The sequence below is a fragment of the Bradyrhizobium cedriense genome (assembly GCF_054602315.1).
Window position 1 is genome coordinate 288,358 of sequence record NZ_JBTSWB010000009.1, and the last position, 90,732, is coordinate 379,089.

Sequence of the window (90,732 nt, forward strand, 5' to 3'; positions counted from 1 at the left end):
TTTCCGATTCCGGGCATCAGCACGGAGGGCGCGCTTTTCGCGCCCAAGTGTCCGCAAAAGATCATTCCGACGCGAGAAATGTTGGCCGGCATGAGGCGGCCCGGCAACATCATACTCGGTTGGGCGGACGACAATCTGAAGGCCAATTGCAAGGCGCTCGGCATCGCGCTGCACGAGTACGAATGGGACATCGACCTCATGCTGCTGCGGGGGCCGGCGATCGTCGAAGGCGTATTGAAGGTGATCATCGAAAACACGCAGATCACCATCCACAAGTCCAACGTCTGCCTGGTTGGCCAAGGCACCATCGGCTCGCTTCTGACGAAGACGTTGGTCGGGCTTGGAGCTCATGTTCATGTCGCCGCGCGCAACCCGGTTCAGCGCGCAGCTGCCTACGCGACAGGCGCCGAGACACTGACGCTAGAGCAATTGCCGGCCGTTCTGCATCGCATGGACATTGTGATCGGTAGCGTTCCAAAGCGGCTGCTCGAGCGCGATCAACTGGCTCTGCTGCCCAAACACGCGCTGCTGGTCGATGTCGCGGCGCCTCCCGGAACGATCGACCGGGACGCCGCCGTCGAACTTGGGCTGAAGGTTGTCTGGGCGCGCGGCATGGGCGCGCGTGCACCGATCACGGTCGGCCGCAGCCAGTGGACGGGCATCAGCCGGCGCATAGAGACAATACTGGAGCAAGGACAATGAAGGCGGATCTGGTCATCAAGAACGCGCGCGTGGTTCGCCACGACGGAGAATTCCACGGCGGCGTCGCGGTGAAGGACGGCAAGATCGTCCTGACCGGGGCTGACGAAGTCCTTCCCGACGCCAAGCGCACGATCGATGCCGAGGGGCGGGTGTTGATGCCGGGCTTGATCGATCCACACTGCCATCTGGGCGTGAAGTTTCCCTTCGCGGAGGATATGCGCACAGAAACGGCGGCTGCGGCCTCCGGCGGCGTGACGACCGCGCTTCTCTATATCCGCAATCTCAAGGAGTCCTATCTGCCTTTCTACGCGGAGCGCAAGGCGATCGGCGAGGAAAACTCGGTGATCGATTTCGGCTTTCATTTCGGTATCCAGCGCGAGGAACATATCGCCGAGATTCCAGAGGTCATCGCGAAGACCGGCGTCAAGTCCTTCAAATGCTATTTCGGTTACGAACCCGACAATCCGATCGGCATCGTGCCGGCCACGGACGGCTGGGTCTATGCCGCGATGCGCATCTTGTCGAAGGTTCCCGGTGGGGTAATCAACGTTCACTGCGAGAACACCCAGATCGCGTCTTGGATCAAAAAAGAGATCGCGGCCACCGGCCGCCAGGATCTCGGCGCATACACGGAATCCCGCCCGGCCTTCTGCGAGGTGGAGACCATCCGGCGCATGCTCTTCCTTGCCGAGAAGACCGGCTGTTCGCTTCATCTGGTCCACACCTCCGTCGGTATGGGTCCCGTGCTCGCCGCCGAGGCCCAGGCGCGTGGCGTGCGTGTGACGGTAGAGACCTGTCCTCACTACCTCACCCGCACGTGCTACGACGAGGATCTCGACATGCGTGCGAAGATATCACCGCCGTTGCGCGACCGGAACGAACTCGAAGGTCTTTGGCATGGCGTCATGAACGGCTCAGTCTACAGCCTTGGGACGGACCACGTGCCGTTCCTGCCCAAGAAACTGGAGGATCTTTGGACCGAATTCCCAGGTGTGGTGAGCTTCCCCTGGGAGCTGTCGCTGATGCTTCATTTCGGCGTCCATCAACGCGGTTTGCCGTTGACCCGGCTCGTCGAGCTCAACTCGTTCAACCCCGCTCGTCGTTTCGGGCTCTGGCCGCGCAAGGGGCACATCGACGTTGGCTTCGACGCCGACCTCGTGCTGGTCGACTTCGACGAGCAGCGCACGGTCAAACACACCGGGAAGGGCACGTGCATCTATGAAGGATGGACGCTCAAGGGTTGGCCGGTGATGACCGTTGCTCGCGGTGACGTCGTCTATGAAAACGGTTCCGTCGCCGACAACCACTATGGTCGCGGTCGATGCGTGACCCTGCCGTCATGAGTGGCACGGACTTCCACCGACTGGAGTTGGCAGGCCGAGAATCGCTCATGCCGGCCCAAATGTCGATGAGTGAAGCTGTCGCCGGTATCGTGGCGCGCAAGACCACGGTCCGTCAGGAGAGATTGTCCGGAATCCACAACCCATGGGGACATGCGATCGGCTTGACGGACCCCTGGATCTTTCTGGACCTCTGCGAGAGCCAACGTGTCGTCGATGCCGCGCGCGGCATCCTGGGGCAGGACATCATCTTGTGGGACAGCGAGCTGTTCACGGAAGTGCGCAGCTATGCCGACTTCCTGCACAGGGGGCGGGAAGGTCGCTATTGGCCGGTTGAGCCTTTCGCGGGGGCGATCGTGTTGTTGCCCATTGGCCGAGTTGATCCGGGACTGCTGGCGATCGGTCTGAACGACATCGAAAAGAACGTGCTTGAGATGTTCAATCCGTCTGAGCCAATCTATGTCATTCGGCTGATGCCGGCCACCAGTCATTTCGACCGAGACCCGATGCATTCTGCGCACCGCGCATGCATGGAGGAGCAGGTTTTGATCAACTATACCAACCGTCCGCTGTGGCTACTCAGCGGTGTCGATCGGGCGAGCAATGATCTGGTTACGGGCTTCGCGACCGCCGCGCCCATTTGGGCATCCGGCGCTCGGCGGGCCGAGAAGGAAGGAGAGAGCTAATGCCATTTGTCGTCGTCGAAATGTGGGAAGGTCGCACTGTCGATCAGAAGCGCAGGCTTGTGAAAGCCATCACCAAGGCAATGGTCGAAGAGGCTGCCTGCAAGCCCGACCATCTGCATGTGGTGATCCATGAGACAGCGAAGGATAGCTGGGGTCGTGCCGGCGTGCTGGGTATCGATATGGAGGAAAACAAGAAATGAGTTTAGAGTCCCTCGACTATCGCAAGTCGGCGCTCCTGGTCATCGACCTTCAGAATGCCTTCATTCATGAAAAGGGCACGCTCGGCATTTCCGGTGTCGACACCAAGCGCCTTTCCTCAATCGTTCCGCCGTTGGCAAAGTTGATCAAGCAGTGTCAGGAGGCGGGCATCCCCGTCATTTGGACGATGCAAGAGCATTTTGCCGTCGACAAGAATCGCGCCAAAAAGAAGCTGCTTGGTCACACCGCCCGGCGCAAGCAGGTGTCCGCGCTCGCCGGCACCTGGGATGAAGAGATCATTGAAGAGCTCAAGCCGTTGGCCGAGTTCAATCCTTCCTTCGTGATCCGTAAGCATCGCTTCGGCGCCTTCTACGAAACTCGACTGGAGATGATGCTGAAGATGCTGGGTACGCAGCATTTGTTCATCACCGGTGCAACCACAAATGCCTGCGTTGAGACGACGATCCGCGAAGCCTACCTCCGCGATTTTGATGTGATCGCTGTTGATGATTGCGTATCGGGCGTCAATGCCGATTGGGAAGCAACCGCCAAGCAGGTCTGGAAGCAGTACTTCTGCGAGATCGCGCCATCCTCGGAAATTCTCGACTGGATCGGCGAACAGGTGAAGCCGCGCGTGACAAACTACGGCCACCAGCTCATCATGGTCAACGATATCGACAAATCGGTCGCCTTCTATACCGAGCAGCTCGGTTTCACGATCAGGCCGGCCAAACCGCTTGCGGATGGCCGGCCGTTCGTTGCCTTCCACCAGGGCATTGCTCTGATCAATGGCAAGGCCGCCGACCATCGCCAGCTCGACCACATCGCCTTTGAGGTCAACGATGTTCGGGCGCTCGATGCAAAGTTGAAAAAGGCGGGCGTGCACTACTACAATGGGTTGCACGACGGACCATATGGGCTGACGATCTACATCGCCGACCCGGATGGAACCAAGGTCGAGCTGTATCAGGTCGGCATAACCGCCTAAGGGCGGCTGTGCATGCCCGCACAACCGCCCCAAGGCAACGCTCTTGTGCCAATCGGCAGGTCAAAGAAACCTGAGGATGCCGATTTGTGGCGCTACTGCTTCACGATGCGGTTGCCGCTTACTTCCAAATCCACTAATGATCACGATATGAGATCACAAGGATGCGGACCGTGACGTCGTTCTCGAAGGCTGGTCTCGGTGTCCTCGAGTATCTCGGACGTCGCGTAGCGACGTCCTAATAAAAGAGAGGCGGGAGATGCGGACGGAGAAAACGGAAGTTGCCGTAAATGGCAACGAAGAAGGCAAGCGGCAGCGGGGGCACATCTACGAACGTGTGCTGAGCTATATGCGCAGAGGACTTATGGTCGGAGCGTTTGTTCCCGGCCAGGTCATGAGCTTGCGCAAGTTGGCGGCAGGGCTCGGCACCAGCCCCATGCCGGTTCGTGAAGTGCTGAGCCAGCTCGTCGCGGCGAATGCCCTGGAAGAGACCAAGGGGGGCTCGGTACGCGTGCCGAGGCTCGGCGCTGAGAAGCTGAGCGATATCTTTTCAGTGCGCGAACTGCTTGAAGGTACGGCAGCCGAACTCGCCGCCAAGAAAGCTTCACCTGCGCTCCTTCACGAACTGACGTCCATCAACAAGCAATTGCTTCAGGCGATCGCCAAGCGTGACATCCTGAACTGCCTTTCCTTCAACCAGAAATTCCATTTCACGCTCTACCAGGCGAGCGAATCCGAAACGCTCATGCTCTTGATCGAGTCGCTTTGGTTGCAGTTCGGGCCGACCATGTACATGTCGCTGCTGATCCCCTCGAAGCCCTGGAGTGCGTCTCATCATGAGGACATTCTGGCGGGGCTGAATGAGGGCAACGCAACCGCGGTCAAACGCGGGACGATCCAGGACATCCGGACGACTTGCCGAGCCTTGCTCAGCATCGCCGGCTCGCAAGGGACCGAGCTGCCCTTCGCGCAAGGAATGGAACTGCAGTTCGATGACTGAGAACCGAGATCCGGAGTACCGCGCCGTGGAAGCAAAGATCGACCAAAAACTGGCCCAACTGGGAATCAGCTTGCCCGCAACGACGTCTCCAAGCGCCAACTACGTTCCCGCGCGCAGATTGGGTAGCCAGATCTACATCTCTGGGCAGGTCCCTAGCGAGGGCGGCAAGGACAAGTACATCGGTAAGCTCGGCTCGAACTTCTCCGTGGAGGAAGGCCAAAAAGCTGCGCGTCTTTGTGCAATCAATATTCTTGCTCAGCTCAAGCAGGCATTGGACGGCAATCTCGACAGGGTGGTCGGGGTCATTCGGCTGGGCGGCTTTGTCAATGCCGAGCCGGACTTCAAAGATCATCCCAAGGTCATCAATGGCGCGTCTGACCTGATGGTGGAGGTGTTTGGCGAGGCAGGACGCCACGCTCGCGCGGCGGTCGGCTGCAGCTCATTGCCCCGCAACGTTCCGGTCGAGGTCGACGCAATATTCGAGGTCATCTGAATCATGCAGCCCGCCGCTCCCTCCCTAGACACGCGGATCCCGGTTCATGTGCTGACGGGATTTCTCGGGAGCGGCAAGACAACGTTTCTTCGACACCTGCTCGAGGAGCCTGGTCTCGCCGAGACGGCGGTGATCATCAATGAATTCGGCGAAATAGGACTGGATCACCTGCTGGTGCGGGAGGTCGCGGAAGATGTGGTCCTGCTGTCGTCCGGATGTTTGTGCTGCGCCGTGCGCGACGATCTCGTGTCAACCTTGGCCGAGCTTCTGGCGATGGTCCGCAGCGGCGCGGTGACGCCTTTCCGCCGGGTCGTTGTCGAAACCACCGGCCTCGCCGATCCGGCGCCTATCATACACGCGGTGATGAGCGCCTCCGCATTGCTGCACGGCTATCGCGCTGGCAACATCATTACGACTGTGGACGGCGTCAGTGGCCTCAACAGCATTCGAAATTTCGCAGAAGCGGCGCAGCAGGTGGCGTTAGCGGATTGCGTTGTCATCACCAAGTCGGATCTTGTCGAGCGTTGGCAATTGGACAAGCTTGAGCTCGATGTCGCCAAGGTCAATCCATCAGTGCGCTCGCTGATCTCGAGCAAGCATGCGATGCCCTCGGCGGTCGACGTCCTGGCCCATGACGACGAGGGGGAGCCGCACTATCTGCGAGTAGCTGACAGCCCTGGGCGGGGAGTCCACACCCACGGCATCAAGACCTTCACGGTCGAAGTGGCGCGTGAAGTCGAATGGCCGGCCTTTGTCGGTTGGCTTGAATTGTTGCTGGCTGCACGCGGTGAATCCATTCTCCGTGTAAAGGGGTTGTTGCCGGTCAGAGGCGACGAGCGACCGGTTGTCATCCACGGTGTGCAGCACGTCGTCTATCCGCCAGAATATCTGCCACGCTGGCCGGAAGGTTCGCCACGCGGTTGGCTGGTGTTTATCGCGCGCAATCTGACGCGCACCGCGATCGAAAATTCCCTGCCAAGCATCTTTGCCGCCAGGCACTGACCGTTGAAAGCGCAACCGCGCCGATACGATATCGATCACAAGTCTTCCCCATCACCTGCCAAGCCAAGCCGCTCATCGAAGGCAGGCAATTCGCCGCCCTGCTTCTTTGCTCATGTTTGCGGCGCAGAAATCGCTTGAATGCACGAAAAATGGCCGGAGGCAGCCGACATTACACGCTTGACAATACAAATTTGTGATCACATCATGAGATCAAATATAAGTTGGTTTGGGAAGTGATGCCATCGCCCCCGCATGGACGCGCCGCATGAGTGGTGATGTCCGGGTGGCGAAACCAAGCCCAAGAGGACGGGGATGACGGGATGTCTCGGGTGAATCTCGCAGCAGCAGTGTCGGCCCTGAGGGCGCGCCGACGAGCCGGGTTCTTTCGACGAGGCCGTCGGGCTGTCGTCAGATACGCGCGACCTTTCCTTGATTGGTTCGTCGAGGAAGTCCGACTGTGCCTCGAGAGCGCGCTTGTCGGCGAAGTGTTCGTTGATGTGACAAGACCATCGATGGCGTCGGTGGACGGTTCTGCCAAAAACAACTGTAATCTTCTAACGCGGTGAGGCTACGGTGGCGAGTACGGATATTGTCAGTGCCGGCAAGGCACAGCGGAAGCAGGGCAAAAGCATGAGCGGCAAGAAACGCGCTCACGGCAGCTGGCTAGAACGTTATTCGGCGCTCCTCGTAGCTGCGGCGCTGATCGGTACTTGGCAAATTCTCGTGCCGCTGTCAGGTCTTTCAGAGTTTGTCCTGCCGACGCCGTCGGCCGTCGCCGCCCGAATGGTCAATGACGCGCCGCTGCTCGCTGCCCACCTCTATGTGACGCTGTTCGAGGTGATCGTCGGCTTTGGCGTGGGCGTGCTGGTCGGTGTCCCTCTGGCGTTATCGATCTTCTACTCCAAGCCCTTCGAGCGCGCCATCTATCCGATCCTCGTGGGTCTACAGACGGTACCCAAGGTGTCGCTGGCGCCGATCTTGGTGCTTTATCTCGGCTACGGTTGGGCACCGAAGATCGTGCTTGCCTTCTTGATCTCGTTTTTCCCGATCGTGATATCGACCGTCGTCGGCCTACAGTCCCTCGACAAGAATCTTGTCAACCTGGTCCGCTCAATGGGCGCAAACGAGTGGCAGACCTTCTTCAAGCTGCGTCTGCCAGCCGCGCTGCCCAACATCTTCGGCGGCTTCAAGGTGGCCATATCTCTCGCCGTCATCGGTGCGGTCATCGGCGAGTACGTAGCAGCCGAACGGGGGCTTGGCTATCTGCAGCTTCAGGCAAATTCACAGTTCGATACCACGCTTAACTTCGCGACCGTAGTGACGATCTCACTGCTCGGCGTGATCCTTTACTACATCATCGATGTGGTCGAGGCGCGCGTTTCCTACAAGCGCGACGACGCCAAATGAAATGCCTTTAGGTGACAATTGACAACAACGATGCGCAATTACAGTTACAGCGAGGCAGTACGATGAATGCCATCCAAACATCTGGTGCGGCAGTCGAAATTTCGCAGCTTTCGAAGGTCTACAAGACCCGCGAAGATGATGATGTCGTCGCCATCGAGCGGATAGACCTTCAGTTCGAGCCAGGCACCTTCGTCGCTGTGGTGGGGCCGAGCGGGTGCGGCAAGAGCACCTTGCTTTCAATGCTCGCGGGCCTTGTCTCCGTCTCGACCGGCAAGATCGCCATTGACGGGGACGCGATCAGCAAGCCGCATCCCAAGATCGGCGTCGTCTTTCAGTCCGATCTCCTGCTCTACTGGCGCACCGTGCTCGACAACATTTTGCTGCCGATCGAGATCAAGAAGCTCGATCTTTCAAAGTTCCGAATGCGTGCCGAGGAGCTACTTGAGCAAGTTGGCCTTAAGGGGTTCGGCAACAAGTTTCCATCCGAACTCTCGGGCGGCATGCGTCAACGAGTGGCGATATGCCGCGCGCTGATCCAGGAGCCCGGCCTGCTGTTGATGGACGAGCCCTTCGGTGCGCTTGACGCGCTAACTCGCGAGCAGATGATCATGGACATGCAGTCTATGTGGCTGAGGGTGCAGAACACGGTTCTGTTTATCACGCACGGTATTGACGAAGCTGTATTTCTCGCCGATCGCGTGCTGGTCATGTCTCCGCGCCCCGGTCGAATCGATCTTGACCTAAAAATCGACATGCTCCGTCCCAGACAGTGGAGCAAGGTCCACGAGGACAAGGTCTATCATGGCTACGTCCGCCAGATCCGCGATATCTTTGAGGCTAAAGGGGTACTCGTCGCCCACTGAGCAAGGGTAGGCCGGTCAGTTGTCAAGAGAACCAGGCATGAGTGCCGCAGGATGATTTTCTGCGGGAGATGACTTGCGTCCAAAATCATGCGGGCGTGAGCCTGTTCAGGGGCTTCATGCGGAATTGGGTGCGGTCCGCATTGATGTGGACGCCGCCATTTCCGAGGCCGCGTCGCATTTCGACTATCGCGTTGAGTATGCCCGACGGGCTGCTCGTTTTTGAAGAGGGGGACTAAACATGCTTTCTGCCAAACTTGTGAGTCGAACAATACTTGCGGTCAGTCTGATCGCTTGCGCATGTCCTGCAAGAGCTGCGGATGAACAGGCACCAGCTAAGGCTAAGCCAAAGCCCGTTGCAGACGCTCCGTTCTTCCTGGTGAATGACAACAGGCTTACCTACTCCTACCAGTTTACGGCTACGGATCCCGGTGCTTTCAGCACCCGGCCAGATGGGACCATCAACGGCCAGACCGCAAAGCAGGTCTATTCGTTCACCCATTTCGACATCTGGGCTTACGGCACAAACTTCTTCAACGTTGATATGTTGAAATCCGATCACAACGATCCTGCCTCCCCTTGCTCGCCCGCGGGTGTTCTGCCTTTTGGTCCCCAGGGAATTTGCGCCGGGGTGACGGAATTCTACGGCATCGAGCGGAGCACGTTCGGCTGGAATGAGATATTCAACACGAACGCCTTCAAGATAGGGCCGCTGCGGAATATTTCGTTCGAGGTCGGCGCCGATCTCGGTACTGCAAATAGCTACTTTGCACCCACAACGAACAACGTCGTTGGCGGTCTGCAATTCGCCTTCGATCTTCCGTACAAGGGCTATATCAACGTGGCGCCCCTGGTTGTCGCAGGGCTCGCCAGCCACAAATCGTTTCTTCAGTGTGGCCTGTTCAGTCCGGGCTCTCCGGACGTGACCTGCCTCTTGGATGGCAACAGGAGGTTCCCACCCACTTGGAAGGTCGAGACCAACTACTACATGGATCTCGGCTTCCTTCCTGAGAGCATCAGGTACTTCGCCATCAGTGGACGCGTTTCCGTGACCGGAGCGAAGGGCGACATCAACACCCTCCCTGCGTTGTCCGGTGTCGGACGTTTCAGCAACGCCAGCAAGATCGAATTGAACAGCGAACCGATCCGCTTGACGTTTGATGCCAGCAAGGCGTTTATGGGCCCCAAATACAGTCACTTCGTTGACGTCTGGGTTGCCTATCGCTACTGGCAGAACAAGTATGGCCTCGATGCGAATGCCACGCCCGGCACCTGCACCGTTGCCGCAACGGGCGTCAGCACGAACAGCTGCACTGAAAAATCCGCCAGCGCCGGCGTCTCGGTGAAGTTCTAGAGTCTGTTCTCTGCGCATAGAACGATGGCGCCGCGATCGACTACCGCGGCGCCATCCAAGGTTTGGGTTGAAACCTGGAAGTTTGGGTCCAAGCGCCAACCGCTAATTTCCGTGCTGTCAGCAGGGCCGTGAAAGTGCGCGAAGTTCTGGGCCAACGACCCCGAACATATGCTTGCGACGCAGCAAACCATCCGACTCTTAAGCGTGGGGGCCTGCCTCCGGAGTCGCTGACCACCCGACGCGAAGGCAGGCCCAACTCGGACATGGATGGCGGTTCAGCCTCGCTTGGCGGCGGGCATTTGGTCGCGTTAGGAAATGCGGGGCAATTCATGACGACAAGGCACTACAGGGCAGCGCTGAACAGCACCGTGGCCGCGGCAATCGCATTGGTCACAGCGATCGTCTGCTCATCAGTTGCATTGGCGGCCGACGAAGTGCGAGTGCGGTTCAGCTGGAAGCTCAAGGGGGAGTATGGACACCTCTACCTGGCGCAAGCGAGAGGTTTCTATTCGAACAAGAACCTTGCTGTGCGCATGGGGGAAGGAGCAGGTTCGCAAGCCGCGCTGGGGGCGCTCGTTCAGGGACAGGAAGATATTGTCATTATGCCCGCCATCTTCGCGGCCTCCGCGATCCAGAAGGGCATGCCGATCAAGATCATCGCACTGTACCATCCAAAGACGCCTGTCGTTCTGATTTCGCATCCCGACAAGCCCATTCTCAAGCCGCAGGATCTCGAGGGCAAGATCGTGGCGCATGCCGTCGGTGAAACGGGGACAACTTATCTCGGGACGTTCTGTGCCGTGAACAAGATCGACTGCACGAAAATCAAGACAGTTCAAATGGATGCCCAATTGCGCGTGCCTCAGTTCCTGCAGAACCAGGTCGATGCCGTAAGTATCTATCGCACCAACGACCTCCCCGTCTTGGAGCAGCGAACGGGAATCAAATTCCCGATCCTCGATCTTGCGCAGTATGGACTTGCCGTTCCAGGGTTGGCTGCTGTGACGAGCGATGCTGCGATTGCGAAGAAGTCCGATGTCCTCAGGCGCTATCTGGCAGCTGTTAGCGAGGGTATCGAGGCGGCGCGAAGAGACCCCAGAGCTGCGGCCGATGCGATTGCGAATGTTTGGCAAGTCGGCCCGTCCGTCGACGTCATCGAAGCGCAAGTTAGGGCGACGATTGACGCGATGGTGTCTGAGGAGGGGCGACCTATCGGCTGGGTCGATCCGAAGCTGATTGAGTACGCGATCGAGCTGCTCAAAACGGAGGGAACGATCGATCAACCCAAGCCGGCGGCTTCGTTCTTTAGCAACGACCTCCTTGCCAACTAATCGGAAAATTTTGATGTGGTCGATCCATCCAGCGCATATGGCTCGCCGGCCCATGCCTTCCAGGACGTTTGGAAGGCGAAGCGTCCTTGCAAGCCCCAAAAAGTGCGTGGGGACGCGAGAGTTCGAGTTCTATCAGAACCGCATTTACGGATACAACGTAACATCGTCTCTCCGCTTGCTGCCGAATAAACATTCGCGACGTCGTGCAACGGAGAAACTTACACTTGCGATGCTCCTCTCCAAGCTCCGGACTGCAGCAAGCGGTTTGTGTTCGACTATTGACCATCTCTCGCCGCCGCCGGAGGTCCCATGAAGATTGCCGTTGCCAAGGAAGTCGATCCGTCGGAGCCGCGCGTTGCCGCTTCGCCTGATACGGTGAAGAAGTTCAAGGCGCTGGGCGCCGAGATCGCCATCGAGCCGGGCGCCGGCCTCAAATCGGGCCTGCCCGATTCCGAATTCACTGCGGTGGGCGCTACCGTCAGCGCCGATGCGCTGAAGGACGCCGACATCATCATCAAGGTGAAGCGTCCCGAGGCCTCCGAGCTTTCGCAGTACAAGCGCGGTGCGCTCGTCATCGCCATCATGGACCCCTATGACAACGAGGCCGCGCTGAAGGCGATGGCCGATGCCGGCGTCTCGGCTTTCGCGATGGAATTGATGCCGCGCATCACGCGCGCGCAGGTGATGGACGTGCTGTCGTCCCAGGCCAACCTCGCCGGCTACCGCGCCGTGATCGAGGGCGCCGAGGCCTTCGGCCGCGCCTTCCCGATGATGATGACCGCGGCGGGCACCGTTCCGGCCGCAAAGGTGTTCGTGATGGGCGTCGGCGTCGCCGGCCTGCAGGCGATCGCGACCGCGCGCCGTCTCGGTGCCATCGTCACGGCCACCGACGTGCGACCCGCGACGAAGGAGCAGGTCGAATCGCTCGGAGCAAAGTTCCTCGCCGTCGAGGACGAGGAGTTCAAGAACGCGCAGACCGCCGGCGGTTACGCCAAGGAAATGTCCAAGGAGTACCAGGCCAAGCAGGCCGCGCTGACTGCCGAGCACATCAAGAAGCAGGACATCGTGATCACCACCGCGCTGATCCCGGGCCGGCCGGCGCCGAAGCTGGTCTCGGCCGAGATGGTCAAGTCGATGAAGCCGGGTTCGGTGCTGGTCGATCTCGCCGTCGAGCGCGGCGGCAATGTCGAGGGTGCCAAGGCCGGCGAAGTCGCCGAGGTCGATGGCATCAAGATCGTCGGCTACACCAATGTCGCGGGCCGTGTCGCCGCGTCGGCCTCCAGCCTTTACGCGCGCAACCTGTTCAACTTCATCGAGACCATGGTCGACAAGGCCAGCAAGGCGCTTGCCGTGAACTGGGACGACGAGCTCGTCAAGGCCACCGCGCTGACCAGGGACGGCGCCGTCATCCACCCGAACTTCCAGCCGAAGGTTTAAGGAGAGCCGCCATGGAGCATGCTGCACAGGTCGTCGACCCCTTCATCTTCCGGCTGTCGATCTTCGTCCTCGCCGTCTTCGTCGGCTATTTCGTGGTGTGGTCGGTGACGCCGGCGCTGCACACGCCGCTGATGAGCGTGACCAACGCGATCTCCTCAGTGATCGTGGTCGGCGCGCTGCTGGCCGGCGGCGTCGCCAACGTCTCGAGCGGTTCGGGATGGGCGCGCGCCTTCGGCTTCGTCGCGCTGATCTTTGCCTGCATCAACATCTTCGGCGGCTTCCTTGTCACCCAGCGCATGCTGGCGATGTACAAGAAGAAGTCGAAATAAGCGGCCACCTCGGGCTGATGGGATCAATGGGGACCTGAGATGAGCGCCAACCTCTCTGCATTTTTGTATCTCGTGGCGGGAGTGCTGTTCATCCTGTCGCTGCGCGGGCTGTCGAGCCCGGCGTCGTCGCGTCAGGGCAATATGTTCGGCATGATCGGCATGGCGATCGCGGTTGCGACCACGCTGGCTAACCATCCGCCGGCCGACGGTCTCGCCTGGGTGCTGGTGATTGTCGGCATCGCGATCGGTGGCGCAATCGGCGCGGTCATCGCGCGACGCGTGCCGATGACGTCGATGCCGGAACTCGTCGCCGCCTTCCATTCGCTGGTGGGCATGGCCGCGGTGCTGGTCGCCGCCGGAGCGTTCTACGCGCCCGAGGCCTTCGACATCGGCACACCCGGCAATATCCATTCGCAAAGCCTGGTCGAGATGTCGCTCGGCGTCGCCATCGGCGCGCTGACCTTCACCGGCTCGGTGATCGCGTTCCTGAAGCTGTCCGCGCGCATGAGCGGCGCGCCGATCATCCTGCCGTTCCGCCACATCATCAACATCGGTCTTGCGATCGCGCTCGTCGTCTTCATCGTCGGGCTGGTGACGTCCGGCAGTGCGTTCGACTTCTGGATGATCGTCATCCTGGCGCTGGCGCTCGGCGTGCTCATGATCGTCCCGATCGGCGGCGCCGACATGCCGGTCGTGATCTCGATGCTGAACTCCTACTCGGGCTGGGCGGCGGCCGGCATCGGCTTCACGCTCGGCAATTCGGCGCTGATCATCACCGGCGCGCTGGTCGGCTCGTCCGGTGCAATCCTGTCCTACATCATGTGCCACGCGATGAACCGATCCTTCATCTCGGTCATCCTCGGCGGCTTCGGTGGTGAGACGGCGGCTGCCGGCGGTGGAGCAGGCGGCGAGCAGAAGCCCGCCAAGCTCGGGTCGGCGGATGATGCGGCCTTCATCATGAAGAATGCGCAGAAGGTCATCATCGTGCCCGGCTACGGCATGGCGGTGGCGCAGGCCCAGCACGCGCTGCGTGAAATGGGCGACATCCTGAAGAAGGAGGGCGTCGAGGTGAAGTACGCCATTCACCCCGTCGCGGGCCGCATGCCCGGCCACATGAACGTGCTGCTGGCCGAAGCCAACGTGCCCTATGACGAGGTGTTTGAGCTCGAGGACATCAACTCCGAATTCGCGCAGGCCGACATCGCCTTCGTGATCGGCGCCAACGACGTCACCAACCCGGCGGCCGAAGAGGACAAGACCTCGCCGATCTACGGCATGCCGGTGCTGCAGGTCTGGAAGGCCGGCACGGTGATGTTCATCAAGCGGTCGCTGGCATCGGGTTACGCTGGTATCGACAATCCGCTGTTCTACCGCGACAACACCATGATGCTGCTCGGCGACGCCAAGAAGGTCACCGAGAACATCGTCAAGGCGATGTGATCGTAAAATCGCGACGCCGTTCCCGTCGCCCACGCGTCGTGCGGAAGTGCTCTCCCGACTCTAACCACCGACCGCTTGCGGGCGAGCCTTGAACTAGGAATGAACCCGACCGCCCCGTGGGAGGTACCGCTAGAGAGGATGGCGCTCGCTATCACAATGTCAGCACCTCCTGGCTTTTGCGCTGGCAGGGTCGCGACGTGTTCTGCCCAGCGTTCCAGCGCCTCGCGCATCTCGGCCGCGTACCGAGCGCGGTTATATACCCCGGCAACGCCAGCTCGGTGGCCGCTCACGTGGTTTAGGATCGCCTCCACGATGTGTGGCAACACGCCAAGCCGGTCGGCCATCGCCGTGGCTGCCGATCTCCGAAGATCGTGAACTGTCCAATGGGGCAAGGGTTCGCCCAGGGCTTCCGAAATCCTTGCATCAAGCGCCGTCTTCGACTTTGACCAGCCGGAGAACCCGCGATGCGGGTCACCGCTGCGTCGGGGTCCCTCACCAAAAAGGAAGTCTCGGCCTTTTCGGCGGGGCGGGAGCAGGGCCAAGGCGGCTGGAACCAATGGCAGCAGGTGCTGGCGATCGTTCTTGGTCCGGGCGCCTGGCAGCCTCCAGAGTCCCGAATTGGTATCAAGTTCGGCCCATTGCATACTGCCTACCTCATCACGGCGTTGGGCTGTGAGCAGCAACAAACGCACAATACGTCCGTAATCGTCATCGCCGCTGGCCCGCCAGATGGCTGACAGCTCAAGCTCTGTGAGGACCCGTTCGCGGCTTCCCGGCTGTGCGGGTCGATTAGTGCCGAGAACCGGGTTCGCGGGAATGTCGAGGCCCTCCCGTATTGCCCAGTTGAACATTGAGGACAGGGCTGTACGGGCTCGGGCAGCCAAGACCGCTCCATGAGCTGATGCGATGTCGACGATACGAGCCGAGATATGACGTCGGGTGATCTGGAAAACCGCGACCGGATGCACGGGTTTCCAACTGACCAGCAAGTAGCGTTCATTTCCGAATAGGTGCTCGGCTTCAGCCTTTGTTTGGCGTTCCGGAGATATTGATCCGCGATTGTCCGGAGTGTGTCGGCCGCCTGCAGGCGCGCCTTGGCCTTCTCGTCCGCCGGGTCTTTGCCATCGGCAACCAGGCCCAAAAGCCGCTTGGCCTCCCTGCGCGCAAGCTCGGGTGTCCAAGGGGCTCGAACTACTGGCCGGTCGCATAACCCAGGAGCAATTTCAGAACTACGCCTTCCGAGGCGACAATTTCTTCGAACAGCAACTTAAGGCTGGCTGCACCATTCAGACGGCCCGCTTGGAAAAAGGGGGCCTGGACGAGGACGACGACCAACTGGTTTTCGAGCTTGAGCCTGACTGGGGCGCGAGACCGCTCCGCAATCCAAAGCTTTGAGGCCTGGTCGGTCTAGCCTGCGCGGCGTTCTCACGATCGTGCAAAAGCAACGAGCGGTCTGAGATCATGATTGTCGGCAGCTCGGAGCGCTGTGATGTAGGCCGTGCGCGCAGTGCCGGTTTTTTGCAGTTCGGCTCCGCCCCAGGTGAAGCGTTGCCCGCCGAGTTGCGTGACCAACACGTCGGCCGCTAATCGCGACCAACGACCATTTCCGTTCGGAAATGGATGTACGGACACCAGACGGTGATGAAAGCGGACTGCAAGTTCATCGGGCTGGTAGGTCTTGTGTTCGACCCAATAGCGCACGTCGTTCAACAGTTCGTGCAGCGAGACTTCAATCATGTGAGGCTTGACGCCGAGATTGCGCTCCGTCGTCCGGTACTTGCCGGCCCAGCGCCAGACGCGTTCGAACATGCGCCGGTGCAGGCTCTTGAGAAAACTCTCGCGCGTCGGAACCTTGCGGCGTGCAAACGCCCAGCGGTTTGCTGTCGCGATGTTCTGCTGCTCGAGTTCGTTCAACTCGCTGCGTAAAGTAATGTGCGTTGGGATAAGATCTTCGCGCTCCTGGGGCGTCAGCGGTGTCGCGTGATCGTCGGCGGCGTGCAGATCAGTTTCAGTCATTCGTCATCCCAGAGACGCGCGGGGCGTTTCAATAGATCCTCGATCGCTTGCTCCCGAAGCGCGCGGGCAGCCTGATTGTTCTCCACAGCCTGGTCTTCAAGCCGCATCGTTTGCTCGATAGCTCGTGATTGCCGCTCAGCGACCTCGGCAGCTCGCTTGGTCACAACTTCTGCGAGGGGGCGCTCGGGTACAAGCACATAGACCAACCGGCAGCCGAGGGCCTCAGCCGCGCGTTGAAGCGTATTGAGGGTTACACTGCCGCCTTGCTCGGATTTTTCAAGTTCCACGATACGCGGCTGCGATACCCCCAATCTCTTTGCATATTGTGCGGTGGTCATACCGAGTGCGTCACGGATCGCGCGAAGCCAGCCCTTTGGAGGGCGCTGCGCGTGCGAGAGCGCTCGGAGCGTGGCAAAGCGGCTGTCGAGATGGCGGATGGCGTCTTTCATGCGATAAGATATAGCATATAGTTTATTGCCAAATCTATAAGATATATCTTATCAAAAACTCTTGTATCAATAAGCTATTTCTTATACACGGAGACCCAAGCTATCCGATCAATCGAGAACGATCTTGAGGCTGGACACGCCGCGGTCATCCAGATCGTGTCGACGTGCGAGGCGCTGATGGAGAAACAGGTGGACGCCGTGAGCATCTATCGCACCAGTGACCTGCCCGTCCTCGAGCAGCGGACCGGAATCAAGTTTCCGATCCTCGATCTTGCACAATATGGGCTCGTCGTTCCGGGGCTGGCCGCAGTCACGGGCGATGCCGCTATTGCCAAGATGCCGAATATTCTCAAGCGCTATCTCGCCGCTGTTAACGAGGGCATCTGGGCCACACGAAGTGATCCGAGGGCCGCTGCGAATGCCATCGCCAAGGTTTGGCAGGTCGGCCCGTCGGTGGATGTTATCGAAGCACAAGTCAGGGCCACGATTGACGCGATGGTGCCCGAGGAAGGAAAGCCCATCGGATGGGTCGACGCCAAGCTCATCGAGCAAGCCATCGAGTTGCTCAGGACCGAACACGCGATCGATCGTCCAAAGCCCGCGGCGTCGTTCTTTACCAATGAACTCTTCGCCAACTGACTGGCCAGTGACCGCATGCAAGTTCCGACTGTGGGCGTCGGGCCGGGTCAGACGATATGAATCCTGCGCATCATTGCGCTCACATCTATTCCAGTCCGACGCCCGCAGGTGGGACTGGGACGGCAATTCTCGATGAACTGGCTCGCGGTCCCTTTACTGCATTGTTGCTTCGGTCAAGCCTGTGGTGAGACGATGCAAGCTGCTGTATGCTCGTATCCGCCTCTAAAACTCATTGGTCATCTGCGGATCCCCAAGAAGCTTCCTCCGGTAGTCTTTCTGGCCCTGACCTTGTGAATCTCGGTCCGGCACTTGAAATGCTTGTGCAGATGGTCGCTGCTCCGCCCATAGGACGGTAGCTTCGCGAAATCGCCTCAAAATCTCTAAACGATGACCACAAGAATCACGTTCCGTGCTGACGGTGCCGTTCGCTGCGTTGACGCGTTGAACGATCCGGTGAAAGCGAATGGCGTCGGAGTGATGGAATCGTTCAATCGCGAACAAGTCCAGGAGAGATGATGAAGTTGCTGAAGACCTCTGTAGTCGCATGTGTCCTTTCGGCTTTGCTTGCGGGCCAGGTGCTCGCCCAAGACCTTTCGACCGACGCCAAGAGTCGCGGCGGTATGCAAGGTAAGAGTATACAGGGCGGCATGAGCGATGATGAGGATTCGACCGCTCAGCTCGGCGCTGCGGACCGAAAGGCAGGTATGAAGCCGGTCAAGAGCACAAAGGGTGCAACCGGCACAACCGGAATCGCTCCGAACAAGGGGACTGCTGACGATTCCTCAGTCGGCGGCACGCCGACTGCCGGCAAGCGCCACTAGCGGCCGACGCTTATCGGCAAACCTCCGGTCGCGCGAGGCGGCCGGAGGTTTTTTCGTCTTGAGTTCGATCCCAACGCGAATAGCCCAGCAGCAAGCAATCAAGTTGATTGCTGGTCAAAACTGTCGGCGTCCCCCTGCGGCTTGTCCATTAAAATGAGTTGCTGTTCGACATAGGGGCGGAAGCATTTGCCCTTAATCTTGCCGCGGGAGATAGCTCCGCGAGCTGGTCGAATTTGCGCACCAACAGGGCGTCACTTCAATTCGCGCTTTGGTCTGGTTTGATTGTCAAGTGATGTTTCTGGTGTCTCCCGGCGCGAGCGAGGATGGTATGTGTTGTCAGTCAAGCGTTGGGTGCGCCCCACGGTTGATGCTATCGCTTATCGAAGTCGCGCAGGGTGGTGCTGTTCGGGGCGACGCCTCAAGCTCTGCAGCGGAGTGCGTCCAGCCGCCGCCCGGATGGATGAGGTCTCACAGCACGTTCCGGCAGGATATCGCCAGTTCGGCTGCCCGGCTCGGGAGCTGGCAACTAAGATCAGGCCTTCTTCGCCGATTTGCCGTCGAGCCGGATGCAGTGAAGAACTCATCGCGGTTTTTGGCGCAAAGGGGCTTTGCCTTGCTCATGCCAATCCGCTTTGCGAGCTTCATGCCCAGGCTGTCAATCGGCATTCAAAGTTGACGCTCCCGCTGATTATTCGCAAGCTTGCACCGTACTTCCGGATTTCCTCCGCCACGGCCTCGCAGCTCGGGGAGCCTTGTCGGCGCATTTCCGACGTGACGGACAATTGCAGCCGAGGGAGTCTACCTGATGCAAGGCGATCCAACTTCGCACGGACTCTGGGAACTGACGGCTCCGCATGCACCTCAGACCGGTCGTCTGGCCGGCGAGATTGACGTCGATATCCTCGTCATCGGTGGCGGATATACCGGGCTTTCGTCCGCTCTCCACCTTGCAGGAGGAGGAGCGCGGGTCGCGGTCCTCGAGGCGTCTGAAATCGGCTTCGGCGGCTCCGGACGCAATGTCGGTCTCGTGAATGCCGGTATGTGGGTCATGCCGGACACTCTCGTAGCGACGCTGGGACAAACCCATGGGGAGCGCCTGATCGATCTGCTCGGCCATGGGCCGCGACGGGTGTTCGATCTTATCGCGCAACATGGCATTGAATGCGAACAAGAGCCCACGGGCACGTTGCACTGTGCAGTCGGACGCAGGGGATTGGAAGAAATCGAGGCTCGTGCTGAACAATGGCAGCGACGTGGTGCGCCGGTCGAGATTCTCGATGCCGAGGAGACGCGCCGGAGGATCGGCGGTGGCGACTACGCCGGTGCACTGCTGGATAAACGCGCTGGCACAATTCAGCCGCTGGCCTATGTTCGTGGTTTGGCTCGCGCCGCGCTTGCTGCGGGCGCGAAAATTTTCACTCAGAGTGCCGCTCTTTCCGCCAGCGACGGCGGCTCGCGCTGGAAAGTCAATACGGCAGCCGGATCTGTGCGTGCAGATTGGGTGATTGTCGCCACTGATGCCTACGCGCGAGGACCCTGGTCGCAGGTCCGGAAGGAGCAGATCCCACTGCCTTACTTCAACTTTGCGACCCAACCTCTCTCGGATAATTTGAGAGCATCGATCCTGCCCGAACGCCAGGGAGCCTGGGATACGAAACAGGTGCTCAGTTCATTTCGCTTCGACCGTGCAGGTCGGCTGGTTTATGGCAGCATCGGTGCTCTTGAGCGGAGCAGCGCAGCAGTCCACAGGGCGTGGGCAATCCGCTCGCTGGGCAATCTGTTTCCTCAGCTCGCCGATATCGAATTCGAGGCCGGTTGGTACGGGATGATCGGTATGACCTCGGACAACCTGCCACGCTTTCACAAGCTGGACCGCAATGTAATTGCGTTCAGTGGATACAACGGCCGCGGAATTGCGCCAGGCACTGTGTTCGGCGGCGTACTCGCGTCCTATGTGCTGGGGCACCTTACGGACCAAGACCTTCCGCTTCCGATCACACCGCTGGAGGAACCGCGCTTCCGCGACGCGCGGGAGACGCTCTATCGTATCGGGGCGCGACTCGTTCATTTGACCGAAGCCCGGCTCTGATCCGTCAGCTCTCGGTAGTCCGCGAGTTCCACGCAAGGCACATGCTGCCTTCTCGCCGACATATTGCAATTCCGGCGGTCTCGCAAGACGGCTATTGCCAGTCTCGCTCGATTGCTGACGTCAGATGCCGACAACATGGTCGAACACCCGACACCGTTCTCAACGTGCCCACCCATTTGAAAGAAGGAACCGCGCCGACGCCGGTCGCGATCTCCGCAAGTCAATCAAGCGGATCAGCGATGTTTTCTCCCTCGATAACACTGGACGTCGGCTTTGCAACCTGTGAATCCGTGCTCGCGTGCGATGGATTTGGCGCAGGCCGGCACGCTTTGGACAAGCGCAATGCGAGACGCGTTCAGGCGGCTCTTGCGACGCTGACAGCGCGTTGTGCGAGCTTTGTGAGTGTGTCAGCTTTGGTACCATTGTCTGTGAGTTGACACTCCGTTGATGCGCAGGGTCTATAGATCCAGCTCTTCTCGTCGCGGCACGTAGATTGCTTTGGTCGGCATACCATCACCAATCCAGGGCTTGGTGATGCAGGGGCGGACCGGACGCATCACCCGCGTTTGAGTCCGTCCCGTCGATCTGCTGCGAGGCGACATGAAACGGCCGCCGGAAGAACGACGCAACAATCACGGAGTCTCCCAATGGAAATCGTCTTGGGATGTTGCGCCGGGCTCGTTTTCACCGGCATCCTGGTTGCGTGCTACTGGGCAGTGCGGTGACAAGGAGCCGCAACGCGTGTCTCTGTTTTTGAAATTGATCGAACCTGACCCGCACCATAGCCTCCTGAAGCGAGCCTTGTCGCATGGCTCGCAAGCCTTTTGGCTCGTCAACAATAATCCTTGGTATCCTCTTCCGAATAGAGCGCTGCAAAGTGCGTTTCCTGACGTTTCTGTTCCGGAGACTGCATTGAGGAACCCGCGCGGCCAGCGCGAAAGATGCCCCGCCACCGCTATCAAGTCGATCATAGCGGACGTTTCCGCCCCGCTGAGTCCGACGAGCAATGAGACGCGACAATGTGATGATCCGCTCGGCTTTGGCTGTTCCGCCTAGCTTTGGTCAACACTGGATTGGAAATCATAGAGCCTACGCTGCCCACCGGCATCGCAGGCCAATGTCACCTGGACTGGACAGTCTTGCTGCTTGCGCCGACTCGCTGCCGCGGATCGCAAAAAGCGCGGCTACGGGAACGGGATGTCGCATCTCAGTCAGCCGAACGAGCTTTGTGCCGCGAAGGGTTTATGCAGACGTGCCCATTGCTTCAAAGGAGTAAACCATTGTGGGCCATATGAGTTGCCAGCTTACGGGAATGTCCGATGCCCCGACGATCGGTCGTGGCGTCAGTTCTCCTTGGCAACTATCGCCGCGCGATCGAGGGCATTCCGATGTCCGGAGCAGCCTGCCGAGTAGGCTTTGAACGGACAACGTGGAGAGGCGACTTGTATGGAACGGTACACGGTCTACATGGTCAGACACGACGGGCATCTCGTAGGCTTTGTCGAGTTTATCTGTTCGGACGAAGGGACCGCCACTGAGCGGGTGCGGAAGCTTGCAAGCGACCACGCGGTTGAGCTTTGGCAGAACGATCGTAGGATCGCAGCATATGAAGGACGCCGGTGGCGCTGCGAAAAGGAGATCGATTGAGATGAGTACGCGACGAAATTATTCGACGTAGGGAGCTGGCCGCCCGCCGCAGAATCGGCAGATGTTCGATGTCCATTAGCCAAACTGGTTGATCTCCGCAGAGTTGTCGAACATGCTCGGCACACGAACATAAACCCCGGCATCGCTGCCGGGGTTTTCGTATTCCGCGGTTCGCCTGAGTGGCCAGACTCAGAAGTCCATGCCGCCCATGCCCCCCATGCCGCCGCCCGGGGGCATCGCGGGGCCAGCGCCGCCCTTCTTGGGCAGCTCGGCGACCATGGCTTCGGTGGTGATCAGCAGCGCCGCGACGGAGGAGGCGTTCTGGATCGCGGTGCGAACGACCTTCGTCGGGTCGATGATACCCTTGGTGACGAGGTTGCCGTACTCGCCGGTCTGCGAGTCGAAGCCGTAGGCATACTGGTCCTTCTCCAGGATCTTGCCGACGATCACCGAGCCGTCTTCACCGGCGTTGATCGCGATCTGGCGAGCGGGAGCCGACAGCGCCTTGCGCACGATCTCGACGCCGGTCTTCTGGTCGTCGTTCTTGGTGCGCAGGCCCTTGAGCTGCTCGGAGGCACGGAGCAGGGCGACACCGCCGCCCGGGACGATGCCTTCCTCGACAGCCGCGCGGGTCGCATGCATCGCGTCATCAACGCGATCCTTGCGCTCCTTCACCTCGACCTCGGTCGCGCCACCGACGCGGATCACCGCGACGCCGCCCGCGAGCTTGGCGAGACGCTCCTGGAGCTTCTCACGGTCGTAGTCCGAGGTGGTTTCCTCGATCTGCGCCTTGATCTGGGCCACGCGCGCCTCGATGTCGGCCTTCTTGCCGGCCCCGCTGACGATCGTGGTGTTCTCCTTGTCGATCATCACCTTCTTGGCGCGACCGAGCATGTTGAGCGTGACGTTCTCGAGCTTGATGCCGAGATCTTCCGAGATCGCCTGGCCGCCGGTCAGGATCGCGATGTCCTGCAGCATGGCCTTGCGGCGATCGCCGAAGCCCGGAGCCTTGACGGCCGCGACCTTCAGGCCACCGCGCAGACGGTTCACGACGAGGGTGGCGAGCGCTTCGCCTTCGACGTCTTCCGCGATAATCACAAGCGGCTTGCCGCTCTGCACCACGGCTTCCAACAAGGGAAGCAATTCGTTCAACTGAGATAGTTTTTTCTCATTGATCAGTACGTAGGCATCTTCCATTTCAACGCGCATCTTGTCGGCGTTGGTGACGAAGTAGGGCGAGATGTAGCCGCGGTCGAACTGCATGCCCTCGACAACTTCGAGTTCGGTCTCCAGCGACTTGGCTTCCTCGACGGTGATGACACCTTCGTTGCCGACCTTTTTCATGGCATCGGACAGGAACTTGCCGATCTCCGCATCGCCGTTGGCCGAGATGGTACCGACCTGGGCGATCTCGTCGTTCGAGGTGACCTTCTTGGAGTTCGTCTGCAGGTCCGCCACGACCGCGTCTACGGCGAGATCGATACCGCGCTTCAGGTCCATCGGGTTCATGCCGGCGGCGACCGCCTTGGCGCCTTCGCGCACGATCGCGGCCGCGAGAACGGTCGCGGTGGTGGTGCCGTCGCCGGCGGCGTCAGCGGATTTGGAGGCGACTTCGCGCACCATCTGCGCGCCCATGTTCTCGAACTTGTCGTCGAGCTCGATGTCCTTGGCGACGGTGACGCCGTCCTTGGTGATGCGCGGTGCGCCGAACGACTTGTCGAGCACGACGTTGCGGCCCTTCGGACCGAGCGTGACCTTCACCGCGTTGTTGAGGATGTCGACGCCGCGCAGCATGCGGTCGCGAGCATCGACGCCGAATTTGACTTCTTTGGCTGACATATTGGTGTCCCTGAGTTGATTGGTCTCATCTCACTCTCGAGGCGCCCGGCAGGCGCTCCTCAAGGGGTGAGCGGTGCGAGCGGTTGGATTAGGCGGCCTTCTTCTTGGCCGACGCATCGGTGAGAACGCCCATGATGTCGCTCTCCTTCATGATCAACAGCTCCTGGCCGTCGATCTTGACCTCGGTGCCCGACCACTTGCCGAACAGCACGCGATCGCCGACCTCGACGTCGATCGGGATCAGCTTGCCGCTCTCGTCGCGGCCGCCCGGGCCGACGGCGATCACTTCGCCCTGGGACGGCTTTTCCTTGGCCGTGTCGGGAATAATGATGCCACCGGCGGTCTTCTCTTCGGCGTCGATGCGCTTGACCACGACGCGGTCGTGAAGCGGACGGAATTTCATGCAGTCCTCCTAAGCAATTGCTTGGGTTGGTGATTTAGGTGGTTAGCAGTCGATGTCTGCGAGTGCCAATGCAGGCGGAGCACAGGTAGGGCTGGTCTTTTCGGGAAGCAAGGGCTCCTCGTAGAAAAAAGCGCTTAGGTATTCGCCGGCTGTTCGGGGTCATACCGGCGAATGACCGAACCGGCGATCTGCCCTTGGTGCCGAGGATTTTCCTCACTATCCCGCGCGGACGCGAACTCGTGATGGCACGCTGGGGCGTGCCGAGCTCGTGGCAGGTTCTGTGGACGCCACCAAGAAGCTAGAAGCAAAGGGCAGGCCAGTCGACTTCCAGCAACTGCTGAGGATGAGCTCGATGGCGCCACGACCAACGTCCGGCAGTGAGAGCGCGCACTGGAAGCGCTGGCTCGATCCGCAGAGCCGCTGCCTGGTGCCGTTCACCTCGTTCTCCGGGGACGACACCATCGATGGCAAGAAGGTGTCGGTCCGGTCCGCTCCCGACGAGAGCCGGCCTGTTCTCGACGATCGAGTTGCAGCCGGCAAAGATGGAATGCATTTCCGCCAACGCCGCTGTGAGGCGTACCGAGGCGTGGTCCCGCAAGCCCGGCATCATGGGCGCGGTCGCCTTCTCGGGGACCGAAGGACCCATCGCGCGGCGACTGCGGCGATGCCAAGGTGATCCGGAAATGCGGCAACGTACCCGAAGATCTGAGCGCGCTGATCGTCCGACGTTGCCACACCGCGGCGGTGGCATCAGAGCGGAATTAGCCTGCGGACTCGCATTTGAGGCATCGCCACATCGTGGCTCGCCGCTATCACGATTTGCGGCCAAGTCATGGACTTCCTGCAACAAGGGCAGACGCGAATGATGCTGGAACGTGACTGGGCGACACGAGGAAGGCGAGAGATCAACTGAGAGGATCCGCCGGATGCTCGGCGAAACCAGATGAACCGGGCAAGCTCGAACCCGATCCCGCAGACTCCTCCGCAGCGAGCCTTTCGACTTGTTCGACGATTTCCGACCGGGTGCGTTGATCGCGTATCCGTAGAAAAGCGCGGATAAGCCTAAGTCCCTGCAGATCACTTCGCGTTGAAAACGCGTTATCGTTCATTTTCGAGCTCCCTGGCTTTCTTTAGGTGAGTCAAGTCGCAAGTGCAAGAATGGTCCGCGTCACGCATCGGTTGCAACTTAAATCCTACCAAAAAGAAGGGGTCCCGCTCGGGCCTGAACGCAGATTCACAGGGAGCCTATGCGGGGTATGCGGGGTAGGATGCGTGCCACAGTTTACCCTTTATAGCCTCCCATCCTGGTGCAGAGACGATGAAGAGAAGCGCAATTCAACGACGAGAGCGGCCGTAGCTGCTGCCCATACGTTCCAATACACCAATCTACTTGTGCTCTTTTCGACAAATTCGGATGGGACAACGCGGCGGATGCTAGCCACAGAATGTCGGAAGCCAGCCACAGAACAGCTCTTAGAACTTCCATACTTCGTCTCAGACGAGCCTTCCTCCACCGCATTCAATCGTCGTATCCTCGCCATTCATTCGAGAGCAGAATCCGTCGCGCAGCAAATACGGCTCTCGATGAAGAATGCCGCCATGAAGTCGTAGCGACCAGGTGAAACGAAGAGAGCCAGTGCCACGCAGATCGAAGGCTCGCTGAGATGATCGCGTTATCGGTTGGCGCAGGGTAGAATGAGACAGAGAGCATGAGGTCGTAGCCCGTGGCGATTAATCGTCGAAACTTCGCTGCGTTCGGGCTTTCTACGCTCGTGTGCGGATACGCACTGATGCAGCCGGGACGGGCCACGCCGTCCCGGAGGCCAGTGGTCGCAGGCTATGTCGCCCCGTGGAAAGCCCGACCGGGCGGTCCAAGCATCAAGACGATCCCGGCTCGCGAGCTGACCCACTTGATGTACGCGTTCGGCACCGTTTCGGCAGAAGGACTGGCTGGACTTTCGGATCGTTGCCTCGACGCAGGAGCCTGCGACGGAACCGCGCCGTCGATCCCGTTCGGCGGCAGTTTCGCCCAACTCACCGAATTGAAGCGGAGCAGTCCGGAACTCCGAATCCTGATTTCGTTGGGCGGCTGGAGCGGGTCGAAATATTTCTCGGCCGCCGCTGCCACGCCGACGTCGCGCGCGCGGTTCGCGCAATCCGTTATGGAGGCTTTCTTTCAGCCGTATCCGGGTCTGTTCGATGGTGTGGATGTCGATTGGGAGTTTCCTGTCTCAGGAGGACGTCCAGGGAATCTCGCGCGCCTCGAGGACCATACGAATTTCACGCTCCTGATTGCGGAGCTTCGCCGAAGACTCACCGAGTTTTCCGCATTGCAGCGCAGGGAGCTCGAGCTCACCATTGCCGTATCGGCCGTCCCCAATAAGATTGTCAATCTGGAGGCGGCCGCTCTCGCCCCGCTGGTCGACCGGATTCATCTAATGGCCTACGACTATCATGCGGGCTCGACCTTTGCGGGCTTCAATGCTCCGCTGTTCGCCTGTGCCGGCGATCCAAGTCCCGATCTCAATGTCGATGCAAGTGTGAATGCCTTGATCCGGGCCGGGGTGCCGCGGGCCAAGGTCACGCTCGGCGTAGCCTTCTATGGCCGAGCTGTTGCAGGCGTTCCGCAGGAGAACGGGGGGCTCTTGCAAAAGGGGACGACGGCGAGCGAGCAGTGGGGAGGGAGCGACGGCATCGATTATCGCGATCTCGTTCTTCGGCGACCGGAAGAGCAGGGCTTTCGCCGCTATTGGAGTGATGAGGCCCAGGTGCCGTGGCTCTATAACGCCGAACGGCGGATATGGATCAGCTACGACGATCCGCAATCCATCGCACGCAAGACGATGTACGCGCGCGCCTATGGACTCGCCGGGATCATGATCTGGGATTTGTTCGCCGATGACGGTTCGCTGCTGCTGGCAGCGCTCCGCATCCTTCCTGTGCGAAGATCCGAATAGAAGTGTCGTCACGACTTCGCCTTGAAGCGCGTCATCTGTGCGCGCCTCGAGCGACATCAGCTGCGAAACACGTTCGATGCTGTGAGATCCGAGCCACCTCGAACTGAAAACGGCGATGCCGGAACCTGACAACCGGCAGCGTCGTTCCGGAGGCATGCTGGCGGCAATGCGGGTTTTTCGTCGCGATGCGACGTGCGCACCGGATCCCATCCGGTTGATCGCGAGGCCGGACGACTCTTCGCGACGCCTCACGCGAAGGCTTGAGCACCCCTGACTTCAGCCAGTCTGTGTATCGGCGCGGGGTCCCGGCCACGATCGGCGCCATACGTCACCGCTACATGCAACATGGAAGAGGCGTGCTTCGGCCTTCAGATGCGCCTCACGACCAAGCCGTCGGCGATAGCAACGTAGATTGTGAGTCTTGAGACAAATGTCAGCAACCTGACGCTACAGACCATTACCAAGTGCCTGCAGAACCGCTGAATTCAATTGGCTCGCGGTTTGCTTTGCTGACGGCATCATTGCCAATCGCAAGCGGTGATTTTCCGGGCGGACCAGGGCGCGCGTCGCAAGCGTGTGGTCTGGCCCCGACGGTTTGCTGTGGCGACTAGTTAAGGCGCTCGGTTGTGGACGGCGCAAAATGCAGGGAAGTGTTTGGAATGCGATCTGGAGTTCTTCTTTCGGGAGTCGCAACAACTGCGCTCGTCGCAAGCGGTGCAGCCAATGCGGTAGACCTTTGGCCAGAAGTGAAATTGCCAGCGGCGGTGTGGAGCTGGTCCGGGGGCTATATTGGCGGGCACGTCGGCGGTGGGTACGGCCGAACCTCATTCAGCAATCCTTACGGTCCCTCAATCTATGGCGGCGTGGTTGACACCCCAGTGTTCCTCGCAGGTGGCCAGATAGGCTATAACTGGCAGAAGAACAGGTGGGTGTTTGGCGTCGAACTCGATGTCAGCGGTGCTGTCTCCGACGGCACAAATACCTGCCTCGCCTCCTCCGGCTTTGTTGTGAGCGCAAATTGCACGGCAGGTCCCAACGTCTTTGCGACCGGGACCGGCCGGGTCGGTTACACCTTTGGCCCGCATGGCCACACGCTGGCCTATCTCAAGGGAGGCCTGGCTTGGCAAAACAATCGCGGCGATGTCGTCAACAACAACGAGTTCAATGGCCGCGGGACTCAGGACAACACCAGTTTCGACTATGGTCGGGTCGGTGGCCTCATCGGGCTGGGCGTCGAGCAAGCACTTACGTCTGCATGGTCTCTCAAGGTCGAATATGACTATCTGCATTTCGGTGGGCCGAGTATCGCAACGCCTCCGACGGTGCAGTTTCCGCCGTTCGCAATCCTTCCGGCGAATACAACGAGCCTGTCTAGCAGCTATCACATCGGAACGATCGGTCTGAACTACCATTTTGACGCCGACCCTTGGGGTGCGCAACGATCCGATGCGCCGTTGGTCGCGAAAGCAACGGGCAGCGTGCCGCCGACGGCTGACACAGCCGGTTGGTCGTTCGAAGGCGGCTCGCGGCTCTGGCTCAGCCGCGGACGATTCCAATGGGACGTCAGCGCTGTGCCCGATGAGTTGCCTACTGGGGATCCTAACATTCTTATATCAAGGGTCACCCACCACGGTCTCAACGGACTTTCCGGGGAATTATTTGGCCGTCTTGACAGCCCGTGGGGAGTGTTTCTGAAAAGCAACGTTGGCATCGGTCGCTTCGACAAGGGAAGCACCAATGATGAAGATTGGGGCGCCCAAGGAAAACATGGCAGCTTCTCCTATATCAACACGATATCAGGCCAGGCAAACGGGAGGTTCACCTATTACACCGCGGACGTAGGTTACGATTTCCTGCGCGGCGCCAACTACAAGGTCGGGGGCTTTATCGGCTGGACCTACTACGAACAGAGCTCCGACTACATCGGATGTGTCGAGATCGCCAACCCGATGCGGTCATGCTTTCGGCCTGATTCGGATGGTGACGACCCGATCGTTGGAAGCCAGAATTCCCAGTGGAATGCACCTCGTGTCGGCCTCGGCGCCGAAACCATGCTCACCGAGCGTTGGCGTTTGAGTAGCGACGTCGCTTACCTGCCTTGGACCGATTTCAAAGGACGTGAGCATCATCTTGTGCGCCCGACGACCACCTTCATTGATCAACGTGGGAACGGAGGCGGGGGTGTCCAACTCGAAGGCGTGTTGTCCTACTTCGTTACCAAGAACTTCAGCGTCGGCGTCGGCGCGCGCTATTGGGCCATGTGGACCAAAAAAGACGGTGAAATGACATGCACAGGCTGTAATGGCCCGGGGACCATTGGGACTGAGCTTGCGAAGTTCAGCACGGAGCGCTGGGGTACGTTCTTTCAGGCCTCTTATAGGCTCGATTGAAAAGATCACACCTACTGCCAGCTCCAAGCGGAACGCGGCTTGGTCGAATTCGCCCCCTGCAACAACGCCCCTGGAAACCAGATGAGCTCCGAACGAGCCGTCTGGTCTTCGTCAGGCGCGACTTGTCCGAGGATGTCTTGGGGGCATCGTCGCGACCGGCCCCCGACGCTTGCCTTCGGAAGGCACATCGCTCGACGTTTTCACCTCGGGCACGCTCCGATACGAAAGCAGGCCTCTGGTGGATAGTCAGGGCGATCACGCGATCGCCCGATTCGAGCTGGAAAACACGCTCGGCGGACGGTTCAGTCCATAATGTTCACGCAGCGTCGTGCCAGTGTAGTCGTGACGGAACAGACCGCGCTTGCGCAGGATCGGCACGACTTGCTCGGCGAAGAGATCGAAGCCGCCGGGCAACCACGGCGGCATGACGTTGAAGCCGTCGGCCGCGCCGTTATCGAACCAGGTCTGGATACTATCGGCAATCTTCTCCGGCGGACCGGCAATCACCCAGTGGCCACGCGCGCCGGCAAGGCGCTGCACGAGCTGTCGGATCGTCGGCTTCTCGCGATCGACGATGTCGACCACGAGCTTGAAACGGCTGGCGACGCCCTGCGCGCCGCTGGTGTCGATCAGATGCCGTGGAAAGGGACTATCGAGATCGAATGCGGTGAGGTCAAGACCGGTCAACTGGCGAAGCTGGGTCAGCGAGAATTCCGGCTGGATCAGCGCGTTGAACTCCTCCTGCAGGCGGTCAGCCTCAACCTGACTGCTCGCGATGAACGGACTGATGCCGGGCAGTATCTTGATCTGATCGGGACTGCGGTCGAAGGCGCGCGCCTGACGCTTGATGTCGGCATAGAATTCCTGGGCGCTCGCCAATGTCTGGTGCGCGGTGAAAATGGCTTCCGCAAACCGCGCGGCAAAGGCTCGCCCATCCTCGGACGATCCGGCCTGGACATAAACCGGTCGCCCCTGCGGCGACCGTGAGACGTTGAGCGGGCCGCGTACGCGAAAATGCTTTCCAATGTGGTCGATCGCGTGGATCTTGCTGGTGTCGGCGAAAATGCCGGAGACAGGGTCGTTGACCAGCGCGTCGTCTTCCCAGCTGTCCCACAGCCGTGTGATGACGTCGAGATATTCCCGCGCCCGCTCATAGCGCTCGTGATGGGTCGGATGCGCGGGCAGGCCGAAGTTCTGGGCCGCCTGCGGCGAACTCGTGGTCACGATGTTCCAGCCGGCGCGACCGCTGCTGAGGTGATCCAACGAGGCGAACAGCCGCGCAAGATTGTAGGGCTCGGTGTAAGTCGTCGACGCGGTCGCGATCAGGCCGATATGCCTTGTGGCCGATGCGATCGCCGTGAGCAGGGTGATCGGCTCGAGCCGGAACCGCTGCGCGTAACGGACATTGTCGGCCAGCGCCGGACCGTCGGCGAAGAACACCGCGTCAAATTTGTGGGCTTCCGCGCGCTGAGCCAGCTCCTGATAGTAGGTGACATCAAGGATGCGGTCCGTCGTTGAGGCCTTGTGACGCCAGGCCGCCTCGTGGTGACCGTCAGGATAGATGAAGAAGTTGAGTGAAAGTTGCCGTTTGCTCATAGCCTTGCTCGCAAAATGTAGGTTGCTGTCGGATATCGGCGTCGCGCTTGGGTCTCACTCGACTCTATGTCGATGACCATAAAGCTGTCGATGAAATGAATTTGCGTTGTTGAGGGCGAAGCGAGCATGAAGCGCGTGAGCTCGTCGTCGATCGCAGACAGGTGCGTTCGTGGTCACGAACCACCGCAGCAATTCGAACTGTTCCGTACCTCGGCTGCGCTGATTTGGCTGGCTGTCACGCCGCTGAAACGGCGTCACCGACCATCACCATCGCAAATTTTTCCGTGTCCGCTTGGCGGGCGCAGCGATCATTGCTCGCCACGCAAAACAAAGCTGGTTTCGTTTCATTGACTGGATCGCGGTTGCATTTACGATCTGCACCATCCAAGCGAGGTCGTTCACCATGCGGCAATCCGATCCACCCGTCGTTCGCGAAGCAGCCCGGCTGATCTCGGCTCTGCGCGTGCGGTGCTGCGACGACGCGATGGCGGAGAGCTGTACCGCCGGGATCCGTGTGCCGAGAGCCATCCAGCTGCCGACGTGATCCCCTAGGGTCACCTCCAAGATATCACAATCATATTTCGCCGCTGCTCGTACGACCAGCGCAGGGCGGAGCTTTGTCCCGAACATCACCAGGAAAGACTGCGAACATGAGCACCACGACCACCACCATCGACAACGTCATCCCGCGCGCCGACATCGTCAAGCGCGCGGCACGGCTCGGCGCCGAGATCAGGAACGTCAAGCTGTCGGGCGACCTGCCCGACGACGTCGTTCGTGCCATCAACCAGGTGCTGCTCGAGCACAAGGTCATTTTCTTCAGGGACCAGGAGCATCTCGACGATGCCGAGCAGGAGCGCTTTGCCGTCAGACTCGGAAAACTCGTGCCCCATCCGACGGTCGGTGCGACCAAGGGGACGTCATCAATTCTGGAGCTTGACTCAGGGCAGGGCGGTGGGCGTGCCGACCAGTGGCACACGGACGTCACTTTCGTCGACGCCTATCCGAAGATTTCGGTTCTGCGGGGCGTGGTGATCCCACCGTACGGCGGCGACACCGTTTGGTCGAACACGGCGGCGGCCTATCTCGACCTGCCGGCGCCGCTGCGCCAGCTCGCGGATGAGCTCTGGGCGATCCACAGCAATGCCTACGACTACGCCGTGAAGACGCGCGCGAGCAAGGCGGATAGAAAGCATTTCGACGAGGTATTCACCGGAACGATCTATGAGACGGAGCATCCCGTGGTACGGGTCCACCCCGAAACCGGCGAGCGTACGCTCGTGCTGGGCAATTTCGTGCAGCGCTTCGTCGGCCTGCCGAAATATGATGGCCAGAAATTGTTCGAGCTGTTCCAATCCCACATCACTGCGCCGGAAAACACCGTGCGATGGATCTGGCAGGCCGGTGACGTCGCGATCTGGGACAATCGCGCAACCCAGCACTACGCCGTCAACGACTACGGGGACCAGCACCGCGTGGTCCGCCGCGCCACCATCGATGGCGAGGTGCCGCTCAGTGTCGACGGTCGCCGCAGTGTGACGCGCATCAAGGCGTCGAAACCGCAACCGGCGAAAGCCGCTTGATCCAGCCTTATTGACGGGAGCTGCCGGGATGAATTCTCTGTTTCGATTTGTTCACGCACGGCATCGCGCCGCGCGTTTGGCGCTCGCTGGCGCCTTCATGCTGGGCCTCGCGGCTCCGGCCGCCGCCGAGCCGCCGCTCGAAAAGAGCGAGATCCGCTATCAGGGCTGGGCCGGGCAGGTGACCTTCATCGAGCTTGCTGACGACCTCGGCTATCTCGCGCCGCTTAAGCTCAAATGGGTCGGCAATACCATCAGCGGCCCGCAGGACATCCAGACCGTCGTGACCGGCGATATCGATATCGGCGGCGCTTTCTACGGCGCGATCCTCAAGCTCATCGCCGCAAAGGTGCCGATCAAGGCGGTGGTCGGGTACTACGGCTCCGACGCCAACACCTATAACGGCTATTATGTGAAGGACGACAGCCCCATCAAGAACGCACGCGACTTGATCGGCAAGAAGGTTGCCATCAATACGATGGGCGCGCATCTGGAGTTCGTGCTTCGAGAATATCTGGCCAGGGGTGGTCTCGGCGCAAGTGAAGCCAAGCAGGTGACGCTGGTGGCGGTCCCGCCGGTGACCGGCGAGCAGGCGCTGCGCCAGGGGCAAGTCGAAGTGAGCGCGCTCGGCGGCGTGCTGCGCGACAAGGCGCTGGAAAGGGGTGGTATCCGCTCGCTCTTCAGCGACACTGATCTATTCGGCCAGTTCACCGGTGGCTCCTATGTGCTGCGGGATAAGTTCATCAAGGACAATCCCGATGCCGCTCGCAAACTGGTCGAGGGCATTTCGCGCGCGATTGACTGGGCGCAGACGACGCCCGCCGAAGAGGTGCGGGCCCGGTTCGACCGGATCATCGCCGAGCGCAAGCGCAACGAGGATGCCTCTTCGATCAAGTATTGGAAGAGCACCGGCGTCGCATCCAAGGGCGGCGTGATCTCGGACCGCGAAATCCAGCTGTGGATCGACTGGCTCGAGAAGGATGGCCTGTTCAAGCCCGGTCAGATCAAGGCCTCCGACACCTACACCAACGCGTTCAACTATTTCCGTCCGGGAAAGACCGCGGAGGTGCAATGACTCCGGTCAAGATCAACTTCGAGCAGGTCCGCAAGGAATTCATCACGCGAGGTGAAAGCGGCCGCCCTGCAGGCCGCTTCACGGCCCTTGACGACATCACGCTCGATGTTCGCTCTGGCGAGTTCCTGGTCCTGGTCGGCCCAAGCGGCTGCGGGAAATCGACCTTGCTCGATTTGCTGGGCGGGCTCACGACACCGACCAGCGGCCGCATCCTGCTCGACGGGCGCCCCGTCGCCGGACCCGGACGCGACCGCGGAATCGTATTTCAGCAGTACGCCCTGTTTCCTTGGCGGACCGCCGCGGAGAACGTCGAATTCGGACTCGAGATCGCCGGATTCAAGACCAGGCAGCGGCTTGAGATCGCGCGGCATTTCCTCGACCTGGTCGGCTTGTCGGGTTTTGCCAATCGGTATCCTCACGAGCTGTCCGGCGGCATGAAGCAGCGCGTCGCGATCGCCCGAAGCCTCGCCTACGATCCGGAGGTGCTGCTGATGGATGAACCGTTCGCGGCGCTGGACGCTCAGACTCGCGAGACGCTCCAGGGTGAATTACTACGGATCTGGCGCGCCACCGGCAAGACCATCGTCTTCATCACCCATGGCATCGACGAAGCCGTCGTGCTCGGCGAGCGCGTAGCCGTCATGACGTCGCGTCCGGGGCGGATCAAGCAAGTCATCGACCTCCCCGAGGTCCTGCGCGACGAGGTAGACGATGTGCGCTCACTGCCGGAGTTCGGGCATGTACGCCATGAGGTCTGGAGCCTGTTGCGCGACGAGGTTCAGAAGGCCAAGCCGGGCCAGTTGAACGGAGGTGTCGGTGCGCGACATGTGGACCACGAGGTGAAGGAGATCGCCCATGTCTAGTCTGGAGACGCTGATACTGCTGGAGCTCGCGCACGGACGCCGAGAGGCTCTCATTGGCGTGCAACCTCAACCGTCGCCGGCGGTGAGTGGGGCCCGTGTCGCGATCCGCCAGTTGACTGTCCTTGGACACCGCTCCCTGTTAGTGATTGCCCTGTTGTTGCTATGGGAAGCGGCTCCCAGGCTCGGCCTGATCGATGCGGTGTTCCTGCCGCCGTTCTCGGAGGTGATTGCTGCCGGCTGGCAGCTCGCGCAAAGCGGCGAGCTCTATGATGATGTCTCCGCGAGCTTGCTGCGCGCGCTGAGCGGGTTTCTGATATCGCTCGCACTGATTGTGCCGCTTGGCCTGGCGGTCGGCAGGTCAGCCCGGCTCGGTAATCTCCTGAACCAGTTCATCGAGATCTGCCGCAACACCGCGCCGCTTGCGCTGCTGCCGGTGTTCATCCTGCTGCTGGGGATTGGCGAGATGTCGAAGATCACGATGGTGATCTACAGCTGCTCCTGGCCACTCCTGCTGAACACCATCGCCGCGGTGAAGCAAGTCGATCCGCTCCTGATCAAGTCGGCGCGGACCATGGGCGCGACGCCGCAGCAACTGTTCCGCAAGGTGATTCTACCGGCTGCGCTTCCTACCATCTTCGTTGGTATTCGCCTCGCGAGCGCATCCGCCATGCTCGTGCTGGTTGCGTCCGAGATGGTCGGCGCCAAGGCTGGTCTTGGCTATCTCATCATCAACAGCCAGTACAGCTTCCTGATCCCGCAGATGTATTTCGGCATCTTCAGCATCACGGTCATCGGGCTCGCGTGCGATGCTGTCCTCGAGGCGCTGGAGCGGCGCTTCATGCGGTGGAAAGCGCCGGTGACGGCATGAGGGTGCAGATATCGTCGCGACGCGATCGCAATCATCTGAACTGCGGACGTCAGTAATGACGACTGAATTCCATCGTGAAGACCAGAGGTCCCGCGGCGTCCGGTTCTGCGAAGCACGATGCGGATTTGGCTGGGGCTTGCCGGCGGCGGACTGGCAGTGATCGGGGCAGCGGCGAGTTGAGGGGGGCAGCAGTTTGCCGTAACGTGGAAGCGGCAGGCTGCACTAATCTTACTCCGTCATACCGGTTTATCTCCTGATCCTCAGGAGCTTGCGCAGCAAGCGTCTCGAAGGACGAGGCCACGAGCGGGCCTTTTGGTTCGAGACGCGCTTCGCGCTCCTCACCGTGAGATACTTCTGACGCAATAAGACTGACCCTCCCTACGCAGCTGCGGCGCCAAACTCGACACCGCTCACCGCCTGCGCGCGGCGACTTTCCTCACTTTGGTGTCCGACCACGCCAGCGGCTTGCCGCTCTTCGACGGCAGCACGAGTTGCCCGACCGCCGGCCCGTCTGGTCCAGCAGCACGGAATGCCTCGCCGCGCGCATAGAGATGTGCCTCGCCCATTGCCTTAAGGACACCAGGAACAGGCCGTGGCCCCGCCTGGTCAGCACATGTTCCTGATAGGCGCTGCCGTCGGAGGCCGCGATCCGTTCGAGGAGCGCCGGTTTCGACCGGTCGCGCGTCGCGCCGTCAGCATGCCTCGTGCGAACCAGACGGGGCGCGTCGCTTTAAGTCATGTCACTCAGAGCAGTGCTGTGGCGGAAGCGGTTGGCGACCGGCGGCGCCTGAAGGTTAATTCTTCGCAATTGCGGCAGCGTCGTTAATGCCCGAGACACCAAGCAGCTTTACGTGTCCTTCGCCTCTCTGTCCTAGCTTTGGAACGGCTGGGGCAATCTAAATGGGCATATTCGCGCGATTCCGTACCGCCTTCTCCGTGGGCGATCTGACCGACCCGCTCGGTCGTTCTCTCCTCGTGGAGCAGTTCCGTGTGCTCCGACGGCAGGTGCCGGTTCTCTACGCCGTGCTGCTCGTCGACAGTATCAGCGTAGGGCTGGTCCTCCCGTCCACGGTGTCGCCATGGCTGAGATTCGCGTTGCCAGCCGCTCTCCTTGCGATCTGTCTCGTCCGGCTGGTTCAGTGGATACGCCTGAGGCGGAGCGATTTCACGCCGGAGGAGGCGTACCGCGAGCTCGTCAGAACCCGCTTGGTTGCGGTGGTGCTCAACGCGGGCTTCGTGTTCTGGATCCTTGCGCTGTTTGGAGTTGTCGAGCCGAGCCTGCGTGCGCCTGTCGCGTTGCTCGTGTTCATGGGATGTATCGGCACCGCTTACTGCCTCGGCAGCTTCCCGCCGGCGTCGCGGCTGACGATGATCATCGCCGGTGCGCCGATCGCGACCGTGCTGCTCTTCTCCGGAGACGGGATGATGATCTCGCTCGGGATCAATTTGCTGCTGTTGCTCGTCCTGCTCGGTCGGATGATCAGCACGAACTTCCGGTCCTTCGTTCAACTGGTGGAGACCCATAGCCGACTGACCGAAGAAGGCGATCGTGCAAGGGTTGCAGAGCAGACCGCCACAGCTCTCGCCGAGCGGTTCGACAGAGCGCTCAACAACATGTCTCAGGGCCTTTGCTTCTTTGACGACGATCAGTGCCTGATCGTCTGCAACCGGCAGTATCTGGAAGTCTACGACCTCGATCCGGAAACCGTCCGGCCAGGCATGAAGTTGAACGATATTGTCGATCTCCGATATTCGATCGGCCGCGCACCGAAGATGTCCAAGCAGGAATATCTGGTCTGGCGCAACAGCGCCCCGGTGATTGCCAAGAATTCGGATACGACCGTCGAGCTGACGAACGGACGAATCGTGCGCATCCGGCATAGGCCGATGCAGGGCAACGGCTGGGTCGCCACCCACGAAGACATCACGGAGCGACACCGGACCGAAATGGCTCTTGCGGAAGCCAAGGCCGCGGCCGAGCAGGCCGAAGCGACCGCGCGGGCCGCCCACGCTCACCTGAGGGAAGCGCTCGACGTCGTGCCTGAAGGCCTCGCCATTTTCGGCAAGGACGATCGGCTGGTTCTTTGGAATAGGCAGTACACGGAATTCTACGCTGCCAGCCGGGACGCCCTCGCGGCGGGAGCTCCGTTCGAAGGCATCCTCCGCGCCGGTTTGTCCGCCGGACAGTACCCCGAAGCTGCAGGACGCGAGGAAGAGTGGCTCGCAGAGCGCATGGCCCGACATGCATTGCCCCGGCACTCTCATGAGCAGCATCTCGCCGGCGATCGGTGGGTGCGCGTCGAGGAAAGACGGACGGCGGATGGCGGTAGCATAGGCGTTCGGATCGATATCACCGACCTCAAGCGGCGTGAGGCGTCGTTCCGGCTTCTTTTCGAAGAAAATCCGCTTCCGATGTGGGTGTCGGAGGCGAAGACGCGGCAAGTAATCGCGGTGAACGGGGCGATGTGCCGCCACTACGGCTTTTCCCGCGAAGCTCTCCTCAGCATGTTCGAGCCGCAGCTTGAGTGCGCAGATCCCGAGAGCGAAAGTCGTGATTTCGAGCAGCACCGGACGGCCAACGGCGAGGTGATCCAGGTCGTGATCGAGTCCCGGCCGCTCATCTACGAAGGGCGCGCAGCGCACGTTTCGGTCGCATTCGACGTGACGGATCGGAATCGGACGCAAGAGAAGATCAGCTATCTCGCTTGCCACGACGCGCTCACCGAATTGCCGAACAGGGCGGCGCTGGATCAGCACCTCGTCGACACGATCGAGCGGGCGCGTGCCGGTGACGATGGGTTTGCTGTGCTCTGTATCGACCTCGATCACTTCAAGGAGATCAACGATCTGTTCGGACATGCCGTCGGCGACGCGGTGCTGCGGGAGGCCTCAAGGCGCCTGCAGGAGGCGGCGCAAGGATCCTACGTTGCTCGTGTCGGCGGCGACGAGTTCATCGGCATCACTGATGAATTGCCGTTGCCAGCAAGCGCGGAACTACTCGCCACCAGGATGCGCGCGCAATTCGAACATCCAATCGAAGTCGACGGGCACGCTCTGCAGATCGATCTCTGCGTCGGAGTGGCCCTGTATCCGAGAGACGCTGACAATGCCGTCTCCCTGCTGGCGAACGCCGATGCCGCGCTCTATCGCGCGAAGCACGAAGGCAGGGGAGCAATCCGCCTGTTCACGAGCGCCATGGACCAGCAGTTGCGGGATCGCCGCGCGCTGGAGCACGATCTACGAGTGGCTGTGGAGCGCGGCGAGCTCTATCTGGAGTACCAGCGGCAGCAGGACCGCCACGGTATCCTCAAGGCCTATGAGGCCCTCGTACGCTGGCGCCATCCGGTGCGCGGAATCATTCCGCCGGGGGAGTTCATTCCGGTCGCGGAGAAGAGCGGCTCGATCGCGCAGATCGATGACTGGGTTCTCATGGAGGCCTGCATGGAAGCGGCGTCGTGGCACCAGCCCTTGAGGGTGGCGGTCAACGTCTCCGCCGCACAGTTCCGCCGAGAAAATCTCGATGCCCACGTTCGCAAAGCGCTGCGCGAGAGCGGCCTTCCGGCTTCGCGCCTTGAGCTAGAGATTACTGAAGGCGTACTGATTGAGGACATCGCGCGCGCCAAAAGGACGATGCAGGCGCTCAAGGCTCTCGGGGTCCATATCGCGCTCGACGATTTCGGAACTGGATACTCGTCGCTGTCCTATTTGGAGGCGTTTCCCCTCGACCGCATCAAGATCGACCGGTCCTTCGTCGCGGCGCTCGGCGAGAGCGAGCGGTCGCTGGCCATCGTTCGAGCCGTGATCGGCCTGGCCCACGGGCTTGGCGTGCCGGTGCTTGCCGAGGGTATCGAGACCGATGCTCAGATGTCGCTGCTACTGCAGGAGGGTTGCGACGAGATGCAGGGCTACTTGATCGGGCGGCCGCGGAGCCTCGAGCCTGCCTCGCAAAGTAACAGGGTTCCTATTCGAGCGGCTTCTTGACCATCGGCGCTCCGGTCCGCGCGCGCGGGGAAGTCCGGCAGAAGATCCCGCTCGTTGATCTCGACCCACGCATCTTGCTGCGTCGTGATACGGCTGATCGGGTCGAGACAAGACCGTTACGAGCCTGGATGCAAGGGCACATGAGAGGAGGAAATCTCTCAGGGGCGCCGCGCCTTGTTCTCGGCGGGAACACGATCGGCTTGCGTTAATCTTCCTGAACGCAAACCTAGGAAACAACGCTTGTTTGGTCTAGGATTGTTGCCGCGGGGGCTGGACTGCGTTGTTTCACGATGAGCATTTTGAACCCGGAGGGTCACCGGCAATAATTGTCGGTGGCTTTTCAAGGAGAACCAGATGCTAGTTGGGGTGCCCTATCTGGCGATTGGCGTCTGTGTCATGGTCGCAGCCTGGCTTGTGATGAACTGGCTCATCTAGCGGGCCGTGTTGCGTGGGGGGCGTCAATGCATGATTGGAAGAGCGAGCTCGATGCGCTTGTCGCTGAAACCACGGCGTTCGCCAGATCGCTGAAGGTGGACGAGCAGCCTCAGCCGAAAAAAGTCGCCGAGCAGGTTACCCCCAGCGTGCCGGACTATGGTGGTAGCGAACGTGATGAGATCAGGAAGCGGGTCGAGACTTTCCAAGCGCATCAAGAGCGCTTCATGCGCGAACGTGAGGAATATGCCGATTCCTTGCTGCGCCGGATCAAGCCGATCGCGAAGCGCTAGAAGAGCTCTTAAACGTTCAGGAACCCCCGCCGCCCTTGAGTCGTGCACCTCACGCAATACGGGCTCTCAGGCCTGAGGAATTTTTCGGCGCATTTCGGACCCTTGGTAAGCTCGCCGTATGGCTCGATTCCAGAGCGCGAAAGCTCTCAGGCTCGATTGATCGTTACGCTTGCGAGTTTTCATCTTATATCCACCCCACAACGCAGGAAAAATGCCTTTCTTTCTACAAACAGCAGGAGTTCTGCTTCAGGCTCGGGGCCCACGTCCCGCTCGATCTTTCGAGGCGATCGCCGGAGGGAACTGCGACGGCTATTTGCGATTGACTAAGATCAAAACATCAAATGAGGATCCGATATCCTTCAGCAAGACTAAACGGAGGCTAGAGATCTCATGCGCATCCTTCTGTTGATCGCTCTGCTCGCACTTACCATTCTCGTCAGCTTTGAATCGCCTTTGACCGCCGGTCCGCGAGGTCGCTCTTACATACTCCCTGCTCGGCAGGACGTTTATTGCCTGCAAGGACGTACCTGGGGATATCCGGGCAATTGCCAATTCTCCACTTATGACCAGTGCATGGCCACCGCATCCGGTACTTACGCCTATTGCGGTATGAACCCTATCTACGCGTTCCAGCGACAGGGAGGACAATTGCACTGATGTATGATCGTCAAGGGTGATCGAGGTATCCCTCCGAGCATTGCTCATATCGACGGATCCGGCCTCCAAGTTGAGAGCCGTTGGAAGTCCTGATCGGACGCCCCTCGTGCGAGTACGCTACGCGATGTAGTCTCCTCACTCGCATCGGAACGAAGCAACAACGATTGGCGCGCAGTGGCTGGTCGGCGTCACGCCGAGTTGCGTGTCGTTCTTGGTTCAATTCAACGAGCGTGCCTTTTCGGCAATGCGCCACCGAAACATGCCCGCTCTCGTCGTGAACGGCGGGGCATCCGACGCACCGGGATGTTGACGCTCGCAGTCCCTCCCGCATAGTGGTTTCTGAGCTGGCTTAACTCGGTCGAACCGCCGCGGTACGGACCCGCGTATGCCAAGTGGTGTGGGAGGGGTGCATCGCGCGGCGTCCCCCTATCCCGATCGATCAAAACACAAATTGCGGGCTGACCAGTCGGGGCGTTTGCGGCGGCGTCGCACCACGACTATGCGAGCTTCGTAGAACGGACGCACTGATTTTCTCAAGGAGCTTTAGTCGCAAGCCACCGAGGGCCCGTCGTGCTTGAGGTGTCGCTTCCGGATATTGTAACTCACGAGCCAGATCACGCCGACCGCGATCGGCACGAAGGCTGCGGTTAGGAACGAGGGCTCTACATGCAGGCCGACATCGTGCGCGCCCTTGGCCAGATAGCTAAACAGGCTGACCACGTAATATCCGATCGCCCCGACCGACAACCCTTCGACCGTGCACTGCAGCCGAAGTTGCTGCCTCGCGCGCTCGTTGATAGCGTGCAAGAGGTCACGATGCTGCCGTTCAATTTCGACGTCGACACGGGTTCGCAAAAGATCGGCGACACGCGCCAGCTTGACCGACAGACTTGCCTGACGATCCTCCACGGTCGCGCAGGTGCGCATCGCAGGCGCCATGCGGCGCGCCAGAAACGACGACCAGGTCGGATAGCCCGCCACATCGTTGCCTTCAATGATGGATAACCGCGATTGGACCAGCTCGTTATAGGCCCTGCTGGCGCCGAAGCGAAACAGGCTACCGGTCGCACCTCTTTCGAAGGAGGCGGCCAACGCCGTCAGCTCGGCAAGCAGATGGTTGTTGAATTTCAGTCCCTCTGCGCCTTGCATTTCTTCGAGCGTCTCAACTAGACGCCGATCGATACGATCGACAGACGGCGCAAGCTCAAGGGCCGCCGACAGACCAAGCAGAGCCAGCGGGCGGTAGGTTTCGATCTCCAGGAGCCGTTGTACCAGCGCTCCGAGATCGTGCGACGTCAACCCGAGGTCGCAGACGAGGATTTTCGTGAAGCCGTTTTCGTCCACGCGGAAGTCTGAGGCAGCAACGCCTGCACCGCTCTTTGTGGCAACCATGGCCAGGCTATTCTTGTCAAAAATCTGTTCGGCGCGCTTGATCGGCGAGGCGTCCTGCTCCACTTCTAACCTGATCGCGACCAGCAATTGTCCGGACTGCCGCAACGCGCGGATCAGCGATCGGACTGCATCATCAACTTTGTCGAATTGGTGAGCGACAGGACCGTTTGCGTTGGGCCAGAACCAGGTGAATGTCGTAAACTCCGAATGCTGCTCCCAGCGTAGCGTAGCAGGCCCGATGACAATCTGATGATGTTTCGCCGATTGTCCAGGCGGCGGAAGATTGCGGTCCAGGCAGAAATCGATAAAACGACAGCGATCGCTTACGGCCGCCTCGCCCTGCGCAAGAAAAGCGAAGTGGATCACGCTGAATGGCGAAACGAGGCGCGTGAAAGGGCGCGCGTGCACTTCGCCGAGCACGGCGTCGCGTTGCGGATGGGGGTTGAAGGTTCGCAGATCCAGTTCATCGATCATGTATTGACGACTCGCTTCAGAGTGAGCAGGCATCCGTCTGCCTTGACGCTGGAGGCATTGGCGGTGCTGGAAAATGGGGGCGCGGCAAGGCGCCGATCAAGTCGCGTCGACGATCGATACCGAGGTCGCCTTCAGCTTGAGAAAGAGATCTTGCGGGAGCAGGATCAGGCCGGGCAGATTGAGCCGGAACAGTCTCATCCCGCTTTCGACTGTCGCCGTCAAAGACGTCTGCGGGGTACGGTCCGGCGTCTATGGCGAAATGCCGGCATTGTGGATCAATGCTTCTAGCGGTGCGCCAGCAAGCCGTTCCCCGACCTCGGGGGTGGCGTGCGACTCCGTCCGATGAATGCCTAGATCGACGGGAGCATGGTTGTCTGTCTCCGAATCCCACCGACATCGCCCGCCACCGAAGGATTGCCGCGTGCAAGTGAAGATACGCCTGCCATCTTCTGAACACAGGTTTCCGGTGGCATGACCGATGCCGCGCAAGGCCGTGGCCAACAGGCCCGTCTTCCGTTCTCCCAGCACGGTGCAGACAGGCGACCTCCGGTGCGGCAACCGCATTATCGATAGACAGATCGATGCCCAAACGTGACTCCCATCTTGTTGCTGCCGCCTAACTTCCTCGCGTGGAGAGCCGGTGCAGGATTTAGGCCAGCACCGTTGAAGGGGCACGCTCGCGTCTTTTTTGGCGCAATGTGGTCTTCGAAGACAGTCGGAGGCGGGTTTCAGACATGAAGCGCGCTTATATTCTGACAAAATGGGCACGTGAGGCAGGGCATAGGGAATTGCCTTGTTCCGCAAGATGATGGCTCGCCGGCCGCTGCCATTGTCTCAGCGGCCACGGCGTGGTCGGATTTGTCGAGACAGAGCCGGGAGAGTGACCGCGCCCGGACCCGCGGGGCAAGGCTTAGCGGTTGGCTCATAACGTCACATCGAGTGAAGTGACCGGATCACGCACGCAGAGCCCTCGCCGTCCTCGTCTTTGAAGCCGACACTTAGAGCAGCACGAGCGTCGCGGCTCGACCGATTATCGCAGGGAGGCAGATACGTGGCGATCGTTGTGAGCGATCGACCAAATAGCGGCGGATCACAGACCAAATCGAGTCAGTTGCTCAAGACCGAGCAAATGATCAATCAGCCCGACCCGCCGTTCTTTACCAATGAACTCCTCGACAACTGGCCTACGCAATACGCGCTCTCAAATCTGTGGGCCGGTGAATTTTCCGCGCATTCGGTCCCCTGGTAAGCTCGCCGTATGCCTCGTGGTCAACCCGAACGGACTCATTCCGGAGCGCGAAAGTCCTCAAGCTCGATTGATCGCTGCGTTTGCGGGTGTCCGGCGTACATCTCGTCCACCACGCTGAAAAAATGCCATTCTCCCAAGAAAACAGCAGGAGTTCGGCCCGAACTCGGGTCGCGCTCACGAAGCGAGCGTCTTTCGAGGCGATCGCCGGGCGGACTGCCACCGGCTATTCGACATTGACTAAGATATAAACCTCAAATGAGGATCCTATCTTCTTCAGCAAAACTAGAGCCAGAGGTTCATGCGCAAGCTGCATATCGGTGTGCTTGCACTGGCGATCCTCTTCGACTTTGAATCGTCCTCGACCGCGACTCCGCGGGGGCGTTCGTCCTTAGCCCGACCCGGCAGGACATTTATTGCTTGCAGGGACGTATCTGGGGTTATCCGGACAATTGCCAGTTCTCGACTTATGGCCAGTGCATGGCCATTGCGTCCGGCACTTACGCTTATAGCGGTATGAATCCCATCTACGCATTCCAGCGACAGGAAGGACAAATGCAATGATGCGTGATCGTCAAGTGATCGAGGCATTCCTTCGGGCATTGCTGATATAGATTGAGTCGTCATGCGAGCTAAGAGTCGGTGGACGCCCGATCGGAAGCCCATCCTGCGAATGCGCTCGCGATGTAGTCTTCTCAGCCGCGTTGGAGCGCGAAGCCACAACGATTGGGACGCTCGTTAAGAAGCGGCATGTTTTGACTTCCTGATCGCCCCGTCTTGGCGCAAGATGGGCCTGTCGATGCTCTTGTCTGCGTTCCACGAGGCACTATCGTCCATCAAATCAGTTTCGATGAGGCGCCTTGGAGCTTCGCGGTGGCGCGCGCTATTCGTTCGACCCCTTCCGTCAGAGCTTCCAGTGAGGTCGCGATTGATAGCCTGAAGTAAGGTGACAGACCGTAAGCGGCGCCAGCCACCAGCGCCACGCCGGCGGTGTCGAGGAAGTAAAGCACCACGTCGTTGTCGGTCTCGATCCGCTTGCCGTCCTCTGTGATCTTGCCGATCAGGCCAGCGCAATTCACGAACAGGTAAAAAGCGCCGTCGGGCGCCTGGCAGCTCAGACCGGGAATTGCGTTCAGAAGCGGCAGGATGGCATCGCGCCGCTGCTTGTAGATGACGACGCTTTCCGCGATGAAGGACTGATCGCCGTTGAGCGCGGCGGTTGCCGCTGCTTGACTGACTGCGCAGCAGGTGCCGGCAGATTGCGACAACAGCGTGTCAAGCACGCCGATCAGAGCTCGCGGGCCGGCAACCCAGCCGATGCGCCAGCCAGTCATGGCATAGGTCTTGGACACGCCGTTGACTGCGAGGGTACGTTCGCGCAGTTCGGGCGCGACGTTCAAAATGTGCGGGGTTGGCTTGCCGTCGAAACGAATGTGCTCGTAGATGTCGTCGGTCATGACCATCACGTGCGGATGCTTGACGAGCACGTCTGCGAGCGCGCGGTATTCGGCAGCGCCATAGCTGGCTCCGGTCGGATTGCTCGGTGAGTTGATCAGCAGCCAACGCGTTTTCGGGGTAATGGCAGACTCCAGTTGCTCCGGCGACAACTTGAAGCCGTGGTTCTCGCCGCAGGCGATCGTCACCGGCGTGCCGTCGCAAGCCATCACCATGTCCGGATAGGACACCCAGTACGGCGCCGGTATGATGACCTCGCCACCGTCATCGACGGTCGCTGCGAGCGCGCTGTAGATCGCGCTCTTGGCGCCGTTGGTCACGATGATCTCGTCGACGCCGTAACTCAGTCCGTTTTCGCGCTTGAGCTTGGCTGAGATCGCCTCCCGCAATTCCTGCGTTCCCCGCATCGAGGTGTAGCGGGTCGCGCCATGGTCCATCGCATATGCGGCCGCCTTGCGGATGTGAGCCGGCGTGTCGAAATCCGGCTCGCCGACCACCAGGCTCACGATCTGCTTGCCCTGTCGCCGTAGCTCATTGGCCCGATCGGCGGCGACCGTGCTCGGTGACGGCTTGATGCGTCTGATGCGCCCTGCGAGGTTGTAGGAGTTCACGGAAGGCATCCCTTGATATCGAGGCTCAAGTCGAAAGGTCTAGTCCTCCGCGGCAGCCGTGGCCAAGACGACTTCGATCTCCCTCGATAAGAACCTCTTATGGCTAGCGCAGAAATCGACTAGACTTCGGTGTGCGATCGTGAGCGGAACGGGAGAAACGACGTGAACTTGAGGCGCCTGCAGTATTTCGTGAAGATTGTCGATATCGGCAGTCTGACGCAGGCCGCAGACATCCTTCACGTGGCGCAGCCGGCGCTCAGCCAGCAATTGGCGACGTTGGAAGGCGAGGTTCGTCAGCAGCTATTGTTGCGCACCAAGCGTGGCGTGGTGCCCACCGAGGCCGGTAAGGTTCTCTACAGGCATGCCCAGCTCATCTTGCGGCAGTGGGACCAGGCTAACGCCGATATGAAGGCAGCGGGGCAGGGTTTGTCCGGCGCCGTGTCAATCGGACTCGCGCCGGGAACAGCTGCCGCGGGCTTGGCGTTGCCGCTTCTGCGCACTGCGCGGGCGCGTCATCCCGGCATCCTGCTTTATCTCAACGAGACCTATGGCAGCACGCTGTCGGAGCTCGTGATGAATGGGCGGATGGACATTGCAGTGCTCTATGGCGGCCAGGCCACCGTGCATGGATTGACATTCCTTCCGCTGTTCAAGGAGCAACTGTATTTGGTCGGCCCCGACAGCATAGTCGCGTCCCCCAGCGATGTGCCGTTGCGTACGATCGCTGATCTGGATCTCTACCTCCCGAGGCCCTACAACGTCGTGCGAAAAATGGTAAACGAGGCATTCGCAGGACTCGGGATGACGCCTCGCGTGGTCGCGGAAATCGAATCGGCCGGAACGTTGTCGGCCGTCATCGCCAGCGGTCTTGGCGCAACGATCCTGCCGGAATCCATGGCGCGTGAGGTCGCCAGATCCTCCAACGCCTGGCTGTCTCGCATCGTCGAACCGACTATTGAGGCCCCCTTGGCGCTCTGCCAGTCGGATCATTTGCCTCTGTCCGAGCCGGCTTCGGCGATCAAGGAAATCCTCCTGGAACTCGTCGCGAGCCTGTCGTGACACGATCGGCGCATGTGGTGCGGATGCGAGCCCCGGGACATAAGCACCTCTTATCGGGTCAAAAACATTCCGTCTTGGTGTGCGTCCGCATCGCGCGCTAGCCTTTGCTCATGTTTGATACCCATTTCTCCGATCGGTAGGCGCCGATGGACCTGGCGCAGATCAGGGCGTTCATTGACGCGATGGCGTCGTCCGACCTTGCCGAGCTCGAGGCGAGCAAGGACGGCTGGACGCTTCGCTTGGTGCGCAATGGCCTGCCAAGCCATTCCGTATCCCCGGTTGCGGCTCCCGACCGATCGCCGTCTCGTCCGAACGCGTCGACAGAAGTGCCCGCGGCAGCGCCAGAGATCTGTGCGCCGCTTTCCGGCATCGTCTATTTGCGCCCCGCACCGGATCAGCCGCCCTATGTCGAGGTCGGTCAGGCGATCAAGGCCGGCATGGTGGTCTGTGTTATCGAGGCGATGAAGACGTTCATCGAAATCCGCGCCGAACGGGACGGGATCGTCGAAGCGATCCTCGTCGCTCCCGGAACCCTTGTCGACGCAGGTCAGCCGCTGATGCGCACCGTCTGAGGTACCATGTTCGAGTCCGTTCTGATCGCAAACCGCGGGGAGATTGCGCTTCGTATCCAGCGGGCGTGTCGGAGCCTCGGCCTGCGCACCATCGTCGTCTATTCCGAGGCCGATCGCGATGCGCCCTATGTCGAACGCGCGGATGTCGCGGTCTGCATCGGTCCGGCCGCGGCGTCGCATAGCTATCTCGATCAGGCCGCCATCTTGCTCGCAGCCAAGGCGGCGGGGGCTGAAGCCATTCACCCCGGATATGGATTTCTCGCCGAGAACGCCCTGTTCGCCGAGCGCGTCAGCGAGGCCGGCCTGACCTTCATCGGTCCTTCCGCCGCCTGCATTCGAACCATGGGCGACAAGGTCGCCGCCAAGAAAGCCATGCGCATGGCGGGCGTGCCCTGCGTTCCCGGCCCCGATGCGGCCTTGCCGGAAGATCCAGAGGCCGTTCGTCGCCTGGCCCGGGAGATCGGCTATCCCGTCATCGTCAAAGCCGCAGGCGGAGGTGGCGGGCGAGGGATGCGGATCGTCACCGAGGAGGCTGCGCTGCTCGAAGCGCTCGCGGTCACGCGTGAGGAAGCGCGACGCGCCTTCGACAACGGCGAAGTCTACATCGAAAAATTCCTGACCCATCCCCGGCACGTCGAAATCCAGGTGCTCGCCGATGGGCATGGTCAGGCGCTTTGGCTCGGCAGCCGGGACTGCTCGCTCCAGCGCCGGCACCAGAAGGTCATCGAAGAGGCGCCCGCGCCGGGAATCGCGGATGCGCTCATTGCCGCGATCGGCGAGCGCTGCGCGCGGGCCTGCCGGCAGATCCAGTACCAGGGGCTCGGCACCTTCGAATTCCTGTTCGAAGACGGCGCATTCTATTTCATCGAAATGAACACGCGGCTGCAGGTCGAGCATCCCGTCACCGAGATGACGGCCGGGATCGACATCGTCCAGCAGCAGATCCGCGTCGCGCGCGGGGAGCGGCTGGCGTTGACGCAAGCAGATATTCGCTGCCGCGGGCATGCCTTCGAGTGCCGGATCAATGCCGAGAACCCGGATAGCTTCGCGCCGTCACCGGGCCGCATCACCGGCTGGGAGCTGCCGGGCGGCTACGGTGTGCGTGTCGACACCCATGCCGGGGCCGGCTACACGGTCTCGCCGCACTACGATTCCATGATCGCAAAGCTGATCGTCCATGGCGATGATCGTGCTGACGCGTTGGCGCGCCTGCGGCTCGCGCTCGATGAAATGAGCGTGTCGGGAATCTCCACCAACTTGCCGCTGCATCGCCGCATCGCCTCGGACCCGGCATTCAGCTCCGGGGCTGTCGACATCCACTATCTCGAACGCCGCCTGCGCGAGGGAGCACTTCGCGCATGAGCACCGATGAGCCCCGGATTAGCCTGCTCGGAACGAGCGCCTTGCTGTTCGATGCGCCAGGTCCAACGGAGCTCGACACGCAGCGGCGGATCTGGGCGCTGGCCGAGGAAGCCGGGCAATGGCCTGAAATTCGCGAGGCCGTACCGGGCATGAACAACGTCATGCTCAGCTTTGTGCGTCCCCCCAGCTCGCTCACTTCGATCGAAGCGAGGTTACGGTCGGCCTGGGCCAGCGCCTCGGCGCTCAAGCTGGAAGGCCGGCTGATCGAGCTGCCGGTGGTCTATGGCGGCGAGGGCGGGCCGCATGTCGCCGACGTCGTCGCGCATACGGGTTTGAGCCTCGACGACATCGCCGAAATCCATAGTGCGCCGATCTATCACGTCTACGCGCTCGGCAGTCATCCCGGCTATTGCTATCTCGGTGGCATGGACCAGCGGATCGCGACGCCGCGGCGCAAGACCCCCACGCTGAGGATTCCGGGAGGCGCGGTCTCGATCGGCGGCGGTCAGACCGGCGTGTCCGCCTCGCCCGGGCCGAGCGGCTGGAACACGATCGGCAGCACCGAGATGCGTTTCTTTGACCCGGCCAGCGACCCGCCGGCGCTGCTGCGTCCCGGTGACAGCATCCGCTTTCGCATCGCGACGGTGATCCGATGATTGAGATCATCGCCACCGGCGGGCTTGCGACAATTCAGGATCTTGGCCGCAGGGGGGCGCTCAAATGGGGCGTCGGTACCTCAGGGGCCATGGATGACCTTGCAGTCGCGGCAGGCAACATTCTGCTCGGCAATCCCGATGATGCGGCGGCAATCGAGATCCAGATTTTTCCGTTTCGGATCCGCTTGCTGGAGGACATCGCGTTCGCCGTGACGGGAGCAGATTGCGACGCGAAACTCGATGATCTGGCGATCCTGCCATGGTGTGTGCACTATGCCGGGGCCGGACAGGTGCTTCATCTCGGACTTCCCCGGCGAGATGGCTGGGCCGCGAGCCGCGCCTATCTTTGCGTTGCCGGCGGGGTCGATGTGCCATCGGTGCTGGGGTCGCGCAGCACGCAGCTGCGTGGTGAATTTGGTGGTCTGGAGGGCCGCGCCCTTCGTACAGGCGATAAGATTGCGACCGGACTATTTCGGGCAGGGGGTGCACGCGTGGGCCTCAATCCGCCAGCGTTGGCGATGCAGCTGATGGTGGATGGCCTGCCAGCCGTACGGGTGCTTCGCGCCGCCGAATACGAGGCCTATGCGCCGCAGGCCCAGGCAAGTCTGTGGAACGAGCCGTGGCGGATTTCGCCGCAAAGCGATCGCTACGGGTTCCGGCTCGAGGGCACGCCATTGATGCCCAAGGTGCCGCTGGAATTGCGCTCGCACGGGATCGTGCCGGGGGTGATCCAGGTGCCGCATGGCGGTCAGCCTATCGTCCAGATGCGCGATGCCCAGCCATCCGGCGGCTATCCCAAGATTGGAACTGTCATCCACGCCGACTTGTGGCGTCTCGGGCAGGCGCCGATCGGCAGCCGCATCCGCTTTGTCGAGGCGACCTGGGCTGAGGCCGTCGCGGCTCAGGATGCCAACGAGCGCTGGCTTGCCGAAACGCGGCGCCTGGTCGGTCTTTTCCGTGCATGGCGGGGAGGGCACTGATGCCGTTCCAGCATGTCGACCAGCTCTCGTCCTGGCTCGCCGAAGCGGGCATCGACTACCTCGAACTGAGCGGGCCGGATCGCCATCTACGTCTCGGGCGAGCCATCCAGCAAGGACTTCTGGTGAAGTCAGCGGATGCCGCGCGAGCCGACGCCGCCACTACCGTGAAGGCGCCAATGGTGGGAACCGTGCTGCTCGGCCATCCGATGGGTCGCGTTCCGTTTGCGCCCTGTGGAAGCCTGGTTCGCGCCGGCCAGACGGTCGCGCTACTACAAGTTGGCGCGCTGCTGGTTCCGATCGACGCGCCCTGTGACGGGGTTGTCGTCGAGGTGGTGGCAGAAGAGGGCGCGCTCGTCGGGTTTGGCGCCGAGATCGCCCGACTTTCAGACATCGCGAGCGAGGCTTGACCATGAACATCGACCTCAATGCCGATCTTGCCGAGGGCTATGGGCCCTGGCGCATGGGCGACGACACCGCGCTCCTCGACGTGCTGTCCTCGGCCAACCTAGCTTGCGGATTTCATGCGGGCGATCCGCTGATCATGCAGCGCACCGTCGAGCTCGCCATGGCGCGCGGCGTCGACATCGGCGCCCATGTCGGCTTTCCCGATCGCCAGGGCTTTGGCCGCCGCGCCATGCAGATCGATATCACCGAGCTCGCCGCGATCGTGACCTACCAGCTTGGAGCGCTCGACGGCATCTGCCGCGCGCGCGGCGCGCGGATGACGCATATGAGCTTTCACGGTGCGCTCGGGAATATGGTAGCCGCAGATCATACCCTGGCGGCCGCCCTGGTGCGCGCCGTTGCGACCTTCGATCCGAAACTGATCCTGCTCACCTCGGCAAGCCGCGCCATGGAAGCGGCCGCCAGCGATTGCGGCTTGCAGGCCGCGATAACCTTTCTGGCCGATCGCGCCTATGATGACGACGGCCTCTTGGTCTTGCGCAAGCTTGCCGGATCGGTGATCCACGACCGCGCCCACGTGCTTGAGCGGGTCAAACGTATTCTGCGCCAGGGCGACGTTGTGACCCATAGCGGCAACACGCTGGCGATGCGCCCCGCCAGCATTCTGCTGCATGGCGATACCGACGGCGCCGTCGAACTGGCGAGAGCCATCCGCGAAGAGGTAGTGGCCAGCGGCGCCAGCATTGTGCCCATTTCGCGACAAGGGTGCCGCTGAGATGAGCATGCCCGGACATAAGGCAGCCTTATCGCGCCACAGATAATCCGTCTTAGCCGGGCTGGCGGCGAGGAGATAACGTAAACCATCGAGCTCAAGGACAGCCCATGCCGTTCTCCGATTATCGAAAGGCCCTCGTCACCGGTGCCTCTTCCGGTATCGGCGCTGCTGTTGTCGAACGACTGCGCAGCGAGGGCCTGGAAGTGCACGCTCTGGCGCGCAGCGCGAACGCGCTCGAGGAGCTGGCACGTCGCACCGGCTGCATCGCGCACGCGCTCGATGTGACGGATCTCGCTGGCGTAACGACGCTTGCCAAGGAGGTCGAGTTCGACATCCTCGTCAACAATGCCGGCGTCGATCGGCCCAAGCCGTTTCTGAAAGCCGACGCAGAGGACATCGACCTCATCGTCGACGTGAATCTGCGTGCGGCCTTGCATCTCTGCCGCCTGATCGTGCCCGGCATGGCTGCGCGCGACCGTGGCCACATCGTCAACATCAGCTCGATCGCCGGCGCCTACAATTTTGGTGGAAACTCCTCCTACCACGCGACCAAGGCCGGCATCAGCATGCTGTCGAGCCAGCTCCGCATCGACGTGTTCGGCCGCCGGGTTCGCGTCACCGAGATCTGCCCCGGCCGCGTGGCCACCGGCATCTTTGCCCATGTCCACGGCGCCTCGAAGGAGACCTACGAGCGCTTCATTGAAGGCTACGAGCTGCCCGAAGCGAAAGATATCGCAGACGCCATCGCATTTGCGATCGCCGCGCCCATTACCGTCAATGTCGGATACATGGAAATCACCCCGACGCTTCAGGTCCCCGGCGGACTGTCGACTGCGAAGGGCGCCGCGTCTGCTGCCGAGCCGAGCCGCTGAGTCCTCACAATGAGCAGCCTCGATCTCTCAGCGATCCTGCTCAATCCCGAATACGGACGGATGCTGCTCGACGGATTCGAGATGACGCTCGTGGTGGCAATCGGCTCCTGGCTGCTCGCGATGAGCCTCGGCCTTGTGCTGCTCGTCATTCGGCTGGCGCCGAGCCGGATCGCGGACCGCGCAGTCGCCACCTACATCTCCTATCACCAGAACGTGCCCACGCTCGTGCAGCTGATGCTGTGGTATTTCGGCATATCGAGCCTGCTTCCACTTGCGCTTCAGGACTGGATCAGCGTGCACAACGGTGAAGCAATCTTCGCCGTGATCGGGCTCGGCCTGTGTCAGGCGGCCTATTTCAGCGAGGATTTGCGCTCCGGCCTGCGGTCGGTTGCAGCCGGACAGATGGAGGCGGCAAAGGCGCTCGGGCACGGTTATATCAGTGCGATGCGCTATGTGATGATGCCGCAGGCGGTGCGCAACGCGCTGCCCCCGCTCATCAACCATACGGTTTCGCTGTTCAAGAACAGCAGCCTTGCAGTCGCGATCGGCGTCACCGAACTGATGCATGCGGTGAAGGAGGTCGAAAACCAGAGCTTCCGCACGTTCGAAACCTATCTGATCGCGACGATCGTCTATCTCGCGTGTTCGCTGCTGCTGATGGCGGCTGGCGCCTGGCTGAGCCGTCGGTCGCTTCGGGTGGGAGCCTCCTGACCCATGCTGATCAATATATACAAGATCGTCACGGACAACTGGCTGCTCTTGCTGATCGGACAGTTTCCGAATGGTCCTCTCGGTGGCATTGCTGCGACGCTGATACTGTCGATTCTCGGCATCGGCCTAGCCTTTCCGCTGAGCATTCTGATGGCGCTCGCCCGGATTTCTCCCTGGCCTATCTTGAGCTGGCCTGCCACGACGCTCGTCTATGTCATGCGCGGCGTGCCGCTCTTGATGATTATCTTCTGGGTCTACTTTCTGCTGCCGCTACTGATCGGACGTATCGTGCCGGGCTTTGTGGCGATGGTCTGCACACTGGTCGTCTACGAGGCGGCATTTCTGAGCGAGATCGTTCGTGCCGGCATTCAGGCTCTCCCCAGGGGACAGGCGGATGCGGCGCGCGCACTTGGCCATAGTCACATTTCGGCAATGCGCTACGTCATTCTGCCCCAGGCGCTCTACAACATGATCCCGAGCATTCTCAGCCAGTTCGTGGCCACCATCAAGGAAACGACGCTGGCCTACGTCATCAACGTTCCCGAGCTGACGTTCGCGGCCAGCCAGATCAACAACCAGCTTCTGAGCAAGCCGTTCGAGGTCTTCTTCGTTCTTGCTATCATCTATTTCACGGTCTGTTGGACGCTGACGCAGCTCGCGAACTGGCTGGAGCGGCGCATCGCCGCAAAGCGTGCGGGACATGGCGCCGCCGATCAGGCAACCGCCGTTGACACTACAGCGATTGGGCCCGAGAGCGTTCAGGAGATCATTCAATGATAAAATTCCGAAACGTCAACAAGTGGTACGGCAGCTATCAGGCGCTTGCCGATATCAACGCCGAGGTGAAGCGTGGCGAGGTCGTGGTCGTTTGCGGTCCGTCCGGCTCGGGCAAGTCGACCCTGATCCGGACGGTCAATCGGCTGGAGGAAATTCAATCCGGTGAGCTCATGTTCAACGATCAGAACGTCCACGCCCGGATGAGCGGGACGCAGCTCAACCGCTTGCGTAGTCACATCGGCTTTGTGTTCCAGAGCTTCAACCTTTTTCCCCATCTGTCCGTGCTCGACAATATCATGATGTCGCCGATGAAGATCAAAGGTGTCGATCGTAGCACGGCCCACGACAAGGCTATGTTGCTGCTGGATCGGGTCGGGCTGGCATCGAAGGCGTCAGCGCATCCGGCGCAACTGTCCGGCGGTCAGCAGCAGCGCGTCGCGATCGCCCGCGCGCTGGCGATGGAGCCCCCGGCGATGCTGTTCGACGAGCCAACCAGTGCGCTAGATCCGGAAATGGTCGGCGAGGTTCTCGCAGTCATGCGCAGCCTCGCGAACGAAGGAATGACCATGATGTGCGTGACCCACGAGATGGGTTTCGCGCGCGAAGTGGCCGACCGCGTCTGGTTCATGGATGCCGGCCGCATCGTCGAGATTGCGACGCCGGACAAGTTTTTCGGCAATCCGGAGCACCCGCGCGCCAAGCGCTTCCTGTCGGATTTGCGCACGCGCCACTAATTTCATCGTCGATTTGTTGGAGGAGGACCACATGAATTCGACCACCCCGTTACTAATAGCCGCTCTCGTAGCCGCAGGCCTTGCGGGGGCCGGTGCGGCGCGAGCTGATCAGCTTCAGGAGATCATGCAGCGCAAGGAACTGCGTTGTGGGACGTTCGCAGATGTTCCGCCGTTCGCGGCGCCCGATCCTAAGACGCGCGAGATGGTCGGGTTTGACGTCGATTTGTGCGGCGCCATCGCCAAGCGGCTCGGTGTGACTGCCAAGATCACGCCGCTGTCGGTAGAAGCACGTGTTCCCGAGGTCAAGCTTGGGCACGTTGACGTCGCGGTCGCAAATCTCGCCTACACGTTAGGTCGTTCCGAGCAGATCCAGTTCAGTGATCCCTACTACATCGCCAAGGAAATGCTGGCGGTGAGGGCGACCGATCCCGGCAAGACCAAGGACGATTTCAAGGGCAAGCGGCTGGCCTCCACCAAGGGTTCGACGTCGGAATTGTCGATCAAGCTCAACGGGTCCGATCCCCTCGTGTTTCAGGACACCGGATCCGTCTTCATGGCGGTCCAGCAGAACAAGGCCACCGGGATGGTCGCCAACACGATGACCATCGTGAAGCTGGTCGCCGAATCGAAGAAGGGCGGTGTCGAACTGAAGATGATCGACGACCCCATGCTGCTCGAGCCGATCGGTGTCGGAATGAAGAAGGACGAACCGGCACTGCTCGCCAAGATCAATGAGACGCTCGTCGCGATGGACGGCGCCGGCGAGATCAATCAGCTCTGGAACAAGTGGCTGGGACCAGACACCGAATACCGTCTGACGCGGACGGAGAAGGTCGTTCCGTTCAGCCAGCTGAAGTTCACGCCGATACCGTGATGTGCTGCTTACGCCGCGATTAGCCAACCTGGGTGGCGGTCTCCGCCATCCGGCGCTAACCAATCCACCAACAAAGCAACGGAAACGACACAATGGTTCACGTCATTCGATCGTTCGAGCGGCCCGATCCGGCTGCAGTGAAGGACATCTCGCAATATGCGCCGTCGACGCTGCATGAAGCGCAGGGGCGCACGGGCGCTTTGACTTCGCGCATCAAGCCGATCTATTCGGGGATGCGCGCCTGCGGGCCGGCACTGACCGTCAGCTGCCATCCGGGCGACAATCTCATGCTCATCACGGCGATCAGTCTTGCCCAGCCCAATGATGTGCTGGTGGTCAGTGCAGCGGATCATCCGGAGCAGGGAGGGTTCGGCGAGGTGTTGACGACGGCCTGCATGGCGAAGGGCATCGTCGGTCTCGTAACTGATGCGGGCGTGCGCGACGGCCTGGCGATCCGCAAGCGTGGCTTCAACGTCTTCTGCTACGGCTTGTCCATGAAGGGCACGGTCAAAGAGACGCTAGGCACGATCAACCAGCCGATCGTGATCGGCGGTGTTGCCGTCAATCCGGGTGATCTCGTCAGCGCAGACGACGATGGTGTGGTCGTCGTGCCCAAGAGCAACATTGCGGCGGTCTCGAAGGCCTCTGCCGAGCGAGAGGCCAAGGAAGCGCGGATGATGGCGGCGCTGGAAGCGAAGGGAAATATCCTCGAACTGTCGGGAATGGACAAAGTCCTTGCCGCCAAGAATTGCACCTACGGCTGACTCGAAGGCAGACATCGAAAAAGGGGCCGCTGGCGTTGCGACTTCTGGTGCTGCTTAGTGCGAGCTGTCGCGGTTGCCTTACATTCTGGCGAGAGCTGCTTCCTCATTTGGAAACCGCCGTCGATTGGCCATTTGATCTAGATTCAGCAATTCCAATAGCTTGGCGCGCAAAAGATGGAAGCTGTCGCGGTTCATGAATCGCTAGGAGAACGAGGGCTGCGTGCTTCGGTTTTCCTTCGACAACAAGCGGAGAACTATTATCTGCAGAAGGTGGAGGTCTATCGTGACTCTGACACCAAAAAGAAAGGCCGCGAAAACGAACCGCTTGAAACGCGGATTGAGACCATGCGCCTGGCGACGGCGCGATCGATGCGCTTTTCCGCAGCAACCAACCGAATAGGTTTGGTGGGAAATTTGGCTGCGCAAGGGACGCCGGGAGAATTTCGCGCGCATCGCCCAAGCGCTGGATCTCACCCTGTGTACCCATACGGTCAAGTTTCCGGAGCGGGAGGTCATGCTTGGGCTCGCTGGCGTAGCAACGCTGGATCGGCTTGTTGCTCACAGCGATGTCGTGGCCGAATTGCGGCGCGCGAAAGATACACCGTCCTTCTTCATTTGCCTTGGGACGCGAGCAGCGAGATTGGAGTCGTGAATTGCCCGGGCACGTGACGCCAGCGGACCAGGATGTCGCGGTTTGCGTTCTTGACATCGGTGTGCGTCGAACTCATTCCTTGATTGAACCCGCACTTGCGACCGAAGACTGCCACACAATCAGCCCGCCTGGGGCAGCGACGACACCCCGGCATGGCATGGTAAGGTCACGGAACGCGGATGGCCGGTGTCGGGCTCTATGGCGACCTTGTCCCTGTGCCCGACGGAACGCCAGACCCGGTTCATCGCCACCGAGACCCGTGCCTTGCTTTGCCTGGAGCGAGCCACGATCTCAAAGCGATTGAACGGCATCTGCGTTACTGTTAAGGAAGTTTCCAATTTGGCAAGAAAAATTGCATGGAAACGCTAGGTACCGTTCTTTTCCTGTCACGAGGAGGTCCGCAATGGTCCGCGGCCGCCCTAGTCTTGTCCGAGGACTATGGCTACAGGGTGCTGTCGGCCCGATCTGGGGAAGAAGCCGCAAGCGCATTGTCGGACGCGCACGTTGACATCGTTCTTGCCGAACACGGTCCAAATGGAGATGGATTGACGTTTCTCGCCAACTTGCGAGTCACTCATCCCGAGATCGTCCGTGTCCTCGCGTTGGACGCCAAAACGGAACTAACACAGCAGGCGATCTCGCCTGCCGCAATCTATCAATTTGTGCGCAAGCCTTTGGATGCAAAGCAAATCGGCCTAGTGGTCGAGCGCGGCCTGGAGTCGCGCGAACTGTCGCGCCGCCATCGCATGCTGTCGCGCGAATTCAAGGTTCCAGGCGATTCAATGCGGGTTCATCCCCGCAATGGCGTCTTGCTGCATGCCGAAAGCCAGCGATTTGAGAAGCTCGTCTATGTCAGCGAAAAGCTGAGCGAACTTTGCGATCTAGCCCGCAAGGCTGCGCGAACGGAGTTGCCGATTCTGATTCAGGGTGAGACGGGGACCGGAAAGGAGTTACTGGCGCGCGCAATCCACTACAACTCCGCTCGCAAGGCTAGTCCGCTGATGGTTCAGAACTGTGGCGGCATGTCCGATGAATTGCTTCATTCGGAGCTGTTCGGTCACAAGCGCGGTGCATTTACGGGTGCCATCTCCGATCGTCTTGGCCTGTTTCGTGCCGGCGACGGCGGAACGGTCTTCCTCGACGAGATTTCGGAGGTGTCGCCGTCCTTTCAAGTGAGCTTGCTTCGTTTTCTTCAGGAGGGCGAAGTCAAGCCGCTCGGCTCCGATAAGACTCAGACCTGTAACCTCCGTATCATTGCGGCCTCGAACCGGCCGCTACGCTCCCTCGTGGCGGCCGGAAAATATCGACAGGATCTCTATTTCCGCCTTAAGGGTTTCGAGCTCGAGGTGCCGCCGCTTCGTGACCGGCCGGCCGACATTCCTCCACTGGCGGAGTTCTTTGCGGCCAAACATGCCGACGCGATCGGCCGGAAGATTCTGGGTATTTCGGCCAGCGTTCTCGAAAAGCTAGCGGCGTTTGACTTTCCGGGCAATGTTCGCGAGCTCGAAAATGAAATTCGCAGGATGGTCTCGCTCGCTGACGAGGGCGAATACCTCACGACGAAGTATCTGTCGCCGTCCATTCTTGCCGCTCCGCCACGCGCGCGCGTGAGCACGGCGCTTGCTTTCATGCCGCAAGGAGCGACCCTGAAAGACAAGGTCGAGAGTCTTGAAAAGCAAATTCTCAACGAGGCGCTGACGCGTCATCGCTGGAATCAAAGCCGCGCCGCGAACGAACTTGGGCTTTCGCGCGTTGGTCTTGCCAACAAGATCAAACGATATGGTCTTGATGAAGCCAGCTGAGGGATTTCGCGATGTCTGATGACGAGAAAGTCAGCAAGAGCGATTCATCGGCCCAAATCGTCCGATTTCCGCAATCGCGGGTCACGCCGGCCGGAGGCAACGAGCCCTTCCGGGAGCTTGGTACCAGCCCGCTCTCGAAGACTCTGGGCCTGCCCGAGCGTCAGGCCACGGGGCATTGGTGTAGCCGGTGTCGCGGAATCTGGTACGGATATCTGTTGGAGGTCACCTGCCCGGCGTGCGGCAATCGTCATGGCTGACGCCGCTGGAGGTGCCCACCGTCGATTGCTTTTACTGGTGGCGGCCATCGCGGAGAAAGTTTGCTGCAAGTGCTTCTCGACCGCAGATTTTGCAAACTAACTTTTCACAGCTAAGTTGGTTTGCACGCATCAGCCTTTGCAACGCTGATCGCAGATCTCTTGTGGCGCTCGTTAAGTTGCTGTAGCGCATGGACCTTTTCCAGTCCACGCTGTACGGCACGGGTTTTGCTCTCCACATCTTTTAAGCGCTCCTTGGCGATAAAACATGGTGGAGGAAATTGATGGCTAATCTTCTTTGGCTCCAGGGCGGGGCTTGCTCCGGCAATACGATGTCGTTCCTCAATGCCGAGGAGCCGAGCGCCTGCGATCTGGTGACAGACTTTGGCATCAACGTCCTCTGGCATCCATCGCTGGGCATGGAGCTTGGAGAGAATCTCAGGAAGCTGCTGGATACGCTCGTGTCCGGCGCGATGACGCTCGACATCTTCGTGTTTGAAGGCACGGTGGTCAACGCGCCGAACGGCACGGGCGAGTGGAATCGGTTTGCGGGACGACCGATGAAGGACTGGGTCGCCGACCTCGCGAAGGTTGCCGGCTATACTGTCGCTGTCGGGGACTGCGCGACGTGGGGCGGCATTCCCGCAACGGCGCCCAATCCGTCCGACAGTGTCGGGCTGCAATTTCTGAAGCGCAAGCACGGCGGCTTCCTCGGTGGCGGCTACAAATCCAAGGCCGGTTTGCCTGTGATCAACGTCCCAGGATGCCCTGCGCATCCCGACTGGATTACGCAGATCGTCGTTGCAGTAGCCACGGGGCGGGGCGGCGATCTGTCGCTCGATGAATTCCAGCGGCCCAAGACCTTCTTCACGAGCTTTACCCAGACCGGCTGCACCCGCAACATGCACTTTGCCTACAAGGTCTCGGCGACCGAATACGGGCAGCGCAAGGGTTGCCTGTTCTACGATCTCGGGTGCCGCGGTCCGATGACCCATTCGCCGTGCAACCGCATCTTGTGGAATCGCCAATCCTCAAAGACGCGCGCCGGAATGCCATGCATGGGCTGCACGGAGCCGGAATTCCCCTTCTTCGATCTCATGCCGGGCACCGTCTTCAAGACGCAGACCCTGATGGGCGTCCCCAAGGACATGCCGCTTGGTGTCGATAAAGCCGGCTACATCAAGCTCACCGCGGCGGCGAAGGCGGCGTCTCCTGCCTGGGCAGAGGAAGACATCTTCGTCGTTTGAGCCGCGACAGCTCGACCGACCACGGCAAGAATTTTCCTTTTGCAAATTCAGGATATGGTCCCATGCCCTCAGCTGTTCAGACCCTTGATATCTCGCCCGTCGGCCGCGTCGAAGGCGACCTCGACGTCCGCGTCAATATTCAGGATGGCGTCGTCGTCGATGCCTGGACCCAGGCCGAGCTTTTTCGCGGCTTCGAGGTGATCCTGCGTGACAAGGATCCCCAGGCCGGCTTGGTGGTGACGCCACGCGCGTGCGGCATCTGCGGTGCGTCTCACCTGACTTGCGCGGCATGGGCGCTCGATACCGCGTGGCAAACGCAAGTGCCACGCAATGCGATTCTGGCACGCAATCTCGGCCAGCTTGTCGAGAGCCTCCAGAGCCTGCCGCGCCATCACTACGGTCTGTTCATGATCGACTACACCAACAAGAACTACGCCAAGTCGAAATACTATGAAGAGGCCGTCAAACGGTGGGCGCCGTTCACCGGAAAGAATTACGAGATCGGTGTCACGATCTCCGGAAAGCCTGTTGAGATTTATGCATTGTTGGGCGGCCAATGGCCGCACTCAAGTTACATGGTCCCCGGCGGCGTGATGTGCGCGCCGACGCTGACCGACGTGACCCGGGCATGGTCGATCCTGGAGTATTTCCGCCGGGACTGGATGGAAAAGATCTGGCTCGGTTGTTCGCTGGAGCGTTACGAAGAGATCCAGTCCTACGACGACTTCATGGCCTGGTTGGACGAGAAGCCGGAGCATGCGAATTCGGATCTGGGCATGTTCTGGCGAATGAGCATCGATTGCGGCATGGACAAGTTTGGGAAGGGGCACGAAAGGTTCGTGTCGTGGGGCTACCTGCCTCATGAAGACAAATATCAAAAGCCGACGATCGATGGACGTAACGCCGCCCTGATCATGAAGAGCGGTGTGTATGACGGCAAAGCTGGCAGCTTCAGGCTGATGGACCAGAAATTCACCCGCGAAGACACGGCGCATTCCTGGTACGACGAGCCAGGCGGCGTGCATCCGTTCGATCGCAAGACGGTGCCGACGCAGAAGAACACGGTCAACATGGACGGCCAGTATTCCTGGTCGACGGCCGTGCGCCACGACGAGGCGGGGCGGCTGGAGGCCGGGCCGCTGTCGCGCCAGCTCATCGCCGGCGGCAAGCACGGAGAGTCCTGGCAACATTATGATCCGCTCGTGCTCGATATGCACAGGAAGATAGGAGGTGCGAGCGTGATGTTACGGCACTTCGCCCGCATGCACGAAGGCGTCAAGCTGTATCGTCAGGCGGAACACGCCTTGAAGGAATTTCGCCTCAACGACCCCTGGTATATCAAGCCGACGGAGCGGGACGGCCGTGGCTGGGGGGCCACGGAGGCGATCCGCGGCGCGCTTTGCCATTGGATCGAGGTCAAGGACGGCAAGATCAAGAACTACCAGATTATCGCGCCCACGACCTGGAATGTCGGTCCAAGGTCCGCCGACGGCATTCGCGGTCCAATGGAGCAGGCCCTGATCGGATCGCCAATCAGGGATCCGCATGATCCTGTCGAGGTCGGCCACGTCTGCCGCTCCTACGATTCATGTCTTGTTTGCACGGTTCATGCTCATGATGCAAAGACGGGCGAAGAGTTGGCGCGGTTTCGAACGGCCTGACCAATCGCGGTTGGATCCGGATCTTAATGCGCTGGCTGGTGCCTTGATTGCCGGGGCGAGTCTCGTGGACTGAATTCTTGAGAGCGAAAGGCGGTCGCGTATGGCGTCCGACAACGGGGCTGTGCTCAAGTCGATTGCCGAACTGCTGGAGAAGGGGCTCAAGACGCAGGTCGAGCCCTTTCCCGAGACCGACCGGGAGTTTGCCGACATCCTGCTCCAGCTTCGCCAGCTCGATCCGAAGGATCTCGAAGGCAAGCTGGTCGTCGGGGGATTTGTGAACCACCCTTTCGGCCCGGATCGGCAGCGCTGTCTGGAGTGTATGTACTATCTGGTGCACCGGAAATGGTGCGATCTGCCCGAGCTCGCGGTGCCGGTCGAGCCGGAATGGTGGTGCCGGCTTTGGCGGATCTGATGCCGCAGCCGCCGACGACGATCGCAGGAGGAAAGCGTGAGCGACGAAAAGGTGCGAAACGATATCCGCCTTCTTCTCGCCGGCGGCCTCAAGACCGAGGTGTTTCCGCGGGCCGATTCGGACGAACAGATTCAGGCCATCGTGTCCCGGCTGAAGGCGGCGGGCAACGACCTGACGGCCAAGCTCGCCATCGGAGGATTTACGCTCACGACGATCGTGCACGGGGATATCGAGCAGCCCTGTGAAACATGCATGTACTACAAGGTCCACCGTCGATATTGCGAGCTGCCTGAACTCGATGTACCGGTCGAGCCCGAATGGTCGTGCAGGCTCTGGCGCATCTAGATCCACGTTGCGATCTTGCCGGAGCGCCGTCAGTACGTCATCCTATGGTTCAATTCGGCCGGGCTTCATGGACCGCGGACACCAGGCAATCGACGCGGCGTCGCGCGGAGGGATGATTAGCCCAGGAGCTTCCCGTGATCGTGGTCATCGGATGTGGAAATTCGAATCGCCTTGACGATGGTGCGGGCATTGAGGTGCTGCGTCTGCTGGAAGCCCGTGGAGCGGGAGCAGATTCGGCCAATATTCGTCTGTTGGCTGCCGGCACCGACGGCATGGCGACGATGTTCGCTGCGCGCGGTTGCCGGACGCTGATCGTCGTCGATGCCTGCCGTTCGGGCTCCGAACCGGGCGCCATTTTTGAGGTGCCGGGCAGCGAACTGGAACAGCGCTACGAAGCCTCGTTCAATCTGCACGATTTCCGCTGGGACCACGCGCTGTTTGCCGGCCGTAAGATCTTCCGTGAGGATTTTCCATCCGACGTCATGGTGTTGCTGATCGAGGCGCAGACCGTTGATCTAGGGATCGGCCTGTCACCGGCGGTGTCCGCCGCAGTTGCGAAGGTCACGGATCGCATTAGCGGGTTGATCGAATCCCGCCTCGCCGCACGACGGGCGGCATTGTAGTGGCGGTCGCGGTCGTCAGGCTCGAGCGTGGCGCGCTCTATCTCGGCCCCGAGACCTACGATCGTTATTTTGCTAGGCTGGACACTGTTATCCTGCTGCGTCGCGACAACGAGCTCTGCATCCTGCCGGTCCGTCATGCCGCCGCAGGCGGCTACCTTCTCAAGCTCCGTAACAGGCACGGAGACCGGGTCGTTCAGGCCCCGGATTTCTTTCGCGCGCACGGCATCGCTGAAAACATCGTCCGGCAACTGCCGGCATCCTGGTCGACGGCCCAGGGTGCGCTTATCGCGGCCGACGCCTTTAATGTAAACTAAGTTTGCATAACGCATAACATGTAGACAGCCACGAGTTGGCTCTGTTAGGCTGTGCTTGCACCAAACGTGCTGCCAAAAAAGCGCGGTGGGGGGAAAGCCAGTGAATCCAAGTCTTGTCGGCGAGGAAGTGCGTGCAGCGCTCGCGGCTGCTGAAGACGCTGAGGCAAGTCCCTCCGAGCGTGCCGAGATGCTCATGGAGATTGCGATAGGTCTGCAGCAGCAGCCCAAATCGCCCGACCAGCTGCACGCCGCAGTTGCGCTCTACGACAAGGCATTGGCAATCTGTCCCGAAGATATGCGGCTTCTGTCGGCACGAATCCTGGCGCGCAAAGGCACCGCGTTGCAGGCCATTCCGGAAGAGAGCACGGCGTCACTCGATCAAGCGCGCTTGATCTACGAACAGGCCATCCCGACCCTAAACGATTTCGGCGGTCGCGAAGAACTCGCCGAAGCCGAGATGAATTTCGGTTTGGTGCTGCAGAACTTGGCCGGCGCTGGCCGGGCGAGAATCACGGATGCGATCTCGGCCTATCAACGCGCGCTCCGAACGTTTACCCGGACCGCCTTTCCCCAGGAGTTCGCAATCCTGCAGAACAACCTCGCCACCGCTTTCCTGTCGATGCCAATGACGGACGAGCGCGGAAAGATGCGAGAGGCGCTGGCGGTGCAAGCCTTCGAAGAGGCCCTCAAGGTCGTCACCCTGATCGATAACCCGACCGAATACGCGATGCTGCAAAACAATCTCGGCAACGCGCTGCAATATGTCTCGTCAAGTCACGCGCTGGAGAACAACCTGCGCGCGCTCCAAGCCTACGACGAGGCGCTCAAGGTCCGCACGCCGGCGACCACCCCGATGGAATACGCAAATACTGTCTCCAACAAGGCAAATTGCCTGTGGAATTTGCCCGACGATCCCGCCGACGCTGATAGCGGCAATCGAAGCAACCTTGCACAAGCGAAAGCCTATTACGCTGAAGCGCGACAGATCTTCATGGCGCATGGCGAGCTGGAGAAGGCGCGCATTGTCGCAGAGGCATTCAACCAGCTCGAGCGCGAGATCTTGGCGTTATCGCCCACCAACGGGCACCACGCCGGCATCATCGATCCAATCGTGAACCCAACGAACCAGGAGCCGCCGATTCCATGACCCTTCCTTCTTCACCCGAAATGCTGGTCGTTTCGCTCGTCTTGGGCGTTGCCGCGTCGATCGCCGGCGGCTCCATCGGTGGGCTGCTGATAGGCCGCAAGGTATTGGGGAACGAACTTGCAGCGCTCGTTGGGGGATTCTACGGGCCGCTTGCCGGTATCCCCGGCGTTATCGTTGGACTCGTCGCTCTCGCAATCATCGGCTGAGGAAAGACTCTATGTGGGCCATGGCTCAAAACTCAATCGTCCTGTTTTTTCGTGGCAAGTTGTTCGCCGATCCGATGAAGGCCTACCAGATGATTCTGATCGGCGTTGCCGTGACGGCCTTGCTGCTGGTCGGACTCGCCAGAGCGGGAGCGCCGTTGTGGATTGCGGCACCTATTGCGGCGCTGCTTGGCGGGGGCTTGCAGCCGTATCTGTTTCGAAATCTGCGTTATCGATGATGCAACCGAGCGCACACCAGTGAGTACAACATGAACGCTCACGATATGGCTTCGACGACGCGTGACGATCTCGCCGGCTTTGTCGGCGATATCGAGCGTCTCGAAACCATATTTGCGACATGGGACGATGCTCAACAGGCGGCGGTAGGCGCCTACAAGCGGGCGATCGAGGCACTTGAGGGTGAGGCATTTCGGCGGCTTATCCGGGCGCTCAAGACCGATCCCGCTGCGCTCGCGGCCATGAAGAACTCCCTCGCCGACGAGGTCGTCTATGCCGTCTTGCGCCGGCATCAGATCGTCAAGGCGAGTCTGAACGAACGTGTCGAAGCAGCTCTGGTGGGCATCCGGCCGATGCTGGCTTCGCATGGTGGCGATGTCGAACTCGTCAAGGTGAATCCGCCCAAGGTGGAAGTGCGCTTCATCGGCGCGTGTGACGGCTGTCCTGCCTCCGCGCTGACCTTCCATGCCGGCGTCAAGAAGGCGGTTCAGGACGCCTGTCCTGAGATCACCGAGATCGTTCAGGTCAAAGGGATTGGCGGTTCGGACGAGAGCGGCGTGCGCTTCGTTAGTCCGTTCGCGCTGGGCGCGAACGGCAGCTGGACGTCGGCGGGCTTGCTGGCCGACATTCCGGAAGGGTCGGTTCTGTCGATCACCCTCGGCGGAGAAAAGGTGCTGTTGTCGCGCAACGGCGCGACCGTCACCTGCTTCCAGAATGCCTGCGCACATCTCGGCTTTCCAATCCACGACGGCGACGTCGAGAATGGCATCATCACCTGTCCACATCACGGTTTTCAGTATGACCTCTCGAGCGGCGAATGTCTGACCGCTCCTGAGGTTGCGCTGCAGTCGCATGCTGTGCGCGTTATAGGTCCCCGCGTCGAAGTGAGGCTCTCGGTTTAGCCATGCAGGTCTCGTTCGCCCCCAGCCGCCTGTACAAGGCCCTTGCCCGGGTCGGCGACAACCACGTGGCGCGACCGCTGCTGTCGCCCCGCGGTGCGCGCATCGTTCTTGGCGGCGAAGCCCTTCCGAACGGGCTGGCGCGATCGATCGTGCCTGGCCCCACCACGCTGTTCGGCCCGCGCGGGGCTTGCTTGGCGAGCGAACGAGGTCCGCTGTTTGTGTGTGACACCGGCCATCACCGTCTCATGATCTGGCGAACGCCGCCAACCAACGATCAGGCCGAGGCCGATTTTATAATCGGCCAACCGGATTTCGCGCGTGAAGGCCGCAACGCCAAGGGCGAGGTCGGTGCGGCGACGCTCAACATGCCGACCGGGGTCGCCGTATCCGATGGAATGCTTGCCGTTGCCGACGCCTGGAATCACCGCGTCCTGATCTGGCACGGCTATCCGCAAGCTTCGAACCGGCCGGCCGACGTCGTGCTCGGCCAGGCTGATTTTTCCGGCGGACATGCAAATCGCGGTTCCAACGCACCGCGCGCCGATAGCTTGAACTGGTGTTACGGCGTCGCGATCGTGGACGGCAGATTGATCGTCTGCGACACGGGCAACCGCCGCGCGCTGATCTGGACCGGAATACCGACCGAAAACGGTGCGCCCGCTGATCTGGTGCTGGGACAGCGCGATTTCGTCAGCCGCGACGACAATGCGGGCGAGGGTGGGGGGGCGCTCGGCATGCGTTGGCCGCACGGCATTGCGACCTCCGGTGACATGCTGTTTGTGTCCGATGCCGGCAACAACCGTGTCATGGCGTGGCGGACGTTTCCGCAGGCCGTCGGGCAGGCTTGCGATTTCGTGCTGGGCCAGGCCGATTTCACAGGGCTCGACCACAATCGTGCATCCTACCATCCAACCTCCAGCGCGATGAACATGCCGTACGGCCTCACCGTGCAGAACGGCATGCTCGTCGTGACCGATACCGCGAATTCACGGCTGCTCGGATTTGAACTGGACGGACTTGCGATGGATTCGTCGGCGCTCGCGCTCGCCGGGCAGCCGATGTTTTCGGACAAGGGCGACAATCGCTGGCACGCGGCCTCGCGCGACAGCCTGTGTTGGCCCTACAGTGCTTCGGCATGCGGTAATCTGCTGGTCGTGGCCGACGCTGGCAACAATCGCGTTCTCTTTTGGGAGGCCGCATCGTGATCCGGCACGGCAACATCGCGCAGGTGAACGATCGCGTCGCGACGCAGATTCGCGTGCGTGGCCGTGTCCAGGGCGTCGGCTTCCGCCCGACGGTCTGGCGCTATGCGCGCGAGCTCGGCCTCTCGGGCGACGTCCGCAACGACGCCGACGGCGTTCTGATCCGCGCCCTTGGCAGTGAAGCCGCCATCGGCACTCTGATCGCGCGGCTCCGGCGTGAACCGCCGCCGCTTGCTCGCATCGATGTAATTGAGACGGAGCCCTGTTACGGCACGATGCCGGACGAATTCACTGTGGCGGAGAGCTTGGGCGGCCGCGCGCATACCCAGGTCGCGCCGGATGCCGCAATTTGTGCGGCCTGTGTGGAGGAAATCACCAGCCCATTCGAACGGAGGTACCGTTATCCCTTTACCAACTGCACCCATTGCGGACCGCGGCTGAGCATCGTCAACGCCATTCCCTATGACCGCACGCGCACCGCGATGATGCCGTTCGCGATGTGTCACGAATGCCGCGCAGAGTACGACGATCCTGCCGATCGTCGCTTCCATGCACAAGCCATCGCTTGCCATGTCTGCGGACCGAAGGCGAGGCTGGTGCGGTTCGACGGCAGAGCGTTCAGCTTCGACCAGTTCTCGATGATGGATGATGTCGACGCCGCCTGCGGTCTGATCAAGAGCGGCGAGATTGTCGCGATCAAGGGCATCGGCGGCTATCAGCTCGCCTGTGACGCCACCAAGGCCGATGTCGTGGCAAGGTTACGCCAGCTGAAGCGGCGCGATGCCAAGCCGTTCGCGCTGATGGCGCGCGACCTCGATGTGATCAGGCGATACTGTACCGTCAGTCCGCAGGAGCAGGCGGCGCTGACCGGGCCGTCGGCGCCGATCGTTCTGCTGCGCGCCGACGGGGTTGAAAAACTGCCGAACGTGGTCGCGCCTCACCTTGCAACCCTCGGCTTCATGCTGCCGACCACGCCGATGCATCACTTGATGCTGCGGCGCATGACAAGGCCTGTGGTGATGACCAGCGGCAACCTGTCCGACGAGCCGCAGGTAATTTCAGACGACGAGGCGTGTAAGCGACTTAGTGGCATCGCCGCTTATGCGCTGACACATGATCGTGAAATAGCCAACCGCATCGACGATTCCGTAGTGCGCGTTGTCGGCGGTCGGGCACGCATGCTGCGCCGGGCGCGCGGATACGCCCCGGACACCATTCGGCTGCCCGCGGGGTTCGACGCCGCGCCAGAAGTGCTGGCGATGGGCGGCGAGCTGAAGGCGACCTTCTGCCTCCTCAAGGACGGCGCGGCAATCCTGTCGCAACATCAGGGTGATCTTGAAGACGCGCGAACCTTCGACGACTACCGAAAAAATCTTGCACTCTATGCCCGGCTGTTCGATCACGCACCGGCCGCCCTGGTTGCCGACCTGCATCCGGAATATCTGTCGTCGAAACTTGTCCGCCAGCGTGCTGTCGACGACGCCTTGCCGGTCATCGAGGTTCAGCATCATCACGCGCATGTTGCCTCTTGTCTCGCCGAGAACAATTATCCGCTGGATGCCCCCGCGGTGCTCGGCATTGTGCTCGACGGGCTAGGTTGGGGTGGCGACGGCACGCTGTGGGGCGGGGAATTCCTGCTTGCCGATTACCGGCGCTATCAGCGGCTCGGCACGTTCAAGCCGGTCGCAATGATCGGCGGAGCACAGGCCGCACGCGAGCCCTGGCGAAATTTGTATGCCCACCTGATGGCCGAGATGACATGGCCTGAATTTGCGATGAATTTCGAACAGCTTGATTTGCATGACGACCTCGCGGCCAGGCCGCGCGCCATGCTCGATGCGATGATCAAAAACGCAATCAACGCGCCGCTGGCATCATCCTGCGGCCGGCTGTTCGACGCTGTGGCGGCGGCGCTCGATATCTGCCGGGAACGTCAGGCCTATGAAGGCGAGGCCGCCGCACGGCTGGAAGCCATGGTCGATCTCGACACGATGCGGCATGAGGACGACGAACTTGGCTATCCCGTGACGATCCCCAATCTGCGTGGTTCAGGCCTGCCCTATATTGAGCCGCGGGCAATGTGGGCTGCCGTGCTCGGCGATCTCATCCTGAATACGCCTCTGCCGGTCATGGCTGCGCGATTCCACAAGGGGTTGGCGAAATCGATCGTGGCGATGGCCGCTAAACTGGCCGGCCGTGAGGACGGTGCAATGCCGCGTTTCTCGACCGTCGTGTTGTCGGGAGGCTGCTTCCAGAACCGTATTCTGTTCGAGGACGTCACCCGCCGCTTGGAGCAAGCAAATTTCGCCGTGCTGTCGCATGCGCAGGTCCCCGCCAACGACGGCGGCCTTGCGTTCGGCCAGGCAGCGATCGGTGCTGCACATCTGATCGATACAAAAAAGAATTCAACGGAAGGATAACGCGCCATGTGTCTCGGCATCCCCGGACGCATCGTCAAGATCGACGATGTGGCTAAGAAGCTTGCGACCGTTGATGTCGGCGGCGTCAAGCGGCAAATCAACATCGCCTGTATCGTCAACGACGACCACTCGGTGGAATCCTGCGTCGGCGATTGGGTGCTGGTGCACGTTGGCTTTGCCATGAGCCGGATTAACGAGGAAGAAGCGGCGCAAACCCTGAAAATCCTGATTGAGCTCGGCGAGGCACAAGCCGAGATCGAGGCCATGAAGTTGTCGGCGGCCCAATAAGGAGGGTCACACCATGTCGAGCGAAGGCGATCTCAAGGCACTCTATCCATTTCTGCATGGGCAACCCCAGGCTCCAGCCCGGCTTGACGCGGTGATGCTGCATTCTGTCGAGGAGAAAGCCCGCGACTCCCGCGAAACCAATGCGCGCTTTTTCGGCGAACAGGGTCCGGTCCTGGTCGCGGCCGCCAAGGCGCTCGCCGAAGTCTACCGGCGCGGCGGCCGCTTGTTCTCGATGGGCAATGGCGGCTCGAGCTGCGATGCCTCCCATGTCGCCGTGGAGTTTGTCCACCCGATCACCGCGGGGCGGCCGGCACTCGCCGCCACCAATCTCGTCGCCGATCTGGCGATGATCTCGGCCGTCGGCAATGATCTCGGATTCGAGCACGTCTTTGTCCGTCAACTGCTGGCGCAGGGAGACAAGGGCGACGCATTGGTCGGCATCTCCACCAGCGGCAATTCCTCCAACCTGATGGCGGCTTTTGCCAAGGCGAAAGAGATGGGCATCGTCACGATCGGGCTCGCCGGTGGCGACGGCGGCAAGATGAAATCGTCCGGCCTGGTTGATTTCTGCCTGGTGGTGCCGACGACCTCGATCCATCGGGTCCAGGAGTGTCACGTCGCGGCCTATCACATTTTGTGGGACCTCGTGCACACGCTGCTGGCGGATGATCGCGGGTCGGCCACGACCAAGGGAGCCACCGCATGAAATATGTCGATGAATTCCGCGATGGCGAAAAGGCTGGCGTGCTGATCCGGGAGATCGAAGCGCTGGTCTCGACCCTGACGCTGCCGCCGGACCGGCCGATCTACATTATGGAGGTCTGTGGCGGCCATACGCACTCGATCTTCCGTTACGGGCTCGAAGGCATGCTGCCAAAGCAGATCGAACTGATTCACGGACCGGGGTGCCCGGTCTGCGTGCTGCCGATGGGACGCGTCGACGACTGCGTCTCGATTGCCGAGAATCCACAAGTCATTTTTGCGACCTTTGGCGACGCCATGCGGGTGCCGGGCTCGAAGAAGAGCCTGTTGCAGGCCAAGGCCGAGGGCGCCGATGTCCGGATGGTCTATTCGCCGATGGACGCGCTGGCGCTGGCCCGCAACAACAGGGACCGCGAAGTGGTGTTCTTCGGGCTCGGCTTCGAGACCACGATGCCGTCGACCGCGCTGACCATCCTGCAGGCGGAAGCCGAAGGCACTGGCAATTTCTCGGTGTTCTGCAATCACATCACGATTGTTCCGACGATCAAGGCGATCCTCGACAGTCCGGGCCTTCAGCTCGACGGGTTCCTCGGGCCCGGCCACGTCTCGATGGTCATCGGCACAGCGCCTTACGAGTTCATCGCCAATTTCTACAGGAAACCGATGGTGGTGGCGGGCTTCGAGCCGCTCGACATCCTGCAATCGATCTGGATGGTCTTAAAGCAGATCAAGGAAGGGCGCAGCGAGATCGAGAACCAGTATGTCCGCATCGTTCCCAATGGCGGCAACGCCGCCGCGCTGCAGGCCGTTTCACGCGTCTATGAGCTGCGCGAATTCTTCGAATGGCGCGGCCTTGGGTCGATCGACCACTCGGGCGTCAAGTTGCGCGATCATTATGCCCATTATGACGCAGAGCAGAAGTTTGCGATTCCAAATCTCAAGATCGCCGATCCGAAATCATGCCAGTGCGGTGAGGTCCTCAAGGGCGTAATCAAGCCGTGGCAATGCAAGGTGTTCGGCTCGGCCTGTACGCCTGAGACACCGCTCGGCGCGCTGATGGTGTCGTCGGAGGGTGCCTGTGCCGCCTATTACCAATATGGTGGCCAAAAGCGCTACAAGGAGGCGGTATGAACGTCGCGCCGTTCATTCGCGCTCGTAAGCTCGGCAAGGTCAATGTCGAAAAGGTGACGCTCGCCCATGGCGGCGGCGGCAAGGCCATGAAGGACCTGATCGACGACGTGTTCGTCGCAGCCTTCGACAACCGTGCGCTGGCACCGCTGGAAGACCAGGCGCGGTTCGATCTAGCCGAACTCGCCGGCCATGGCGATCGGCTGGCCTTCACCACGGATTCCTTTGTGGTCGATCCGCTGTTCTTCCCCGGCGGCGACATTGGCGAGCTCGCAGTTTGCGGCACCGTCAACGACCTCGCCGTCGGCGGGGCAACGCCTCTGTATCTGTCCTGTGCCGTCATCATCGAGGAGGGCATGAGCGTCGGTCTTCTGCGTCGGATCGCGCATTCGATGGCGACGACAGCCCGCGCGGCCGGCGTCCTCATCGCCACCGGAGACACCAAGGTGGTGCAGCGCGGTGCTTGCGACAAGCTGTTCATCACGACCACGGGAATTGGCGTGATCCGCAAAGGGCTTGCGCTCGGCGTCGACACGGCCAGGCCGGGAGATGTGGTGCTGGTCAACGGGCTGCTTGGTGATCACGGCGCAGCGATTTTGTGTGCGCGCGGCGACATGGCGCTCGACAGCCCGATCGAGAGCGATTGCGCGTGTCTCCACGGCTTGATTGATGCAGTCTTGGCCGCAGCGCCCGGCGTTCGCTTCGTGCGCGACGCCACCCGCGGAGGACTTGCCACGGTGCTCAACGAGATCGCCGATGCTTCCCAGGTCGGCATCGAAATCGATGAAAGCGCCACGCCGATCCGTGAGGAAGTCAAGGCGTTCTGCGAAATCCTCGGGCTTGATCCGCTCTATCTCGCCAACGAAGGCAAGATCGTGGTGATCACGCCCCCCGAACAGGCCGGTGCTGCACTCGCGGCGATGCGCGGCCATCCCCTCGGCGCGGGCGCCGGGATCATCGGCAGGGTCGATCAGGGAGAGATGGGGCGCGTCACCATGCACACGGTGTTCGGCGGACGGCGGATCGTGGACATGCTGGTGGGCGAGCAATTGCCTCGGATCTGTTGAGGTCGGCCTGCCATGCATGAGCTCGGCATCGTCAGAAACATTGTCGCCATCGTTGGCGACGCAGCCAAAGGACGTCGGGTCCGCCGGATTAACATCGAGGTCGGAGAATTGTCCGGCGTGATGACGGACGCGATCGCATTCTGCTTCGACGCGGTCGCGCGAGGAACTTTACTCGAAGGCGCGGCGCTTCAGATCAGAAAGATTGAAGGACGCGCCCGGTGCGACGCCTGTGGATCGGAGTTTGCCACCCAAACGCTGTTCACGCCGTGCTCCTGCGGCTTGCGCCGGCTGACGCGACTCCAGGGTGAGGAACTGAACATCAAAAGCATGGAACTCGAAGAGGAGGTCGCCTGATGTGTGGTCATTGTGGGTGCGGCAGCAAGCAGGGCGCAACGGCCCTCAATCTCCAGACCGGAAAGGAGATGACAATGGGCAACCATTCGCACGATCACGACCACGCTCATGACGAAGCGGACCATCATGAACACGATCATGGGCATGCCGATGGCACCCGGCACAGCCATGGTCACGTCCATGGCGACGGCACGAGCCACTCGCATGATGACCACGATCACCATGATGACCGCCCGCATCAGCACCAGCACGCGGATGGCAGCTGGCATAGTCACAGCCACGGGCATGCCCACCCGCACGATGGTGAAGATAGCATTGTAGAGCTGGAGACGCGCATCCTTGCCAAAAACGACGCACTCGCAGCACGAAATCGCGCCTGGCTGGCGGGCCGCGAAATCCTGACGTTGAACCTCGTCAGTTCACCCGGTGCCGGTAAGACGACACTGCTGGAGCACACCATCCGCGATCTGAAGGCCGAGCTAAAGCTCTATGTCATTGAAGGCGATCAGGCGACCGACAATGACGGACAGCGAATCCGCGCCGCCGGCGCGGCGGCAATCCAGGTCAATACCGGCACCGGGTGCCATCTGGAAGCAGACATGATTGCGCGCGGTTTGAGCGAACTGAAGCCCGCGGCCGGCTCCGTGGTGATGATCGAGAATGTCGGCAATCTGGTGTGTCCTGCCATGTTCGACCTGGGTGAGCGTGCCAAGGTAGTGATCCTCTCGGTGACCGAGGGAGAAGACAAGCCATTGAAATATCCGCACATGTTTCGCGCCGCGGAGGTCATGGTCTTGAACAAGGTGGACCTTTTGCCCCATGTCGATTTCGACGTGCCAACCGCGATCGCAAATGCGCGTGCGCTCAATCCGGAAATTACCGTGTTTCAGGTTTCGGCGCGAAGCGGCGAGGGGCTGTCGGACTGGTATGGCTGGCTGCGAATGGAAGTGAACAAGCTTCATGCGACGGCATTCGCCTAGCAAGTTCTTCAAAGGAAACCGGGGCACCGATGTTCGGGATTCTTGGGCTGGGATTTCTGCTCGGGATGCAGCATGCGCTGGAGGCGGATCATATCGCCGCGGTCTCCAGCATCGCCGCGCGGCGAACCAATATCAGCGATATCGTCAGGCATGGGCTGACCTGGGGCTTTGGCCATACCTTGACGCTGTTCGGTTTTGCGGGCGTGGCCATTCTGTTAGGTCACGCGATTCCCGAGCGCCTCGCGGGCCCCCTTGAGACCTCGGTCGGAATTATGCTGATTGGCCTCGGCGTCAACGTGCTTTGGCATCTCGGACGCGACCGCGTCCATGTTCATCCGCACGGGCACGGCGAGGCAACGCGACACATTCATGCCCATAGCCATGGCAAGGACTCTGTGCCGCATGAGCAGAGTGTGCACCAACACCGCCACGGCTTCCGCTGGCGTTCGTTGATGGTCGGATTGGTACATGGCATGGCCGGTTCGGCGGCACTTGTAATTCTGACAGTGTCTCAGGTCGCCAATCCCATCTATGGAATGCTTTATGTCGCTCTGTTCGGTGTTGGATCGATGCTGGGAATGGGTGCCCTTTCGACGGTCATCGCTGTCCCGCTTGCCGCATCTGCGCGTTGGCTTGCTTGCGCCAACCACGCAATTCAGGGGGCGGTCGGCATCATCACGATCGGAGTGGGTGCCCTGACGGTCTACAACACCCTGGTCGCCTAGCACGACCCATGGAGCCGCACTGCATGCCGGATTGTGGCCGTACCTGAAGGGTGAGGGCGGTGGGTGACGAAGCGGTCGAGGGCGTTCCGATGCGAGGCTGCAGCGCATTCAATGGTCTACGCGGCCTGCTCGTCGTCGTCGTGGTGCTGGCACTTCAGCAATCGACTTTCGCCCAGATCCCAGCCATGCCGGCGAGCAACGGTGCCGTACCTGCCAAGCCTTCGGGTCCCTTGGCTGTAACGGTTCTGCCACCGGTCACGGTGCAGTCTCCGCAACGGTTGCTGAAACCGCGTCGACAGCTGAAGCGCGCAGTACGGATTCCAGGGCAACTGTCGCAAAAGCAGGCGTCTTCCAATCCTCCGAGCGAGCCTGCTGCACCTGCGTCGGGCGCACCCAACGTGGGCTCGGGACGTGTCGGCCAGCCGAGTATGGCTAGCCAGACCGTCGTGACCGGCGAGGAGTTGAACGCCCGACCGGTGACGAGGCCGGGCGAGGTTCTTGAGGCCGTTCCCGGCTTGATCGTTACACAGCACAGCGGCGAGGGCAAAGCCAATCAGTATTTCCTGCGCGGCTACAATCTTGATCACGGCACCGACATGGCGATCTGGGTCGACGATGTGCCGATCAATATGCGCACCCATGCGCACGGGCAGGGCTATTCGGATCTGAATTGGCTGATGCCGGAGACGGTCAACACGCTCGACGTGCGCAAGGGTCCGTACTTTGCCGATGAAGGCGATTTCAGCTCGGCCGGCAACCTCCACATCGGCCTGATCGACCGTGTGGACAAGGTCATTGCGCAGATCACCGCTGGAAGCTTCGGCTACAAGCGAATCTTCGGCATGGGATCGGTCAAACTCGGCGACGGAACGCTGCTGGCCGCCGGCGAGGTCGGCACCTACAACGGACCTTGGGCCAATCCGGACGACGTGCAGAAGCTCAACAGCATGCTGCGCTACACGCAAGGAACGGCGCAGGACGGCTTTTCCGTCACCGCCATGGCCTATTCGAACCGATGGAATGCGACCGATCAGGTGCCCGCGCGCGCTGTCACCTCGCAACAGATCGGATTGTACGGCGCGGAAGATCCGAGCGATGGCGGCAACACCAACCGCTTTTCGCTGTCCGCGCGGATCGCCGGGACCGACGACGGCGGATCGTGGAAGGCCAATGCCTTCATTGTCAAAAGTGGGCTCGACCTCTACAACAACTTCACCTATTTTCTGACCAATCCGACGCTTGGCGATCAGTTTCACCAGCACGACGACCGGGTCATGGCCGGCGCCAACGCGTCGCAGACTTTTAGCGGGTCATTCGCTGGCCGACCTATGGACACCACCTTCGGTATCCAAACCCGATATGACGCCATCAATTTGGCGCTGATAGACACCTATCAGCGAACGTTTCTCACCAACGTGCGCAGCGACACCGTGGGGGAATCAAGCTTCAGTATCTACGCCCAAAACACCGTGCGCTGGACGGACTGGCTGAGGACGACGCTGGGCTTGCGTGGTGACTACTATGCCGCAACCGTGGACTCGATTTTCGACGCTAACAATTCCGGCAACACGCGTGCGGCGATCGGCAGTCCGAAATTCACCATGGTCGTTGGTCCCTTCAGCAAGACCGAACTCTTTTTCGGCGCGGGCACGGGTATGCACAGCAACGACGCGCGCGGCACCACAATAACCGAGGAGCCGACCGATCCGAGTGTCAAGCTATCCGCCTCGCCGCTATTGGTGCGGACCAAAGGTGCCGAGGTCGGCATCCGCAGCAAAGTCGTCCCCGGTCTCGACTCGTCGGTAAGCGTATTCATCCTCGATCAGGACTCCGAGATCGTGTTCAACGGCGACGCCGGCGACACCTCAGCGAGCAGGCCGAGCCGGCGCTATGGGGTGGAGTGGACCAACACTTATCGTCCAAAATCCTGGTTTGCGCTTGATGCGGATGTCGCCGCGACCCACGCTCGCTTTCTTGGCTATGACGGCGGTCAGGCAGCGATCTATGCCTCGCTTGCCGGCTACCAGCAGGCACAGATCGGAAACGCGCCAGGCAACTACATTCCCAACGCGCCGGCGATCATCGCGTCCGCCGGCATCACCCTGGGGGAACAGACCGGCTGGTTCGGCGCATTCCGCTGGCGTTATCTGGCCTCAAGCCCGCTCACCGAAGACAATGCCTTCCGCTCGTCGGCGACAAGCATCTTCAACGGACGCGTGGGCTACCGTCTCGACAATGGCTGGCGCATTCAGCTGGATGGTCTCAACCTGTTCAACACCAGGGCCAACCAGATCACCTATGCGTACGGATCGCTGATCAAGAAAGACAGCCTCTACAATCTCTGCTATCCGCTACAGGTCGCCCCGGCAGCGGTTTGTCAGAACGGTGTGATGGATTATGTCTTCCACCCGGTCGAACCCCTTGTGCTGCGGTTAACACTTTCTGGGCTGTTCTAGCTGGCCAGACTAGTCTAGACGGCTGGCGATCGGCCCTTCCGCTATCCGTTCATTCATTTCATGACGAATCACCTCAGCGCGAACCGCCAGGCCCGTGCGATGGGTGTATTTGCTGCGGCGTGTCCGGGTGCGAAATTTCATAATAAAGGTCGATAGTTATCCGCCATCGGGCCGCGCCATAAGGAATATCAACAAGACGGTTGGCACATTTACACGCCGCGCCACGCGCCGCCGGCCGGCCTCGAAGGCCATCTGACGTTCGCCCTCAAATATGAAGGACTTGACCTGCTGGTCCTGAAAGCCCTGTTTCAGGCGGCTGGACCAGAACCGATCGAGGCCATGGTCAGGGAAACGCCGACCGGCGCCTATGCTCGACGCAGCTGGTTCTTGTGCGAGTGGCTGCTCGGCAAGACGCTCGATCTGCGGGCGGCGGAGAAAGGCGTTTACGCGGAGATCGTCGATCCTGATCTGCAATGGGCGGCAGCCGGGATCACCTCCACGCGTCATCGCGTCAAAAACAATCTGCCCGGGACACCGTCCTTCTGCCCGATGATCTTCGGACAGACGCTTTGCGCGGATTCACGCAGCGCAACTTGCCAGAGCGCGCGCGCGAGGTTATCGCCGACGTGCCCGCGGACGTGCTCGCGCGCACGGTCGCCTTCCTGCTGCTGAAGGACTTGCGCTCGAGCTTTGAGATCGAAGGCGAGCATCCGCCGCAGGAGCGCATTCAACGTTGGGGCAGAGCGATTGGCCAAGCCGGGGGCAAGCCGATCGACCTCGATGAACTGCTGCGCTTGCAACGCATCGTCATCGGCGACGATCGCTTTGTGCTGCTGGGCCTGCGCAACGAGGGGGGCTTTGTGGGCGACCGGGACCGTGACTCGGGCACGCCCTTGCCGGACCATATCAGCGCAAGACACGAGGACCTGCCGTCCCTGATCGAAGGGCTGGTCGCGTTCGACCGCAAAGCAGCGCCGGATCTGGACGCTGTCCTTGCCGCCGCCATCCTCGCGTTCGGATTCGTCTATATTCACCCGTTCGCGGACGGCAACGGCCGCCTGCATCGTTATCTGATCCATCACGTCCTGGCGGAGCGCGGCTTCAATCCGCCCGGCATGGTCTTTCCAGTCTCCGCCGCGATCCTGGATCGCATTAACGATTACCGGCGCACTCTTGAAAGCTATTCGGCTCGCCTGCTGCCCTTCATCAAATGGGAGCCGACATACAAAGGGAATGTTCTCGTCCTCAACGATACGGCAGATTTCTATCGCTTCTTCGAGCCACGCCTCACGCCGAATTCCTCTATGAATGCGTCGCAAGGACGATCGCTACCGATCTGCCGGCGGAAGCCAGATATCTGGAAGCTTACGACACGTTCAGGCGTAGCGTGACAGAGATCGTCGATATGCCGGACGGCACCGTCGACCTGTTGTTTGGCTTCCTGCGACAAAACGAGGGTGTTCTGTCGAAACGCGGCCGTGAAAAGGAATTTGCCAAACTGACCGACGATGAGGTCGCCACTAGCGCGCACTTCAAGCCACTCAGAGGCTCCAGCGGGCAGGCCGACTTTCCCCAATCTATCTTGGGAGCTCGAAATCGGCGGGATGGTCTGTCGGCCGGAACATCAAAGAAATGCAGAAGAGCGACATTTCGCCGGTTCACGAGTGCGCCGGCAGCCCTCTCGCTCCGGACAGGCCGACGTCAGTGTTTGCAACAGATGTGGGGCGGAGTCCGGCTGGATACCGGGCTTGGTGCCGAAGATCGTCGAACGGTTGGTTGAGGCAGTTCTCGATATCCGTAAGCGGGTGTGTCGGTTCTGTTGATCGAACAGCGCCTGACGATTGCGCTAGATATCAGCGACCGCGTTCTCGTCATGGGGCATGGACACTTCGTCTATGACGGTACGCTGGACAGTCTTCGCGACGACGTTGACGATCAACGCAATTGGCTCGCAGTCAGCGGCGCTGTGAATTAGACCGCGTTTATTTCTCGTCCGAACTCAGTATGGGATGATGACCTGATAAGCCGCCGTTGCTCGACGGCGCACACTGCGGATGCACGAAGAGCGTGTCAACCTGCCAACGGTGTCACCCAGAACTAGCGAGTCATTTTACCGACGATTTGTCTTATCCGATTGACGCAATTGTCCGCATGATCTTGAGGACTCGGCTAGGCCGGGGTCACGCGGATCGGCATGCTCGTCAGGCCGCGCAGCGAATTGTTCAGCAAGCGTTTCGGCTCGCCGGCAAGTTCAATGCTCTTCACTCGTCTCGCGAGCTCGCCCAGGATCAGCTCGCCCTCGAGTCGGGCAATCATCTGTCCGATGCAGGCATGAATACCGGCGCCGAAACCGACATGCCCGGTTACGCCGCGTGCAACGTCGAAGCGATCGGGGTGCTCCCACCGCGACGGGTCACGGTTGGCCGACGCCATGAACAGCAGCACCTTCCGGTGCGCTGGGATCGTCTGGCCGCCGATCTCGACGCTACGGGAGGTCGTGCGAAAGAACGTCTGCACTGGTGAATCATAGCGTAGTCCTTCCTCGAATGCGTTGCGCGCAAGCTCCGGCCTTTCGCGGAGCTTCCGATACTCGTCCGGATGGGTGGCGAGCGCTAGCACCGCGTTGCCTATACCGTTGACGGTGGTGTCGATCCCGGCGGTGAGGAACGGTCGCACCAGATGGGTTGCTTCCTGCTCGGTGATTTCGCCCTCGTCGGCGGCCTCATAGATCATCATGCCCAATCCATCCGGCCGCAGCACACTGCGCGCGCAGCATTCCATGATCCAGCTCTGCGCCGCGAGACCCGCTGGCCTCGTCGCTGCGACCTGCTCGTTGTCGGGGCCGAAACTGTTGAACACGAAGGTGCTCCAGGCCAGCAACTTCTCGCGTCCGTCGGGCCGGATGCCGATGGCGTCCGGAAACACCTTCATCGGATAGGCTTCCGCGAGATCGCGCATTCCGTCGAACGTACCCTTGTCCAGGAGCTCCGAGACCTTCGCCTCGGCTTCCCTCTGGAAGGTCGCGCGCAGTTTCTTCGCGATGCCCGGCGACAGCGTCCGGCCAAGCACGCGGCGCCCTTTGTCGTGGTCGGGAGGATCAATCTGCAGCGTCAACGGCTTGGGGAGCGCCGGATTCATCCCGTGCAGGCCGACCCCTTCGCCGCTGATATAGGTGCGCCAGTCTTTCAGCGCGGCGTCGACCTCGGTATAGCGCGCCATCGCCCAGATGTCGTATCGCTCGATCCGGAATATGGGCCCGAGCGCGCGCAGCGTTTCGTAGGCGGGATAAGGATTCAGCAAAAAGTCGGACGCAAAGGGGTCGTCGGTGTAGGACGGAGTGCCGCTCATCGCCATCTTGCTCGCTCTGCTATTGCTTCACCAGCGGACATTGGCCGTCGCTCTCGGGCCGAAACGCGTCCTCGCCCTTGATTGTTCCGACCACCTTCAGGAGATCCCAGGGCGACTTCGACTCGTCTGGCGCCTTGACCTGGAGTAGGTAGAGCGGATGGATCTTGCGGCCGTCCTTGCGGATGTAGCCTTTGCCGAACAGCGGGTCGTCGGTGGGAGTGTCCTTCATCGCGGCCACGACGGCCTTGCCGTCCTTGGCGCCCCCGACCTTGTCGACCGCCTTGAGATAGTGAATGACGGAGGCATAGACGCCGGCCTGCATGTCGTTCGGATAGGCTTTTGACGGAATGCGTTCGGCGAAGCGTTTCGCGAAGGCGCGCGTGTTCTCGTTCAAGTCCCAGTAGAACGGGTTCATGATCTGGGCTCCTTGCGCAAACCGCAGCGTCAGGGCCGGGAGCCCGTTCATGCCTAGGATCAATCCGACGAGCTTTCGATCCTTGGTCAGTCCGAACTCGGCTGCCTGTTTCATCGACGTGATGGTGTCGTCACCCGCATTGGCGATGCCGATGATGTCGGCGCCAGACGCCTGGGCTTGGAGCAGGAATGATGCGTAGTCCGGGGTTCCCAAGGGATGACGCACTGCCCCGAGCACTTCGCCGCCGGATGCCTTCACGGCTTCGGAGGCCTGCTTCTCGAGATCATGGCCGAAAGCGTAGTCGGCGGTGATGAAGAACCACTTCTTGCCGCCCTGCGCCACGATGGCTTTGCCAAGGCCGTGCCCGTAGGCATAGGTGTCGTAGGTCCAGTGCACGGTGTTCGGCGTGCACTTTTCCCCGGTAAGGAGCGCGGTGCCGGCACCGGATCCCACGAAAACCTTGTTCTTCTCGGCGCTCATGCCGGCGACCGCGAGCGCGATCGAGGAGTTGGGAACGTCGAAGATCGCGGCAACGCCTTCGTTCTCGTACCACCGCCTTGCAATCCCGATGCCGACGTCGGTCTTGTTCTGATGATCGGCGGCGACAACTTCGACGGGCTTTCCGCCCGCCTTTCCGCCATAGTCCTCGACCGCCATTTTGGCTGCAACGACCGAGCCAATGCCTTGATAACTCGCGAACGGACCGGACTGGTCGTTCAGGATGCCGATCTTCACCACGTCTTGCGCGAGAACCGGTACCGGCACCAGCAACAAGGCCCAGATGGACACCTGCCGCAGCAACTTAATGCTCATTGTGTCTCCTCCCTCTCGCGGACTTCAACGCCGCTTATATATAATAGTTATATTTTATAGCTATTTTGGGCGTTGTCAATTCGCCTGAAGCCCGGTCAAATTGCGAGTCATGAATAGATACGGAGCTAAGGTGAAGCTTGTTCGCCAGCCGGGCCAGGCCACATTGCTGAATCTTCTGGCGCTTCGGAGGACGCCCGGCTTCATGCTACGCATGGCGCAGTTGAAGTTCTTCGAAGGTTTCTATGAGCACTTCGCCGAATTCGGCTTAACCCCGGCGACCTACGCGATACTCACCATCATCCGTGACAACCCGGGCATTCCTCCGAGCGGCCTGGCGAGCCTGTTGCACCTGAAGTTGCCGAATTTGATAAAGACGCTCAACGAACTCGAGTCGACCGCCGTCATCAAGCGCACACGATCAAAGTCCGATCGTCGCGCTGTCGAATTGGTCCTCACTCCGAAAGGCACGAAGCTGATCAAGGAAGCCGCCAACGCGACAGACCCCTACAATCGCAAAATGCTGGCTCCACTCAGCGAGGCTGAGCAAGACAAGCTGCTGGAGTTTCTTAATCGTATCGTGCCGCTGTGGTGACGCCCCGGCCTGAAGAGCCAATCTTTCTCCGCGGGAGCGCGCACTTCCTGTTTCCAACTAGAGTCGAAACTCAATTGATCCACCAAGTCAGCGAGTTCGCCAAGAGGGTTGTGGACGGGAGGATGTCAGCGCGTTTGCCATGGGGAGTTGCAATGCGACGAAATTCTTTCAATCAACAAGACATGCGCTCGATGACGTTTCGGCTTTTGGAGGCGTTCTTATCGGGGTGATGCGAATAGGGTTCGGCAGGATCACAGCTTTGATCCGGCTCAGGGCAGGTTCATCGCGCAGGCAATTAGCATCATAGGCTCTGTCTGCAGAAGCGCCGCGACTGTCTGCGAGATCATCTTCGAGGGGAGCGTCAGCCCCGCAACGCTCAAAGCCGAGCACAGGCGGCGCAACCATGAGCTTTTCAAGATCGGCCGGGCGGACTTCGACGACATGCCGACCCCTGCACAAATAGCCGAAGCTCAGAAGCTTGCACGGGAATGGAAGCCGACGCGTTGAGCTGCAAGTTTATCGTTGCTGGCCTCATGATCTTGGCTTTAGGCAACGCAGCTCTTTTTGCGGCGATCAACGGACAGGCCAGCATCATCGACGGCCACACGCTCGAAATTCACGGCACGCGCATTAGGCTGCGGGGCATTGATGCGTCTGAAAGCTCGCAGCTCTGCCGGGGTGACGACAGCTTGCCTTATCGTTGTGGAGCGAAGGCCGCGAATGAGTTGAACGCGTTCATAATAAGAAGGGGGGTGAGCTGTGAGCCGTGATGTCTACGGGAGCACAGTCCGAACGTGCGCAATAGGCGCCACTGGCCTGGGTGACTGGCTTGTCCGCGGCGGGCTCGCGTTCGATTGGCCCCGCTACTCGAAAGGCAAATACGATGGCGCCCAACGCGAAGCCTAGCACGCGGGGCGGGGAGTTTGGACTGGCTTCTAGGTGGCGCCGTGGCTCTATCGAGCGTGCGTCAAGCTGGGCGGCAAGGAAAGCCACTGTTCGGACGACGCAAGCGCGGCAGCGAAGCCTTAGCTCTTACAGGCAAGCTCTAAGTCGTCCAAGTCACGAACATCGTCCTTTGGCGCGTCCTTCGAATTTACGAATTTCATGTCACGGGAGGCGGAACCGCAAAGTCTGTGTCCAGAAAGGCGGTCTCCAATTTCATGCTGCTTGAATGCGCTTAGCGGTTACTGCGCTGGAGATCAGAGCGGACACCAACACCTCGCTGTTCGGAGCCTTGCTGTCGAGCTTACCTTTTGCGCATTGGTGTTGGCGTTTGACTTCAAGCACAAACGCGCCCTGGGCGGGAGGCCCCAGGTAACTTTGAACGTGGTGACCTCGTAACCCATCTGTTCGAGGAGTGGCAAAGCGTCGCCCACGTGCTGGGTGAAAGAGTCGAACTCGGACATCAGTCTGCCGGTCGGATCGGATAGATCGGGAAGGGATGGGTCCGGCATTGAAGGTAGCGATACGGACGGCATCGAAGGCATCATATCACGGGCGGACTTAGTTAGGTTGTCTAGTCGGCTTGGTGGGCTATCTTCTGCTTGCGCAGGCAAAGCGAAGAGATGTTGATCGCTGGGTGCTTCGATAGCCACGTCCGAACGGTTGCAGTTTCTCTGTCGGGCAGCAGGGTACCGATCCGCCGGCGCTCCAAATCGCACACGATCGTCCCGTACGGATGGTTTCTCCGGAATGCCCAGTCATCGATGCCCACAACAAGCAATGGATATGTCGGCATCGCCGTCCGCCGGCGGACCACCCGTAGCAAGGTATCGTTGCTGACAGGCAGCATCAGCCGCTTGGCGAACCTTGCCGCCGGCCGGTCGCTGAGCGCCAGCCCCAGGTGATGGACGATGTATTCCAGCCGTGCCGTCCGGCGCCGACGAAGCGGGACGATGTCTTCTCCGAACCGCTCCGGGAAGATCCGCCGGCATCGGATCACTGGATCACTTTAAGTTCCGTCCGGCCCGCACAGAGGTCGCTATTCGACCGGCGGATAGGAGCCAACACGTCAGCTCGAATTGTCCATATCAAGCGGCGCCGACGGATCAGCCAATTCGGCTGGCATCGAAATGTGGGCATCGCAGATCGACTTTTTAATTTGTGCCCCTATTGTGCCCCCGCTTTTATGGGGTACATCTCAGGGGAATAAGGTCAGCAAGTCATTGAATTTGATGATATAATGGTGGGCGCACAAGGGATCGAACCTTGGACCTCTCCCGTGTGAAGGGAACGCTCTCCCGCTGAGCTATGCGCCCGGGACCATCATGCAGGCGGCCGCAACTTGCGGCCGGCCGGCACATCGGAGCCCGCGATTTAGAAGTGCGGGCCGAAGGTGTCAAGTTTTCAGGCGCCGCGGGGGCGGAAAACCCTGGTCCGGTCACGCAATCCGCAGGGTAAGCCGGGTTTGGGGCCGGTTACGCGCCCTGCTGTCTGGCGCGGGAGGCGTGGGCCTGGAGCGCGCGGATGCGCTCGGCGAGCGTTCCGCCGCCTTCGGGCAGGCGGGCCGCGGGAGCGCCGTTGGTCGCGGCGTCGTTGGCCGCGCGCGGCGCCGGCTTCGGAGGCTGGCCGGCCTCGGCCGCGAGCAGCGCCTCGATCGGCGAGTTCGGGCCTTCGAGCTGCATCGCGAGTTTTGCGACTTCCGCCGCGATGTCGTTGATGCGCTCGCGCAGCAGCGCGTTCTCCATGCGCTCGGTGGCCCAGGAACTCTCCGCCTGCTGCTGGATGGCGTTGATGTCGCGCTGGAGCTTGGCGCGCTCGTCGCGCGCGGTGCGGAGCTGCTCCTCCAGCGCGGCCTTTTCCGCGCGCAGCGATTCCATTGCAGCCGACGACCTGCCGCCGCTCAAGGCGGCGATCTCGACGCGCAGCTCCTTGATGGTGCGCTCATTGCTCTCGTTGGCCTGGCGGAGCTGGTTGTTCTCGTAGTCGCGCTCGGCGAGCAGCTTGCCCTGCGTGGCGAGGCGGCCTTCGAGATCGGCGACGCGGCCCGACAACATCTCGGCCTCTTTCACCTGCGCGATGAGCTGGCGATCGAGCTCGGTGACGCGCTGGCTCAGATTCTCGACGCGGCCGCGCGCCTCGGCGAGCTCGCGCGAGACGGTCTCGGATTCGGTGCGCTCCTGCGCGAGGCGCGCCTGCGTGGCGGCAAATTCCTTCTCGGCATCGCCGACGCGGTTCTTCAATTCCTCGATCTGCGCGCGCACGGCGATCAGCTCGACCTGGCGGCTCTCCGCCATCATGGAGCGGTCGGACAGCTCGGCATTGATCTTCGCGAGCTCGGCCTGCTTGTCGGCCAGCGCGATCTCGGCCTCGCGCAAGGATTGGGTCTTGGCGCTGAACTCTTCTTCGGTGGCGCGGAGCTGTTCCTTTACGGCCTTCTCGCGCGCTTCCAGCGCGAAGATCGTGGCGTTCTTTTCGCCGAGTTCGATCTTCATGCGGTTGATGGCGTCACTCTTCTTGCCAAGCTCGGCGAGCTGGCTCGTCGTCTTGTTCTTGAGCTGCTCGACGCTCATCTCGAGCCGCCGCGCCGACATGGCGAATTCAGCGCGGAGCTGGTCCTTGTCGGCCTGGATCTCGGCCATCGACAGCGGCGTCGCGGCCTCGAGGCGGCGCGTGGTCAGTCGCACGGCGCGGTTATGCACCAGCGGCACGATCGCGAGCCCGCACAGCATCGAGAGCAGGAAACCGATCGCCAGGTACATGATCGGTTCGACCATGAGAACTCCCAGAGCTAAGGAAAAATTTACCAACGACAATGCATGCCGGGCCGGCAAAAAGCCAGCCCCGGCCGTTCGTTAACCTTGATCTGTACGCGGATGGGAGGGAGCAGACCTAGAACGGGTTCCAGGTCGCCCGCGGCGTGTATTTGAGATAGCCGATATTGGCGCCCAGCCGCAGGCCGAGGCCGGAGCGGATCGGCACCAGCACGATATTGTTGGCGGTGAGCGCTGTCATGCCGAAGCCGCCGATGATGTAGGCCGAGCCGTCGATGCCGCCGAAGCGCTGGTAGATCGCGTTGGTGGCGGGCAAATTGTAGACCAATGTCATGGTCCGCGCGCCATCTCCGCCCCAGTCGAAGCCGAGCGAGGGACCTTGCCAGTAGACCCTGAGGTCGCCGGCATTCTTGGTGTAGAGCGTGCCTTCGCCATAGCGCAGGCCGGCGACGAAGGCACCGGAGCCTTCCTCACCCAGGATGTAGCCGTTCGGCAGGCCCCATTGGCTGACCGCCTTCTCGATGATCGAGGCGAGCCCGCGCGAGACGTTGCCGAAGAAGCGGTGGCCGGCCGTGACGAGTTCGTCCGGCCCATAGGTGCTTGGTGTCGGGGTCCGCTGCGGCGGCGGCAGGTCGGGCGGCGGCGCCGTCTGGGCCGAGGCCGGCACGATCCAGCCGACCATCGCGGCAAGCGCGAGCGCAGCAAGGCGTGATGCGAAAGTCATAAAGAACCCCTGGTACCGAATCCGGTCGCTTCCTTAACCTGACGCCAACAGGCACGGCTCTAGGTTGCGCCGGATGTCCCCTCGACTCGGATGTTATCCGCAGCAACTATGACGGCACAACGGCAGGAAGATAGCCCTTTGCGCCCCGGAATTGCCTTGATCGGCCTTCGCGTCTGCCTGTTGGCCGGCATCTGGATCATGTGCCCGGGGATGCCGGCGGTGGCCGCCACCACCGAGCGGATCGTCGTCAACCGCTTCACCGGCGTCGCCATCGAGGGCTTCGACCCCGTCGCTTACTTCGTCACGGGGACGGCCGTGCAGGGGACGGCGGAGTTCGAGGCAAATCTCTGGGGTGCCGTCTGGCGCTTCCGCAACGAGGGCAACCGCGCCTCTTTCCTGGCTCATCCAGAGATCTACGGACCGCAATTCGGCGGCTATGATCCGGCCGATATCGCCCGCGGCGTCACCATCGCCGGCAATCCCCATTTCTTCGCGATCATTGCGCAGCGGCTCTATTTGTTCAGCCGGGAAGCCAATCGTGACGCTTTCGTCGCCAATCCCGAGCGCTTCCTCTATGAGGTGGGCAAGCGCTGGCCGGCCCTTCAGGACAAGCTCGGCCAGTGACGAGCCCGGTCAGTAGCAGCCTACCGCCACCGCCTGTGGGTCGCCCCAGGCGATGAATTCCGGGATGATGAAGCCGGTGTGGCTGCGCTGGCCGAATCGAAGCTCGCCGCCCCTGCCGTCGGTCACCTTGCCGCCGGCCGCGGTCACCACCGCACAGCCGGCTCCGACATCCCATTCCGATGTCGGCCCGAAGCGGGGATAGATGTCTGCGCTGCCTTCCGCGATCCGGCCGAATTTCACTGCCGAGCCGACCGTCCGTCTGACCGCATTGGGCCTGCTGTCGATGAACGCCTCGCTCCTGGGATCGCCATGCGAACGGCTCACCGCCGCGATCCAGGGCTCGCCGCGCGCCGGCAGCTTGCGGGTGTGAATCGGCTCGGCCGCCCCGATGGCTGCGCCGCTCAGCGCCACGCGCTCGGCGCCCAGCCCGACGATGCCGCGCCAGAGCAGACCGAGCGCGGGCGCGCTGACGATTCCGAGCAGCGGCACGCCTTCAGTCACCAGGGCGAGGTTGACGGTGAACTCGTCGCGGCCGGCGACGAACTCCTTGGTGCCGTCCAGCGGATCGATCAGGAAGAAGCTGCCCTGAAATGGCGGGGAGGCGAACTGGGCCTGTTCTTCCGACAGCGTCGGAACGCTGCCCGCGAGCTGCGCCAGGCCATCGGCGATGATGCGGTCCGCTGCAAGGTCGGCTTCAGTCACCGGCGAGCCGTCCTGCTTGCCCTCGATCCGCATGGCAGCGCGGTTGACGGCAAGGATGGCTTCGCCCGCCTTCACCACCAGCGCGGTGAGCGGCTCCATCAATCCGGATGCGGCCTTGGCGTCGATGATCCTCACCTGCATGCCTCATTCATCGGCAAGTCTCTATTGTCAGCAAGTCTCGCCCGCTCGGCTGATTCGCCTTGATTGATTCGACCTTGCCTTTATGGCCGCTTCGAACCTATCGCAAGCTAGCTGCCACAGGCTGGCGAATGTTAGAACCCGGAGCATCCGTCAAGCATGCGTGATTCGCGGCGTCCAGTGCCGTGCAATTCCAGGAACCCTCCAGGACCCCATTATATGTCTGACGCCTCGTCGCCCGCGACCGCTACTGCTCCCGATATGCTCGAACTCGCCGCGCTCCTGTGCTCGCGCGTTTGCCACGATCTCATCAGCCCTGTCGGCGCCATCGTCAACGGGCTCGAAGTGCTCGACGACGATCCCAAGCCGGAAGACCGCGAATTCGCGCTCGACCTGATCCGCAAGAGCGCCAAGACCGCATCGGCCCGTCTCCAGTTCTGCCGCCTGGCCTTCGGCGCGGCCGGCTCCTCCGGCGCGCAGATCGATCTCGGCGATGCCCAGACCATGGCACGCGGCCACATCGAGGACGGCAAGTGCTCGATCACCTGGAACCTGCCGCGGCTGCTGCTGCCGAAGAATCGCGTCAAGCTGCTGCTCAACATGCTGATCGTCGCCCAGCACACGATCCCGCGCGGGGGCATGTTGACGATCGATCCGCTTGGCGAAGGCGAGACGATGAGCTTTCGCATCACCGCGACCGGACACAATGCGCGCTTGCCGCAGAACATCTCCGAACTCCTCAGCGGCGAGCGCGGGCCTGCCGCGGATGCGCATGCGATCCAGCCTTATTATACGCGGCTGCTCGCGCAGGCCTGCGGCCTCACGGTGACGCTGAAGCCGGAAGGCGAAGCGATCATCATTACCGCTTCGTAAACGCGCACGGCGCGCTCAGAGGTTAAGCCGATCTTTACGAGGCGCTTCGGCTTGTCCGGAGCGCCTTATCTCTTTGTTGGCTCCGTTCTTTTCCACATACTCAACCAATATTAAACGCTTTGCGGTGAAGCTGGCCTCATTCCGAATTGGCGCATCACGCTCCGTGCGCGCCCGCCCTGTATGAAGGCCTGTTTTCATGGATGATCTGTTGCGGGAGTTTTTGACGGAGACCAGCGAGAGCCTGGACACCGTGGACAATCAGCTGGTGAAGTTCGAGCAGGAGCCGAACAACGCCAAGATCCTGGATAACATCTTCCGCCTGGTCCACACCATCAAGGGCACCTGCGGGTTCCTGGGCCTGCCGCGGCTCGAAGCGCTGGCGCATGCCGGCGAGACCTTGATGGGCAAATTCCGTGACGGCATGCCGGTGACAGGGCAGGCGGTGACGGTGATCCTGTCCTCGATCGACCGCATCAAGGAGATCCTCGCAGGCCTCGAGGCGACCGAAGCCGAGCCCGAGGGCAACGACCGCGATCTTATCGACAAGCTGGAAGCGATGGTCGAGCAGGGCATGGCGGCGATGTCAGCGTCGGCGCCGCCGATGCCGGCAGGTGCCGCTGCTCCCGTCACTGACGCTCCGCCATTGGTGCCGGAAGCCCCGGCTGCCGCTGCGCCTGCGCCGGCACAGGATATGACCACGGGCACGCTGATCGATCAGACGCTGGAGCGCCCGTTGCGTCCGGGCGAAGTCTCGCTCGACGAGCTCGAGCGCGCCTTCCGCGAGACCGCGA

86 protein-coding genes, 1 tRNA gene and 1 pseudogene (1 of these 88 only partly in view) are annotated in these 90,732 nt (G+C 61.0%); 71 read left to right on the top strand and 17 right to left on the bottom strand.

The annotated features are described in order from the left end of the window. The 15 genes from ACYCVF_RS31760 to ACYCVF_RS31830 all read left to right on the top strand — a co-directional run. Positions 1–702 carry the 3' portion of a dipicolinate synthase subunit DpsA gene (locus tag ACYCVF_RS31760; protein ID WP_459606764.1) on the top strand. It extends 189 nt beyond the left edge of the window, so only the last 702 of its 891 coding nucleotides appear in the window; its start codon lies beyond the left edge, outside the window; its stop codon occupies positions 700–702. Continuing rightward, positions 699–2,045, top strand: coding sequence for a dihydroorotase (locus ACYCVF_RS31765; protein WP_459606763.1), 1,347 nt, complete (start codon positions 699–701; stop codon positions 2,043–2,045). Before ACYCVF_RS31760 ends, ACYCVF_RS31765 begins: the two co-directional genes overlap by 4 nt. Then, the gene (locus tag ACYCVF_RS31770; RefSeq protein WP_459606762.1) at positions 2,024–2,728 is read left to right on the top strand and encodes a resolvase; all 705 of its coding nucleotides are present in this window, start codon (positions 2,024–2,026) and stop codon (positions 2,726–2,728) included. Before ACYCVF_RS31765 ends, ACYCVF_RS31770 begins: the two co-directional genes overlap by 22 nt. Continuing rightward, complete coding sequence (locus tag ACYCVF_RS31775) at positions 2,728–2,928, top strand: 2-hydroxymuconate tautomerase (protein ID WP_458183834.1); 201 nt, start codon at positions 2,728–2,730, stop codon at positions 2,926–2,928. The genes ACYCVF_RS31770 and ACYCVF_RS31775 overlap by 1 nt, the downstream gene beginning before the upstream one ends. Further along, positions 2,925–3,914, top strand: coding sequence for an isochorismatase family protein (locus ACYCVF_RS31780; protein WP_459606761.1), 990 nt, complete (start codon positions 2,925–2,927; stop codon positions 3,912–3,914). Before ACYCVF_RS31775 ends, ACYCVF_RS31780 begins: the two co-directional genes overlap by 4 nt. Before the next feature lie 256 nt (positions 3,915–4,170). Next, on the top strand, positions 4,171–4,911 hold the full coding sequence (locus ACYCVF_RS31785) for a GntR family transcriptional regulator (RefSeq protein ID WP_459606760.1): 741 nt from the start codon (positions 4,171–4,173) through the stop codon (positions 4,909–4,911). Beyond that, positions 4,904–5,404 (top strand): RidA family protein, encoded by a 501-nt coding sequence (locus ACYCVF_RS31790; RefSeq protein WP_459606759.1) that lies wholly within the window; start codon positions 4,904–4,906, stop codon positions 5,402–5,404. The genes ACYCVF_RS31785 and ACYCVF_RS31790 overlap by 8 nt, the downstream gene beginning before the upstream one ends. Before the next feature lie 3 nt (positions 5,405–5,407). Further along, entirely contained in the window at positions 5,408–6,406 is a 999-nt protein-coding gene (locus ACYCVF_RS31795; RefSeq protein ID WP_459606758.1) for a CobW family GTP-binding protein, read from the top strand. A gap of 573 nt (positions 6,407–6,979) precedes the next feature. After that, entirely contained in the window at positions 6,980–7,813 is an 834-nt protein-coding gene (locus ACYCVF_RS31800) for an ABC transporter permease (RefSeq protein WP_459606757.1), read from the top strand. A gap of 62 nt (positions 7,814–7,875) precedes the next feature. After that, positions 7,876–8,676 carry an ABC transporter ATP-binding protein gene (locus ACYCVF_RS31805; protein ID WP_027544493.1) on the top strand — a complete coding sequence of 267 codons (801 nt, stop codon included), beginning with the start codon at positions 7,876–7,878 and terminating at the stop codon, positions 8,674–8,676. Positions 8,677–8,914: 238 nt separating this feature from the next. Continuing rightward, complete coding sequence (locus ACYCVF_RS31810; RefSeq protein WP_459606756.1) at positions 8,915–10,027, top strand: hypothetical protein; 1,113 nt, start codon at positions 8,915–8,917, stop codon at positions 10,025–10,027. 329 nt (positions 10,028–10,356) lie between these two features. After that, on the top strand, positions 10,357–11,358 hold the full coding sequence (locus ACYCVF_RS31815; protein ID WP_459606755.1) for an ABC transporter substrate-binding protein: 1,002 nt from the start codon (positions 10,357–10,359) through the stop codon (positions 11,356–11,358). A gap of 309 nt (positions 11,359–11,667) precedes the next feature. Beyond that, positions 11,668–12,795, top strand: coding sequence for a Re/Si-specific NAD(P)(+) transhydrogenase subunit alpha (locus ACYCVF_RS31820; protein WP_459606754.1), 1,128 nt, complete (start codon positions 11,668–11,670; stop codon positions 12,793–12,795). 11 nt (positions 12,796–12,806) lie between these two features. Then, positions 12,807–13,124 carry a proton-translocating transhydrogenase family protein gene (locus tag ACYCVF_RS31825; protein ID WP_014492434.1) on the top strand — a complete coding sequence of 106 codons (318 nt, stop codon included), beginning with the start codon at positions 12,807–12,809 and terminating at the stop codon, positions 13,122–13,124. Between the two features lie 39 nt (positions 13,125–13,163). Continuing rightward, positions 13,164–14,564 (top strand): NAD(P)(+) transhydrogenase (Re/Si-specific) subunit beta, encoded by a 1,401-nt coding sequence (locus tag ACYCVF_RS31830; RefSeq protein ID WP_459606753.1) that lies wholly within the window; start codon positions 13,164–13,166, stop codon positions 14,562–14,564. Here the strand turns inward: ACYCVF_RS31830 and ACYCVF_RS31835 are convergent. After that, complete coding sequence (locus ACYCVF_RS31835; protein ID WP_459612948.1) at positions 14,492–15,772, bottom strand: tyrosine-type recombinase/integrase; 1,281 nt, start codon at positions 15,770–15,772, stop codon at positions 14,492–14,494. The two genes, ACYCVF_RS31830 and ACYCVF_RS31835, sit on opposite strands and share 73 nt — an antisense overlap. Here ACYCVF_RS31835 and ACYCVF_RS31840 point away from each other — a divergent pair. Beyond that, on the top strand, positions 15,738–15,959 hold the full coding sequence (locus tag ACYCVF_RS31840) for a hypothetical protein (RefSeq protein WP_459606752.1): 222 nt from the start codon (positions 15,738–15,740) through the stop codon (positions 15,957–15,959). The genes ACYCVF_RS31835 and ACYCVF_RS31840 overlap by 35 nt on opposite strands. A gap of 30 nt (positions 15,960–15,989) precedes the next feature. On the opposite strand, the gene ACYCVF_RS31845 is transcribed toward ACYCVF_RS31840, so the two are convergent. Together ACYCVF_RS31845 and ACYCVF_RS31850 are read right to left on the bottom strand one after the other, a co-directional pair. Then, positions 15,990–16,580, bottom strand: coding sequence for a mobile mystery protein B (locus tag ACYCVF_RS31845; RefSeq protein WP_459606751.1), 591 nt, complete (start codon positions 16,578–16,580; stop codon positions 15,990–15,992). Next, complete coding sequence (locus ACYCVF_RS31850) at positions 16,577–17,029, bottom strand: mobile mystery protein A (protein WP_459606750.1); 453 nt, start codon at positions 17,027–17,029, stop codon at positions 16,577–16,579. The genes ACYCVF_RS31845 and ACYCVF_RS31850 overlap by 4 nt, the downstream gene beginning before the upstream one ends. 177 nt (positions 17,030–17,206) lie before the next feature. On the opposite strand from ACYCVF_RS31850, the gene ACYCVF_RS31855 reads away from it, so the two are divergent. From ACYCVF_RS31855 to ACYCVF_RS31865, 3 genes are all read left to right on the top strand, one after another. Next, positions 17,207–17,668 (top strand): ABC transporter substrate-binding protein, encoded by a 462-nt coding sequence (locus ACYCVF_RS31855; RefSeq protein ID WP_459606749.1) that lies wholly within the window; start codon positions 17,207–17,209, stop codon positions 17,666–17,668. A gap of 515 nt (positions 17,669–18,183) precedes the next feature. Further along, on the top strand, positions 18,184–18,489 hold the full coding sequence (locus tag ACYCVF_RS31860; RefSeq protein WP_459606748.1) for a hypothetical protein: 306 nt from the start codon (positions 18,184–18,186) through the stop codon (positions 18,487–18,489). 805 nt (positions 18,490–19,294) lie between these two features. Further along, positions 19,295–20,578: an NAD(P)/FAD-dependent oxidoreductase gene (locus tag ACYCVF_RS31865; protein ID WP_459606747.1), complete on the top strand. Its 1,284-nt coding sequence runs from the start codon at positions 19,295–19,297 to the stop codon at positions 20,576–20,578. Between the two features lie 1,836 nt (positions 20,579–22,414). Here ACYCVF_RS31865 and groL read toward each other — a convergent pair. After that, entirely contained in the window at positions 22,415–24,064 is a 1,650-nt protein-coding gene (groL, locus tag ACYCVF_RS31870; RefSeq protein ID WP_459606746.1) for a chaperonin GroEL, read from the bottom strand. Between the two features lie 88 nt (positions 24,065–24,152). Next, positions 24,153–24,467: a co-chaperone GroES gene (gene groES, locus ACYCVF_RS31875; RefSeq protein WP_027548167.1), complete on the bottom strand. Its 315-nt coding sequence runs from the start codon at positions 24,465–24,467 to the stop codon at positions 24,153–24,155. Between the two features lie 1,724 nt (positions 24,468–26,191). Between groES and ACYCVF_RS31880 the strand changes: the two genes are divergently transcribed. Both ACYCVF_RS31880 and ACYCVF_RS31885 read left to right on the top strand, forming a co-directional pair. Further along, positions 26,192–27,424, top strand: a complete 1,233-nt coding sequence (locus ACYCVF_RS31880) for a glycoside hydrolase family 18 protein (protein WP_459606745.1) — start codon at positions 26,192–26,194, stop codon at positions 27,422–27,424. Between the two features lie 659 nt (positions 27,425–28,083). Then, the gene (locus ACYCVF_RS31885; protein ID WP_459606744.1) at positions 28,084–29,814 is read left to right on the top strand and encodes an outer membrane protein; all 1,731 of its coding nucleotides are present in this window, start codon (positions 28,084–28,086) and stop codon (positions 29,812–29,814) included. Positions 29,815–30,069: 255 nt separating this feature from the next. On the opposite strand, the gene ACYCVF_RS31890 is transcribed toward ACYCVF_RS31885, so the two are convergent. Continuing rightward, positions 30,070–31,410: an LLM class flavin-dependent oxidoreductase gene (locus ACYCVF_RS31890; protein WP_459606743.1), complete on the bottom strand. Its 1,341-nt coding sequence runs from the start codon at positions 31,408–31,410 to the stop codon at positions 30,070–30,072. Positions 31,411–32,060: 650 nt separating this feature from the next. Here ACYCVF_RS31890 and ACYCVF_RS31895 point away from each other — a divergent pair. Genes ACYCVF_RS31895 through ACYCVF_RS31910 form a run of 4 tightly spaced genes read left to right on the top strand, consistent with a single transcriptional unit; the run spans position 32,061 to position 35,796 of the window. Then, positions 32,061–32,993 carry a TauD/TfdA dioxygenase family protein gene (locus ACYCVF_RS31895; RefSeq protein ID WP_459606742.1) on the top strand — a complete coding sequence of 311 codons (933 nt, stop codon included), beginning with the start codon at positions 32,061–32,063 and terminating at the stop codon, positions 32,991–32,993. Between the two features lie 28 nt (positions 32,994–33,021). After that, the gene (locus ACYCVF_RS31900; RefSeq protein WP_459606741.1) at positions 33,022–34,065 is read left to right on the top strand and encodes an ABC transporter substrate-binding protein; all 1,044 of its coding nucleotides are present in this window, start codon (positions 33,022–33,024) and stop codon (positions 34,063–34,065) included. Beyond that, positions 34,062–34,928: an ABC transporter ATP-binding protein gene (locus ACYCVF_RS31905; RefSeq protein ID WP_459606740.1), complete on the top strand. Its 867-nt coding sequence runs from the start codon at positions 34,062–34,064 to the stop codon at positions 34,926–34,928. The genes ACYCVF_RS31900 and ACYCVF_RS31905 overlap by 4 nt, the downstream gene beginning before the upstream one ends. Further along, a complete protein-coding gene (locus ACYCVF_RS31910; RefSeq protein ID WP_459606739.1) occupies positions 34,921–35,796 on the top strand; it encodes an ABC transporter permease in 876 nt (291 codons plus the stop codon). The genes ACYCVF_RS31905 and ACYCVF_RS31910 overlap by 8 nt, the downstream gene beginning before the upstream one ends. Positions 35,797–36,206: 410 nt before the next feature. Here ACYCVF_RS31910 and ACYCVF_RS31915 read toward each other — a convergent pair whose 3' ends face one another. Next, positions 36,207–36,362 carry a hypothetical protein gene (locus ACYCVF_RS31915; protein ID WP_459612949.1) on the bottom strand — a complete coding sequence of 52 codons (156 nt, stop codon included), beginning with the start codon at positions 36,360–36,362 and terminating at the stop codon, positions 36,207–36,209. 334 nt (positions 36,363–36,696) lie between these two features. Between ACYCVF_RS31915 and ACYCVF_RS31920 the strand changes: the two genes are divergently transcribed. From ACYCVF_RS31920 to ACYCVF_RS31930, 3 genes are all read left to right on the top strand, one after another. Further along, positions 36,697–39,777, top strand: a complete 3,081-nt coding sequence (locus ACYCVF_RS31920; protein WP_459606738.1) for an EAL domain-containing protein — start codon at positions 36,697–36,699, stop codon at positions 39,775–39,777. A 461-nt stretch (positions 39,778–40,238) separates the two neighbouring features. Further along, the gene (locus ACYCVF_RS31925) at positions 40,239–40,502 is read left to right on the top strand and encodes a hypothetical protein (protein ID WP_459606737.1); all 264 of its coding nucleotides are present in this window, start codon (positions 40,239–40,241) and stop codon (positions 40,500–40,502) included. Positions 40,503–40,892: 390 nt separating this feature from the next. Further along, positions 40,893–41,159 (top strand): DUF3551 domain-containing protein, encoded by a 267-nt coding sequence (locus tag ACYCVF_RS31930; protein ID WP_459606736.1) that lies wholly within the window; start codon positions 40,893–40,895, stop codon positions 41,157–41,159. Between the two features lie 543 nt (positions 41,160–41,702). On the opposite strand, the gene ACYCVF_RS31935 is transcribed toward ACYCVF_RS31930, so the two are convergent. Beyond that, the gene (locus ACYCVF_RS31935) at positions 41,703–43,025 is read right to left on the bottom strand and encodes a DUF3422 family protein (RefSeq protein WP_459606735.1); all 1,323 of its coding nucleotides are present in this window, start codon (positions 43,023–43,025) and stop codon (positions 41,703–41,705) included. A 1,051-nt stretch (positions 43,026–44,076) separates the two neighbouring features. Here ACYCVF_RS31935 and ACYCVF_RS31940 point away from each other — a divergent pair. Both ACYCVF_RS31940 and ACYCVF_RS31945 read left to right on the top strand, forming a co-directional pair. Beyond that, positions 44,077–44,274, top strand: coding sequence for a hypothetical protein (locus ACYCVF_RS31940; protein ID WP_459606734.1), 198 nt, complete (start codon positions 44,077–44,079; stop codon positions 44,272–44,274). 417 nt (positions 44,275–44,691) lie between these two features. After that, entirely contained in the window at positions 44,692–44,835 is a 144-nt protein-coding gene (locus ACYCVF_RS31945; protein WP_459606733.1) for a DUF3551 domain-containing protein, read from the top strand. A gap of 272 nt (positions 44,836–45,107) precedes the next feature. Here ACYCVF_RS31945 and ACYCVF_RS31950 read toward each other — a convergent pair whose 3' ends face one another. Continuing rightward, positions 45,108–46,337, bottom strand: a complete 1,230-nt coding sequence (locus tag ACYCVF_RS31950) for an aspartate transaminase (RefSeq protein WP_459606732.1) — start codon at positions 46,335–46,337, stop codon at positions 45,108–45,110. 162 nt (positions 46,338–46,499) lie between these two features. Here ACYCVF_RS31950 and nac point away from each other — a divergent pair, with 162 nt between their 5' ends. The 34 genes from nac (at position 46,500) to ACYCVF_RS32120 (ending at position 77,999) form a co-directional block, all read left to right on the top strand. After that, positions 46,500–47,396: a nitrogen assimilation transcriptional regulator NAC gene (gene nac / locus ACYCVF_RS31955; RefSeq protein ID WP_459606731.1), complete on the top strand. Its 897-nt coding sequence runs from the start codon at positions 46,500–46,502 to the stop codon at positions 47,394–47,396. A gap of 146 nt (positions 47,397–47,542) precedes the next feature. Then, positions 47,543–47,968 (top strand): acetyl-CoA carboxylase biotin carboxyl carrier protein, encoded by a 426-nt coding sequence (locus ACYCVF_RS31960; RefSeq protein WP_459606730.1) that lies wholly within the window; start codon positions 47,543–47,545, stop codon positions 47,966–47,968. Between the two features lie 6 nt (positions 47,969–47,974). After that, positions 47,975–49,330, top strand: coding sequence for an acetyl-CoA carboxylase biotin carboxylase subunit (accC, locus tag ACYCVF_RS31965; RefSeq protein WP_459606729.1), 1,356 nt, complete (start codon positions 47,975–47,977; stop codon positions 49,328–49,330). Beyond that, positions 49,327–49,986 carry a 5-oxoprolinase subunit PxpB gene (gene pxpB / locus ACYCVF_RS31970; RefSeq protein ID WP_459606728.1) on the top strand — a complete coding sequence of 220 codons (660 nt, stop codon included), beginning with the start codon at positions 49,327–49,329 and terminating at the stop codon, positions 49,984–49,986. Before accC ends, pxpB begins: the two co-directional genes overlap by 4 nt. After that, positions 49,983–50,966 (top strand): 5-oxoprolinase subunit C family protein, encoded by a 984-nt coding sequence (locus tag ACYCVF_RS31975; protein WP_459606727.1) that lies wholly within the window; start codon positions 49,983–49,985, stop codon positions 50,964–50,966. Before pxpB ends, ACYCVF_RS31975 begins: the two co-directional genes overlap by 4 nt. Further along, complete coding sequence (locus ACYCVF_RS31980; RefSeq protein WP_459606726.1) at positions 50,966–51,373, top strand: biotin/lipoyl-containing protein; 408 nt, start codon at positions 50,966–50,968, stop codon at positions 51,371–51,373. Before ACYCVF_RS31975 ends, ACYCVF_RS31980 begins: the two co-directional genes overlap by 1 nt. 2 nt (positions 51,374–51,375) lie before the next feature. After that, the gene (locus ACYCVF_RS31985) at positions 51,376–52,146 is read left to right on the top strand and encodes a LamB/YcsF family protein (RefSeq protein ID WP_459606725.1); all 771 of its coding nucleotides are present in this window, start codon (positions 51,376–51,378) and stop codon (positions 52,144–52,146) included. 107 nt (positions 52,147–52,253) lie between these two features. Next, complete coding sequence (locus tag ACYCVF_RS31990) at positions 52,254–53,018, top strand: SDR family oxidoreductase (protein ID WP_459606724.1); 765 nt, start codon at positions 52,254–52,256, stop codon at positions 53,016–53,018. 9 nt (positions 53,019–53,027) lie between these two features. After that, positions 53,028–53,729 carry an amino acid ABC transporter permease gene (locus tag ACYCVF_RS31995; protein WP_459606723.1) on the top strand — a complete coding sequence of 234 codons (702 nt, stop codon included), beginning with the start codon at positions 53,028–53,030 and terminating at the stop codon, positions 53,727–53,729. A 3-nt stretch (positions 53,730–53,732) separates the two neighbouring features. After that, positions 53,733–54,506: an amino acid ABC transporter permease gene (locus ACYCVF_RS32000; RefSeq protein ID WP_459606722.1), complete on the top strand. Its 774-nt coding sequence runs from the start codon at positions 53,733–53,735 to the stop codon at positions 54,504–54,506. Then, complete coding sequence (locus ACYCVF_RS32005) at positions 54,503–55,240, top strand: amino acid ABC transporter ATP-binding protein (protein WP_459606721.1); 738 nt, start codon at positions 54,503–54,505, stop codon at positions 55,238–55,240. The genes ACYCVF_RS32000 and ACYCVF_RS32005 overlap by 4 nt, the downstream gene beginning before the upstream one ends. Before the next feature lie 31 nt (positions 55,241–55,271). Continuing rightward, positions 55,272–56,114 carry an ABC transporter substrate-binding protein gene (locus ACYCVF_RS32010; protein WP_459606720.1) on the top strand — a complete coding sequence of 281 codons (843 nt, stop codon included), beginning with the start codon at positions 55,272–55,274 and terminating at the stop codon, positions 56,112–56,114. Positions 56,115–56,206: 92 nt separating this feature from the next. After that, on the top strand, positions 56,207–56,878 hold the full coding sequence (locus ACYCVF_RS32015; RefSeq protein ID WP_459606719.1) for a 4-carboxy-4-hydroxy-2-oxoadipate aldolase/oxaloacetate decarboxylase: 672 nt from the start codon (positions 56,207–56,209) through the stop codon (positions 56,876–56,878). 1,197 nt (positions 56,879–58,075) lie between these two features. Then, on the top strand, positions 58,076–59,332 hold the full coding sequence (locus tag ACYCVF_RS32020; RefSeq protein ID WP_459606718.1) for a sigma-54 dependent transcriptional regulator: 1,257 nt from the start codon (positions 58,076–58,078) through the stop codon (positions 59,330–59,332). A 538-nt stretch (positions 59,333–59,870) separates the two neighbouring features. Continuing rightward, positions 59,871–60,833, top strand: coding sequence for an NADH-quinone oxidoreductase subunit B family protein (locus ACYCVF_RS32025; protein WP_459606717.1), 963 nt, complete (start codon positions 59,871–59,873; stop codon positions 60,831–60,833). Between the two features lie 62 nt (positions 60,834–60,895). Beyond that, positions 60,896–62,494, top strand: a complete 1,599-nt coding sequence (locus ACYCVF_RS32030; RefSeq protein WP_459606716.1) for a nickel-dependent hydrogenase large subunit — start codon at positions 60,896–60,898, stop codon at positions 62,492–62,494. A 100-nt stretch (positions 62,495–62,594) separates the two neighbouring features. Then, on the top strand, positions 62,595–62,906 hold the full coding sequence (locus ACYCVF_RS32035; protein ID WP_459606715.1) for a hypothetical protein: 312 nt from the start codon (positions 62,595–62,597) through the stop codon (positions 62,904–62,906). Positions 62,907–62,942: 36 nt separating this feature from the next. Further along, positions 62,943–63,251, top strand: coding sequence for a hypothetical protein (locus ACYCVF_RS32040; protein WP_459606714.1), 309 nt, complete (start codon positions 62,943–62,945; stop codon positions 63,249–63,251). Positions 63,252–63,385: 134 nt separating this feature from the next. Further along, on the top strand, positions 63,386–63,874 hold the full coding sequence (locus tag ACYCVF_RS32045; protein WP_459606713.1) for a hydrogenase maturation protease: 489 nt from the start codon (positions 63,386–63,388) through the stop codon (positions 63,872–63,874). After that, entirely contained in the window at positions 63,874–64,188 is a 315-nt protein-coding gene (locus ACYCVF_RS32050; RefSeq protein ID WP_459606712.1) for a hypothetical protein, read from the top strand. The genes ACYCVF_RS32045 and ACYCVF_RS32050 overlap by 1 nt, the downstream gene beginning before the upstream one ends. 340 nt (positions 64,189–64,528) lie before the next feature. Beyond that, a complete protein-coding gene (locus tag ACYCVF_RS32055) occupies positions 64,529–65,335 on the top strand; it encodes a hypothetical protein (RefSeq protein WP_459606711.1) in 807 nt (268 codons plus the stop codon). Continuing rightward, positions 65,332–65,541 (top strand): hypothetical protein, encoded by a 210-nt coding sequence (locus tag ACYCVF_RS32060; protein ID WP_459606710.1) that lies wholly within the window; start codon positions 65,332–65,334, stop codon positions 65,539–65,541. The genes ACYCVF_RS32055 and ACYCVF_RS32060 overlap by 4 nt, the downstream gene beginning before the upstream one ends. An 11-nt stretch (positions 65,542–65,552) precedes the next feature. Further along, on the top strand, positions 65,553–65,777 hold the full coding sequence (locus tag ACYCVF_RS32065) for a hypothetical protein (RefSeq protein ID WP_459606709.1): 225 nt from the start codon (positions 65,553–65,555) through the stop codon (positions 65,775–65,777). A gap of 30 nt (positions 65,778–65,807) precedes the next feature. Beyond that, positions 65,808–66,677: a NifU family protein gene (locus ACYCVF_RS32070; RefSeq protein WP_459606708.1), complete on the top strand. Its 870-nt coding sequence runs from the start codon at positions 65,808–65,810 to the stop codon at positions 66,675–66,677. Between the two features lie 2 nt (positions 66,678–66,679). Further along, positions 66,680–67,882, top strand: a complete 1,203-nt coding sequence (locus ACYCVF_RS32075; protein WP_459606707.1) for an NHL repeat-containing protein — start codon at positions 66,680–66,682, stop codon at positions 67,880–67,882. Beyond that, positions 67,879–70,299: a carbamoyltransferase HypF gene (hypF, locus tag ACYCVF_RS32080; protein ID WP_459606706.1), complete on the top strand. Its 2,421-nt coding sequence runs from the start codon at positions 67,879–67,881 to the stop codon at positions 70,297–70,299. The genes ACYCVF_RS32075 and hypF overlap by 4 nt, the downstream gene beginning before the upstream one ends. Before the next feature lie 6 nt (positions 70,300–70,305). Beyond that, positions 70,306–70,587 carry a HypC/HybG/HupF family hydrogenase formation chaperone gene (locus ACYCVF_RS32085; protein WP_459606705.1) on the top strand — a complete coding sequence of 94 codons (282 nt, stop codon included), beginning with the start codon at positions 70,306–70,308 and terminating at the stop codon, positions 70,585–70,587. 13 nt (positions 70,588–70,600) lie between these two features. Further along, complete coding sequence (locus tag ACYCVF_RS32090) at positions 70,601–71,293, top strand: D-sedoheptulose-7-phosphate isomerase (protein WP_459606704.1); 693 nt, start codon at positions 70,601–70,603, stop codon at positions 71,291–71,293. Further along, entirely contained in the window at positions 71,290–72,420 is a 1,131-nt protein-coding gene (hypD, locus tag ACYCVF_RS32095) for a hydrogenase formation protein HypD (protein ID WP_459606703.1), read from the top strand. Before ACYCVF_RS32090 ends, hypD begins: the two co-directional genes overlap by 4 nt. Beyond that, positions 72,417–73,484, top strand: coding sequence for a hydrogenase expression/formation protein HypE (gene hypE, locus ACYCVF_RS32100; RefSeq protein WP_459606702.1), 1,068 nt, complete (start codon positions 72,417–72,419; stop codon positions 73,482–73,484). Before hypD ends, hypE begins: the two co-directional genes overlap by 4 nt. Before the next feature lie 12 nt (positions 73,485–73,496). Beyond that, positions 73,497–73,838, top strand: a complete 342-nt coding sequence (locus ACYCVF_RS32105; protein ID WP_459606701.1) for a hydrogenase maturation nickel metallochaperone HypA/HybF — start codon at positions 73,497–73,499, stop codon at positions 73,836–73,838. Further along, positions 73,838–74,818, top strand: coding sequence for a hydrogenase nickel incorporation protein HypB (hypB, locus tag ACYCVF_RS32110; protein WP_459606700.1), 981 nt, complete (start codon positions 73,838–73,840; stop codon positions 74,816–74,818). The genes ACYCVF_RS32105 and hypB overlap by 1 nt, the downstream gene beginning before the upstream one ends. Before the next feature lie 29 nt (positions 74,819–74,847). Beyond that, positions 74,848–75,543, top strand: coding sequence for an urease accessory protein (locus ACYCVF_RS32115; protein WP_459606699.1), 696 nt, complete (start codon positions 74,848–74,850; stop codon positions 75,541–75,543). Between the two features lie 185 nt (positions 75,544–75,728). Continuing rightward, a complete protein-coding gene (locus tag ACYCVF_RS32120; protein ID WP_459606989.1) occupies positions 75,729–77,999 on the top strand; it encodes a TonB-dependent receptor in 2,271 nt (756 codons plus the stop codon). A 156-nt stretch (positions 78,000–78,155) separates the two neighbouring features. On the opposite strand, the gene ACYCVF_RS32125 is transcribed toward ACYCVF_RS32120, so the two are convergent. Further along, complete coding sequence (locus tag ACYCVF_RS32125) at positions 78,156–78,473, bottom strand: hypothetical protein (protein WP_459606698.1); 318 nt, start codon at positions 78,471–78,473, stop codon at positions 78,156–78,158. Between the two features lie 95 nt (positions 78,474–78,568). On the opposite strand from ACYCVF_RS32125, the gene ACYCVF_RS32130 reads away from it, so the two are divergent. Further along, complete coding sequence (locus ACYCVF_RS32130; protein WP_459606697.1) at positions 78,569–79,390, top strand: Fic family protein; 822 nt, start codon at positions 78,569–78,571, stop codon at positions 79,388–79,390. After that, on the top strand, positions 79,387–79,779 hold the full coding sequence (locus ACYCVF_RS32135; RefSeq protein ID WP_459606696.1) for a hypothetical protein: 393 nt from the start codon (positions 79,387–79,389) through the stop codon (positions 79,777–79,779). Before ACYCVF_RS32130 ends, ACYCVF_RS32135 begins: the two co-directional genes overlap by 4 nt. A 389-nt stretch (positions 79,780–80,168) precedes the next feature. Here ACYCVF_RS32135 and ACYCVF_RS32140 read toward each other — a convergent pair whose 3' ends face one another. Together ACYCVF_RS32140 and ACYCVF_RS32145 are read right to left on the bottom strand one after the other, a co-directional pair. Continuing rightward, the gene (locus ACYCVF_RS32140) at positions 80,169–81,347 is read right to left on the bottom strand and encodes a cytochrome P450 (RefSeq protein ID WP_459606695.1); all 1,179 of its coding nucleotides are present in this window, start codon (positions 81,345–81,347) and stop codon (positions 80,169–80,171) included. Positions 81,348–81,366: 19 nt separating this feature from the next. Then, positions 81,367–82,575: an ABC transporter substrate-binding protein gene (locus ACYCVF_RS32145; RefSeq protein WP_459606694.1), complete on the bottom strand. Its 1,209-nt coding sequence runs from the start codon at positions 82,573–82,575 to the stop codon at positions 81,367–81,369. 130 nt (positions 82,576–82,705) lie between these two features. Here ACYCVF_RS32145 and ACYCVF_RS32150 point away from each other — a divergent pair, with 130 nt between their 5' ends. Both ACYCVF_RS32150 and ACYCVF_RS32155 read left to right on the top strand, forming a co-directional pair. Next, positions 82,706–83,167, top strand: coding sequence for a MarR family winged helix-turn-helix transcriptional regulator (locus tag ACYCVF_RS32150; protein ID WP_459606693.1), 462 nt, complete (start codon positions 82,706–82,708; stop codon positions 83,165–83,167). 488 nt (positions 83,168–83,655) lie between these two features. Next, positions 83,656–83,937 carry a thermonuclease family protein gene (locus ACYCVF_RS32155; protein WP_459606692.1) on the top strand — a complete coding sequence of 94 codons (282 nt, stop codon included), beginning with the start codon at positions 83,656–83,658 and terminating at the stop codon, positions 83,935–83,937. Positions 83,938–84,731: 794 nt separating this feature from the next. On the opposite strand, the pseudogene ACYCVF_RS32160 reads toward ACYCVF_RS32155, so the two are convergent. The 4 genes and pseudogenes from ACYCVF_RS32160 to ACYCVF_RS32175 form a co-directional block, all read right to left on the bottom strand. Further along, positions 84,732–85,097: pseudogene (locus ACYCVF_RS32160) on the bottom strand (transposase); the annotation flags it as partial. A 253-nt stretch (positions 85,098–85,350) separates the two neighbouring features. Next, a tRNA-Val gene (locus ACYCVF_RS32165) sits at positions 85,351–85,425 on the bottom strand. Between the two features lie 159 nt (positions 85,426–85,584). After that, entirely contained in the window at positions 85,585–86,883 is a 1,299-nt protein-coding gene (locus ACYCVF_RS32170; RefSeq protein WP_459604834.1) for a hypothetical protein, read from the bottom strand. Positions 86,884–86,998: 115 nt separating this feature from the next. Next, positions 86,999–87,604 carry a DUF1134 domain-containing protein gene (locus ACYCVF_RS32175; protein ID WP_459604835.1) on the bottom strand — a complete coding sequence of 202 codons (606 nt, stop codon included), beginning with the start codon at positions 87,602–87,604 and terminating at the stop codon, positions 86,999–87,001. Between the two features lie 138 nt (positions 87,605–87,742). Between ACYCVF_RS32175 and ACYCVF_RS32180 the strand changes: the two genes are divergently transcribed. Next, entirely contained in the window at positions 87,743–88,228 is a 486-nt protein-coding gene (locus ACYCVF_RS32180; RefSeq protein WP_459604836.1) for a YHS domain-containing (seleno)protein, read from the top strand. Positions 88,229–88,237: 9 nt separating this feature from the next. Here ACYCVF_RS32180 and ACYCVF_RS32185 read toward each other — a convergent pair whose 3' ends face one another. After that, on the bottom strand, positions 88,238–89,071 hold the full coding sequence (locus ACYCVF_RS32185) for a 3'(2'),5'-bisphosphate nucleotidase CysQ family protein (protein WP_459604837.1): 834 nt from the start codon (positions 89,069–89,071) through the stop codon (positions 88,238–88,240). A gap of 216 nt (positions 89,072–89,287) precedes the next feature. On the opposite strand from ACYCVF_RS32185, the gene chpT reads away from it, so the two are divergent. Beyond that, on the top strand, positions 89,288–89,941 hold the full coding sequence (gene chpT, locus ACYCVF_RS32190) for a histidine phosphotransferase ChpT (RefSeq protein ID WP_459604838.1): 654 nt from the start codon (positions 89,288–89,290) through the stop codon (positions 89,939–89,941). A 196-nt stretch (positions 89,942–90,137) separates the two neighbouring features. Next, a partial coding sequence (locus ACYCVF_RS32195; RefSeq protein ID WP_459604839.1) for an Hpt domain-containing protein occupies positions 90,138–90,732 on the top strand: 595 nt, incomplete at its 3' end.

Bases quoted from the DNA above. Each gene is read 5' to 3' on its own strand.
- ACYCVF_RS31765 (WP_459606763.1), top strand. From the start codon at position 699: ATGAAGGCGGATCTGGTCATCAAGAACGCGCGCGTGGTTCGCCACGAC.
- ACYCVF_RS31770 (WP_459606762.1), top strand. From the start codon at position 2,024: ATGCGTGACCCTGCCGTCATGAGTGGCACGGACTTCCACCGACTGGAG.
- ACYCVF_RS31775 (WP_458183834.1), top strand. From the start codon at position 2,728: ATGCCATTTGTCGTCGTCGAAATGTGGGAAGGTCGCACTGTCGATCAG.
- ACYCVF_RS31780 (WP_459606761.1), top strand. From the start codon at position 2,925: ATGAGTTTAGAGTCCCTCGACTATCGCAAGTCGGCGCTCCTGGTCATC.
- ACYCVF_RS31785 (WP_459606760.1), top strand. From the start codon at position 4,171: ATGCGGACGGAGAAAACGGAAGTTGCCGTAAATGGCAACGAAGAAGGC.
- ACYCVF_RS31790 (WP_459606759.1), top strand. From the start codon at position 4,904: ATGACTGAGAACCGAGATCCGGAGTACCGCGCCGTGGAAGCAAAGATC.
- ACYCVF_RS31795 (WP_459606758.1), top strand. From the start codon at position 5,408: ATGCAGCCCGCCGCTCCCTCCCTAGACACGCGGATCCCGGTTCATGTG.
- ACYCVF_RS31805 (WP_027544493.1), top strand. From the start codon at position 7,876: ATGAATGCCATCCAAACATCTGGTGCGGCAGTCGAAATTTCGCAGCTT.
- ACYCVF_RS31810 (WP_459606756.1), top strand. From the start codon at position 8,915: ATGCTTTCTGCCAAACTTGTGAGTCGAACAATACTTGCGGTCAGTCTG.
- ACYCVF_RS31815 (WP_459606755.1), top strand. From the start codon at position 10,357: ATGACGACAAGGCACTACAGGGCAGCGCTGAACAGCACCGTGGCCGCG.
- ACYCVF_RS31820 (WP_459606754.1), top strand. From the start codon at position 11,668: ATGAAGATTGCCGTTGCCAAGGAAGTCGATCCGTCGGAGCCGCGCGTT.
- ACYCVF_RS31825 (WP_014492434.1), top strand. From the start codon at position 12,807: ATGGAGCATGCTGCACAGGTCGTCGACCCCTTCATCTTCCGGCTGTCG.
- ACYCVF_RS31830 (WP_459606753.1), top strand. From the start codon at position 13,164: ATGAGCGCCAACCTCTCTGCATTTTTGTATCTCGTGGCGGGAGTGCTG.
- ACYCVF_RS31835 (WP_459612948.1), bottom strand. From the start codon at position 15,772: ATGCGACCGGCCAGTAGTTCGAGCCCCTTGGACACCCGAGCTTGCGCG.
- ACYCVF_RS31845 (WP_459606751.1), bottom strand. From the start codon at position 16,580: ATGACTGAAACTGATCTGCACGCCGCCGACGATCACGCGACACCGCTG.
- ACYCVF_RS31850 (WP_459606750.1), bottom strand. From the start codon at position 17,029: ATGAAAGACGCCATCCGCCATCTCGACAGCCGCTTTGCCACGCTCCGA.
- ACYCVF_RS31855 (WP_459606749.1), top strand. From the start codon at position 17,207: ATGGAGAAACAGGTGGACGCCGTGAGCATCTATCGCACCAGTGACCTG.
- ACYCVF_RS31860 (WP_459606748.1), top strand. From the start codon at position 18,184: ATGAAGTTGCTGAAGACCTCTGTAGTCGCATGTGTCCTTTCGGCTTTG.
- ACYCVF_RS31865 (WP_459606747.1), top strand. From the start codon at position 19,295: ATGCAAGGCGATCCAACTTCGCACGGACTCTGGGAACTGACGGCTCCG.
- groL (WP_459606746.1), bottom strand. From the start codon at position 24,064: ATGTCAGCCAAAGAAGTCAAATTCGGCGTCGATGCTCGCGACCGCATG.
- groES (WP_027548167.1), bottom strand. From the start codon at position 24,467: ATGAAATTCCGTCCGCTTCACGACCGCGTCGTGGTCAAGCGCATCGAC.
- ACYCVF_RS31885 (WP_459606744.1), top strand. From the start codon at position 28,084: ATGCGATCTGGAGTTCTTCTTTCGGGAGTCGCAACAACTGCGCTCGTC.
- ACYCVF_RS31890 (WP_459606743.1), bottom strand. From the start codon at position 31,410: ATGAGCAAACGGCAACTTTCACTCAACTTCTTCATCTATCCTGACGGT.
- ACYCVF_RS31895 (WP_459606742.1), top strand. From the start codon at position 32,061: ATGAGCACCACGACCACCACCATCGACAACGTCATCCCGCGCGCCGAC.
- ACYCVF_RS31900 (WP_459606741.1), top strand. From the start codon at position 33,022: ATGAATTCTCTGTTTCGATTTGTTCACGCACGGCATCGCGCCGCGCGT.
- ACYCVF_RS31905 (WP_459606740.1), top strand. From the start codon at position 34,062: ATGACTCCGGTCAAGATCAACTTCGAGCAGGTCCGCAAGGAATTCATC.
- ACYCVF_RS31910 (WP_459606739.1), top strand. From the start codon at position 34,921: ATGTCTAGTCTGGAGACGCTGATACTGCTGGAGCTCGCGCACGGACGC.
- ACYCVF_RS31915 (WP_459612949.1), bottom strand. From the start codon at position 36,362: ATGGGCGAGGCACATCTCTATGCGCGCGGCGAGGCATTCCGTGCTGCT.
- ACYCVF_RS31920 (WP_459606738.1), top strand. From the start codon at position 36,697: ATGGGCATATTCGCGCGATTCCGTACCGCCTTCTCCGTGGGCGATCTG.
- ACYCVF_RS31925 (WP_459606737.1), top strand. From the start codon at position 40,239: ATGCATGATTGGAAGAGCGAGCTCGATGCGCTTGTCGCTGAAACCACG.
- ACYCVF_RS31930 (WP_459606736.1), top strand. From the start codon at position 40,893: ATGCGCATCCTTCTGTTGATCGCTCTGCTCGCACTTACCATTCTCGTC.
- ACYCVF_RS31935 (WP_459606735.1), bottom strand. From the start codon at position 43,025: ATGATCGATGAACTGGATCTGCGAACCTTCAACCCCCATCCGCAACGC.
- ACYCVF_RS31960 (WP_459606730.1), top strand. From the start codon at position 47,543: ATGGACCTGGCGCAGATCAGGGCGTTCATTGACGCGATGGCGTCGTCC.
- accC (WP_459606729.1), top strand. From the start codon at position 47,975: ATGTTCGAGTCCGTTCTGATCGCAAACCGCGGGGAGATTGCGCTTCGT.
- pxpB (WP_459606728.1), top strand. From the start codon at position 49,327: ATGAGCACCGATGAGCCCCGGATTAGCCTGCTCGGAACGAGCGCCTTG.
- ACYCVF_RS31975 (WP_459606727.1), top strand. From the start codon at position 49,983: ATGATTGAGATCATCGCCACCGGCGGGCTTGCGACAATTCAGGATCTT.
- ACYCVF_RS31980 (WP_459606726.1), top strand. From the start codon at position 50,966: ATGCCGTTCCAGCATGTCGACCAGCTCTCGTCCTGGCTCGCCGAAGCG.
- ACYCVF_RS31985 (WP_459606725.1), top strand. From the start codon at position 51,376: ATGAACATCGACCTCAATGCCGATCTTGCCGAGGGCTATGGGCCCTGG.
- ACYCVF_RS31990 (WP_459606724.1), top strand. From the start codon at position 52,254: ATGCCGTTCTCCGATTATCGAAAGGCCCTCGTCACCGGTGCCTCTTCC.
- ACYCVF_RS31995 (WP_459606723.1), top strand. From the start codon at position 53,028: ATGAGCAGCCTCGATCTCTCAGCGATCCTGCTCAATCCCGAATACGGA.
- ACYCVF_RS32000 (WP_459606722.1), top strand. From the start codon at position 53,733: ATGCTGATCAATATATACAAGATCGTCACGGACAACTGGCTGCTCTTG.
- ACYCVF_RS32005 (WP_459606721.1), top strand. From the start codon at position 54,503: ATGATAAAATTCCGAAACGTCAACAAGTGGTACGGCAGCTATCAGGCG.
- ACYCVF_RS32010 (WP_459606720.1), top strand. From the start codon at position 55,272: ATGAATTCGACCACCCCGTTACTAATAGCCGCTCTCGTAGCCGCAGGC.
- ACYCVF_RS32015 (WP_459606719.1), top strand. From the start codon at position 56,207: ATGGTTCACGTCATTCGATCGTTCGAGCGGCCCGATCCGGCTGCAGTG.
- ACYCVF_RS32025 (WP_459606717.1), top strand. From the start codon at position 59,871: ATGGCTAATCTTCTTTGGCTCCAGGGCGGGGCTTGCTCCGGCAATACG.
- ACYCVF_RS32030 (WP_459606716.1), top strand. From the start codon at position 60,896: ATGCCCTCAGCTGTTCAGACCCTTGATATCTCGCCCGTCGGCCGCGTC.
- ACYCVF_RS32035 (WP_459606715.1), top strand. From the start codon at position 62,595: ATGGCGTCCGACAACGGGGCTGTGCTCAAGTCGATTGCCGAACTGCTG.
- ACYCVF_RS32060 (WP_459606710.1), top strand. From the start codon at position 65,332: ATGACCCTTCCTTCTTCACCCGAAATGCTGGTCGTTTCGCTCGTCTTG.
- ACYCVF_RS32065 (WP_459606709.1), top strand. From the start codon at position 65,553: ATGTGGGCCATGGCTCAAAACTCAATCGTCCTGTTTTTTCGTGGCAAG.
- ACYCVF_RS32070 (WP_459606708.1), top strand. From the start codon at position 65,808: ATGAACGCTCACGATATGGCTTCGACGACGCGTGACGATCTCGCCGGC.
- ACYCVF_RS32075 (WP_459606707.1), top strand. From the start codon at position 66,680: ATGCAGGTCTCGTTCGCCCCCAGCCGCCTGTACAAGGCCCTTGCCCGG.
- ACYCVF_RS32085 (WP_459606705.1), top strand. From the start codon at position 70,306: ATGTGTCTCGGCATCCCCGGACGCATCGTCAAGATCGACGATGTGGCT.
- ACYCVF_RS32090 (WP_459606704.1), top strand. From the start codon at position 70,601: ATGTCGAGCGAAGGCGATCTCAAGGCACTCTATCCATTTCTGCATGGG.
- hypD (WP_459606703.1), top strand. From the start codon at position 71,290: ATGAAATATGTCGATGAATTCCGCGATGGCGAAAAGGCTGGCGTGCTG.
- hypE (WP_459606702.1), top strand. From the start codon at position 72,417: ATGAACGTCGCGCCGTTCATTCGCGCTCGTAAGCTCGGCAAGGTCAAT.
- ACYCVF_RS32105 (WP_459606701.1), top strand. From the start codon at position 73,497: ATGCATGAGCTCGGCATCGTCAGAAACATTGTCGCCATCGTTGGCGAC.
- hypB (WP_459606700.1), top strand. From the start codon at position 73,838: ATGTGTGGTCATTGTGGGTGCGGCAGCAAGCAGGGCGCAACGGCCCTC.
- ACYCVF_RS32115 (WP_459606699.1), top strand. From the start codon at position 74,848: ATGTTCGGGATTCTTGGGCTGGGATTTCTGCTCGGGATGCAGCATGCG.
- ACYCVF_RS32120 (WP_459606989.1), top strand. From the start codon at position 75,729: ATGCCGGCGAGCAACGGTGCCGTACCTGCCAAGCCTTCGGGTCCCTTG.
- ACYCVF_RS32140 (WP_459606695.1), bottom strand. From the start codon at position 81,347: ATGAGCGGCACTCCGTCCTACACCGACGACCCCTTTGCGTCCGACTTT.
- ACYCVF_RS32145 (WP_459606694.1), bottom strand. From the start codon at position 82,575: ATGAGCATTAAGTTGCTGCGGCAGGTGTCCATCTGGGCCTTGTTGCTG.
- ACYCVF_RS32155 (WP_459606692.1), top strand. From the start codon at position 83,656: ATGGAAGCCGACGCGTTGAGCTGCAAGTTTATCGTTGCTGGCCTCATG.
- ACYCVF_RS32170 (WP_459604834.1), bottom strand. From the start codon at position 86,883: ATGGTCGAACCGATCATGTACCTGGCGATCGGTTTCCTGCTCTCGATG.
- ACYCVF_RS32175 (WP_459604835.1), bottom strand. From the start codon at position 87,604: ATGACTTTCGCATCACGCCTTGCTGCGCTCGCGCTTGCCGCGATGGTC.
- ACYCVF_RS32185 (WP_459604837.1), bottom strand. From the start codon at position 89,071: ATGCAGGTGAGGATCATCGACGCCAAGGCCGCATCCGGATTGATGGAG.
- chpT (WP_459604838.1), top strand. From the start codon at position 89,288: ATGTCTGACGCCTCGTCGCCCGCGACCGCTACTGCTCCCGATATGCTC.